The sequence below is a fragment of the Candidatus Enterococcus murrayae genome (genome assembly GCF_017315985.1).
GTDB classification, from domain to species: domain Bacteria; phylum Bacillota; class Bacilli; order Lactobacillales; family Enterococcaceae; genus Enterococcus_A; species Enterococcus_A murrayae.
Genome location: NZ_JAFLVR010000020.1, coordinates 172740 through 288082, shown reverse-complemented (window position 1 = coordinate 288082; position 115343 = coordinate 172740). Strand labels below are relative to the sequence as shown.

Here is a 115343-nt window from a genome sequence, read left to right as displayed (position 1 = left end):
ATGCTGATTTTATTATCGGTATGGCATTTGGTGAACCAGAGAAGCCTGAGCAGCGGGCTTTAAAGGATTTTGATCGGAAATCGTTAGCAGAGATTTCTGAAGGAAAAGATTCCAGAATTGATGCGGCACGTTTGGCACCATCAGGTTTGAACGGACAGCCCTGGTTTTTCATTGCCAAAGATGGTCCGATTTTTGTTTATCGCCAGAAAAAAATCAATGGATTGCCTGGAATGATGTATAAAATGACAGATCTGGACGTTGGGATTGCCCTTTGCCATCTGGCTGTCGCGACCGAAAAAAGCGGGAAGGCTTTTGAATTTGTGATCAGTAAAGGCGCTCCAGCAGCACCGGACGGAACCCTTTTTATAGGAACGGTGAAATAAACCTGCGCTCTGAAACAAAATGATTGTTTCGGAGCGCAGGTTTATTTTAACAGCTCTAGTAAATCTAATTGTAAAATATCCTTCATAACAAATGAGGTTTTCTTGCGATAGGCTGCAGCACCACTTTCAAAGAGTGTATATAACTGATCGCCTTCAACATAAATCTGTTCCAAGTAAGGAGGAGTCGCGATAATTTTTACGGCTTGATCAAGATCGGCGAAATTTGTTGTCTGCCGGATGTCAAAGATAAAAATTTGCCCTGGCTGTTTGCCCCAGGATTGAGAGAACAGCAAGAAATTCTTGTAAAAAGTGACCCCTTGGACCTTTGGTGGAATCGTTAACGAGCCAAAGGGGGATTCAATCAAACTCCTGCTGGTCGGATTTGCTAAGTTACCCTTACCATCAATTGGATAACAGACGACCTGTCCAAAACTATTTAAAGCAAAAAGCGCCACTACTAGAAAGCCGTGATCATAAGTGATCGCAGAGGCTCGCGGCAGCTCCTTTAAGACATTTTTTTGCTGATAATTGATCGGCCTAGAATTTTCAGTGTATTCCTCAATCTGCTCGAGAGCTATGGCTGTCACCGCGGCGTTCTTTCCGGCAGTATTGCTGATCCAAATTTTTTGATGTATCGGATCATAGGCCAAACCGCCAGCGTGAGGAAGATCCGGTAAGATGATCGTTTTAAGCTTGAGACCTGTGAGTCTATCCAAAACATGTATGACAGAGTTGTGGCGATGATCATGACAATAAGCGGAGATCAGCACATAGTTTTCCGTCAGGGTCATACCTTGAGGAGTCATCGATGGGCACACGGATTTTTCCTGTTTGAAGCTGAGGGTATCGGCACTTTCTAAGTCGGGAATGCGATAGGTTCGTTCAGCCGCAGCCTCAAAAAACTCAGGAAAGGCACGCCAAACATTCTTACGATTATAAAAGGTTCCTGATAAAAAATGCCGTAACCAAGTAACGAGTGCAGAAAAAATTTTTTTCATCGCTTTCGCCTCCAATGTTTTCATTTTAGCAAGTTCAGTGAGTTTAGAACAGTCAGAGAATCGACGAGAAATAATTTTTTTAGCAAAAAGCGTTGACAAGCAGAAAAAAAACGCGTAGTATTCAAAAAAAAATGTCTAACAAAAGAGAAGTAACATAAATGAGCCTTTTCAGAGAACTGATGGTGCTGTGAATCAGTAAGGATTATTATGTGAATGGCCTTTTGGACGAAGTTTTGAAATGATTAGTAGGAACTTCCGGGAGCTCCCGATACAGAGCAAGGTCGTTGTTGGACGACTGAATGAGAAATGCCTTGTTTGGCATACACTGAGGTGGCACCGTGGAATAACCGCCCTCAAGTCGAGTTTTTTTCGACTTGGGGGCTTTTTTGTTTGTTCCGTTTTCTGTAATTAATGGTTCTGGGTGCCGAGAAATATTTTTTATTGCATGACAATGGGCGATCAGTCGCCAAATTGCAAAAAAAGAAATCAAAAACAAATCATAAGCAAGAGAAGTAGCTAGGAAAGAAAAAATCACAGAAAGTTTCGGTTGATGAGAAGAAACATTTTTTCCCTAGTGAATGGACTTGTTGGAGCGTTCCTGAACAGCAGTAGGGAACGACGGGAGCTCCCGTTACAGAGTGCGATCGTTGTTGGACGATTAGAGTTGCTGTTTTCGAGCAGTAAAAAAGAGGTGGTACCGTGCTGCTTGCGCCCTCAAACCAGAGTTTCTTTGGTTTGGGGGCTTTTTTGTATTCGCGGCTCTTACGGGGGATAGCATACATGTTTAGCTAGTCAGCAGCAGAAAATTTATTTATTAAGGAGTTTTGACATGGAAATCATTAAAGAATTAACGGATAAAAGACTGAATCCAATCTCTATTTATTATTGCTTGAAGGCTCGTGGGACTTGTTTGTTCGAACGGAAAGCTGAAACACAGGATTATGCGATCATCGCTTTTGATCCAGTCAGAAAGCTAACGTATCAGAATGGAAATTTTCATAATGGGGCTGAAAGCTATCCCTGCGAGGACCCCTTAAAGGAATTAGAAAAATATACGCTCAAGGAGGAATCTGATGCATCAAACCTGCCTTTTCAAGGAGGAGCACTTGGGTATGTCGGGTATGATGTCGCAGCCTGCTATGAAAATATTGGCGATATTCCCAAGGATGAGCTAAAGCTTCCAGATCTGCAATTTTATCTTTATGAATCTTACGTGGTTTATGACAAGCAGCGCCAAATCAGTTTTTTAGTTGTAGGAAACAGCTACAGCGGCGATTCTAAGGAAAAATTAGAACGCCAAATGGATGAGTTGGAGCAAAAGCTGCAGCAGGAATGTGCAATACCAGATCTGGAAATCAAACCACTGCATTTTACCAGCAATTTTTCTCAGGCAGAGTTTGAAGGCATCGTCAAACTAGCGAAAGAAAAAATCATCGAAGGAGATTTGTTCCAGGTGGTTCCTTCTCAACGGCTTTCGGCAGAATTTTCAATGGATTCCTTCAGCTATTATCGGCAGTTAAGAGACAGCAATCCTTCAGCCTATCTTTACTATTTGGATTTTTCGGACGTTCAAGTAATCGGCAGCTCACCAGAAAGTTTGGTGACAGTTGAGGGAGAGCTTGTTACAACGAATCCGATCGCTGGAACGAGAAAACGTGGGGAAACTGAAAAACAAGACGAGGATTTGGCTGAAGAGCTGCAAAAGGATCCGAAAGAAGTTGCTGAACATCGCATGCTGGTGGATCTCGGAAGAAATGACTTAGGTAAGGTCGCGGTTCACGGCTCGGTAACAGTACCGACCTATCTAACGATCGAGCGTTACCGCTTTGTCATGCACCTTGTATCAGTCGTTACTGGCAAATTAAAGCCGGAACATACTGCGATAGATGCCTTGAAGGCCACACTGCCAGCAGGAACCGTCAGCGGAGCACCGAAAATCCGTGCAATGACCCGTATCTATCAATGGGAGAAGGTGAAACGTTCTGTATATGCAGGAGCTGTCGGATTCTTGGGTCAAAACGATCAAGCAGATTTTGCTATTGCTATCCGCACGATGGTAGTTAAAGAGCAAAAGGCCCACGTACAGGCTGGAGCCGGGATCGTTTATGACTCTGATCCAAACAGCGAATATGTTGAGACCCTACAAAAAGCCAAAGCATTAATGGAGGTGGGACAATGATTTTATTAGTCGATAATTATGATTCATTTACCTATAATTTGGTTCAGCTTTTGCCTGAAGCAGTCACCATTTTACGCAATGATGATCCGCAATTGTTTTCCGCAGCGGCAGAAGCCTCAGCCATCGTTCTTTCGCCCGGACCGGGGCGGCCTGCTGAAGCGGGAAACATGGAAATGCTTATTCGCCGCTTCTACCGAAAAAAGCCAATCTTAGGAATCTGTCTAGGACATCAGGCGATCGGTGAAGTCTTCGGCGGCAAAATCATCAAAGCGCCGACGATCATGCACGGGAAGCAATCCCGATTGCAAGGACAGGCAGAACGACAGGTCATGCGCTACCATTCGCTGATGATTGACCCTGATGAGCTTCCGCAGGATCTAGAAGTAACCGATGAATCAGAGGGCTGTATCATGGCCGTTCGCCATAAACGATACCCCGTCTTTGGGCTGCAATTCCATCCAGAGTCTATCGGGACAGAAGATGGCGCGAGCTACATTAATCAATTTTTACAGAAAGCAGGGATTTAAATGCAAGAATTATTTGAAAAAGTGTATCGCGGGAGCGATCTAACGATTAACGAGATGCAACAGCTGGGAAAAGCGATTTTTGAACAACAATTAACAGACAGTCAAATCAGCGGATTATTGGTCGGGTTGAAGGTCAAAGGAGTGGCTGCAACGGAACTGACAGGATTAGCACAAGTGATGCAGGGCAAAGGAACACCGATGCTGGCGGCACCAGCAGGAGTGATGGACAATTGCGGTACAGGGGGTGATCACTCCCATAGCTTCAATATCAGTACTACCGCAGCATTTGTTTTAGCCGGCGGCGGCATACCTATGGCTAAGCACGGCAATCGAAGTATTTCCAGCAAATCCGGCAGTGCCGATGTGTTAGAGGCATTAGGGATTTCACTGACAGTCAGTCCTGCTAAGATCGACTATCTGCTGAAAGAAGCAGGGATCGCCTTTTTGTTCGCACCAACGCTGCATCCTGCGATGGGTGCGGTGATGCACATTCGCAAGGAATTAGCGACACCGACGATTTTCAATCTACTAGGACCAATCATCAATCCTTACCCATTAGAACATCAGCTGATGGGAACTTATGCGGGGGACTCGTTAGTTGAAACAGCTAAAACCTTAGGGCAGTTGGGACGTGAGCGGGCAATTGTGGTTCATGGGCATGGCGGAATGGATGAAGCCAATTTAGCTGGAACAACCCATTGCGCACTTTATCAAGAAGGGACTGTCGAGGAATTTACTTTTGCTCCGGAAGAAGTCGGCTTCAAGCGTGTTCCATTAAACGGAATCATCGGCGGTTCGGTTGAAAAAAATAAAGATATCTTGCTTTCTGTCTTACAGGGTGTGCCTTCTGCGTATTATGAAACGGTACTGCTAAACGCTGGCCTGGGCTTTTTAGCAAGTGGTCGCGTCAAAACGCTGACTGAGGGAATCACAGAAGCGGAGCAATCGATTCTTTCTGGTGCAGCTTATGATCGTTTGCAGCAATTAATTGCAAAACAACAGGAGGTGGTTTAAGTGGACTTTTTGTCAACGATCTTAATCGAAAAGGAACGGGAAGTTAAAAATCTAACTGCGGTTCAAGAAGTATCAGAAAAATTGCGGCCTTCTTTTTATCAAACAGTGAAAGAACATCCTGAGAAAATGCATGTAATCGGTGAAATCAAACGCGCATCCCCCTCAAAAGGCACCATCAATGGTGACGTAGATATTTTACAGCAAGCAAAGGACTATGAAAAAGCCGGGGTCAGCGCTATCTCTGTATTGACCGACCCCGTTTTCTTTAAAGGCAAGATTAACGATCTGGCCGCTATCGCTCAGGTGGTAGACGTACCGATTCTATGCAAAGATTTTATCATTGATGAGCGGCAATTGGATCGAGCAAAAAAAGCTGGCGCGAGCATGGTGCTGCTGATTGTGGCGGCATTGTCAGCTTCGCGGTTAGCTGAACTTTATCAGCAAGCACAAGCCCGGGATCTAGAGGTTCTGATGGAAGTACACAATGCTGATGAGTTGGCACAAGCGCAGGCAATTGGAGCAAACATCATCGGCATCAATAATCGCAACCTAAAAACATTCAAGGTTTCGCTCCAAACGAGTATTGAACTGGCTCAACCTGAAGGAGACGTTATCTACATCAGTGAATCGGGTTTTAAAACAGGGGAGGATGTTGAAAAAGTAAAACACAATTATCATGGCGTTTTAGTTGGAGAGACCTTGATGCGAGCAGCGAATCCAGTCGAGAAGGTCAGGGAATTGCAGGTGAGAAGAAAATGACACAAATCAAGATCTGCGGCTTGAAGAATCGCGCCGCGGTTGACGCGGCAGTGGCGGCCGGTGCCGATTATTTAGGCTTCGTTTTCGCAGAAAGTCCGCGACAAGTTGCGCCGGAAGAAGTTCGAGAGCTCACCCAGGAGGTGCCGGAGGAGATTAAAAAGGTCGGTGTTTTCGTTTCACCAGAGGAAGCAGAAGTTGAGGAAATCGTTGCAATTGCCGGCTTAGACATGATCCAAATTCATGGAAGGTCCAATTTGACAGAGCTGTCACGGCCCATTATCCGAGCCTTCAATATCGAGGATCAAGAGACTTCTTATTTTTTTAATTATCCGCATCTTTTGTTAGACGCTCCGCCGGCTAAACTGATGGGCGGCAATGGACAAACGTTCAATTGGCACTTAGTAGATCAGCGGCGTTTGCCGAAAGAAAAGCTCTGGTTAGCAGGAGGATTGAAACCAGAAAATGTTGGCGAGGCGATCCGTTTTTTCCAGCCGCGAGCAGTAGATGTATCTAGCGGGGTAGAGACCAATGGTGAAAAAGACCACGCAAAGATTAAGGCCTTTTGTCAGGCAGTCAAAGCTGTGGATCGACAAGAATTCATATAGTAAAAATGGCGAGTGCAATACCCATTTTATTGAAAGACCGTTTACTGGAATGATATACGGAGAGAAGAACAAACTCATTTTTTTATAAAAAATGAATACAAAAGATTGAACGAGGATGTCAGTTCCACTTTTCCCAGTATGATTTGGCAATAAAAGACAAAATTAAGTAAAGACAGATAGCGTTCAAAACGTTTAGTGGAATGATAGACGGAGAGAAGAACAAACTCATTTTTTATAAAAAATGAATACAAAAGATTGAACGAGGATGTCAGTTCCACTTTTACCAGTGTGATTTGGCAATAAAAGACAAAAATAAGTAAAGACAGATAGCGCTCAAAGCGTTTAGTGGAATGATATACGGAGAGAAGAACAAACTCATTTTTTTATAAAAAATGAATACAAAAGATTGAACGAGGATGTCAGTTCCACTTTTCCCAGTATGATTTGGCAATAAAAGACAAAATTAAGTAAAGACAGATAGCGTTCAAAACGTTTAGTGGAATGATATACGGGGAGAAGAACAAACTCATTTTTTATAAAAAATGAATACAATACTATGAACGAGGAGTGGTTTCATGTATCAAGTACCTAATAAAGCAGGCTTTTATGGGGAATATGGCGGGAAGTTTGTACCAGAGACTTTAATGTACGCTATTCAGGAATTAGAAGCGACCTATGAGGAATCGAAGCAAGACTTGGAATTTCAGAAGGAGCTAACTTATTATTTAAAACAATATGTTGGGCGTGAAAATCCGCTTTATTTTGCGGAACGTTTGACCAATGATTTAGGTGGGGCCAAGGTTTACTTGAAGCGGGAAGATTTAAACCACACGGGGGCACATAAGATCAACAATGCGTTAGGACAAGTACTGCTGGCGAAAAAAATGGGCAAAAGAAAGGTTGTTGCTGAAACTGGAGCTGGTCAGCATGGAGTAGCAACGGCGACGGCTGCAGCACTTTTCGGTATGGAATGTACGATTTTTATGGGTGAGATTGACGTGAAGCGTCAGGCGTTGAATGTCTTTCGGATGGAGCTTTTAGGCGCGAAGGTTGAAAGCGTCACTTCTGGTAGTAAAACATTGAAGGATGCTGTGAACGAGGCATTACGCTATTGGGTCGCAACTGTAGAAGATACCCATTATGTGATGGGATCAGTGCTAGGTCCGCATCCGTTTCCTGAGATCGTTCGGGATTACCAAAGCGTGATCGGGATTGAGACTCGCAGACAAATCTTAGAAGCAGAAGGTCGCCTGCCTGATTTGGTAATGGCGTGTGTTGGCGGCGGAAGCAATGCGATGGGCATGTTTTATCCGTTTATTGAAGACGAAGAGGTTCGTTTGATGGGGGTCGAAGCTTCCGGACATGGCTTGGATACAGAAGAGCATGCGGCTTCTATTAATAAAGGCAGTGTGGGTATTTTACATGGTGCTAAGATGCATCTGCTGCAAGACGATGATGGCCAGGTGCAAGAGGCCTTCTCGATCTCGGCAGGGCTTGATTATCCGGGAATCGGGCCGGAGCATTCCTTTCTGCACGCTATTGGTCGGGCGGAATATGCGGCCATCACTGATGAAGAGGCAGTCGCTGCCTTCCATTATCTTTCACGAATGGAAGGCATCATCCCGGCACTGGAAAGTTCTCATGCCTTAGCCCAAGTCATAAAACTAGCGCCAACGATGAAAAAGGACCAAATACTCGTGATGAATCTTTCAGGACGCGGGGATAAGGATGTCCAGCAAATCAAAGAACGAATGGAGGCAGCAAAATGAAACCATTGACGCAAACGTTAAAAAACAAAGCAGAAACAGAAAAATTATTTGTGCCCTATATCATGGCGGGCGCCCAAGGTCTGGATAAATTAGAAGAAGAGATCGCGATGCTGGCAGAACAAGGAGCTGCAGCTATTGAGCTGGGCGTTCCCTTTTCTGATCCTGTGGCAGATGGACCAACGATTCAAGCGGCTGGCTTACGCGCTTTTGCTCAGCAGGTTACTCTGAAAAAGCTGATTGCGGTTTTGCAGGAAATTCATTCAGACGTTCCATTGATCTTGATGGGCTACAGCAATTCTTTCTTCCATTATGGCATCAAAGAATTAGTCAAAGACCTGCAGGAAACGGATGTCCAAGGCTTTATTATTCCTGATTTGCCTTATGAGCATCGCGATTTGGTGCTGCCAGATTTAGGAGATAAAGCATTATTAACATTAGTTTCATTGACGAGTCCGGCTGAGCGGATCGAGCAGCTGACGGCAGAGGCGGAAGGGTTTATTTATGCGGTTACTGTCAACGGAATCACTGGGACGGATCAAAACTTTCGTAAGGATTTGCTGGAGCACTTAGCGAAAGTCAAGGCTGTTAGTGATATCCCGGTTTTAGCGGGCTTCGGTATCTCTACTAGTGAGCATGTTAAAAGCTTCCAACAGGTCTGCGATGGTGTAGTGATCGGTTCAAAAATCGTGCGTTCACTAGAGCAGCAAGGAACGGAAAAAACGGGTGAACTGGTGGCGGAAATCTTTCGCTAGGATTTCATTTGGTGTTTCATTTTTTTAGCGTTATACTTGAGTTACCATGAAAAGGGAGAGTGTTTCAAGTATGACAAAAAGAGTAAAAGGTTCATGTACCACTGTACTAGTCGGAAAGAAAGCATCAATTGATGGCTCAACTATTATTTCAAGGAACGATGATGGGCATGAAGCTTTAGACCCACAACGTTTTGTGGTAGTTCAACCAGAAGATCAGCCAAGACAGTATCAAGCTGTAATCAGCGGCGTAAAAGTCGACTTGCCTGATAATCCATTGCGCTACACTTCTATGCCAAACTCCATTTTAACCAACGGTATTTGGCCAGCTGCCGGAATCAACAGTGAAAATGTTGCAATGTCCGCAACAGAAACGATCACGACAAATCCGCGGATTCAAGGGCTTGATCCGTATGTTGAAGGCGGCATCGGTGAAGAAGATATCGTTACTTTGGTATTACCTTATATTCACAGTGCAAAAGAAGGGGTTGAACGCTTAGGTTCTTTATTAACAGAATACGGGACCTATGAGCCAAACGGCATCGCCTTTTCTGATCAAGACGAAGTTTGGTGGTTGGAAACAATCGGCGGGCATCATTGGGCGGCGGTTCGGATTCCAGACGATGCGTATGTTGTTGCGCCAAACCGCATGAACATTGATGACTTTGATTTTGATTCAGCAGATACCCTTTGCTCCGACGATCTAAAAGCGCTGATCGAAGAAAATCATTTGAATCCTGATTTTGAAGGCTACAACCTGCGTCACATTTTCGGAAGCTCTTCTATTAAAGATACGGTTTATAATAATCCTCGGGCTTGGTATGGTCAAAAATATTTCACGCCCGAAGTAGAACAAGACCCAATGGATCAGGATTTGCCATTCATCTGTCGTGCGAACCGCAAAATCTCGATCGAAGATGTCAAATTTGTTTTAAGTTCTCACTTTGAAAATACGAAATACGATCCTTATGGGGATGGTACAGAAGCAGAAAAAACATTGATCCGTCCTATCGGAATCAATCGGAACCACAATGTGCATATTTTGCAAATCCGCAACAATGTGCCAGCAGAAATCGCCGGCGTTCATTGGTTAGCCTATGGTGCGAATACCTTCAATACAGTGGTACCGTTCTACTCAAACGTTAACGATACACCGGCATGCTACAAGGATGCGACAGGTACTTTTGATTTGAATAATATGTACTGGTTGAGCTGTGCAACTGCACTGCTGGGTGATACGGATTACAATTTCTATGTTGATTTCCGTAATACCTTCGAATTAGAAGCAATGTCCGTTTATCGCGGCATTCAAAACGAAACCGATAAAGCCGTGAATGATCAAACAGATGTCCAAAAATACCTGGAAGCTGCGAATGAAAAATTAGCAGACGAATCCTTGAAACGTCAAACCAAGCTATTTGGCGATATGGTCATCTCTGGTTCTGAACACATGAAATTACGCTACAATTTAAACGACTAAAGAATGTTAAATCTGAAAGGAAGCTTTTGCGAAATCGCAAGCTTCCTTTTTTTGCGCCTAGTTTGCCAAATCCTTTGCGTAGTTCTAAAAAATTGTCGAAAAATGTCACAGATTTACGACATATTTCTCCAATAATCGATGACTGATTGACTTTGAATCTTTACCTGGAGTATCGTTTAATCGTGGTCACAAGCAAATACAAAAAGGAGGCGGCAGCATGACAGAATTACATTTGACAGCTAACCAGATATTTACCCTAAAAAGAAAAACACTTGAAAAACGTCTGATGGCGTATTACGAAGAAACTCACGATGAGAATAAGATTGTCAAAATTATGATAGCGCTTCAGGTGAGAGATGAGCTGTGTGATGCAGATTTTTCCTATTTCTTAAAGGAATTAGTCCGTCATCTATTTTTAAAAACAAAATCGACACGTGCTTTGCGTCGCTACTATATCTATTTTGAAGAATATTTTGACGCAAAAGAGTGGCGGCTATTAACGCTGCGTTTGCGTTCGATCAAAACCCTTATCGCTGAAAAGCTTGAGCAATTATATACGCAATTTATCAAAGAACCGTTACAGGGACTAGTGGGTTCTTGACGAAATGTCTAGTCAAAAAGTTACTAAAAGACAGAACAGGTGGAGTCTGCCCTGAAACAATTGGAGGTCAACTATTCGTGGATAAGGATATCTGCGGAAAATTCTGAGGAACTGATCTAGGCTTTAATTTCCCAACTACCTGAGGCTGAACTTAATAAGCTAAATAAAAGTGGTAGCAGAATGTTCATGCCAAAGCTATCAATAAGGAAGAAACTGCGCGATTCATCCTTATTGTGAAAATAGAAGGACCTAGTGCACTACAATCATCGCTAAAAAATAATGGATACATCCAACGTTGGTTAAGACGAAGACCTAAAATACTCCCTTAAATAGCACAAACCCTGATTTGTGAGAATCTTCCATTAAAAAAGATTCTTTCGGCTCCGGGCTATTTTGCGTGACTTGATTTTTGATGCAGGATAAGTCGTCTCCCAAGGTAAGATGTCTGTTGGCTGTTATACTGAAAAGGAAATAAAAAATACTTAGTAAGTAGAATTCCAGGTTAGCGAAAAGGGGAGAAAAGAAACAATGAAAAAAGCAGTACTGATTGTCAATCCCAGCTCTGGGAATGAAGAAGCGAAGGACTACGAAAAACAAGCACAAGAAAAATTGCAAAATTTTTTTGACGAGGTAGAAGTACGAGAAACGGAAAAGGGCGGCGATGCGACGAAATTTGCACGAGAAGCTGCTGAAGAAAAAGTTGACAGTGTCTTTGCGATGGGCGGAGATGGCACGGTGAATGAAGCGATCAATGGGTTGGCTGAGCAAGACTATCGACCGAAATTCGGCTTTTTCCCGCTAGGAACGGTAAATGATTTGGGGCGTTCCTTGAATATCTCAATGGATCCAGCAGAAGCGATCGCTTCGTTTGATATTGAACGTAAGACAAGCTTGGACATCGGCAAAATCAATGACGATTATTTTATGAATATCGTATCAGTCGGCAGTATTCCTGAAGCAATCAGCGATGTGGATGTTGAAGAGAAGACGAAGTTCGGCAAGTTGGCGTATTTCGTGAATGGTATAAAGGAAGTCTTTAACGACGAAAATTATCATTTTACTTTAGAAATCGATGGCGAGAAAACAGAGATTGAAAGCAGTGCAGTCGTCATCGTACTGACACGTACGATTGGCGGATTTACCCATATCGTTCCTGAGGCAGAGAACAATGATGGTCAATTGTATTTGCTCTATTTAAAAGATCAAAGCATCACAGATCGGCTAAAAAGTGTACCTGAGATTATCAAAGGCGTGGATCAATCGACTGAAACGATCGGCTATACCCCTTTTAAGGAAGGGCGTTTGACGGTGAAGGAGGATGCGGAGCTGCATCCGAGTGTCGATGGTGATGAAGGTCCGGAGCTGCCGCTGCGCTTTAAAGTATTGCCGCAGCATCTCGAAGTTTATTCTGGCGCGGAATAGTTTATTCTAATAGCCGCTTGGTCTTAGTGATCAAGGGGCTATTTTTTGGCGTAAATAGTTATTTTCCTCTTTTTTCAAAATTCAGAAATAAAAAGCGCTTAAGCTGAACATTTGGCATTTTATTTCTTAAGGATTATAGTATTATACAAAGGGTTTTATTTTTTAGTTTTGTTATTCACAATAGTAGGGGAGGAATTAAAATGGATATAGTGACGTTGGCCCGTTTTCAATTTGCCATGACAACAGTTTTTCACTTTTTCTTCGTACCATTCTCAATTGGGATGGTTTTGGTTGTTGCCATTATGGAAACTTTATATGTTAAAACGAAAAATGAAAAATATCGTCAATTGACAAAATTTTGGGGAAATATTTTCCTATTGAGCTTTGCGGTGGGCGTCGTGACCGGGATCATTCAAGAATTTCAATTTGGGATGAACTGGTCAGATTATTCACGGTTCGTTGGTGATATTTTTGGCGCGCCGTTAGCAATAGAGGCTTTATTGGCCTTCTTTATGGAGTCAACGTTCTTAGGACTCTGGATGTTTACATGGGATCGAGTAAAACCGCGCACCCACGTCATTTTTATTTGGTTAGTTACCATAGCTTCGATGTTATCAGCTTTCTGGATTTTAGCAGCAAATAGTTTTATGCAGCATCCAGTCGGCTACGCCCTTCGTAACGGTCGAGCAGAAATGACTAATTTTGGTGCGGTGATCGCAAATCCAAAAGTCTGGTATGAGTTTGGTCACGTAATCGCAGCAGCGATCACGATGGGCGGAATGATTGCGGCAGGACTTGCAGCATTCCAATTGTTAAAACGCAGGGAACCTCAGATGCGGGAATTTTTCATGAAATCAATGCGGATCGGCCTTGTGATTACTTTATTTGGCTCGATCATGGTTTTAGGCGCCGGTGATGCGCAAATGAAAGCGTTGATTGAAGGCCAGCCGATGAAATTTGCGGCGATGGAAGGAACCTATGAAGATACAGGGGATCCAGCAGCTTGGACCTTGATCGCATGGGACAATGAACGGGAGCATAAGCAAGTATTTGGTGTGCAAATCCCTTACATGTTAAGTATTCTTTCCTATAACAAGCCTTCAGGCTCCATCAAAGGGATGGATACGGTCAATAAGGAATTAGTCAAAAAATACGGGGATCGAAATTATTATCCGCCAGTGAATGTCTTGTTCTGGAACTTCCGGATTATGGCCGGCTTTGGTATGTTAATGCTATTGGTGGCGATTCTTGGCTTGTTCTTCACGCGTAAGAAGAAGCCGATTCTTTACGAAAAACGCTGGATGCTTTGGGTGATGGGTCTTTGTACCTTTGCGCCGTTTTTGGCAAATACCGCTGGATGGCTGGTGACTGAATTAGGTCGTTATCCTTGGACTGTCTATGGGTTGTTTACGATCGAAGACAGTGTGTCGCCAAATGTATCGGTAACATCATTGTTGATTTCAAATATCGTTTATTTCTTATTGTTCTCAGGTTTAGCGGTAACGATGATTTATTTAGTCAAACGTGAATTAAACAAAGGGCCTGAATTGGATCAAATCAATGAAGATTCTGATTCGATCGATCCTTTTGACAAGGGGGCGTTCTCTCATGAGTAGTTTACAATTATTATGGTTCTTATTGATCGGCGTCCTATTTTCCGGCTTCTTCTTTTTAGAAGGCTTTGATTTCGGTGTAGGGATGTCGGTACAAACCTTAGCCCATGACGAGCATGAAAAAGACCAAATCGTACAAACGATCGGACCCGTTTGGGATGGCAATGAGGTTTGGCTGTTGACGGCAGGCGGTGCGATGTTCGCTTCGTTTCCGTATTGGTATGCCTCGTTGTTTAGCGGCTATTACTTGATCCTGTTTATTATTTTATTTGGTTTGATCATTCGCGGAGTTTCCTTTGAGTTTCGTGCCAGCATGCCGAAGGAACGTAAACAGCTATGGAACTGGACATTGAGCATCGGCAGCTTTCTTGTGCCTTTCTTTTTCGGTGTTTTGTTCATTAGTATGATTCAAGGGATGCCGCTGGATGCCAATCATAATATGATGGCGACCTTTACAGATTACATCAATTTGTATTCAATCGTCGGCGGTATAGCATTGACTTTATTATGCTACCTGCATGGGTTGAACTACATTTCATTGCGCACGGAAGGACCGATTCGTTACCGAGCGAAAAATTACGCACAGTTCTTTTATGGCGTACTGTACGTCGGTTTAGTCGTATTTGCTGTATTGATGTATTTCAAAACGGACTTCTTCCAAAACAACTTTGCAGTTACTTTGATTTTATTAGCGGTGATTGTTTTACTGACGGTGATCGCAAATGTTTCTGTCTTTAGGAACAAGGAGATGCTGGCGTTTATCACTAGCGGCTTAACCTTGATTGCTCTGGTAGCATTATTGTTTAGCGGATTGTTCCCACGGGTATTGATCAGCTCGATCCCAGGCAATGATCTATTGATCGAAAATGCGTCATCAAGCCCGTACACCTTAAAGATCATGTCCTATATTTCATTGACGATCTTACCGTTCGTATTGGCTTATACAGCATGGACCTACTACATTTTCCGTAAACGGATCAAGCATCCGCATGAAATTACCAGTCCAGCTTTTAGTAGTGAAAAAAGCGCAATGAACTAGTTGGATGGTATGCGTGATGACAATCAGTCTCATTTTTCGTGTTTTTAGAAAAATGACTACATTATTAAGGAATTAGGATGCCAGTCCAACTTTTCCCAGTTTACAAGGTGTAACACTATACAAATAGTAGCTGAGTAGAAAAAAAGCGCAACGAACTAGTTGGATGGTATGCGTGATGACAATCAGTCTCATTTTTCGTGTTTTAGAAAAATGACTACATTATTAAGGAATTAGGATGCCAGTCCAACTTTTCCCAGTTTACAAGGTGTAACACTATACAAATAGTAGCTGAGTAGAAAAAAGCGCAATGAACTAGTTGGATGGTATGCGTGATGACAATCGGTCTCATTTTTCGTATTTTAGAAAAATGAATACATTATTAAGGAATTAGGATGCCAGTCCAACTTTTCCCAGTTTACAAGGTGTAACACTATATAAATAGTAGCTGAGTAGAAAAAAGCGCAATGAACTAGTTGGATGGTATGCGTGATGACAATCGGTTTCATTTTTCGTGTTTTTAGAAAAATGACTACATTATTAAGGAATTAGGAGTTCAACCATGATCGACAAGAAGTTATTACAACTTCCCGGTATCAAGAAAATTCTGATGTTGCTTGCAGGATCTGCTGTCCTGCAAGCAATCTTTATAATTGGGCAAGCGTATGGATTATCTATGACGATTACTCACTTATGGAACGGAGAAGGAGTAAGCAATCAATTTAACTGGATACTGCTGTTCTTCGTATCTTTTGCGCTGCGGCATTTGATGACGTATGTGCGGGAGCAGGTGTTGGAAGAGTATGCTTACCAGCAGGCCAAAGATTTACGCAGTCAGCTGCTGCGGAAGATTTTTCGTTTGGGACCGCAAGTCGTGCAAAAGCAGGGGACGGGGAGCGTAGTAACGACGGCCTTGGATGGAATTAATCAAGTAGAAGAATACTTGCATCTGATTTTACCAAAAATGTTGAATATGATGATTATCCCGTGGATTTTATTAGTCGCGATTTTTCTTTTAGACTGGGAATCGGGTGTGGTTCTATTGATCGTCTTTCCGCTGATCATTATTTTTATGATCATCTTGGGCTATGCGGCTCAAAGCAAGGCGGACAAGCAATACAAGGTTTTTCAACTTTTGTCGAACCACTTCATTGATTCTCTCCGTGGAATCGATACGTTAAAGTTTTTTGGTATCAGCAAGCAATACAGCAAAAGTATCTTCACGACCAGTGAACGCTTCCGCAAAGCGACGATGAGTACATTGAAGATCGCGATCCTCTCGACTTTTGCGTTGGATTTCTTTACGACACTGTCGGTGGCAGTGGTGGCAGTTCTGTTGGGATTACGCCTGATTAATGAGGTCATTTTTCTGTTTCCGGCGTTGACTGTCTTGATTTTGGCACCAGAGTATTTCTTACCAATTCGTGATTTTTCAAGTGATTATCATGCGACATTGGATGGGAAAAATGCAATGGACGATGTGAATCAAATCTTGAAGCTGCCGGAGAGTCAGGATGCAGCGCTCCAATTACCAACGTGGTCAGCGGATAGCCGACTTGATGTGAGCATGCGCTATAATTATGCGGATAAGCTTGGAGCAGAAGCGGATTTTACCGTTCAAGGCTATAAAAAAATCGGGATCATCGGCATGAGCGGCTCAGGAAAATCTACATTAATCAATCTTTTAAGTGGTTTCTTGCGTCCTGATGAAGGTCAAATCCGCTTAAATGAACAAGCAATGAGCGCTTTTGATCAGCCTCATTGGCAGGAGCAATTGATCTATATTCCGCAAAATCCTTATATTTTCCAACGTTCGGTTCGTGAAAACATCGCCTTTTATCATCCACAGGCCACTGATGAGGAAATCGTGAAGGCCATTGAGGTCACTGGTTTGACGGAGCTGGTAAAGGAATTACCGGATGGTTTGGACACAAAACTAGGAGAAGGTGCCCGGGCGTTAAGTGGTGGACAAGCTCAGCGCATCGCATTGGCTCGCGCCTTCTTAGATCAGGAACGGAAGGTTTTACTATTTGATGAGCCGACTGCTCACTTGGATATTGAGACAGAGGTTGAATTAAAGGAGCGAATGCTGCCGCTGATGGCGGATCATTTAGTCTTCTTTGCGACTCATCGGCTTCATTGGCTGGAGGAAATGGATTACCTGCTGGTCATGGATCATGGCAGGCTGGTGGAACAGGGAACATTGGAGGAACTGAAACAAAAAAATGGGGCCTTTACAACTTTGAGTCGTGCATTGAGAGGTGATGAAGCATGAATCGAATCGGGTTATTTCAAGTCTTAAAAACAGACGAGTGGGTCAAACCATTTTTCAAGAAATATAGGAAATCGCTGATCCTTGCTTTGACCTTAGGGTTCATTACCTTTTTCTGCGCCGGCGCCCTGATGTTCAATTCCGGCTACTTAATTAGCCGCGCGGCTTCCTTGCCAGAAAATATTTTACTGATTTATATTCCAATCGTTTTAACAAGGGCATTCGGGATTGGTCGACCGGTCTTTCGCTATGTTGAGCGACTAGTCAGTCATAACTGGGTCCTGAAAATGACGTCGAATTTACGGGTGAAGCTCTATGATTCATTGGAGCAGGACGCGATCTTCTTTAAACAGAATCATCGAACGGGAGATATTCTCGGGCTGCTTTCTGAGGATATCAACCACATTCAGAACTTATATCTGCGGACGATTTTTCCAACGATTATTGCATGGCTGCTTTATGTCTTTGTGATTATCGGAATTGGGTACTTTTCACCGTTTTTCGCGTTGGCGATGCTGCTGCTGCTTGGTATCGTAGTGTTTTTGCTGCCGCTCTGGTCGGTGATTATCAATGGCGCACGACAAGAACAGCAAAAGCAGATGAAGAATCAATTGTACAGCGACTTGACGGATAATGTGCTAGGCGTGTCTGATTGGATCTTTAGTCAACGGGGGCAGGATTATGTGAACCACCATGAAGAATCCGAAGAAGCCCTGCGAGAAGTCAATCGCAAGCTCCAAAGCTTCCAGCGAAAACGCAATTTCCTGCTGCAGTTAATGTTTGGCGTGATTACGATCGCCTTGTTGCTATGGACAAGTCAACGGTTTCCCGGAAATCATGGGGGAGCCGCAAATTGGATCGCGGCATTTGTTCTATCGGTCTTTCCATTGATAGATGCGTTTGCTCCGCTGCCAGCCGCAGCCCAAGAAACGAATAGCTATCAAGATTCTATCAAGAACCTAAATGAGTTGCCGGCGCTTCACACAGCTTCAACTGTTGCGCCAGAAATTTCTGGCCCATTGACCTTAAAGATTGATCAGGTGCATTACCATTATCCTGAAAGTTCAAAAGAGGTTTTAGTGGGGATTGACCTGACGTTGCAGCCTGGCGAAAAAATCGCGATATTGGGGCGCAGCGGCTCAGGTAAGAGTACGTTGGCTAATTTGATTCGCGGCGATCTGCGGGCAACTGAAGGGGCAATTACGTTAAATGGAGTGGATACGTACACGTTTGGTGATGAGATCAGTAACGCTCTCGGGGTTATCCATCAAACGCCTTATTTATTCCATACGACAATTGCGAACAATCTGCGGATTGGAAATGAGTCCGCCACAGAAGAGGAACTATGGCAGGTGGTGACTCGCGTCGGATTGAAAGAATTGGTTGAAGGATTGCCGGCAGGCTTAGAAACGATGGTGGATGAAGCTGGCTTGCGTTTTTCTGGAGGGGAACGTCAGAGACTGGCGTTAGCTCGAATCTTGCTGCAGGAAGCACCGATCATTTTACTGGATGAGCCAACTGTTGGGCTTGATCCAGTGACAGAGCAGGCCTTGATTAATACCTTTTTTCATGAGCTTCAGGGCAAGACCGTTATTTGGATCACCCATCATTTGCAAGGAATTGATGCGATGGATAAGGTTATCTTCATTGAGGATGGCCGCTTGACGATGCAGGGCAGCCCGAGTGAATTAGAGCAAACCAACGCCCATTATCGACGATTGAAACAGATCGACAAAGGGATTAGTTAAGTTCAAGACCTCTTCAGTTAAACGCTGAAAGAGGTCTTTTTATTTTAGCTGAACTTCTCTCTAGAACACGAGCAAAAGAAAAGCACAAATTTTTTTCGTTTTTTCTTGACTCCCACGTTACGTGTTGGTCCATACTAGTCTTAAAGAAAGAGCTATGAGGAGGAACTTACAATGGCAAGACCAACAACAAAACATGATTTGATTCAGGCAGCGAACGACGGCTACAAGAAAATGACGGATCTGCTAGATTCGCTTCCAAAAGAGGAGCTGGATACGACATTTACCTTTGATGTCGAAAACGAAAAGCAGGCTCATTGGCAACGAGACAAAAATTTGCGCGATGTTTTGATCCACTTGTATGAATGGCATCAATTATTGCTGAATTGGGTGGAGGCAAATCAGCAGGGCAAGCAGCAGCAATTTCTAAAGGAGGGCTATAATTGGAAGAGCTACGGAGCGATGAATAATGAATTTTGGGAGAAGCATCAAACGACCAGCTATGAAAAAGCGTTGGCGCTTTTAGCAGCAAGCCATCAGCAGGTAATCACGCTGGCCGAGGATTTTTCTAATGATGAACTGTTCTCGAAAGGTCAATTTCCATGGGTTGGCGGCAGTACTTTAGGCAGCTACTTTGTTTCATCCACCTCAAGCCACTATGATTGGGCGGCTAAGAAAATTAGAAAGTTCAAGAAATCCTTATAATTGAATAGGACGGCTTCACCAGCTAAGAGAAAGTCGAACACGCAAAATACGAGGATTACGAAGGTATTTTGCGTGTTCGCTTTCCTTTTGTTAAGTTTTTTTCAAAATGACATTAAAACTTTTCACTCAGCTATTCTATTTCTAACCATTAACATTCGCCAAAAAAGCTTATGGATTATTGGTACGAATGACTGAGCAGGTATTTTTCTGGTACAATTAGGAAAAATTCAGGGTGGAGGCAGAACATGAAAAAGAGCAAGGGGATTTTGGCCGCAGGGATTCTTGGAGCTGCGGCGATCGTAGTCAAAAAGAAGCTGGAAGCTGAGCCTGTCAGGAAGCACTTGATTCCCCGTCATTGGGATGAGCAGGAGATCAAGGAGCGTATGCAGAGCTTTACTGAAGAGCTGGCGACTGGAGACGAAGAGGGGATCGGCTCTTTCTTTTTGGGGAAGGAAGGAAAACACTTCAATCCTTTAAAGGGACAAGAGTTAACGTTTTTAGAAACACATTTTCTGTCTTTATTTAAGGTAAAGGGAAACAGCGACAATAATTTGCGGGGGCTTATCTCGTATCGTGTGGCGACAGCAAAAAAAGAATATACCTACTTGATCAAAGTCGCTCGTTTAAACGTCGGCGAAAAATTAGAGTGGTATATCCAAAAGGTCGTTCAGCAAGATCGAGGGATCAAGTATCCCAATCAATATTTACTGCAGCTAACACCGATTCGCCCCCATGAGGAGCTTTGCCAGATAGAAACGGATGCAGGAACAATTACCATGCGGCTATTCCAGCAGGACGCTCCGAAAGCGGTAAAAAATTGGCGCGGATTAGCAAAGCAAGGCTTCTATGATGGCACGCCCTTTGCGCGGGTAATCAAAGATTTTGTGATTCAAGGTGGGGCTTTAGACGGTTCAGGAAATGAGGCAGAATCAATTTATGGGGGCTATTTTGAAGATGAGGTGGATGAAGGACTGTACCACTTCGATGGCGCAGTGTGTCTCGGCAATCATGGTCCCAACACCAATGGCAATCAATTCTATATCGTGGAGCGAAATCATGTTGATCAAGAGCAGCTGTATCGTATGAATCTACCGCTAAAGGTTCGCTCGCATTATGAGGCAGTCGGAGGAATTCCTGAGCTGGACGGCCGCTATACTGTTTTTGGCCAGGTGATTGAAGGAATGGCCGTCGTACGAGAAATTGCCGATCAAGTGACCAATGAAGAGGACGCACCTTTAAATCCAATTAGAATTCAAAAGATCACGTTCAAAAAAGCAAGTCAGAGTTAATCTGACTTGCTTTTAATTTTTGCTATTTTTTGTGGGCCTGGAACGCTTCGAAGTCCATAAGTAAATCAAAATCAGCAGCAGCAAAAGAATCAGCCGCGGTATCGCAGGCGGCTGCCAAACCCAAATGACAAAAGCGGCGATTAATAAATAGAGAAACGTAAAAAAGACCATAAAAGGCTCCCTTAGTTATTTTAAGAAAGTTCGATTATCCTTCACTTCGGTTTTTCCTAATAAAAAAAGTTAAGGAATGATTAAATAAGCTTCCCTAACTCTATTCATAATAACATATTTTGAGGATAATTTCAAGATTGTCTTTTAAACAGGATTGTGCTATTAAGTCTTTGAATGAGGAGGGAAAGTCAATGGCACGATTTGATTTGACGTTATTTAACCAGTTTTTGACGCAGCAAAAAGCCAATCCGCGGGCAGTGATCAATCAGGAGCTTCAAGCAAAACATAAGAACTTTCAATTGTCCGTAGCAGATTTTTCTGAGATTGCTGAAGAACGAAACCAGCTTTTTACGGAGCATCATCTGCTTGATTTTAGCTGGCAGAATACGCATACTATTGCCCACTTTTTAGTATCTGAGCCGCTTTTCTATAAAAGTGACTACCTAGAGCATCTCAGCGTCTGCCAAGCAATCTTTTATTATTTGCGAGCGCATCATTCAGGTCAGGTGACTGATCAGGAGATTCTGGAAGAAATCCAAGAGCGCTATCAAGAGTATCAGGGAGATCTAGAAATGCTGCAAGGCTCATTTGAAGATTTTCCAGATTGGGAGGAAAAGTGATGAAAAACGAATTATTTGATCCGGCATTCTACCCCTTTTTTATGGAGAAGCTGCAAGCGCGGTTAAGCGGCACAAGTGTCATACCTATCGATCAGGCGGAAAGAATCCAGCAGTCCATCGAATTTGTATTAGCCAATGGTGAGGAGGGGACTCTGCCACAGCGTTTTATGCAGGGGCAAGAGCGGTTACGGCGTCGACTAAGAAACCTCCAAAATCTTTACCAAGAAATTCAGGATAACTATCAAAGCTTTGGAATCGAATCCTTAGAGGAAAGCTTAAACGAGATCGGAAATTTCTTCTCGACCTATGATATTGAGTATGCTGCCGCAGAAGTGGATCAGGCGTTTCTAGATTATCAGCTTGCTGAGGCCGTAACAACTGATTTTGTGGGAATCGATTTTTATGAACGTTATCTGCATAACCTAGCAGCTGAGACTTTCTTCATCAAGAATATTCCTGAAGCTCACATACACGAGCTTCTAAATGTCTATCAGCAGGAATTAGGCTTTGACTATCGCAAGGATGTGAATAATCTTTTTGACATTGTCTTTAAGCAAATGATCGGCAAACTGCTTTTGGGGGGAAAAAGACCATCCATACACTCGTGCTAAATCAGATCGAAGCGCACTATGTTTTAAGAAAAATCAAAAGTCAAAAAAACTTTCCTGAGCTGGAGCCTCTTTTTCAGCAAAATGATTATTACAGACGTGTGTTCCTTCGATCTCAGGTAATAATCTGTCAGCTACTCGAGCCTGAGAGCGCCGTTCACTTCTTCGTAATAGAGCAGACTAGGAAGAAGCAATTAGAATTGCCCTCCACGATGTCAACTAGTGCCTTTAATCAGTTACTGGAAGTCTATTCTGTGGCGGATGAGCAGGAAAAGCTTCGGTTAATTACGAGTGAAATTTCCGCTCCAGCAGATTTTGAAGAATACTTGGAAAGCACTGAAGAAAACTCGGAGTTTTATAAAAGTCTTTTTGAAAACTTTAACAAAGACTTTATAAAGACTCTTTTATTGTATTTAGCGAATAAATATGGCTTTACAAATCATGCGGAAATCATTGGTACGAAGGGGGGTTCTGAGGTTTTGAGTCTTTTTAAAGATTATATAAAGACTTTGGAGAAACAAGAGAGTGATTGCCTTTTTGATACTATTAATGAGTATCAACTAGTTCCTCACGATTTTACCTAGTGTGTTTTTGACAGGTAAATACGTCATAATTAATAAATTCCCTAATAATTTGCTCGACCAGTTTTGTTCCTAAAATGGAAAGTTATGAAATTATTGCGTAAAAACCTGTTAAATGACCAACTTCTGGCAACTGAAAATAATATCGATCGTTATTTCATGAGCAGTATTCAAGGGATTTAGCCGTTTTTCCATTACTTTGTAGGCAAATAGCAACCCGCTTTTCGCTTAGGAGGAAATGGAAATGAGTACCTATTTAAAATTTATTGTAATCGCCGCACTTTTTGTTACGACTGGTGCCGCATCGGTATTGGCAGACTCGCAGGCGAGTTCACCAAGTACAACGGATCAAACATCAGTGAAAGAAACGGCAACGAAGGAAACGAAAAAATCTGAAGCTGCAACGAAAAAATCAACTGAAGCTTCAACGGCAGCTTCAGTGAGTCAATCAAGCTCAACTGCAACAAGTGAATCAAGCCAGGCTCCTGTGGACTCTTCAACTACGGAGACAGCCCCAGCAGCAGAGGCGGCAGTTCCGGCCGAAACAAACAGCCGGCCTGAACCAACGATAAATGAGGCAGAACCGACAAATGAAGTAGCGGCACCGGAAGAAGCACAAAACGCTGCCAAGCCAGCACCAACTGCTATTCAACCAGATCAATTAAAGATAAACGGACAATTTATTCCTTACGCTAACGCTGGTCAAGGGAGCGGGCAAGCAACGATTGATGCCAATCCAAACCAAGTAGCAACATGGGGAGGAGCAACTGTCCAATCAGGAAATGATGGAGCAAATACTCATTTCATCGGTCACAATCCAGGTATCTTTAATGTGTTGTTTTCATTAGGGACCGGAGCAACAGTTGAGGTATCAGACGGTTCAAATAATGTAACTTCTTATACTGTTTCACAAATTGTGACAGTAGATGATTCTGGAGTTGCCGCAGACGGCACGGATTATTGGGAACAGATAACCGGCACAGATGGCGGTGAACGGATTACTTTACAAACCTGTATCAACGACGATTACAATTTAATTGTTTTTGCCAATAAATAAAAAATGAGCGGTACCGGAGAAGAAGGATTCTACGGTACTGCTCATTTTTATAAATTTAATACTCGCTGAGAAAAATAAATTTCTTTGGCAGTCATCATTTTTATATTGCCTAGCTTTTTCAAATGCTTGCGCGCTCCATTCTTTTGGACCGCTATGATAAGGTTCCATAAATTCTCGCGATCGGAGGCAGAAAAGAAGTTGTTTACGATCAGAACATTCTTATGATCATAGCCATCAATCGGATTGTTACTCACAACGATATCATAGGAGGCAAAGCTTTTAAAATCATCTGGTCCAGTTGAGATGACCGGTTCGTTAAAGGTATCAACGGCCACTCGTTCATTGTAATTGGCAATCAAAAAGTCCTGCAGCATCTCTGCATGCTTACGTCCTAAATCACTAACGACCAAAATGGAAACCTTTTGGCGTAGTTTTTCTAAATGTATAGGCAGGTGAGTCCATTCCTTCATTAATAAGAAAAAGACATTATTCAAACGAATATCTGTCCAAAGCTCTGGTGACTTCTTCTCGATATCCTTTAAATGGATCTTCACGATAGCAGAGAAAATCGGATAAACCAACTGAATCTCTCGAGCAAATTTTTGATGTTTATCAAATAGCATGATCTGGCGATAAGGATAAAAATTGTACTCTACATACCAGGACATCATCTCCTGCATGATTTTTCGTTTATCATCACGGTCTAACGGGTATTCGATCGCTTGGGAGATATTCTTTAAAAAGATATCGATTTTATTGTTTATCCGAACGATCTGTTCTGGATTATCCCAGTTGTAAAACTCATGAAAAACTGTTCGGCTGATCTCCTTGTACCACTTCTTCGGCAAGGTAAAGTCTGTGTCAGCCAATAGATGCTCCGCAAAAGGCCGGCTGAAATCCATGACCTTATCGATCGTGTCATCTTCTTCGGCATAGACGCTTTCCGGCAAATAAAACCCTTGGTGCATTCGATTCAATGTCACCATAAACAGATAGGCGGCCTCTTGAATCTCGCGATCGTCTAAAGAGACATCGAAATCGGTCGAGGTACGCATAATGAAGCAAGTCGTATCTTCGTGATTTAATGTAAAAGGCCATTGATTGACAGCATAGGCTTCAGTAAAATATTGCTGGTAAAAGAAGCGAACCCAGCGTTCATCAGGTCCAACGACTCGAAATGGAGACCGTTCCAGCTGCAGGCCGCGCCGCTTCAAAAAGTCTTCCAGCGCATTGACCATCCGATAAAAGGACGCTTCGCTCATAAACAGTTCATTGATCCAGTAATCGGCGTCTTGATTGGACTCATAGAGCATCTTTTCCAAAAATTGAAATTCAAGAGATTCGTGATAGATCTTTCCATAGACATTTCCAAGTTTATTTGAGGTGATGTTGTTGAGACGTACCCCTTGGAATTTGGAATATTCAATGTAGATGTAGTCACCCCAAAACTCATTGATAAAATCAATGTCAGATAGAAGTGTTTTTACTGAGCAGTCGACAGTTTTCGCTGCTTCTTTGATATCACACCAAGCCGGAAGCTGATCCAAAAATTCAACGAACTGGATTCGACGATAAGTAGAGGAGTTAAGTAGCTGTTTCATATTTGACTCCTTTCAAAATAATTAATTCTGATTATAATTTTACCGATTTTCTTCAAAAAAAGCGAGCTATTTAGCTATATAATAAGATAAATTGTCAAAAATAAAGAACTATTTCGCGTATTTTCCAGCTGACTGCTATGGTATGATAGAAAAAAAGAAGGAGCTAAATCAACATGATCAAATTACAAAAAACAGCAGCACCCCAACTAGATGAAACTATCCTGCCGGTTCAATTGACTGATGAGACGATGACAGTTCGTAAAAGCAATTTATTGAAAAAAATGCAGGCTGAAAACTTCGATGCCGTCGTGATATACGCCGACTTGGAGCATGGCGGCAATTTTGAGTATTTCACCGGATTTGTCCCGCGTTTTGAAGAAGCGCTGCTCGTTCTTCATCAAACAGGTGAGGCCTACATGGTTTTAGGCAATGAGAATCTGAACAAGGTGCCATTTGCACGAATGGAAGCAAAAGCGGTTCATATGCCGCATCTTTCATTGCCAAACCAACCAATGGAAACCACGCTGAGTGTTCCAGAAATTTTGAAACAGACAGGTTTGGACAGGGCAGCTTCTATTGGTTTGATTGGCTGGAAAAACTTTACTAGCCAGCAAGAAGAAAATGCCGTACTTTATGATTTGCCTTACTTTTTAGTTGATGGACTAAAACAGGCGGCCCCTCAAGCGAATTATAAAAATGCTGCCTATTTAATGATTGGAGAAAATGGACTGCGTACCACCAATACGGCTAATGAAATTGCCCACTACGAATTTGGGGCTATGGTTGCTGGAAACTGTATCTTAAAGGCCATGGATCAACTGGAAATAGGTAAGAGCGAGATGGAGATCGGTGCGTATTTAAATGATTTTGGCCAAACAACAAGCGTTGTGACAATCATGGCGACGGGTGCTCGTTTTGAGAAGGCCAACCTATATCCGACCGGGAAAAAAATTCAGCTAGGTGATCGAATTTCTATGACCAGCGGCTATAAAGGCGGTCTGCAAAGCCGCGGCGGCTATGCCGTAACTGCCAGCGAAGAATTACCTGAGGCTGAAAGGGATTATTTAGATCGAGTAGCTAAGCCTTATTTTAACGCAGTCAAGACTTGGCTGGAAACGATCACTACTAATATGGCTGGGGCGACTTTGTACGATAAAATCGAAGAAGTTTTGCCAAAAGCGCATTATGGCTGGCATTTGAATCCAGGCCACCTGTGCGCCGATGAAGAATGGCTGGCATCACCGATTTATCCTGATTCAAAGGAAAAAATTACCAGCGGAATGATCTTCCAATTTGATATCATTCCTTCGGTTCCAGGTTATTCTGGTGCGAGCTGTGAGGGCGGTGTTGTTTTGGCCGATGAGGATCTGCGAGCGTCTATCCAAACAGAATATCCAGAGATGTGGGCTCGGATGCAGGCCCGCCGCAGCTATTTAATAGAAGAAATCGGCATCGAATTAAGTGAAGAAGTGTTACCGATGAGCAATGCGACGGCATATTATCGCCCATTTTTCTTAAATAAGGAAGCCGCGTTGACTGCTAAATAATAGCCAGCAAAGATAAAGTCTTTCTGAAAATAACTTAACAAAATGAAAGCCAAACGGTCATTTTCCTATCGATGATGATAGCCAATGACCGTTTGGCTTTAACTTTATTTTTGCTGGTTTAAGCTTTCACCCAATTATTTTGCATGATATGCTAGAAGATGAGGGGGATGACAGATGATCGAAAGCCGACTATTGCAAATTCTTTTTATCTTATTAGAGAAGGGCTCGGTTACAGCTCCAGAGCTGGCTGAGAAATTCGAAGTCTCCGCCCGAACAATTTATCGAGACATTGACGCATTAAGTGCTGCCGGAATTCCAGTCTATGCAGTCAGGGGAAAAGGCGGCGGTATTTTCATTCAGGAAAATTATGTTTTAGACAGGACATTGTTTTCTGATACAGAGCAAAGAGAAATTTTGCTGGCACTTCAAAGTCTGACTCTTACAGCTGGTTCTGAGACGAGCCCGCTAGTTTCAAAGCTCAGTATGCTTTTTAAAAAGGAGCAGCTTGATTGGATGGAGATTGATTTTTCAGATTGGACCGGTCTGCGGACGCATCTTTTTGATGAGCTCCAGCGGGCGATTCTTTCTAAAAAAGTCATTCAAATAAGCTATCTTAGCAGCAAAGGACAATTTACTGAACGAGAGCTGGAGCCTTTAAAATTGGTTTTTCGAGACAAGGCCTGGTATCTCTACGCCTTTTGCCGTTTAAGAGACGAGTGTCGCTTACTTAAAATCACTAGAATGCGGGATTTACGAGTGCTTTCGGAAGTGTTTCATCGAGAGATCCCTAAAAAAGTCTTCGCTGAAAAGCAAGCACCGCCAGAAAAAATAATTGAGTTGACGCTTGCGTTTGATTCGGGCGCTGCCTATCGCGTACAGGAAGAATTTGACAATATCGTACAAAAAGAGGATGGAACCTCGATTGTGGTGATTCGCTTTCCTGATGATGAATCAACGATGAACTATCTATTTTCATTTGGTGATCATTTGGAAATCTTAGCCCCACAAGATTATCGCGAAAAAATGGCTGATCGGATTGAGCAGCTGTTAAACAAATATAGAACTTGACAGGTGATGACGAGTTTTACTTGCTAAACTGGCACTAAAGGAGGCGTTTTAAATGAAACCAATACTGAAGGACCAAACAGAATTTCCCACCATTGAGAACCTAGCCAAGCATCTATCAGTGGAAAATCTAAATCTTTATCAACAGCTTTTAGAAGAATTGCACAAGCATTCCTTCAAAGAAGATTGGAATTACTACAAGGATGGTAATAACTGGTTAAGTAAAATACTATTTAAAAAGAAGAATCTCGGCTGGCTATCGATTTGGAAGACAGGTGTAAAAGTGACGGTTTATTTCGGTGAAAGAGTATGGCCGCAGCTTGTTGCAAACGACTTGTTCCACCAGCTTGAAGCAAATGAAGCGTCTATTCATAAAACTGGTAAATTAACGGCCGTTTTGCTTCCGCTTAAAAACGAAGAAAGCTTGCGAACAGCTATTAAGCTGATTAATTTTAAAAAAAATATCAAATAAGAACATGCTTGAAGTGCTAGAAAGGTCGAAAAGAGACCTTGAGCACTTCTTTTTTAGTGATCTGAGGGTAAATGAATTTTCAAATATCAACCATTTGGTGGATAGGATTCAGTGAAGCCTTTTTTTACAATAGGTGTTGTAAGGAGGAGAGAGTCTATGAAAGCACTCATTGAAGTAAAGCGATTAGAAAAAAGCTACAAAGACAAAAAAGTTATACACGGAATTTCATTTACTATCCATGAAGGGGAAATTTTATGTTTTTTAGGACCAAATGGTGCGTCAAAAAGTACAACGATCAATATTTTGTGCGGTGCACTCGGGTATGATTCTGGAGAAGTAACCTACAAGGGGACTCCCATTGATCAAAATTTGCAAGTGTTTAAGCAACAACTTGGTGTAGTTCCTCAGGATTTAGCATTGTATGAAGAGCTAACAGCAGAAAAGAACGTCCAGTTTTTTGCTTCCTTGTATGGTCTAAAGGGACAAGAGCTGGAATCAGGTGTTGCATTTGCTTTGCATTCTGTTGGACTAGATGATCATCGGAAGGAAAAGGTTGCGACATTTTCTGGCGGTATGAAAAGGCGCTTAAACATTGCTTGTGCGATTGCTCATCAGCCGGCACTGCTTATTATGGATGAGCCAACAGTAGGGATCGACCCTCAATCAAGAAATCATATTTTGAAATCAATCAAAAAAATGCAAGCCAAAGGTATGACCGTTCTTTATACCACTCATTATATGGAAGAGGTAGAGGAGATAGCCTCTCGAATCATTATCATGGACTATGGTCGGATTATTGCTGAAGGAACAAAGGAAGCGCTGAAGGAAAAGAATGACGAACGAAAGATTGCGATTGAGATCAGTGATTCAACTGAAATTTCGACTGACTCATTTTATCAAATTGAAGGGGTGAAGGAAGTTTCACTGAAAGAAGACGAGCTGTTGATTACTTCGATTAAAGGAATCGAGAATCTTGATCGTATCATCGCTATGCTGGTCAGACTGCAGCAGAAAATTCAAAACATCGTTATTCAAGAGGCAAATCTGGAAACGATCTTTTTGGATTTGACGGGGCGTTCTTTAAGAGATTGAATGATGGGAGAGGAAAAGGATGTATCGACTATTTAGAATCATACAACGGGACACGATCAATTTATTAACAAATCCTATGTGGATATTCTTCAGCTTAATGTTCCCATTTCTGCTAGTCGCGATTTTAGGATTTCTAACTGAAGGACTATATGGAAAGTATTTTACCAGTTATGACTATTATGGAGTTACTCTAATGCTGTTTTCAACGATGTATGCAGCAACTTTTTCAGCAAATAGTTTTATGGAAGAAAAAATCAAAAAGGCAAACTTACGAATCGTTTATTCTCCTATTCGTAATTGGTTTATTCCTTTTTCAAAAGTTGTTGCGACATTCATTTTCACAACGCTCTTTTACACCATCGCCGCTGTGATTTGTCATTTGCTTTTTCAGATAAGATTTGGTGATGAGAAGCTTGTACAAATTTGGGCTTTATTTTCAGGTATGAACTTGTTGTTCAGCTGTATCGGAGTCCTCATGTGCTGTATCTTTAAAAGCGAGGGAGTAGCCAATCAAATCATCAGTATTTTGACTGCTGCCTTGGCAATGCTTTCGGGTTTTCTATTTCCAGTAGCTAATTTAGGAGAAACCTTTGTCAAAATCAGCAACTGGCTGCCTACAGCGAAAGTAGCGCAAACAATCTTTGAAATGATTTACGATCAGAATGCATCAAATTTCTCTTCGATGTTTATACTGCTGCTTATTTGTTCGCTTTTGATTTTAGTGATAGCTACCATTCTTTTTAATGGGGAGGAATATGTATGATTGCGATGTTCAGAAATGACTGGGCAAGAACTTGGCAGAATAAAGCACGGCTTTTTGTCATGCTGGGCTTGATTGTCGTCTCCATTTTGCTCGCTGTTTTTGTCAGCAGTAAAGGAAACTTCTCGACAAAAATTGGCGTAATCGGTGCATCTAAGCAAGAGCTTGTTTCTGATGCCGTAAAAATTGATCATCTTTCTCAAGCGCCTGCAAAATCAGCTTTAGCGTTAGGGACTTATGATGCGATCGTTGATATGCGAAGTGGTGCACCAGTAATCTCGACCTTTAAGGGTGAAAAGTACAAAACAGAATTAATAGAGTATTTCAACAATCCTCAAGTTGCTCAAATCGGTGAAAAAAACAGCGAAGGAATTGGCAGTAAGATCATAGGATATATGCTGATGTTTCTGTTGATGTCCAGTGTAACGAACATGTTGTTGTTCAGTGAAGATAAAGAAAAACATATCATGGAACGGATCACCACTACGCCTGTCAGCTTTACCAAACTATTTACGGTCTATGCCTTTTTCTCGTGGCTATTGCTGGTTATTCCCAATATTTTGATCATCGCGGGTGTTTCCTTTTTTGGGGTTACTGATATAGGACTATCTTTGCTTAACTACACAGCACTAATCAGTGTGATTGCTTTATTTGCGACAGCCTACTCAATCTGCAACGCGTCCTTTTTTAAAGTAGCAGATACGGCAAGTATGCTGGGTTCGATGATCATGATGATTACCACTATCTTATCAGGCAGCTTCTTTTCTTTGGATAACGGGAATAAATTTTTTAACGGACTGATCCACTGGCTGCCGCAAAAGCAATTTTTGGAGCTAGTCAAAAATATTGAGGCTGGTCAAAGCTATAGCGGGAATTATCAACGACTGTTTTATTTAATTGGTATAAGTATTCTATTACTGGCTGTTGCCATTTTCAAAACGAGAAAAGAGTATGTTCACAGCTGAATTTCTTGATATACTATGGGTACTTTATTAGTGGAAGGAAAACCTTTATGGGAAAACATTTATCAGCCAATCGTGTGAAGGCACCAGAAGTTCTCGAAAAATTCGTTATTAGAAGAGCATTGGCGGACAAGCTTCAAATGGGACTCAAAAAGAAACTGATGATTTTAGAGGCAGGAGCAGGGCATGGAAAAACTACTGCTATTCGCAACACGCTTAGTCTGTGGCCGGCAGACCAATGGCGATGGCTGACGCTTAATGAAGACTGCAATCATTTGGTTGTTTTTTGGAGCTATATGATTGAAGCATTGAAAAGGCAGCTAGGTTTAATGAAGGAAGAGCTTATGGTTTATTTTCAAGCGAACATGAAACCTGAAAATAGCGAGGAGTTTGTTTCTTTTTTGGTAAGCAGTATTTCCCTTGAAGCGAGTACTCATTTGATACTGGATGATTTTCACACGATAAGAAACAGGGAAGTTCTCCATTCATTTGAACTTTTTCTAGAAGAGCTTCCAGAAAATTTGAATGTAGTGATCACAACTAGATACCAACCAGATTTATATTTAACAAAATTTTTACTGGCAGAACAGCTTCTGTATATTCAAGAAGAGGAGTTTCTTTTATCGGAGGAGGAAGGGAGGACCTTCATCCAGCAAAATTCTCATGAAGAGCTTTCACAAGAAACGGAAAGCTATTTGCTGGAAACGGCCAAGGGTTGGATTGGTGGATTAAAACTATTGATGGCAGTAAAAATAGTTGAGCAGACGCAAGTTCAAAGAATCAGCTTTGAAAATAAAATACTTTCTGATTATTTAGCAAAGGAGATATTGGGGAATTTGACGAAGGAGGAGCAGAAATTTTTGATTTTTTCTGGCTATTTTCCTTTTATCTATCCCAGGCTAAGTCACCAACTCTTTCCAAGGAGTGATTTCTCAGCGATGATCGAGAGTCTGCAGGAAAAGAATCTTATGGTCACCTGTATTGATAATGAGGAGCAAAGATTTACTTTTCATCCGATTCTTAAGGAGTATCTAGTGAAGAAGTTTCAGCTGTTGCCAAACGAACAACAAGTATCGATTAAGGAACAAACAGCAGCAGTTTTTATTAAGGATGGTTATTTAGATGAAGGGATGTCCTTATTGTTCGAGCTGGAGGATTATTCGCAGCTTATGAAGTTGATTGTAGAAAACGAACAATCCTTACGGCGTATTTATTATATCGAGCAAATCCCTAAAGAGATCACTTTGTCTAATATTAATTTCGCTTTTCAAAAATTCGTTTATTACTATTCTAACCTTGAATATGAGAACTGTTTTGAATTAATTGAAGCGTTAGAAGCAAAATATCCGAATCAAAAAGAGATCCGTGCTCTCAGTGGTATAAAGCTATTACTTGGTTCTGATTATGTAACGACAGTACAAATGCCAAACACTATTCAAGAAGTCAATCAACTGAAGTTAGATGATGTATCTAAAGCATTGATATTTCTGAAGAGTGCCGTGATTCTTTTCTTTAAAGAAAGCTATCAACAAGCCAAACAGTTCATTGGGGCGAGTTCCAAATTGAATCAGAGGAATCAGAATAATTTTCTGATGTATTTTAATCAGACGTTATTAGCACAAGTTTTCGAGGAAACAGGTGAGCTGGATAAGGGGTTAGCAATCTTGACATCCGTTCACCAGAAATTAGACAGTATGGGCTTTAATTCGAAGATGAAGGAGACCTATCAAGTCAGCTTTTATATCACGATAACGGGGATTCATTTGAAGCAGCTTAACTTGAAGGCGGCAGCAGAGACCTTACAAAAAGCCGATACAAATAGGCATCCACATATTCGGGCTTCTTATTTGTATAATTTGGCAGAGCTGTATTATCTTTCCGATGAAGAGGAAAAAGCTTGGCAGGCCTTTAAAGAAATGGAGACTGGAGCGACGGGAACCTACAGTAATCCACTTACACAATCTGGAATCATGAAATATGCCTTAAAAATAGGGCAATTACCCGGTTATTATGAAGAACGGTTTATTGAGGCCTTTGAGCAGCATCCAGAGCTTCATAATATGGCGTATCAATTGTTTTACGGTATGATCCTTTTAAAAAGAGGGAATTATCAAGAGTGTTTGGAAATTGCTGATCAAATTTTAGAAAGAAGTCGAAAGCAGCGCATCTATTCTAAAATTATTGAAGCAAATCTGCTTAAGCTTTCAGTTTTGCTGGAAATGAAGGAAGATACCGCCAGACAGCAGCTCAATATTTATTATGAGTGCTTATATTATGGGAATGAAAATCAGATACTCATTGACTTTTTCCTTTATCGAGAAGAGATCGAAGAGTTAATGAAGCTGTCGAAGACCGAAATTGAAGCAAATCTGGAGCCAAGGGAACAAGTCTTTCATAGCAAAATAGTGAATTTATGCTGCAGCAACTCACTTTCTTTATTAACGGAACGAGAGCTGGAGATTCTAGCCGAAATGGCGAAGGGTCTTACGAATAAAGCAATTGCCGATAAACTGTTCATTTCCGTGGCTACAGTCAAAACACACATTTTGAATATTTATCGTAAATTGGAGGTCAATTCCAGAGTGACTGCCATTTCTAAAGCAAAACAATTGCAAATGCTCTGAACGAATCCATAGGAACTGCTGAATAAGCGATGTTCTTATGGATATTTTTGCCCATTTTGGTAAACGAAATTCAATCGTCCTTTTAAGTGCGAGAATGGGTTCCTTTATGGTTTGAGAATAATGTTAGTTTTTCTCAAACCATAAAAGAGCTTAAAAGAAAGAGCTGATCAAACCACGAATGCGTTAAAACTAGATTATTATTGGTCTTTTTATATGATCAGTGTGAGATTTTTTTTAAAGCGTCAGCATTTTTATTTTTAGTTAAAGCTGATAAGACATAAAGTAAATTTAATTGATGAACAACTAAGCAGCAACAATAATGATGAAGGATCAAGATGAACTATCAGAAACTGCGTTCAGCGAATTGGTTATACGATCATGTGTATCTAAACGATTACGAAGCGACGTTTGGCAGCAAATCAAGGCTGAATATAGCCAATAAGTCATCATACACGAATGCAGCGGTGATCGATCATGCCAATTACAGGATTTTTTGCTAGTATAGACGATTCGATGATTGGCAGCGGATAATCACTGATTTTATACTCGAGGGCGATCGCCAACAAGAAATCATGTTTTCGTAACAATATCTATTTTCCCGAAAGCATGATTTTTTTACTGTGAACAGCACTAAAAAAGCGACATTTACAAGCGGTCATTTCAGAATATTTTCAGAGTGAATTTTCATCAACAGCAACGATCCAATCACGATTCAAGCCAAAAAAGTTTCGAACTTAATTGAACCAACGTGTGTAAAGATGTTGGTTTATCAAGGATTTGCTAAGACATTTCAAGTGAATTTCCATAGTTAGATGAAGTTTATGTGCAACAATTGATTATGAAATTCTTAGATTGAAAAATACTTTGAGTCTTTTTTTGTTACTGTCTCCCCCTTTTTTATATTTTGTTATTGGTTATTTTATAACTTTGATAGTATACTTAAAGCTTTATAGAAAGAACCATTTTTCAGTAATAGTTAATATTTTTACTAGCCCTCCTCCCTTCGTATTCATCTATATATACGTTATTTTAAACTTGACTAATTGGTATATGCCAATTATAATAGATTTAGAGGATCATCCCCCTCTCCCATCAATTAATGAAAGGACTGAATCGTATGAGTCGAGAATTACTAAGAGAACGTTATGAAAAAGAATTTGAAAAATTGCCAGACTTCATCCAAAAATATCTGTTGTATTTAGAAGCCATCCCCCGTTCGACTAATACTTTATACGAGTACTCAAAAGAATATCGCCGATTTCTTACCTGGCTCACTTCTGAAAGAATCATTTCTGTGAATGCTATTTCAGAGATCTGCTTGGAAGATTTTGAACGGCTGAATAAAGATAAAATCGTTTTATATAAGTCCTTTTTGAATCAATCACCAAAACGAACCTTTGAAGGCAAACTAGAAAATGAGCTTTCTCAATCCCCCTTGAGCGAAAGAAATACGCATCGACTAAAAGTAACGGTTCAACGAAGCATCACTGCTCTTCGTTCCCTCTTTAAGTATTTAGCAAATGAAGAGGTTGAGGAATTTGACGAACAGACAGGCGAATATATCATTCGTCCCATGCTTCGAAGAAATATCATGGTCAATATTGAAAATGGCGGTGTCGATGCTTCCGATGCGGTAAGAAAAGACAAAATTGAAAAGATGCTGTATTTAGATTCAGATGCGATTGATTTTGTTGAATTTGTTTATGAGGGCTACGGGAATAATGTAACCTCACGCCAGGCCAAAACAGCCTATGAAAAAAATCGAATCAGAGATACGGCTATCTTAGCGTTGTTCCTTGGATCGGGCATTCGTTTATCTGAACTAGTCAATACGAACGTTAGTGACCTTAATTATGAAGGATTGTACATTCAGGTTCAACGTAAAGGCGACACAATGGATCATGCGATGATCTCTCCTATCTTTATTGATTACATCCAGGAGTATATCGATCAGCGGAAGATTCTCTATAATGCAGATGACTCTGTAGCGGCGCTGTTTTTGACTAAACACAAGAATATGGCTAAACGAATGGAAGGCGGTTCGATCGAAAAGATGATCGACAAGTACTCCACTGCTTTCGGCAAACGGACAACACCACACAAGCTGCGGCACAGTGTAGGCACGATGGCTTTTAGAAAGACCAAAAATCTGAAAACTGTCAGTGAGATTCTAGGACAGCGCGGTACCTCGGCAACAGAGATTTATACTCACATTGTCAAAAAGGAAAAACGTTCCGTCATTGATGATTTGTGGACATAAAAATAAGGAGGACATTCTAAACGAGAGTGTCCTCCTTATTTTTATTAGTGGGTAATCAAATCCATTGGATGCGGTCCTGCGACTCCTACAAAAATGAAGCGTTCGTCTCCGGTATTTTTCATACCATGCTGTTCTCCTGGGCGTGAAATAATCAGGTCGCCTTTCGTAATTTCGATTTCTTCCCCAAAGCCTGGATAAAAGGTTCCTGTTCCTTGAACACAGATCCACAGATCGTCAGATGTCGTATGAGAGTGATTAAAAACAGTTTGACCCGGCTCTAAACACCATAGAGCACCAGCTGTTTTTTCGGTTTCGTAAAAGAAGCTTTTCTTTCCCTCTGCTGGATCAAAACAAGCGACTTCAGCTATTTTAAACAGTCTTTCTTCAATTTTTGATTTTGACATACTACTCATCCTTCCTTAAAGCGCCTTCATTGTTTGATAAAAACGAAATAATTGTTCTGCTGTTTGTTGGATACTCTCAGTTGTGACGGCAGGCTGTAAAAGCTCCTCTTCTGTTCCAATACGATGAATGATCGAAAAGAAAGCATCGATCCCATGGTCGTTGCATTGATAGGCATCATCAGATGTACTGCCTGCAATCACGATTAATGGTTTGTTGTACTTTTGAGTGATCTTCGCCAAGGAGGATGGGACCTTTCCCATAACCGATTGCGCATCAAGCCGACCTTCCCCTGTTATCACGAGATCGCAGGCCTCGATCTTCTCTTCAAAGTGTTTTTCCTTGGCCAATAGCTGGAAGCCTGGCGTAATCTTCCCGTTTAAATAAGCCAGAATCGCAAAACCCAGTCCGCCTGCTGCGCCAGCACCGGCGATTTGAGAAAATTCCTGTTTCAAATATTCCTTCGTAATAGCAGAAAAGTGCTGCAGCAAAGCATCAAATTTTGCTATATCCGCTGATCTGACTCCTTTTTGAGGACCATAGACGGCTGTAGCACCATGCTTTCCCCACAAGGGATTCGTCACGTCACTAGCGATAGTAAAATGACAATCCGCCAATTCCTTTGGTACCAGAGAATCATCAACGCTCTCAATGTGTTCTATTTCACAAACGCTTCGAGGAATCGCCTCGCCATTTTTCTTTAAGAAGCGATACCCTAGTGCCTGCAGCATTCCCAGACCGCCATCATTTGTAGCACTGCCGCCTAAACCAATTAAAAAGTGTCTATGACCTGTTTTGATCAGCTTTCTCAGCAGCTCTCCCAAGCCATAGCTGGTGGCCTGCCAAGGATCTAAGTCTGCTTTTTTGACTAAAGTGATTCCTGAGGTTTCCGCAACTTCGAGGATTGCTAGATTGTTTAATAGCCCATATCGCGCATTCACTTTTTTTTCGAATGGTCCAGTGACTTCTGCTGTTTCGATGGAGCCTGAAGTACCGGTGATGAATGCCTCGACCGTTCCTTCTCCACCATCGGCTACGGGTAAAATCTCGATAGCCTGAGAGTGCCTCATTCCCAGCTGGATTCCTTTTTTTACGGCAGTACCAGCTTCCAATGAGCTGGCGCTGCCTTTGAAGGAGTCCATCGCGATTACTATTTTCATAACGATGCTCCTTTCGTTATCGTCTAGTTAACAACATTTACGGGTGTCCCTTGTTGAAATTTTTCAACGTTTTCTACAGCAATAGCCATCAGACGAGCGCGTGCTTCACGAGATGCCCAGGCCATATGAGGCGTGATGATGATGTTTTTAGCCTGCAGCAACGGATTGTCCTTCTTAATTGGTTCAGTAGAAACGACATCGACGGCAGCACCGCCAACTTTTCCGCTGTTCAACGCATCGCGTAAATCCGCTTCATTGATCAATTGACCGCGAGAATCATTGATGATGTAGACACCATCCTTCATCTTGGCGATATTTTCTTGGTTGATCAGACCTTCTGTTTCCGGGAATAATGGACAATGCAGGGAAATCACGTCTGATTCCTTAAATAATTGATCCAGCTCCACCATTTTTGCTTCCGTCAACGTCTTCTGAGTTTTCCCTCGATCATTAGCGAGAACATTCATGCCAAGCGCCTGGGCGATCGTGCCTACTTTTTGTCCAATTCGGCCATAACCGATGATCCCAATGGTTTTCCCCGCTAATTCCATTTGCGGCGAGTTCCAATAACACCAATCGGCATTATTGGTCCAATCTCCAGCGTGAACCGTATTGGAATGATCACCGATGCGGTGACACAGTTCCAAAAGCAAGGCGATCGCATATTGAGCGACACCGTCTGTTCCGTATGTCGGAATATTTGTCACGGTGATTCCTTTCGCTTTAGCAGTATCCACATCCACAACATTGTAGCCAGTTGCTAAGACACCGATATATTTAACGCTTGCTGCTTGTTCAATGATTTCTTTGGTCATTTGAACTTTATTGACTAAAACAATCTCCGCATCCCCGATTCGCTCAAGAACTTGCTCTTGAGGGGTGCGATCATAAACGGTCAACTCTCCTAAGCGGCCCAGTGCCTCCCAGCTCAAATCTCCCGGATTTTCTGTATAGCCGTCTAATACAACAATTTTCATAAGAACCTTCCCTTTCTCTCTACTCTTCTAGTAATGCCCAAGCCCGCTCGATGACCCGCTTCGTGTTAGCAACAATAATATCCCCATCCTCGTCTGGTCTTGGCTGGACTTCAAAGGACAGAACCATCGGCGCCTTCGCATCTAAGAAGCCTTCGTCCTTCAATACTTGGAAGAAGTCTAGTAATTCTGGCACATCATTTGCGCTGTTTGGGTAGCCAAAGCGTGGATGCAGATCACCATAAGCCTCGCAGCCCTCTTTGACGACATTGTTGCCAATGTGCAAATGGGTGATGTAGGGCTTCGTACACTGAATCACAAATTTGCTTGTTTCATAAGTCGTTGGGAAGTGGGATAAATCCACGATCAACCCAAAATTATTATGGGTCAAGCAAATATCTGCCGCAAATTGTGCTGCTAACGGTGCTGGTCCAATCAATGAACACTTATCCATATCATAGTCGAAGATCTCCAGCTCGATCATCATGTCCTTTTTCGTGGCATAGTCGCAAAGATTACGTGTGGTCTTCAGTAATTGTTGATAGGCTTCTTCTTTTGTCGCAGGCTCCCACTTTCCAGAAAGGAAGGCGATTCCTTTTGCGCCTAAGTATTCCGCTTCATCGATCGCTTCTAACAACGTTTCTTCAGCCTTCAGCCGCTCCGCTTCATCGATCGCATTTGGATTCAAGCCCGGACCCAGCAAGCGCGGCTGCGCGCCATAACACACGCGCATATGACTTTGCGCCAAAATATCCCGCGCATTTTCACGTTCCTTGTCTTCTTTTACCTGGGTCATTTCGATCGCATTAAAATACGGGTCACTGGCTACCTTCGTTAGTGTATCTAACAACGGGTACTTTTGCGGCGGATAGCTCATCCATTGAATCAGTCCCATATCAAAATATTTATGAATGCTTTCTCTCATTCTTCTTCACTCGCTTTCTTTGTTGTTTTCTTGTAGATGAGGGCAAATTAAACAAATGATTTTACATTATCCAAAGCATTTCCCATATCACACAATTGCTCAGGCTTACAAATCGCGTCGATGACGTATGTTTTACCAGAAGCCTTCGCCCGCTGAATCGCGCCCTTTAGTTCATCAGGTGTAAATACGCGTTCGCCAACACAACCAAAGCCTTCAGCGACCTTCACATAATCCATCGTGCCGTCTTGGTTATACGGCATGTCTACAGCATATTCAAAGCCGTAAGCACCCTTTTGATTTTGACGAATTAAGCCGAGATATGCGTTGTTGACGATGATTACGATGATCGGCTTCTTAAAAGCGGCTGCTACGGCAATTTCTTCCCCCATGAAAGTAAAGCCGAAATCACCTAAAACAGTCACTGATTGTGCTTGTGGATCGGCAACCTTCGCTCCAAAAGCTGCTGGGACTTCATATCCTAACGTGCCAGCTCCGCCTGATGGCAGGTAGCGGCGGGAACGATTGATTTTTTGTAATTGTCCGCTCCAGATTTGAGTAATGCCGCAGCCGGCAGTAAACATCGTAGCGTCATCAAAGGCAGCATTCATCTCGTGGAACACTCGATGCGGCATCATTGGGCTGCTGTCAAAGTCTGTTTTACGAGCTAATTCATTTCTGACTGCTGGCAGGTCTGCAGCTCTTTGAGGATTGATTGGTTGTATCTCCCGGGCTTTTGCCTCCGCGATCAAAGCAGTTAATGCTTCTTTGGCATCAGAGACAATTCCTAATTCAGGGTCAAACACTTTTCCAATCTGACCTTGTTCAATATCAATATGGATAAATTGGCGACCTTCACGGTACACAGCCAAATTACCAGTGTGGCGGTCAGTAAAGCGATTGCCGATACCTACCACTAAGTCAGAATCTAAGAAATATTTATTGCCGATCGGCTGTCCTACTTGAATACCGGCATGACCTGCATTTAACGGATGTTCCTCAGGCAATCCGCCCTTAGCCATATAAGTAGTGATTACGGGAATTTCCAATAACTCCGCAAATTCGATCAATTCTTTCTCTGCGTGGGATAGGATCACGCCGCCGCCCATAATGATGATCGGAGCTTGGGCTTTTTGGATCATATCTACGGCCTTTTGAATATCAGCGGTTTCTGGTTTAATACACTCTTTTTTTGCCGGTTGGTAGCTGTTGATGTCAAAGTCGATTTCTGCCTGCTGGATATCTAAAGGCAGATCCAGTAAAACGGGTCCTGGCTTGCCATTGCGCATCAGATAGAAGGCTTCCTGCATAATCTCAGGGATTTTTTCCGCGTCCATCACACAGAAAACTTTCTTACAAACCGTTTTAGCGATGCTCTCCATATCCACACATTGGAAGGCATCCTGTTTCATTTGCCAGCTATTGGCTTGTCCTGTGATTGCTAATACTGGAATAGAATCAATATGAGCAGTGTACAAGCCAGTGACAAAGTTGGTTGCTCCAGGACCTGACGTACAAAGTGCGGCACTGATTTTGTGAGAAGCACGATAATAGCCATCTGCCGCATGCATGCAGGCCTCCTCATGGCGCATGCAAAAGTGTTCGATGGGCGCCTCCTCTAGATATTTGTAGACGGGATTGATCCCTGCTCCGGGGATACCAAATGCATCGGTGATTCCTTCCTTTACCATAATCTGAACGATCGCATCTGCTGCTTTCATATTCATTCCTTCTTCCTGTGTGTATTTCACTATGTGATATTGCGTTTCACTTTATTGCATGTTACCATGTGAGCAATAGGCGGACAATGTAAACGGTGTATTTTTGTCACTCGAAAAATCGATTTGTTCAGAATGGACAAAAGATACCTCTTAATAAAATTTAGAAGGAGCTTCTAACATGGAAGAAAAGCAACTCAAAATCAATCACTCTGTTCAAAAGGTGTTTGCGATTATTGAAATTATGACGGCAGCTGAGAGCCCAATGACGTTAAATGATATTTCAAAGCAAACCACTATTCCAAAAGCCACGGCTTCACGACTGCTCTATACTTTGATGACTCTGGGCTACGTGCAGCAGAATCCTAAAACAGCGGATTACTCCTTGAGCTTAAAATTCAAGCTACTAACCAACAGTACAACGATCAATCACGATATCGTTTCGCTGGTTCGGCCGTATATGCAGCAAATTTCAAGTGAATTAAATGAGGCAACCTGTTTGTCGCTTTGTGACAAGCAAGAGCTGGTCTATATTGAATCGATCGACAGTCAGGACAATCTGTTGAACGTTACACAAAAAATCGGAAAACGCGCCCCCCTATACTGCACCGGTGCCGGAAAACTCTATCTGAGCAAAATGTCTGAAGAGGAGTTGGAGCACTATTTAGCTCAGACCCAATTAGTGCCCTTGACCAATCAAACGATAGTCACTGAGAAGGCGTTGAAAAAGGAGTTGCTTAAAGTTAGGGAACAAGGCTTTTCTATTGATGATGAGGAATGTGAGCTGGGGGTGAGATGTGTTGCGATACCGTTAATGGATCAGCAACAGACGCTCCTTGCTACGCTTAGTGTGTCTATGCCTGCCATTCGTGCTAGTCGAGAGAAAACCAATCAAACAGTTGAAGTTTTAAAAAATGTGACCAGAAATTTTTGTCTATAGCTATTTTAGTCAATCGTCGGACGAAACCAATCAAAACAATAGGAGAAAACTATGACGTCAATAAAAGAAATTCTTCAGACTCCGCGCTTTTCTGAGCTATCTTTGCTAAATAAGCATGCTGATCTGGAACGACCATTGGACACGATCGAAATTTTTGAAACACCAGACATTTCCTATTACATACAAAAAAATGCCTTGCTAGTGACGACTGCGATGGCCTTTGGTGAGGATACGGATGGGTTATGTGATTTGGTTCGTTCTCTCGCAAATGTTCCCTCCGCCGGATTAGCGATTAAGCTTGGACGCTACTTAACTGAAATTGATGCCAGAGTGTTAGCAGTCGCTGATGAATTGAATTTTCCAATTTTACAAATACCGGTCAGTCTACAATTGGGAGATATTTCTCATAAGCTGCTTAGCTTTCTCTGGCATGATCAGACTGAACAAATCTTTTTTGCTTTAGAGATCCAGCAAAAGTTTGTCAATTTGATGATTCGCGGGGCTTCGGTCGATACATTAGTAAAAGAGCTTAGTTCTATGATCAAGCAATCGGTCCTGCTGATTGATCCATTTGGCGAGATCATCAGCACTCATATGCCCTATTCCAATCTAGCTGCATTAAAAACGCAAAAAACGACTTTTTTAAATAAGGTCCGTGAATGCCAAAAAGAAAGACGCGGCGAACATCTTTTAGTAGATTCAGAGCAGGGGAAAATGCTGATCAATATTTTTCCACTCAGTTCAGACCGTTATTTGCCTTATATGCTGGTGATTTTTGATCCAGACGAGCTGCCCTACCCCTTCTCTCAATTTGCAATTCAGCAATCCTTGACCGTGTTAACATTGGCTCTTTATAAGGAGCAGACATTGTTAAATGAAAAACGAGCAGAGCGTCGAAGCTTTCTGACCTACCTTCTGAATCGAAAGACAGCTTCTCAAGACACCGATTGGTTAGAATATAAGCGTCATTTTCCTAATCTAAACTCTAATTATTATCGTGTAGTCTACATCGAATCCTTTGTTCCAAAAGAACGGCACTTTTACGCGAAAGAGCTGGATGCACTGACCTATGATTACTTATATTTGCGAGTGGAAGATAAGTACAAAAGTATTATGCTGTTTCCGACCGAACAGTTGAATCAGTGGGTTTTTATTGTTCAACAAAAAACGGAAATCCTGCCGATTTTGGAAGATATCCATAAACAATTATTCGAATTGTTCGGAGTATACGCACGATTTGGTATTGGCGATCCAGTAAATAATATTGATCTTCTTCACTTCTCCTATGCAGAAAGCAAACAAGCTTTAGAAGAATCTGAGGATAAAACCGCGTTTGTTTCTTACAACAAAATACAGGGGATTAAACGAATTACGGAAAATGTTTCTAATGAGGATATGCGGTACTTTTGTGTTTCGATTTTGAAAAACTTGGCCTATCCAGAGACCGAACAGGACGTGGAATTGAGAAGAACCTTGATGACGTATCTCGATATGCAATGTGAGATAACAAAAACAGCTGAACTCCTATTTATCCATCGCAACACAGTAAAATACCGCATCAAAAAATGCGAAGAGCTGTTGAATACCAGCATCAATGAGCCCGAATTTTCGCTTCAATTGCGGGTAGCGCTTTTTCTTTCTGAAACAGAAGTAGATTGAAACAGCAGCTTTGAATATAAGAAATAGACTGCTAANNTTAGCAGTCTATTTCTTATCCCTCATTTTTATAGCCGGTTTCGACTACGTCTGAACGGTTTTCTTTCTGTTGATACATTTTATTGATCAAATAAAAGATTAAGGTACCTGCAAAGATAATGCCAATCGCCAAATAGAATGCATAAACCTTTGTCCCTGTCGCATCAGATATGATACCGGTAACTGACGGCACAATCACTGAAGCAGACATCCCAAAGAAATTAAAAACGCCATAAGTAGTGGCGATGCTCTTTTTCGGTGCGAATTGTCCTAACCATGAAATAATAATTGGTTCTACCGCCAATTTGCCCAAAAAGCCATATGCCATTATTCCAATAATCAGCAAGGTTTGATTCTTAGTAGTGATCGTCATGAATAATACGCTGGCGGCTAATACCTCCAGTAAAATGATGATCGTTGTCTTTCTATGAGGAATCTTATCTGCAATACGACTGAAGAACAATGCTCCTGGAATCGCTGTAAAGAAAACCAAAGATGACGCAATTCCGATGGCCGTTCCTTGAAAGCCCCGCTCCGTTTCTAAAAAATTAGGCAGCCATGTATCTATTAAGTAATAGGTATACAAGGTTGAAAAATACAGGACATAGGCAGCGATCATCGGCATTTTGAACAAATCCCTCAAGGAACTGTCAGTTTTGCTTGCCGCAGCTGGCTCCTTCTTAGCGATTGCTTCCTCTCCGCGAATAAACTTCTTAAATACGACTAGCATCAATACAATTAAAATGGCAGTTATGAATAATAAGGATTGCCAAGGCAGTACGCCTTCTCCAACTAAAAAGCTTGATGAAACCAATCCTAGGCCGCTGCCGACTGCCGTTCCGCTATTGACGATGGCTGTTGCTAAGCTCTTTTTGTCAGCAGGAACATATTCAGTCGTTAAGGAATAAGCGACCCCGTAATACGTTCCGCATCCTAAGCCGGCCAAAATACTTCCGATAAAGACGGTCGATAGGCTTTGAGAGACACCGACGATCAATGCACCAGCACCAAAAAGCAGAAAGCCGGGAATTAAGATTTTCTTTTTGCCAAAACGATCGACTAAAATACCAGAAGGGATCTGCATGCAAACATAGCCTAGAAAGTAAAAGCTTGAAATATTTCCTAAGCTTGCATCTGTGGCTCCTCCGAAAAAATCGCTAATAATAGGATAAATAGGAGTTAAAATAGTTCGATAAATCCAGATAACGATCCAGCCTGCTGTTAATACAAAAATAATCTGCTTCCAATAGGGAGCTCGTTTTGTTTCTACGTGTTCTTCCATGTTCATACGTCCTCCCTTAAATCAAAAATCGCGATGAACCGCGTAGAAAATCACGCAGTTCATCGACCAGGTTTTTATTTCTTAATGAATTTGCCTGGGAAGCCAGCAGTAACTCCGGCATCCTGACTGTAAATGGATTCGCCGCGTAAAATTGTTTGAACGACTTGCGCACCAATCTCACGTCCGATGTATGGACTGATTTTATTGCGATATTCTAAATCTTCAGCTTTTAACGTGTATGGCGCATTTGGTTTGATCAATACGAAGTCCGCATCTTTTCCAATACTAATGCGGCCTTTAGAATCTAAGTCATAGCGATCAGCTGGGTTTGTCGCAATAATGTCAGCAAACATCTTCAAGCTCATGCCGCGTTTTTGAACCCCTTCGTCATACATAACATCCACATTGTTTTGAACCCCTGAAATTCCGCCCCAAGCTTCAAAGGCATTTTCTTTGTCCTTCAAGTCAGGCGTACAAGGAGAATGATCCGATGTCACAAATGCGATTTCGCCTGATAATACTTTGTCCCACATTGCTTTGCGTGTTTCCAGATCACGGATTGGCGGCGAGCATTTCACCACTGGCCCGATGGCATCCAATTCATCAGTGTGGAAGTATAGGTAGTGAGTACATGTCTCGCACGTTACGTCGACTCCTTCTGCACGCGCTTTCGTTACTTCCTCTACACCTTCAGGACAAGCAACATGACAAATGTGGATGCGGCAGCCTGTTTCTTTTGCTAAAAGAATCGCACGACGAATCGGCTCTACTTCTGTAAAGACTGGGCGGCTTTCCACATACGCTTTCAAGGTTGTTTCACCATTTTTATAAGCAATTTCGCCTAATTTGTCTGTGATCGCTGCATTTTCTGCATGGATCGCCAGTACTTTGCCTGTTTTGGCAATTTGTTTCATTCCTTCATATAAAGAATAGTCATCGACATTCATGAAATCGCCATCGATTGTACGGTCTCCGCAGGTCGCCATGAAGCATTTGTATGCGGCAACTCCTCCATCGTTTAACTCTTGAATTCCACCCTTAAGATTTAAAGGTGTCAATCCTCCGAATGACGCGACGTCTGAACGCAGCTTGTTGTTACCTGCTTCGTACTTGATTTTCAAGCTTTCGGCATCAGTAGTTGCTGGGACTTGATTTAAAGGCATTTCCATAAACGAAGTCACTCCGCCTTTGGCACAAGAAGCAGTTCCAGTGACATAGCCTTCCCACTCATCGCGATAGCCGCCTCCAGGATCAGTGATATGGACGTGAGCGTCTACCATTCCCGGACTAACGACTAATCCAGAAGCATCAATAACCTTGTCGCCTTCTAGTCCTTTTCCAATGGCAGCGATAACCCCATCTTTGACTGCGACATCTGTTTCAACTTCTCCGCTTTCCAAAATTACTAGACCATTCTTAATAACTAAATCGTGACTCATTCTTTTACTTCCTCTCTGTATATAGTTTTTTAATCAAAGACTTCCTCGGTATTATCCTCAGAGCCTAATTTCTTCAAAACATAGTAAATAGCAAATGCACAAGAGAAACCAACTAACCAAGAAACATTAGAAATCGCCTGCAATGCTGGGATAAATTGTCCGCTAAGTGAAATCAGCAAAGCGATGATTGTCGCAATATAGGCTTGGCGATTCAAGCCGCGATAACTATTTTTTGAATTGTCGGCCTTTGGATCAATATAAAGCGCATCCAAATTAATGGTTTGCTTTCTGATAAAGAAGTAGTGGGCGATCATTACTCCAGCCACCGGTCCTAACACAGCGCCGATTGAATTTAAGAATATAAAAATACTGTCCGCATTTTCCATTAACTTCCAAGGCATGATCACATAGCTTATCACACTCGCAATAATAACCCCTTTTTTATAATCGACTTTTTTAGGGAACAATGCAGAAAGCTGATACGCTGCCGGAATAATATTACCCGTTGCATTTGTTGAGATAGTCGTTAGCAAAAAGACAGTCATAGCAATAATAATTGCAGGGAAATTATCCCAACGATCAACGATGTTCAACACATTCCATTCCTGAATCCCATAATGGATAGATCCGCCAATCAGAATTGCCACACTGGAGAAAGCAAAGATCAAGTAGGCAACAAGCAAGCTGGCCATTTGCCCAACTGTCTGATCGCGAGTGGACTTCGCATTTTGCGTAAAGTCGGAAACGCTGGCTCCTGGCGCTGCCCAAACGGCCAACACCGAATTGATGATCATAAAATACGCGAAAATCGGATTGATACTTTGTGTTGCTCCGCTAGTATCAAAAGCTAAGATAGCCCCCACACCACCAGCAGCACGAATCGCCCAGATCGCCATTCCGCCAAATACAATGTAGATCAGCGGACTTAAAATTGCCGTAAATTTATTTAGAATATTTCCGCCGCCAAGACCGATCAGCATGTTGAGTGCCCAGAAAAGAGTAAAGGCAATCAAACCCGGGAGGCCAATTCCAAAGAAGCTGGTTGAACCGCCGATGGCTAAAAAGCCAGGCCAGATTTTTCCAATCAATACTAAAAGTGCTAACGAACCTGTATAATTCTGCAAACCAAACCAAGCGATCGCCGCGACACAGCCTCTTAGAAAGCCGGGTAATTTCGCACCGACATCTCCATAAGTCGAACGTAGATGGATAGCAAAAGGAATCCCGTATTTCGATCCTGCTCGTCCATTCATTGTCATAAATAAAGCCACGACAAGAGCGCTAACGACCAAAGCCATCATGACGTTGATTGGAGATAGTCCTAAAAATAGAAACCCTCCAACTGCTGTATAATTGGGAATGTTGTGAACAGATCCCATCCAGAGAGTAAAATAATTTTTCGTTCCCATGTTCCGCTTCTCTGGTGTCTTAGGCAGCATGTCTTCGTTGTAGCCGCGTTCCCTAAATCGCGCTACCTCTTCTTCTGAAATCTGATAATCTTTGTTTTCCACTATTCCTCCTCCTTCTCTGTTTTAAAAAATTTACAAGGATGTTAATTGATGCTCTTATTGTAAGCGGTTTAAAAATTGTTAGCATTAGCTAAAGCCACAAAAACGCTTCCATCATTTTGTACAGCGTGGACAATGCAGAAATACTTTTCCTGTCTGTTTCACGTTGAGTAAAACAGTTTCATGTTTTTTTGACTGAGTTTCTTGCAGACATTAGGAACAGGGATGCTCTGACGACAGAAGCGAATGAATGATTAAGGAACAGCTGCTGCAGATTTCGATTTTCGACTAGCCGATAGATATGAGAAATCTGATAATAAGATAGGATAGACAATGAATGCCTTTTCAATGTCTATCCATATTGTAAGGGGTGTTGCTCAGGGATACATTTAACAGTAGTGACAAACTTAAAAAAAAGTTTGTGCACATTAACTAAATTTTATTTATTTGGCGATACATCATAAATCTGCAACGCTGCTTTTACTGCTTCCCCTTTATTGACAGTCGCGCCATAATAAATTAACGCAGATTCCAATGCACCTAAAACCTGAAGAACATTTTCTCGACGGCTGCTGTAGCCCATGTTTCCAATCCGCCAAACTTTTCCCTTCAAGTCACCGAAGGAAGAAGCAATTTCAACACCAAATACCTCCAGCAGCATATTACGGATCGCCTCACCATCATCTGCTCCTTCAGGAATTAAAATGGGGGTCACCGTCGGCATTTTTGTATCCAAATTGCCATAGAAACCCAAGCCCATAGCTCTGATACCTGCCACGATCGCTTGGTCATTTAATTGATGGCGTGCCCAGACGTTTTCGATCCCTTCATTGATCATTGTCCGCAGCCCTTCATGCAGCGCATAAATCATACTAGTTGCTTCAGTGTGGTGGTTGATCCGCTCAGAATTCCAATAGCGCTGCAGCTGACTCAAATCTAAATAATTGCTGCTGATGTGATTGTCATTGCGATCCACTTTGCTTAATCCCAATTCTTTTTGGTAGCGGCTGGTCAGAACCTTTTCCACCCGATCATTGTAAGTGACTAAAGACATACCAGATGGTACACTGACACATTTTTGAGTACCGCCAATTGCGATGTCGACACACCAATCATCGACAAAAATCGGTACCCCGCCATAGGTTGCAACCATATCGACCACAAAGAAAATATCTCTTTCTCGACAGGCAGCTCCGATCTGATCTAGTGTCTGCATTTGACCATTCGCAGTTTCGCCATGCACCATCGTAACGATTTTCGGCTGAAATTCATCGATTGCTTGAATGATCTCCTTCTGATCAAAGGGCTCTGACCAATCCTTTTCTAAATATTTGACCTCTGCTTTGGCCCGCTCGCAAATCTCACCTAATAAATAAGCGAAACGGCCATAGACAGGAATGAGGACCTTATCTCCCGGTTCAATCAAAGCGATTAAAGCTGCCTCCAAACCAGAGCGCGAGGTGCCGTCAATAGCGAAAGCCTGCTCATTTTTTGTTCCAAATGGTATCTTGATCATCTCCTTAACGTCATCCATGATCGTCAAAAAGGCTGGATCAAACTGACCTAGAATGGTTGAGCTCATCACCCTTAAAACATTCGGGTGCGCTTCAACGGGTCCTGGTGTCATAATCGTTCGGCTTGGTATTACTAATTCTGAAAACATAAAAAATCCCTCTTTTTCTCTTTAATGTAGTAAAGCTTAATTGTTCTTTTTGCACAAAAAGTTGCTTCTTCTGGTCAAAATAACTAATTGACCCTTGTTTATCCTCGCCGCCTTGCCTATACTCTAGCTAGGAGGTTGTGCTATGAGAACGATACTTGATTTATTACAAATCCCGCGTTTTTCTGATCTGATTTTACTGACGAATGCAGAGTATGCGAACCTGCAGGTTGACAGTATTGAAATCAGTGAAACGCCAGATATTTCTTTCTATATTCCTGAAAAGACCTTTCTTTTAACCACTGCAATGATTTACCAGAACGATCAAAGTCAGATATTTAATCTGATTGATTCGCTTCAGGAAAAAAATGCGGCTGGTTTAGGGATCAAGGTTGGGCGATACATTGATGAAATCGAACAGCAGGTCATTGATTACGCCAATCAAAAGCAATTTCCCATTGTTCAAATTCCCATTTCGATCCCATTAGGCAGTCTGCTCCATCAAATGCTGAATTTATTGTGGGATAAACAGACAGAACAATTGAACTACGCCTTGGATATTCAGCGTCGTTTTTCAAATATGCTCGTAAATGATGTAAGTATTGCGCGTTTTATTTCTGACTTTGGCCGATTGATCAATACGCCGGTCATTTTAGTTGATCCTTATAAACGCGTTTATGCAGCATCCAAACACTTTTCAAAAACAACTAAGCCAGCAGAATATTATATTGACCAGGTCAAATTAGCCGATCCCAATTTCGTGAATAAGAAAGAGGATTCCATCTTGATCAAGGATTTGGATCAGAAAACCTTTTTGGTCTCATATTTTTCGGTTGAGCATAATCATTATTTTCCACATTCGCTGGTCATTTTGAATCCGGAGAAGATCCCCTACCCTGTATCAAATTTTGCTTTAGAGCAGGCGGCCCTTGTGTTGTCCTTCATGCTGTATAAAAATCAAAAGATTCAAGAGTCCTACGATATTTTGAAAACGGATTTTTTGACTCGAATGATCGAAATTCAGCAAGCACCAAACCAAGAACCGCGCGATTGGCTTGATTCAGGGACGACCTATGGCCTGGTTAAAGCACGACATTATCGTGTAGTCTATGTTGCCTGCCAGCAAAAAGAGCCCTATCATTCGAAAATCAGGTATCAAGAGGAAGTCAGTCAAATAGGCTTTCACTGGTTAAGCGATAAGCTTGCTCATCATATTAAGGACGTTACCCTCTTTAAGGTTAAAGACACGGCTCACTATGCGATAGTGGTCCAGCACAAGCAGGAAAATCTGGAAAATATTCTAAAAACTGTAGCGGCGGATTTATTTGAGCGTTTGGATATCCAACTGCAATTTGGCATAGGAACGATCTATGACTCGATCGATGATATCGCGAAATCTTATATTGAAGCGAAAACGGCCTTTGAAGAGATGCAATTGCTCTCGACTCTTCCCTTGACCTATCAATACCAGCAAAAAGGGATGCGCAGTCTTTTTGAAAAGATGGGGCCATCAGATATTACCTATTTTTGTGAGATCACCTTAAAGAAGCTTGCCTACCCCAAAGAAGCATCTATGATCGAGCTGCGAAAAACCTTGAAATACTACCTTGATTTTCATTGTGAAATTGCGCGAACGGCCAAAGCGCTGTTCGTTCATCGAAACACAATTAAATATCGCATTGATCAATGCAACGAGATCATTGGCAAAAACATCCATGATTCTGGTGTCAGCCTTGACTTGCGTTTGGCCTTAGAGCTTTCGGAGGAGGACAATTTATAAAACACCTTCAGGTACACGAATAGCGGGGATGTTACCCGACTATCCGTGTACCTGCTTTACCTAATAGAGCCTGGTCTGCTTCCTCTAAGGCGCAAATGATCGAGGTTTTTCCTTGGCGCGCAAAGTGAATCGCCGCTTCAATCTTCGGCCCCATGCTGCCGTCAGCGAAGTGACCGTCTTCAAAATGCTTTTGAGCAATTTCCGGCGTAATCGTTTCTAATTTTTCTTGATTTGGTTTGCCGTAATTAATATAGACGTTGCTGACATCTGTCAGCATCATGAAGACATCGGCATCTACCTGCTCAGACAGCTTTTTCCCTGTACGGTCTTTATCAATGACTGCTTCGATTCCGCTCAAGAGCCCGTTTTCTTTTCTCGATACAGGGATTCCCCCGCCTCCGCCGGCTACGACGATCGTATTTTGATTCAGTAAATTCACGATGGAATTGACTCCGTGGATCGTTAGAGGTCTAGGTGACGGTACAACTCGCCGATACCCGCGCCCCGCATCCTCCATCATCTTCCAATTGCGTTCCTTCGACATTTTTTCTGCTTCTGCTTTTGTATAAAATACGCCGATTGGTTTGGTTGGTTTTTGGAAAGCTTCATCCTCCGCAGATACCTCTACCTGAGTTAAAAGTGTCACGACTTCGCTCGTCAATCCCTCCTCCTCAATCTTATTTTTAATGGTCTGTTCCATTAAATAGCCGATGAATCCTTGCGATTCCGCGTTGCAGACATCTAAAGGAAATGGTGGTACGATATTTTTGGCTTCTTCATTTTGCCGCAAAATATTGCCTACCTGCGGTCCATTACCATGAGTCACAACGATCTGGTAATCCAGCTTTTCAATCTTTGCGATCATATCCGCACTGGTCTTGATATTTTCCAGCTGTGCTTCAACTGTTTCCGATTGACCAGGTTTCAAAATCGCATTGCCGCCAAGAGCAATAACTACACGATTTGCCATGTTCTTTCTCCTCATTTTTCTGAATGATTTCGTTGTTAACGCATGTGGTTCCACATAGGTTAACAACGATTTATTTTACTTTGTTCCGTAAATTTTCTTCTCGTTCACTCCGTGTATTTTATTAAAATAGGCGAGGGTTCTTGTAAAACCTGCCAAGAAATCTGCTCCCGAGGTATGTCCTGTTTTCAAAACAGTGTGAATCGCATGTTGCAGCTGTCTGTTTGGATCGACTAATGCCTCCTGTAAGTTCAAAACAGATTGATTAAAGCGCTGATTCAAACTGCACAGCAGATAATGTTTACTGACATCCGTGGTCAAATCCTCCACCGCAGTCATTTTGGTGCGTAAATACGTTTGCAGCTTTTGATTTTGCTTATCCAGCAATAGACGAGCTGCTAAATGTCCGATGATCATATCATCGCCAGATGGCGTTAATCCGGGGCCGCGACCGATTAAAAAATGCAGTGCCTGACGCTGCTGAGACAGCTGATCAGCGCACAAGGCATCGATTGCCGATACAAAGCGATGCTCACTAGTAAAAACCGTGTTCAAGCCTTCCTGATAGCCGGTCTCTTTTTCAAGTCTTCTGATGCAGCATTCATAGTCAGCCCATATAGCTTCGTCGATTTTTTTGGTTCTTCGACTTTGAAAGGTCTGATAGGTTTTTCCAGAAAGCAGCAATTGACTGTTTGTAAATCTAAGCGTTTGATTTTGAATAATCAAACAGTCATCTACGTTTATTTCCGCTGACAGCTGTTCAAAATCAGTCGCTTTTAAATAGATTCCGTTTGGGACAATGGCACTTTGTTCAGTGGAGACAACGGCTAAATGCTGACACGTCTCATCTTGAATATTAAAGCTGCGGCCAAATTTACTGTGTACCCGCCACCAGCTTTTAGGAAATGAACGGTTGTAGATTTCTTGATCCAAACAGCAGGCCTCTATCAGCATCGCTTTCCTCTCCTTATTCGTTAAACCCTAATTTCTTCGCATAGGCTAAAACAGCCTTTTCAAAGCAATCGATTGGCGGTGTCACTGTACCTGCGCCAATTTGTCCCAGACCAGCTTTTTTATTAGCAATTCCAGTATTAATAACGGGTAAAATGCCTGTTTCCACCACTTTTCGCGCATCGATTCCTAAGCAGATTCCTTTGAAATCCCAAGTTGGAACGGGGAAATTCGGATTGCTGTCAATACAGATTTCGGTCATTTCATTGCTGGTGTTCAAGGCATCGTAAAAGCCCCCTGAGCCGACAAAACGAGTAACCGCCGGAGCGGCGATCATTGCCATGCCGCCAACACCAAAGGTTTCTGTGATGGCGCTATCCCCCATATCCGGTGATGCGTCTGCCTCGCTGAAGCCGGAGAAGTACAGGCCTTTTGGTGTATTCACGGGACCTGTAAACCATTCGTCCCCCATTCCGGCGATACGGATTCCAAATTCGTGGCCATTTCGGCACATTGCTGTAACAATCGTTCCTTCTTGGATTTTGCGTGCACCGTCCATTACGGCCTTTGCAGAGGCCATCATGATATTCAAGAAAAACTGATCCGTGTCCGCCAAAAATTGAATGACTTCCTGTTTTTCACTTTCGAATCCTTCTAATGAAACGATTGCCGGAGCAACTTCCTTCAGAAATGCCAGAGAGGCAGCGATATTTCGTTGATGGAACTCATCCCCCATCGAAATGGCCTTGGCCACTAATACATTGATATTCAACCCGTTCTCCATGGTTTTTAACGCGGCGCTTAACACAGGCCCCAAAGTATTTTTCATCCAATGTAATCGATTGACGACCTCTTCTGAATAGGCTCCAAAACGTAGAACCGCACCAATACCCTCATTCATCGTACAGTATGCGCGATTGCCGTCGGTTTTGTTTTCTACTACTAGTGCGGCCATATTGGCAGAGGTAATCCCTCCCATTGGCCCCACCGCATCTACGTGATGACAAGGGATGAGTGTTACTTCGCCGGACGCTAGCTGCCGCCGAACGTCTTCTTCAGTTTCGCCCCAGCCTTCAAACAATGCCGCCCCAACACACGCTCCTTGAATAGGATCGATCATTTGATCATAGCGAATCGGCGGTCCTGCATGCAGCAAAACCTTTCCTTCATTTAATTCAGTAATGACTGTCTTGGCGGGTACTACGTCTAGTAGGAACGGAGAACCAGCTACAATTTTTGCGGCGACCGCTTGGTTTGCTTCATCAATTGTTTTATACACGTTTCATTCTCCTCCTAATCCAATGTTGCCTTATTCAAAAATTGCAATGCTTTTTGCAAGGTGATATTACCACCTGCCACTGGCTGCCAATCAAATTGGACGGCTTTGCCGTTATGGCTGGTGATTGCGTCAGAAAAACTGCGTAAGCCAATGTTGATAAAGGCATCATTTGTTAGAAGACGCAGCATCTCTTTTGAAGGAGCTGCTGAAGCTTTCCCGCTGTTTTTCTTAGGTAAGATCTTTCTTTCAGGTAATGTCAATGGATGGCCAAGGATCAATAGTGCCATTTTGACTGCTTGGGCGTTACTATCACAAAGAAAGACACCAGCATCTTTCAAAATATTCTTCTGTTCAGCCATATCTTGCGGATCTTCCTCCGTACCGACGATCGTCGCGATGACCACCAATTCTCGGCCGTCAGACGCCGCTTTTTCTTTGATTTCCTTGATAGTGGGCGCCAATTCGTTTGCCATATTCGCGTGTGAGCCGTATCCTAAAACATCATCTAACAGGATTACCGCTGTCGTTGGTTCATCTGCTGCTTGTGCCAGCATTTCTTGGCGTTTGCTTGGGTCAATCATTGGGTGTGGTTTGCCTTGGGTATAGATATCATCGCCTAAATCAATGATTTCATGAACACCGTCTTTTAAGATAAAGCCATCTTCTGCCTTCTGATCATCCTTTAACCCTAGCGCTCGCTTCATTAACATGGCGGCTTCATAAGCTAACGTACCGCCAGAATACAAACCTTTGATCCCTGTTTGCTCTGGGGTAAATTGATAACCTGGATCAGCTAAAGCGGTATTTTTCTGCACTACGTCTTTGCCTTGCATTAATTGAACAGCTATTTCAGCAGCTTCTTCCAAAGTATAGGCTCGGTATAGATTTTCCTCATGATCGGTTGGTTCTTCTCCTAAAAAGATGGTAACAACTGGTTTAGAAGAGTTTCTTAACAGCTCCAAGACTTCATCACGAACACTTGGGGCAGGTGGTTTTGAGATCACCACGATAACTTTTGTATATGGGTCCTGCTCCAATGTTGCGACACTGTTTTTTAAGGTGATTCCGCCAACCTCGGCTTTTAAGTCGCGTCCGCCGGTTCCAATTGCGTTAGTTACACCGCCGCCTAATTTATGAATCAGTGTTGTCACTTCCTGAATCCCCGTTCCGGAAGCGCCCACGACCCCGATACTTCCTTTACGGACAGCATTGGTAAAGGCTACAGGAATACCGTTGATGATCCCTGTACCGCAGTCAGGCCCCATCAGCAGCAGACCCTTTTCGTGAGCCAGCTGTTTCAGACGAACTTCGTCTGCCAGCGCGACATTGTCGCTAAAGCAGAAAACGTGCTTGCCTTCATTCAAAGCGTGCTCAATTTCTACTGCCGCATGCGTTCCTGGAATTGAAAAGACTGCAACGTGGGCCTCTTGACCAAGCTCTAACGCCTTATCCCAGGTTTTTACTGTCTCTGTCCCCTTCTCATTTCCGCCTTTGCTTTGTTCGGCTAGAAATTCGTCAATCGTACTTAATACGTCTTGAATTAACTTTTCGTCTTTATCTAGAATGTCTAAAACGATTGCCATATCATTGGAGGATGCTTCTTCCAGTTCTGGCGTGTAAAGTCCGCCAGTTTTGAAAATGTCCTTATTAGCGGGAGTCCCCATCATAACCGAAGCCTTCTTCACTCCAGCCAATGTATTTAATCGATTTGTTAGCAGCATCAATACGATCGAATCTTGATAACTATTTTTCTGAATAATCGTGTGTAACACTTGATTCCCTCACTTTCTGTTACTTAGTTGCAAAACTTCCAGTTTCTCCGTATTGATCGAAATGGATCGTAGTACTTTCCAAATAGTCTAATACGCGTTTCGCGACAGGAATTCCCTCAGCCATATACTGATCATATTTGACTTGATTTGTCTCGCCTGGATAATAAACCTGCTTAAAGCCAGCTGCTGGAGCGATGTCATGCAGCTCTCCGATCATGGTCTCAATGCTGTGTTTAAAGCTAGGCAGATCCGTGAAGCGTCTTGGATCAATCAGAATGAATAGTTGTCCAAGATTTCTTTTTTCCGTCAGATCGTTATACATAGAAGAAACATTTTTTCCAAATGGAAGGCCTAAGAGAATGCCCGATAAGACATCCACCATCATCATTAAGCCAAATCCCTTAGGTCCGGCCATTGGCAGCAGGCCATTCACCTCATGAGGATTCGTTGTTGGTTGTCCATTCACATCCACTGCCCAAGTATCTGGGATGTCTTGATTTTTTGAACGGGCGTCCAAAATTTTTCCCCAAGCCTGAACAGTTGTCGCCATGTCAAAAACAACCGGAGCCCCGTATTCTCTAGGTGCCGCAAAGGCGATCGGATTGGTTCCAAAGTAGTTTTCTGAACCGCCAAAAGGAACTACCATCGGGTCAGACTGGCACATAGAAATGGCGATTAGGTTCTCTTCTGCGGCACGTTTTACATAATAGGAAAGCGCACCGCAATGACTGATTCGCTTCACACCAACAATCGCTGCCCCAGATTCTTTCGCTTGATCGATCGCGTACTCCAACGCTCGCAGCGCGACGTATTGGCCGACGCCATTATCTCCATGAACGATTCCTGTACTTGCGCCGGTCCGTTCAAAGGTAATCTGAGGATCGGTCGTAACTCCGCCTTTTGCTATACGTTCTGCATAGTAATCGACACGCACCGCTCCGTGAGAATGGATACCGCAAGCATCCGCAAAAACTAAATGTTCCGCCACTGTATCCGCATGTTCCTCTTTCAAACCGGCTTGTATCAATTTATCTTGAATCAACTCATGTAATCTTACTGGTTGAACAATCATTGTTTCTTCCATCGTACAAACTACTTCCTTTTTCTAAATTTCAGGATCACGGTTGCAGTCCTTTGAGTAAACGTATTTTAATGGCTCATCTCTGCCAACTGCGTACGCTGCCTGATGAACGTAAGCGCTCATAAAGATATAATCTCCTTTTTCTACTGGAAGCCAATTATTGTCTAAGTTGTACATTCCTTTTCCAGAAAGCAGATACGCTCCGTGTTCCTGATAATGTGTCTCAATATAGCCGTGACTTGCGCCAGGCTCAAAAGATAAAATATGGAAATTCATGTCAAAGCCCAGATCCTTCGGTAAAAAGTCCCAAAGCAGTACATCTTTCATGCCTTCATAATGGATCGGCTCAATTTCGTTTACATTACCGACTACTTTATAGGCATTGTGTCCTTCTAATGGCTGGTAGCGTTTCTTATATAAGAAAAATTCTGTGTCTTCTTCCTGTGCATTCGCTAAAAACATTTTTTCTCCAGCGGGCAAGTAAACATAGCCGCCAGAGAGGATCGTATGACTTTCCTTGCTGTCGCTTACTTCCAGCTTTCCATCGATCACGTAAACTAAGGTCTCGATGCCGTCGCCGCCGAAGCCGAGCGCATTTTTACCACCTTGATGGAAAGTCATGATGTAATCTACAAAGCTCGCACCAAGTTTCGTGGAGCCTAGAATAGAACAATCGCAATTTTCAAATCCCGGTATCACATTGTTGACCAAGCCTTCATGCGGAAGAACCGCGTAATTATTCTTTTTGATAACAGCTCTTGATTCCAATAAGCCGTCAATATAGCCGATATGATTATTTTTGTACCCCATATTCTTCCCTCTTTCCTACTCTTTATAGGCCAATTCGTAGAGTGTCTGTGCCAATACCTCGACGCCGGCAACTAGGTCTGCTAAGTCAGTCGCCTCTGCTGGATTGTGGCTGATTCCCTTAATGCTCGGTACAAAGATCATTGCAGTCGGATAATGCGGTGCAATGACCTGAGAATCATGACCAGCGCCACTATGCATCACTTTGTATTTCTTTTCTTTGGCCTTTGCAGCACCTTCTACGACTTTTACCACGTCAGCATCCATTGGAACGGGCGCTTCATTCATCCATAAATCGATCTCCAACTCTAATTCAAGCTCGTTGGCGACCTCTTTCATATACTCCTCAGCTTCTTTGGTAAATCGCGTCAGCTCCGCGGCATCTGTGTGGCGGCAATCCATTGTAAATAGGACTTCGCCTGGAACAACATTGACAGTATTAGGTTTAGGTTCAACCTTGCCAAAGGTCACCACTAGCGGATCCCCTTCTGCGAATGCACGATCAATGATTCCTGAACAGATTTTGGAAAAACCGTAGACAGCATCCCGACGATACCCCATTGGCGTTGTACCAGCGTGATTGGCTTCGCCTTTTAAAACAAAGGTATAGCGTTTTTGGCCTGCGATATTATTGACAACACCGATTTGCAGCTTCTCATTTTCTAAGACGTTTCCTTGTTCAATATGGATCTCTACGAATGCTTTGATATCGTCACGTCTGGCATTCGCTTCCTCAGAGAAATCAAAGCCTTGGCGGCGCATTTCATCAACGAACTTCAGCCCTTCAGAATCAGCAATCTCTTCAACCTGTTCTCTGGAGGCTTCCCCTACGAAGTTTTTACTTCCCCAGAACACAGTCGGAAAACGGCTGCCTTCTTCTTCGGCCATTGAAATGACTTCTAATGAACGCAAAGGCTTGCCGTAGGTTTCAAGTAATTGCTGGATGGCTAGGTAGGCGGCCATCACACCAAATTGTCCATCCAAGGTACCGCCGTTGACGACAGTATCGATATGGGAACCAGAAAGGATCGTTTCCTCCGGATATTTTGTTCCAGTTACGCGGCCAAATAAATTTCCGATCGCATCATAGGAAGTCTCTAATCCGATTTCCTGCATTTTGCCTTCAACAAATTTTTGTGCCTCTAGCCAGGAATCTGAATAGAGCAGCCGTGTCATACCACCGGTTGGATCGCTGCCTATTTGGGATAATGCGTTGATTGTAGTATCTAATCGTTTTTCTAAAGTCATTCCATGGACCTCCTTTATCTAGTAACCTCATTGTAAGCGCTAATAGTTCGAACTTCATTGTTCATAAGTGACAAAAATTGATATCCATTTGTGCTAAAGCACTGTGAATTCCTGCTAATCAAATCATTATAATGAAAATAGAAAGAAGGAATCTTATGAGAAAACAGCAATTTATCTATAAAACCTGGAAGGAGCTCCTATTGAAGGTCTCCTTTTTTCCAGCAACAGCGACAGAGGCAAAGGATAAAACCATTCTCTATTTTCATGGCGGCGGGTTTCTTTTCGGGGATCGTGAGGATCTTCCTGAAGCGTATCTGGCGCTCTTTTTAAAAAATGGCTTTCATGTTTTGGCATTTGATTATCCGCTTGCACCAGAGACACCATTAAGAGAAATTGTTCATTGCTTAGAAGCAGGGGTTCACTGGTTTTTAGAGAATTATCAGTCTCGACTGAATCTATTAGAACCAGATTTTTTCTTATTTGGCCGGTCAGCTGGCGGCTGCTTGGCTTCTATTTTGACGGCTAATCATTATCAACACCAGCTGGGGCTGATTCGTTTTTACGGGTATCATCATTTTGATCATGAGGAGTTCGTTTTACCAAGCCCGTTTTATAATCATTATCCTAAGGTTCCCCCTCTAACCGCGCAGCAGCTTATCCAAAATCAACCGACTGTGGTTAGCGGAGTGGCCGAAAGATTTCCCTTGTATCTTTCAGCTAGGCAGTATGGGAATTGGCTCAGCTATTTAGGACCAAAACTCAATGAATTGACGGTCAATGACAAACAATTAGAGCAGTTTCCGCCTGTCTTTATGGCTCAATGCAGGAAAGATCCAGATGTTCCGATCGTTTCGTCCCAACAAATGGCAGCTGCCGTTAAGCAATGTACTTTTCTAGAGTTGGATAGGAATGCACACGACTTCGATCGAGAGAAAAATCCAACGGCAACTGACATTTATCAGAAATTGCTTGACTGGCTTGAGGAGCAGATACGAAACAGAAAGTGATTTTCGACGCAAAAAAAGTTCCGATTCTACTATTATATATAGTAAAATTGGAACTTTTTATTTTAATGCTGAAGCGTTGATTCCTTCACGCTGTATTCTCAACTATATTCGGCAATAAATTGATTGATGGTTTCTGCTACTTCCTCTGCACTGGAGCCAATCGCGGGGTGTCCCGGCTTCTCAAAAAGCTTGAATTGCCCCTGTACCACTTCACCGACGATTGCTTGATACTCTCGTTCGATATTTGGCCGAATCATCTCGTCCCTTTTCGTAGCGGTCAAAAGCAGAGGTGCTTGCAAAATTTGCAGAGAATCAAAGAACAGTTCTCTGCGTGAGACGATCAGCCGCCACATGGAATCTGTATCTCTTTCGACGACCTCTTTCCAATCCTCGCCAATACACCAATGATAAAATTGAGAGGCTTCCGGATCTGCCAGCGTTGTCGAGCGCTCTGCTAATAATGCCCGGTCAAAGCCGTCATGAAAAGTGCGACCATCAAAGCTGTCGGCGGTGACGGTGGCGATAAGATCTGGTCTCAAAAAAGCGGTATTGATCGCTACCCAAGCCCCACCGCTTGTTCCAACCAGGTTTACGTCCCTGAGTGCTAAGTGCTCTAGCAGGGCGATTGTCTGCCTCGCTTCGTCTTTCCAAAGTTCTGTTGGAAATTTATCTAACCGATCAGAGCGTCCATAGCCTAAGAAATCAATCAAGACGACCTGAAAGTCGGTGTAAAGAGGCAGCATAGGAGTAAATAATTTTGAAGACGAGGTATTTCCATGCAAAAAAACGAGTGGCTTTCCTTCTCCGATTGTCTCGTAAAAAATGTTCTTTCCCTGATAGCTGAAAAAGCTCATTCCAATCCCTCCTTAGTGCTTGATCCATTCATTTTTAGTATAGCAAGAAAAGCGAATCAGAATGCTCCCTGACCTCAACAAAAAATTTATGGATCTATAAAGAAAATGGGTTGAGTTTTTTCGTAGAGCCGGTCTCCTTATAGTTCTTTTTCTAAGCGCATTTGTTTGAAAATTCTGATTGAGAAGATCGCGATTAAAATAGTTATGGTCGCTGTCCCAATGATTAATGCGATCAGCATTTCTCCAGAAGCGATTGTCGCAAAAGCACCATACATCACTTGTCCTAAAGGAACCGCCAGTGTAGTGACGATCATGACTAATGACATGATCCGTCCAAGCAAAGCCTGATCAGAAACTAATTGGATATAGACAATTAATTGTACTGAAACCACCGTAACTACCGCCATTGCACCGGCCACAAGGATCGTCATGACCCAGAAAGCGGCTGTTGGATCTTGAATCAAGCCAAAAGGAATCACTAATAGCCCGAAGAGAATCGCCACTAAAATCAAATTTTTGGTAATACTCGTTTCATTCAAACGATTGGCAATGACACCATAAATGACGGTTCCCAACAAACTGCCGATGGCAAAAATCGTATTCATTAAGCCATATTGCGCGTCGCTGACACCTAATTGGATTCGAGAAACATAAGGAATGATCACTTGAATAAATGATGCTAAGAAAAAGTTTAGCAGAAATGCGACTACCGCAACTTTTACAATTACCTTTTGGGCCTTCAAATAGCTGGTTACTTCCTTTAAATCTCCCGCAACGATTTGTAAAAGCGTCCCCTCCATCCCTGTTTGTGGTTGAACAGGGATACTCAGTACGAGTTCACAAAGGATCGCCAGCAGGAATAATACTCCAGTGATCATAAAAATCTGATATACCGCGTCAAAACGATAGATGATCCCGGCAATGATTGGACCCAAAACTGTCCCCAACGTTCCGATTGAGCTGATGATGCCGTTTGCTCGCGGAATCTCTTCAGCTGCACAAATGACTGGAATAGCGGATTGAACGACCGGCGTTTCAAAGGCCGAAACCATTCCGATGATTACCGTTAGTATACCGATTGCAGTAACCGGATCGGCTAATCGCGTAACGAGGAATAAGCCAACAGATAAAACAAGATACAGAAAATCCATCAGCAGCATCAAATTTCTTTTCGGCAAACGATCCGCTAATACACCGCAAAAAGGCAAACAAATTAACCGACCAACAATGGATAATGAAGCGATCACGCTAAATGTAAAGGCGGATTTTGTAATATCCAATACGTACAAGGAAATGACAAACTGGACGATCGTGGTCCCTAAAACGGAAAATAGTTGACTTCCGATCAGTAAGTTAAAATTTTTATTGTTTTTCATACTATACCTGCTTTCTTAAACTGTAAGTGGCGATTTCAAAAACGAATGAGTTAACTGAGCAAAAAGGCTAAACAATTACATACCTACCGTTGGTATCTATTAGTCTAAAAAAAATAGCTGTTAGTTGCTATCTTTTTTAATGTATTCAAACATTTTATTTGCTTCTGTGACAAGCTGTTCATTAAAAATCGGAACACCGATTCCATCAAAGATTTTTTTGGTGAAAAGAAGTTTTCGCTTAAGCTGCTCTTCTGTGTAGACAGTCAAGTGCAACCCGATCCAGGTATTCAAATGCATCATCAAAACGTCAGCAACTTCTTCGGGGTAATCTGTATCGATGGAGCCGTCCTTAATCCCCTCTTCTACGATTTTCTTAATCTCTGGAATGACTTCGTTGAACATCGAGAGAAATTGTTCTCCAATAAATCGCGGGCTTCGTAAGGTAACCGCGGCTGAGTAATTCAGCTTCATGCGGGAATAATCTGTGAAGGCGTCCAAGATCGCGTTTTGCAATTTCTCCAAGCCTGTATCTCCCGGGTGCTTTTTCAAGCTTTCTTCAGCTGTTTCTGCTGGTTCAATGATCGTTTCGAAGATTTCAAACTTCGAACGGAAATGCTGGTAAATAGCTCCCTTTGTCATTCCACCTAAGCCATTCACGATATCTTGGATGGAGGTATTATCATACCCTTTCTCCAAGAATAATTTTTTAGAAACGGTTAGAATCTTTTGCCGGGTCTCTTCTGGATTTTTTCCTCTAGCCATCGGTTCAGCTCCTTACATACCATTGGTATCTATCTAGAATATACGTGAATCGAATCTCGTTGTCAACTTGTTTTAGTAAAAAAATTTAGCAGCGAGCCTTTTTAGAGTTCATTTTGTTTCACTGATTAATAGAAAAGGATTGTCTTTTTAGCAGCCAAAACCCTTTAATCATCGCATGTAAAAGCTTTTTTACCTAACTTTTTCTCGCAGGTAAAAGACTTTTGCTTTATGCTAGAGGAAAGATTGATAGTATTTGAGGTGTAGATATGGATGTTGGGCAACGGTTAAAGGAACGAAGAAACGAATTGAATTTAACACAGGATTATGTCGCTGAAGAGCTGGGGATTACCCGGCAAACGATGTCAAACTGGGAAAATGGGAGAAGCTATCCGGATATTGAACGAATCATTCGCTTATCGGAAATTTATGGCTTGTCTTTAGACGAATTATTGAAAGGAGATCAGGAGATGGTCAAGCATTTACAAGAAAACACGGTCGTTAATCATTTTCTTAAAATTTTTATCGCCATGCTTTTAGTCAATTTCTTATTGATGATGGTTCTTCTGCTCAATCAGAGAATGAGCGAACCTTTTTTATTGATTCTTTTTGCTTTGATCGGCGCCAACAGCCTGTCACTTTTCTACTTGATCATTAAAAAAATTTAGGAGCTGAATAGTATGAATCAACTACTGATAATGATTTTTCTGATGGTTTTACTGCTAATGACGGCTGGCTTTTTGTGCTACTACGTTTTTACCATGGTCATGCTGGATGCTAAAAGCCGTGGAATTAAAAATCCCAGATTTTGGTCTATCATTGCTACTGGAGGTCAAAATGGCGGCGGCCTGCTGCTCTATCTTTTTACCCGGCGAAAAACGATTAGTAAAATGAACTCGGCTGAGACGGCTGACTTTCTTAAGCTTAAGCGTAAGATTTATTGTTTATTAGCCGTGATGTTCTTTCTCTTTCTGCTGTTTGTAGTAGTTATTTTCCGATTTAAGTAAAAAAGCGCCCCACATGTATCGATCTCCAGAAGCTAGATTTACGCTCTAACTTTTTGGAGGCCTGGCATGAAGGGGCGCTTTTTGTGGACTATTCGTGTTTTTGTAGTGCTGCTCTTTTCTCCAGCTCCAGCAGATACTGCTTTCGTTCTATACCGCCAGCGTATCCGGTCAGGTTTCCATCACTTCCGATCACTCGATGACACGGAATGACGATCGCCATTTTATTTGACCCATTTGCCCGGCCGACCGCTCGAACCTTGTTTTTATCTCCCAAACGAAGAGCGATATCCCGATAGCTTAGGGTTTTGCCGCAGGGAATTGTTTCTAAGATTTTCCATACTTCTTTTTGGAATGGCGAACCGTCATAAAACAACGGCAATGAAAATTCAGTCCGTACGCCTTGGAAATACTCGCCTAATTGTTCCTCCACCAGCTGATTAACGGCTGTTTGCCCGTAAATGATCCGAAAATTGTATTTTAATCGGAGCTGTTCGATTTCCCGTTCCAACCCTCGCCGATTTTCAAATTCCAGTAAATACAGATAGTCATCATCGCTTAAGCACAGCATCCGTCCGATCGGAGTTGAAATAAAGGAAGCATTCAGCTGACGTGCAACGACCTTCTTTGCAGGATTCCCCATGATTTTGGTGAACGCATCATTAAATCCGCTAGAGGATTCATAGCCTGCTTCTAACTGCTGCTCAATCACTTTGCTTCCTCGACGAATCTCTTTAAATGCTAAACCCATTCGGCGCGCACGTGCATATTGAACAAATGTCATCTTGTAAACCTCTTTAAATTTTCTGCGAGCTGTGGCCGAATTTAACCCGATCGCCAAAAAATCCGCCTCCTTCCAGCGCTTTTCCGGCTGCTCCTCTACGGCATTGACCAGCAATTGCACCTCCTCAGGAATGGCTTGTGGAAATGATAAAGGCTGACAAATTTTACATGGACGATATCCTGCCAGCAAGGCTTCTTCTGCTGTTGGATAAAATTCACAGTTTTCAAATTTAGGTTTGCGGGCGCGGCACGTTGGATGACAAAAAATTCCGGTGGTCTTGATTCCGGCATAAAAGATTCCATCATAGCTTCGATCCTTTTCCTTTAAAGCATGATAGTATTCTTCGCGCTTTTTCTTTGAAGTAATCATTCTTCCTCTCTCCTCTTGCAATGTCTTTACTAGTAAAGTATATCTCCGTCACTAAAGTATTTCTTCCGAAAAATGAACAACTATTTTTATGACCAATCATCTTTAAATAACTGATTGAAATATATCGGCGTTGTTCAAAAGATAGTTTAAGTTTATAAAATAACTGATGTTTGACAAGCTTACGGCTCTGCTTTATACTTTTGGTTATAAAGGAGCTGGCACAGATGAATCAACAGGAAGCCAATCGACGAATGGAGGAGGAAATCCAATTTTTTCCTTGGTTTGTCCAAAATTATTTTCGGAAAAAAAGTGGAGATCAGTATTCTTCCATCACCTTGTATGAGTATGCCAAGGAATACCGGCGGTTTCTAAATTGGCTGATCCAAGAAGGCTTTTCTTCGGCAGAAAAACTGTCAGAGATTACGTTGGCAGAATTTTCGGCACTTTGGCCGGAGGATCTGGAGTTTTATAAAGCCCACTTGGTGAAGGCACCAAAAATTTTAAAAGAATCCACCAAGAAACGACTGGAAGAAAGTGAGCAAGCTCTACCCTTACGGCAAAATGCAACGGTTCAGCGTGGCGTCACTGCTTTGCGTTCCCTCTTCAATTATTTGAATGAAGCGATTGATCGCACGACCGGCAAACCTTATCTTGAACACAATATGATGGGAAAAGTCGCAAATGTCAAGGATAATAAAACGATGGCCGAACGTGGTGCCGCGATTGAGAAGAAATTGTTTTTAGATGATGAAGCGTTGAATTTTCTGGATTTTGTTGAAACCCGCTATATCGATACTTTGGAGTCTCGTCAAGCGATCACTGCCTTTAAGAAAAACCAAGTGCGTGACCTTGCGATTATCGGTCTCTTTCTCGGGACAGGGATGCGTTTGTCTGAATTGGTGAATATGAATTTACAGGATCTTGATTTAACCGCTGGTGAAGCGCGTGTCTATCGTAAAGGCGGAAAATGGGACATGGTGGTCATTTCTTCGATCGCTATCGAATATTTAACCGCATATCTTTCGCAAAGAGCACAGCTTTATCAGCCAGATGAGAATGAAATGGCTCTTTTCCTCACTCGCTATCGCGGCAAAGCGAAACGCATCGCCAGCGGTGCTGTTGAAGCAATGGTTGGAAAATATTCAGAGGCCTTCAAAATTAAAATCTCACCACACAAACTGCGTCATTCGGTAGCAACCCAGCTATATAGTAAAACCAATTCACTCGTTCAAGTCGCTGAACAGCTTGGACAATCGGGCACTTCGGCTACGACGGTCTATACCCATATCGCTGGGAAGAAAAAACGCGATGCGATGAATGATCTTTGGACGTAAAAATACACTTATGCTAAATAGCCCGCTGCTTTAGCGGGATTTACATCACTTATTGAGTAAAAAATTTCTTTCGAAAAAACGCGAAAAATGAACGTTATTCTTTTGAGAGGTAAATTTTGTTTTTTTCCTACTTTCTTATGAAACGAGCTTTATTTTGGTCTTGATCATTACTACAAAAATCTCAGTAAAAAAGAGCACTGATTCTTCCTATTTTTGGCAAGAATTAGTGTTCTTTTCTGCTTTTATGTTCATCTACGTATAGCAAATAATTTGCTATGCTTTTGCGATCAGTGAATGCAGCTCCATCAGTTTGTGTTTCAATCGTTTCTATACCACGCTATTTCGTTTTGAAGTACCTCTAAATCAATGCAGTTTCTTGGTTTATTCATAAGGAGATCTTGATAGCTTTTCAAATCCCTTACAGTTATTCGCTTTGTTTTTCTATTGATACTTAAAAGCAGTCTAGCTACCGAATGATGACTAGACATTTATTTAATCGAACCAATCAGCAATATCCCTATTGTAATAAGTGCAGCGCCTAAACTGATCATTCGCCATTCCTTTTTTGTTTTTTGAACCTTCAAAAAAACCAGCCCCGCATAAATTGAGATTAATACTGCTAGTTGTGAAAAGGTAAAACTTTTGGCGACGCCAATCAACGGTATAGTAAGAAATAAACTGATATTTGCTATACTCCAAGCGATTCCTGTCCCAAAGTTTTTTTTCACCTGTCTCCAGCTTGTCTCGTCACGTTTGCTTAAAGATAATGCTATCGATAAGAACCACATTCCGATTGCTTGTGGAAATAGAACCTCTGCTCCACTAGCTTGGAATGCTTGCGGCAAAGTTACATAAATTGTTAAAGCTAAAGAAGACAGCAGCAAACAGATAAGCGCTTTGCTTTTAGTTGTTTTTAATAGCGAGGTGTTATCTTGTTTTTCTAAATAGGAAGTGAAAATAATTCCAACAATAATCAGTAAAATTCCTCCTATCCCTATGCCTGCCATTTTCATATTTGACCATTCGCCAAAAAATAAAGCCGCAATGAAAGTTGTTCCGATTAGTTGAGTCCCATTGGAAATCGGCATGGCCTCAGATACTGGTAATAATTGAAATGAATAGAATTGGAGATATTGACCGATCGACCAAAAACACCCAGAAAAAATGGCTGCTAGAAAACTTCCGCTACTATAATTCGGCTGAACGATGACTGTGAAAAGCGAGCCGATCAGAAGGGCCACTGTCGTTGTACCTAAAAGTTGATTGATTGGTTTGGCATTTGTCAGTTGTGCGATGATTGGCATAAAGCCCCATCCTAATGCGGGTAATAAACATAAAATAATCATTGGTTTCTCCTAAAAGGCTAAAATAATCGTTATAAGAAAAGACCAGGCATCTACCCAGTCTCTTCCTGATCTAAAATTTGAACAGTTCGTCTTGTAATGTTACTGTTTGATTTTTTTTCAGCAACTCACCCTTGGTCATTTCTGGAAAAACCACGATGATGGTGTCGTCCTTTTGAGCATTCTTTAATTGCTGTAAGTCCATAAAGGCGAGTAATGTTCCTGTTTTAACGTTCTGTCCTTCTGCTACTTTGATTGAAAAAGGAACTCCTTTTAGTTCCACAGTATCCAACCCCATGTGAATCAGTAATTTCTCTCCAGTTTTACTTTCAATTGTTATAGCATGCAGTGTTGGGAAAATGCTCTCAACAATTCCCTCAATCGGTGCATAGACCTTACCGTCATGTTGACTTATTGCATAGCCCTCACCCATCATCTTTGAGGAGAAAACTTCATCTTTTACTGCCTCTAAAGGTAGAACGTGACCATTTGCAACAGACTTCAGAACTTTCTTTGTTTTAAAGAAGAGCATTTTCTCATCACCTCTAGACTAATTCCGGCCAGAATTCTTTATTGGCCTCGATCATTTCATCTAATACTTTTTTAGCTACTTGAGCATTCGGAACCGTTTGATTCAGTGTGAAAGCCTGCAATGCTTTTTGATAGGAACCTTCAAAGTAAGCATCAACTAATAATTTTTCAGCTGCTACTTGTGCCTCCATCAATCCTTTATGAAAATCGCAGATTGGTTCTCTTAGTGCTATCGGTTCAACTCCGGTTGCTCCAACATAGGCTGGTACTTCTACCACAGCGTCTGATCGCAAGTTTGGTATAGCACCCTGATTAGGTACGATCAGCATAAAGCGCTGACGTTCATCATTCAATAACGATGTTGCCATATCAACAATGTATTGTCCATGTTCCCCAAAGTTGAAGTTCAAAACGTCTTCTGTCGCTCCTCCGCGAATTTTCTCAGCCATTTCCTTGGTGTTCTTTTCTCTACCTTCCATCACCATATTGGCGCGAGTGTAGTTTTTATCTGAATGTTCTACGACCATATTTGGATACAAGTAATACTCTAAATAGTTATTCGGAATATGTTGCGGGAAGCTCTTTGTGATCACAGACATCATACTAAATGCTTCTTGCCAGGTTTTATCTCCCGCGTTAAAATCAGCTACCTGCATTTCCTGAGTGTTCAGTTTTTCAATAAGCTCTGGCATAATGTCTTCTTTCAATTCTTTATCATAAATGGAAGTGTACCAGCCGAAATGATTCAGCCCGTAATAAGTCGGTATCCAATTTTTCCGATCATAACCATAATTGACTGCAATCGTTTCTTCAATTGAGATCGTCATATCACAAGCGTTGATCATCTTCGCTTGTGGATATTGTCTGCGAACAGCTTCTGAAACAATTGATTCTGGGTTTGTGTAATTTAAAATCCAGGCATCAGGTGCATACTGTTGTACGTAACCCACGATTTCCAACAGTCCACTCATTGATCGCATTCCGTAAGCAAAGCCACCCAATCCGCAAGTTTCCTGACCAACTAATCCGTGCCTTAACGGAATTTTTTCGTCTTTCTCACGCATTTTCATTCCGCCAACTCGAATTTGCGAAAAGATAAAATCACACCCTGTAAAGGCCGTCTCCGGATCTTCTGTTGAAGAAATGACAACATCCTTGAATCCCTCTTTTTTCAACATATATTGAATAATCAAATACATATCAGCATTTCTTTCAGCATCAATATCGTACAGGCGAATCTCTGAAAGCGGCAAACGATCCGCATTGTTAAGAACAGCTTGAATAATTCCTGGTGTATAAGTACTGCCTCCACCGGCAATTGTTATGATTTGTTTGTTTGTCATGATTTACGTCCTCCCTATTGCTCCAATAATTTATTAAATTCTGCCATTACATAAGTTACTTCCAACCCAATAATGACTTGATAATTTTTTTCTGTCGGCTTGATCACACCGCTGACGCCTAGTTGCTTGATCCGCTGTTCGTCGACGATTGCTGGATTTTCAACTTCAACTCTTAAGCGAGTATTACAACTAAAGGCATCAGAGATATTCTCTGATCCGCCAAAAGCCTGTAGCATTTTTTTTGCCATATATTCATAATTTTTACTTGCCAAACCTAATTCTTTTTCATCTTCTACTGCTTCTGTTCCGAATTCTGTTGCGACTTCTCTTCCTAAAGTTTGAATGTTCTGCTTCTTGATCAGATAATAGAAAGTAAAATAGTACAGTGCAAAAAAAACAATTCCGATTGGAATGATTAAGATAGCGTTAGTCGCTATTCTAAAATTGATTAGGTAATCAACGATACAGGCACCAAAAGTGAAGCCAATCCGAATATTCAGCAGATAACAAACGATCCCCGCTAAACCGGCAAAAGCCGCGTGGACAACATACAGCATTGGAGAAAGAAACATGAAGCTGAATTCCACTGGTTCTGTAATATTTGAGATGAAGGATGTAGCGGCACCGCTTCCCATAATCCCTTTGACCATAGCTTTGTTTTCTTTAAACGCTGCACGATAGATTGCTAAACAGATCGCCGGTACGCCGAACATCATAACTACGAAGAAACCTGACAAGAATAGCCCTGCTTGCGGATCACCGTTGATGAAACGAGTCATTTCCCCTCGGAATACTTCTCCATTCGGCGCTGTGTAGCTTCCTAGGTCGTAGTAAACGTACGTATTCAGTACATGATGAAGACCAAATGGAATTAATAAACGATTCAAGAACATGAAAATTCCGACTCCTAATGCCCCCATGTTCACTAACAATCTAGCAAAGCTGTCAATTCCAGCTTGGGCAAACGGCCATAATAGCCCAAAAACAACCGAAGTGATTGTTTGTAAAATCATCACCATCGTCAATGGAAATTTCTCACCTGCAAAATACGAGAACACCATAGGCAGCTTTTGTTCTTTGAAACGGTTATAAGTCCAAGCTGCGATCAAACCAGAAATAATCCCACCGAATATCCCCATATTGACGGCTGGATTCATGATTTCTAACCCCTTTTTCAAAGTAGCGATCGCTAAGAATCCAGTAAGTGCCGGGATGCCTTTATCTTTTGTTTTCGCAAAACCGATCGTAACACCAATCGCAAACAGAATATCCAAATTTCCAAATACAGCATTTCCGGCTGCCCCAATCACTGGAATATTCAACATGTCATCAGCTGAGAGTCGCATGATCAATCCAGCTAATGGCATCGCAGCTACAGGCAGCAGCATTGCTCTTCCTAATTTTTGTATATTTGCTTTAAAAGTTGACATTTTTTCTCCTCCTTAGGCTATATATCTTTATATGTTGCTAACTCAATCAAACGATCCCTTTTAACCTGCTGCGCAAAATCTGAATGAATCAAAAACGCCACTTGATTGATTCTTGGATAGACAAAACTCGATCCATTCAACAAATCCTGATCAAGATAAGCCGTGTGACACATAATCTCTACCGTTCTCTTTTCTCGTAAAACGGATATCAAGCGTTCTAGATACTCGTCAATGGAACAATCAATTTGCCTTTTTTCGACAGACATTTCTCCAACATCATCGAAATAAGGTTCAAAATAATCCGTATGTCGAACGTCTGCATTTCTCTCAAAATTTCCTCGAACGGGCAAATCATATTTTTTTGCTAGTGCAACAACTACTTCCTGATTCATTCCAAAGGTATGCGTATGGTGATGACTGTCCAAGTGTGTTGGAATAACTCCGGCGCGATAGACTTTTTGAATTTGCGCGTTCCATTCCTGATAGAGTTGATCTCCGTCTACTTCAAAAGGTTGCTTATAATATGATAAGTGCTTAAACTTGTCATCCTCCATCAAACTATCCACATTTTTCAAGAGTGGTTTGCCGCAAGTCAATGTCAAATGGACCCCTACCCCTAAATCTGGAAGCTCTTTTTTTAGTTTTACAGCGTGTTCAAACCCCGGCATATTGGCCATTAAAGTAGTTGATGTCAAGATCCCTCGTTGATAAGCATCCACGATCCCGTAGTTCACTCCATAGCTGTAGCCGAAATCGTCTGAATTGAAGATTACTTTTCCCATTATTTCCTTCCTTTCTTTTTATACTAAAAATAGGCGCAACCTAATGAGCACAGATTTTTCTCCTGTGTCAAAAGGTTGCGCCTACCTAATAGTTACGCCCTGCTTATTGAATTCTTGCCAAGTGGATTGCCAGATAAATGACTTCGTTCTCCTGAACGTCCAATTGAAAGTTTTTTTCGATCATATTTTTGATCGCTACTGCCGTTTGATATGGTTTGCTTTCTTTAAAGGTACTTGTAAAAAAGCCGATATTCTCAGTCGGAGATTCCTCCTGATAAATCAAACGCTTCACTAAAAATTTGATGTGGATCATCATCCGATGATAAGTCAGTGAATCTTTATCAAACCGATAACCAAAGGTATTTTCCAAATCCTCTAAAATTGTCTTGGTCATCTCTAAAATTTTTAGACTGTTCAAACTGTTTCGTTCGCCCAGCTCTGCATTGATGATATGCATTGTGATGAAGCCGACTTCATTCGCTCCCAGCTCTGTATTGTAACGGTGATTGATCAAAGCAACGACTTCATTTGCTGTTTCATACTCCTCTGGATAAAGCAGCTTCATCTCTGGCAGCATAATGGCTGTTACCTGACTATCTTCTTTTTGCCGTTGAATCGCAAAATAAATGTGATCCGTCAATGCGATATAAATATTTGAGTCTAACGGTGAAGCAATTCTCTTTGAAATAAATTGAATGATTTCTTCTGAAAATTCTATGAATTCTATTGGTATTTGGGCAGCCATCTCACTAAACATTTTTGTTTTTTCTTTGGAATCTAAAGTAAAAAATTTATCTGCAAGAGCTGGATCAAAAGTTTGATTAACGACGGCGGAGAACCCAATTCCTTTGCCCATCGCAATTTTTTCTACTCCCTCATCATCAATTAGTACTACATTATGATTGATTTTTTTAACAACCTTCATCGTTGCACCGAGCCTCTCTATAAAATACTCTAAATTCAATTGATTATAATAGTTAAAACAACAAAAAACGACCTAAGGAAAGTGTTTTCCCAGGTCGTGCCTAATTTAATAGTTACACCCTATTTGTTTACACGCTCAATATAGCAAATTAGAAAAGCGCTGTCAACAATGATTTTCTTATTTTTATCATACAATTCTTTCAGAAACCAAGAAAAGGCTCAGGGGAGATTCCCACTATGAGCTAGAGATTCTGGAGTTCATCAGTCACGCTAACTGCGTTGCCCAATTAATAAAAGCGGAGAAATTTTTTTGGTTTTCTCCGCTTTTAGCTATTGTCTACTCAATTGATAAACCAGAGTGGCTTACAATTCTTGATCTTTTTTATAACCAAACGTCCAGGTTAATCCGAAAGAAACACCAAAAGCGACAAGATTGACTAGAATATAAAATGGCAGCTGTTCATTTAAATAGAGCAGTGTTCCTGGGATTCCTGTTAAAGCCATCCCGGTTGCCTTAAGTTGCAGAATGGATGCCAAGAATCCGCCGACACCTCCGCCAATCATTGACATGATATAGGGTTTAATTAGACGCAGCGTGACACCGAAAATTGCAGGTTCGGTAATCCCTAGTGCTGCTGATAGTGCTGAAGGATAAGCAATTTGTTTCATTTTTGGTGAAACTGATTTGATCGCTACTGCTAGAACAGCCCCGGCTTGGGCAATATTTCCACAAGTTCCAATTGGATTCAAATAGTTCCAGCCATCTTGCCCTAACATGCTGATTTCTAAGAAATTTAGGATATGGTGAATTCCAAAAATGCCCAGCAATTGACCGAAGCTGCCATAAATCAATCCGCCAATCCCAAGAGGCAGATTTAATAGGAATTCTACTGCATGTAAAACACCGATCTCTACTTCATGGAAAATGGGTCCAATAATGAACAGTGCTAGAATAAGTCCAGTTAATAAAGTTAAGAATGGTGTTAAAATTAGATCCAGTGAATCAGGAATTCGTTTTCTCAAAAATACTTCGATTTTTGAGCCTAAAATTCCAGTTACAAAGGCTGGCAATACGGAGCCTTGATAGCCAACCACCTTGATAAATCCGAAAAATACCATTGGTTCAGCTGCTTGCTGCCCTACTTCATAGGCATTTGGCAGGACAGAGCTTACCAGCATTAAGCCTAGAACGATCCCTAAAATAGGGGTTCCGCCAAAAATTCTAAAGGTAGACCAAGCGACTAAAGCAGGTAAAAAGGCAAAAGCCGTATCGGTTAAAATTTGAGTAAACATTAGAAATTGCTGCGGAATGTCCGCTGGAGTAAGACCGATGACACCTAAAACAGCTTCTTGCGTGAATAACCCTCGAAGTCCCATGAAAAGCCCTGTAGCGACTAAAACGGGAATTATTGGAACAAAAACATCTCCGAATATTCTGATAGCTCGTTGGAAAGTCATTTTTTGTTTTTCTGCTGGCTGTTGATCTGACGGCTTATCAGAACCATCGATCAGCGGAACGAATTCATCGTATACCTTATTCACTAGACCAGTGCCCAAAATGACTTGATACTGCCCTGAATTGAAGAAGCTTCCCTTTACTTTATCGATATCTTCGACTGCTTTGATATCGATTTTATCCTTATCATTTGTGATAATTCTAAGTCTGGTCGCGCAATGTGTCACTGATTGGACATTTTCATTTCCGCCGACTAGCTCTAAGATTTTTTTTGCGATCTCTTTGTTATTCATCTGTTATCCTCCTTAATAATTATAAAACATAACTGACCCGTTGTGTCCTAAATTCTGATAGTAGACATCCCTGCCACTGGTGCTGAAGGTTCTCATTGAAAAAACGTATTCGCCATCATTGATAAACACTTCCATTGCTGAATTGTCATTGAAAATATGCAGCTTAGAAAGAGAATCCACCGGAAGCACTTTCGCTTCCCTCTCGCCTGAAACCCAATTGATGCGGCTGATTTCCAAGCGGCCTTCTCTATAGCTAATTGAATTTCTTTCGGAATTTAAAGTCATGGAAAAATCTGTGATTGCAGCCTGAAACTCGATAATCATCTCATAGGTATCGTTTTGATTTTTGATCAATAGTGAATCTTCGCGATAGTTGCATTGATCCTTTCTCAATGCCTGATATTCTTCTAAGGGAAGCTGATAAAGACGATCGTTTTTCCATTTCAGCTCTCTAGGCATGGTCAAGCAATGCAGGTAACCGTCGGCAACTGTAGGACAGTAGACCTCTTCCTTATCGCCCATTCGAGACATCCAGGCGGTGATAATTCGTCTTTTCTTATCATCTTCAAAGGTTTGCGGGGCGTAAAAATCAAATCCATAGTCTATTTTTCGTAATGCTTCTTTTTCAATAAATTTCTTTTGCTGATAATCTACTTTTCCCACTAAGTATCCTGCGTAACTAGAAAGCGACAAATCTGATTCTTCAATAGGGGTTCTTTTTTGCGGGCATACCAGCAAGATATCTGCTTCTTCAGATAGGGAAAATACATCTGGACACTCACACATCTGATCTAATAACTCATTTGAATAAAATTCACCCTGATAATGCCAATTAATTAAATCACTGGATTCAAACAATGTGACAGCTCCGACATTTGCTGCTGACTGCGCCCCTACGATCATCCACCACTTGCCATTTTTTTGCCAAACCTTGGGATCTCGATGATGCTCTGTATAGCCAGCAGGCGTTTTGATAACTTTTTCCATTTTGATAAAGGTTTTTCCGTCTTCTGAGTAGGCGATTTTTTGGCAGCTCGCTCTCTTTCCTTGATTTTTGCTGTTTCCCGTATAGAAAAGATACATTTTTCCATCTTTTTCAATCGCGCTTCCCGAGTAGATGCCATTTTTATCACTTTCTGTATCTGGTAAAATCGCGGAACCTTGACTTTCCCACTGTACTAAATCCTTTGAAGTAAACAGTCCCCACTCTTTATACTCGTGATTAGTTTCAAAACGATTCCATTGATGAAAAAAATAATAGGTTCCTTTAAATTGAATTAATCCATTTGGATCGTTCAATAATCCTTTTGCCGGCTCTATATGGAAAGAATTCTTGTGCTGATTCGCCAAATCCGTTACTACCTCCTTAAAATCATTTGCATTAATGCGTTTTCATAACCTTGGTTGATGAAATCTTAACATCCTTTAATCCATTTGGAATATGGAAAAAATTAATGGATATATGGAAATTTCTAAGACGGCCATTCTTTGTTAAGCGTTGCTATGTATAATAGGACCATGAATAATAATTTGAGAGAGTATACGGATAGGTTTACTGATTTTTCAAAGAAGAGTATCTCAGACTTCATTTTGTATAACAGTGGGATTGAATATTGTGAGCCCGATTATAGTTACGGGCCCAAAAGAAGAGACTATCACTTTATTCATTTTGTGAAGGAGGGCAAAGGACTGCTGGAAATAGAAAATCAGCAGATTGAAGTACATGAGAATCAACTCTTTATTGTACCGGCAAATGTTGTTTCTACCTATACAGCAAATCAGCAAGATCCTTGGAAGTATTCCTGGATTGGCTTTACTGGCATAGAATCAGTCAATTTTGTTCAAACCTTGCTTCAATCAAGCAAAGCTAGCTTCGTGATGGATTGTGCGGATGCTTCTTTTTATGAAAAAAGAATCGAGGAAATAATTGAACTAAATCAGAACACCTTTGGTTCATATTTTAAGATTAATGGAATTATGTATGACATTGTAGGGACGCTCTTAGGGGAGTGTGAGATAGAAACGGTAAACGATCATCAGACCTCCCCTTCTTTTCAGGCAATGCGATATATGGATCTGCATTATCACGATGATATTCAAATTTCTGATATCGCCTATTCTGTAGGTATCCATCCTAACTATTTATCAGCAATGTTTAAAGAGGAGATCGGCGTTTCACCCAAGAAGTATTTAACCAATTTAAAAATCAACAAAGCCAAAAAATTATTGACGGAAAGCGATGATCCAATTAATCTGATTGCCGGTTCAGTTGGCTTTACTGACGCCCTCTCCTTCTCAAAATTTTTTAGAAAAGAAATGGGGATATCCCCTACTGAATACAGAAAGGATCATAACTAATCATGCAGGATCTCATTCATTTCAATGCCGAAGCAAATACCTTTACCTTATCCAATGAGCAGATCACCTATATTATGGAAATTGTTGAAGATACCTATCTGGTTCATCGTTACTGGGGGAAAAAATTAACGAGCTATCATTTTAGTAATCGCCCGCCGTTGAAAAAGAGAACTTTTGCTGCAGCTCCTATTGCTGAAAAGCCTGAGGTCTCTCCTGAATTTCTCCCCTTCGAGTTCCCCTATCCCCATCAAGGAGATTTCAGGAATTCTGCAGTACAGATTCAACAAGCAAATGGCGATGAGCTGGTCAGATTCTGTTTTCAAAGCTATGAAATCAAAAATGGAGTAAACCAACTATCTGATTTGCCTCATGCAAGAGGTGCTGATGAAGAAGCACAAACCCTGATCATTTATTTATCTGATCAGATTGCTGAAATAGAATTAGCTTTGTACTATACAATTTTTGCAGATTCTTCTGTGATCGTCCGGTCATCAAAAATAAAAAATATCGGAACTCGGCCAATAAAAATAGCCAAATTATTCAGTGCTTCCATTGATGTTAGATACGACCAGCAGCTTTCCACGACCTTTTATGGAACCCATCAAAAGGAGTTTCAGTTAAATCGCAGTGAGATTCAGCATGGGCTATATAAGATTGGTAGCTCTAGAGGCGCTAGCGGGCCACTGTATCCGCCTTACATTGCTTTATCAAAAGGGGCCGATGAGTTCCGTGGTGAAGTTCATGCCATGACCTTGATTTATAGCGGGAATCACGAAATCATATTAGAAAGAGATCAATATGATCACTTACGAATGCAAGCTGGGTTAGCTAGCGAGACATTTTCATGGCAGCTAAATGCTGAGGAAACTTTTTACAGTCCTCAAGCCCTTTTATCTTATAGCGATCGAGGCTTTAATGGCAGTTCGCAAAGTTTCCATCGCTTCTTCACTGATCATTTGATTTCTCCAGCTTGGAAAAATAAAGAGCGGCCGCTTCTCATTAATAGTTGGGAAATGACCTATTATGATGTCAATCACAAACGAATCATTGATTTGATTGATGCTGCTGCTGATCTAGGCTTTGAAACAGTAGCATTGGACGATGGCTGGTATGGAAAGAGAAACAGCAGTAAAACATCTTTGGGAGATTGGACTGTTGATACAGATAAATTTCCAGATGGCCTCAAGCCCTTAGTTGATTATGCCAAAGAAAAAAATATTGGATTTGGCATTTGGTTTGAGCCTGAGATGATTTCGCCAAAGACGGAATTACTTCAAAAGCATCCTGACTGGGTTATGAGAAGTAAAAATTATGAGCCGCTGCTGGGTCGAAATCAATATGTATTGGATCTTACAAACCCAGAGGTCCAGCACTTCATTATTGAAACTGTCGCTAAAACAATCATGGAACTTGGTGTGAGCTACGTTAAATGGGACATGAATCGCCATATGACCGACCCTTTTTCCCAGCAGCAAACGTTTGAATCAACTGAATACCCCCATCGTTATATGTTAGGACTGTATCGGGTTCTCAATGAATTAACAAGTGCCTTTCCTGAGGTTCTTTTCGAGAATTGCTCTAGCGGCGGCGGCAGATTGGACCCTGGAATGCTTTTCTATTTTCCGCAAACGTGGATCAGCGATAATACGGATGGTTTAGATAGGCAGCAAATTCAATATGGTGCTAGCTGCTTGTTCCCCATTTCATCAATGACTGGCCATGTTTCTGATGTACCTAATCATCAAACAAATCGGGTGGTTCCCTTTAAAACTCGAGCTGCTCTCGCTTCTTCTACCAATATGGGTTATGAAATGAACATTGCTCAATTGACAGAGGATGAGAAAAAAGCCGTTCGAAGCCATTTAAAAGAGTACAAACAAGAAAGAAAACTCATTATGGAAGGAACTTTTCATAGACTGCAGTCCCCTTTTGAAGGAAATACCTGTGGGTGGATGTTCTTGAATAAAGAGCAAGCCGTGATTTATCTATTTCGCAATAGGTATCAAGTGTTTGATTTGAGTTTATTGATCAAGCTGCCTGGTCTTGACCATCACGCACTTTACCAAGAAGAAACAACTAGACAAGTGTATTCTGGTTCAGAGTTGATCAACTGCGGTCTGGCCTTGGAAAATCCTAAAGGTGATTGTATCGTTCAAAAAATAAAACTAAAGAAAATAGAAGCGGAGAGTGTGTAGGATGTTTTTCAACCGAAAAAAAGAAGTAGTATTTGCCGCAGTAAGCGGTGAATTGATCAAAATAGAAGATGTTAACGATCCCGTTTTTTCTTCGAAAGCGATGGGCGCTGGATTTGGCATTGAGCCAGAAGAAGCAGCTGTTTACAGCCCAATCAATGGTAAAGTGGTCAGCGTTTTCCCGACCAAACATGCAATCTTATTAGAAACAAAAAAAGGACAGCCGGTTCTGGTTCATATCGGTATCGATACAGTTGAACTGAACGGTCAAGGAATTGAAGTGCATGTTGATAGTGGGCAAACGATCAGTGAACAAACATTACTGGCGACTGTTGACCTGCCATTTATTTTGGAGCAAGGAAAGCAAACCACTGTGATTATCGCTTTCGAAAATAGAGAAGCAATTGAGCTAACCAATGCTGTCGGCGTAAATGTTCATGACAACCTAGGAATCCTATAGACGTGAGATAGAAACATCGCTTTTAGCGGGCCACCTTTATTTAATGCCGGCCATATCAGCTAAACAATAAAAAAACTTCAAGAAAACTTGAAGTTTTTTTGTTTACTCGCGAAACAACAGTAAACTTTCGTAGGGCTTCAATTCCAGAGTAGCTGATAGGTTCTCTCTTCCATAGTTGCTTTCTAATATGTTGATTCTATGGGGTTCTCGGTAATCAGCTGGCATTTTGTAGTGGATATTTTTATTGCTAAAATTGCTGATAATCAAGAGTTTTTCCTCGTTATAAAGTCGTTCATAAATGAATAGCTCTTTGTTTTCGGCATCAAGCGCTCGGTAACTTCCCTCAGTAAAGATTGGATATTTTTTTCGATACGCGATTAGTCTTTGGTAGGTGTAAAACACCGAGTTTTCATCGCTCATTTCTTTTTCTGCACTTATTTCATCTGGATTTATTCTTAACCAAGGTTCTCTAGTTGAAAAGCCTTTGTATATGCTGTTATCCCATTGCATTGGGGTACGGGCGTTATCTCTTGATTTTTGTTGCAAAATGATCAGAGCTTCTCTTTCGCTGAAGCCAGAAGCGATCAGCTCCTCATAGGCTGCTAGGCTTTCAGTATCTTTATAGTCATCAATGCTTGAAAAATAGGCATTGGTCATACCAATCTCTTCTCCTTGATAAATGAACGTAGTCCCCTGCTGACCGAAGAGAGTGATAGCTAACAGCTTAGCGCTCTCTTGTCGATACATACGGTCATCCGCAAAACGAGACAGTGCTCTTGGCTGGTCATGATTTGAATAAAATAGTGCATTCCAGCCCTTGCCCTTATGCATCTTCTCTTGAAAAAGCGATTGGCTCGCCTTTAACTTCTCCAGTGAGAAGGGTTCATTGGTCCACTTAGCCTTCCCCTTATAATCTGATTTCATATGATGAAAACTGAAGATCATAGAGAGCTCTTCACGTTCTTCTTGCGAGTATAATAAACATTGCTCAGGTGTAGAAGAAGACATTTCCCCTACTGTTACCAGCTGCATAGATTTAAATACTTCTTGGTTCATAGCATGAAGATATTCGTGGATTTTAGGACCATCAACATTGTGCGTACGACCATCACCCGTCGGACCAAGAACTGGATCATCAGGCAATCCAGGTGTTTTAGAAAGTAGATTGACCACATCCAATCGGAAGCCCTTTATTCCCTTTTTCGCCCAAAAATCTAAGATCTTGTAGCATTCGTTTCGAACATTTTCATTTTCCCAATTTAAATCGGCCTGAGTCTCATCAAATAGGTGTAGATAGGCTTGTTCTGTTTTCTCATCATATTTCCACGCGCTTCCGCCAAACCGAGAGGTCCAATTATTTGGAGCGGAGCCATCAGGCTTGAGATCTTTCCAAAAATAATAGTCGCGATAAGGATTGTCTTTCGACTTTCGAGATTCTTTGAACCATTTATGCTCAATAGAAGTATGGTTTAGAACCATGTCCATCATTAGATAGATATTTCTTTTTTTAGCCTCTTGGATTAATCTATCAAAGTCTTCCATCGTTCCATATAAAGGGTCAATAGCGTAATAATCCGAAATATCATAACCATTGTCATGTTGAGGAGAGACATACATAGGAGTCACCCACAAAAGATCGATCCCCAAATTCTCTAGATAATCAAGCTTCTCAATAATCCCCTGAATATCACCAATACCATCATTATTCGTGTCTTTAAAACTTCTAGGATAGATTTCATAAACTGTTGCTTTTTTCCACCAATCATTCATTGAGCTTTCCTCCATACTTGTGATAAAACAAGCGTAACATGGCAATATCTAATGAATACATGTAAAAAAAAGAGTATTTCATGTCAAAATCAAATACTCTTACGATTTCATGCTAAAATGATTTATAAGAAAAAAGATGAGAAGAGGAACGAAAATGTATGGTAAATGGCAATATACCGATAAAAGCCACAAGTTTGAAAGAAAAATGATTTCTGATTTCAATTTTTATAGCTGCGGCATCCAAAATTGTGAACCTAATTATACATACGGCCCAATTTCTCGAGAGTATTATTTCATTCATTTCATAACCTCAGGAAAGGGCACCTTTACGCTTAATAAGAAAAGCTTTCAACTAAGTGCCGGTCAAGGATTTATAAGCCCAGCTAAAGACCTCATTACATACAAAGCTTCAGCCGACGACCCATGGAATTATTCATGGATCGGTTTTCTAGGAACCCAAGTTGATCAATATGTTCAATTACTTTGTCAACAACAGAATCCGATCTTTGAGCTGGAAGAGCCGGACCGCCATTTTTTTCATAAGCAAATCGCTGAGATTATCGAGATGGACAGCAATGATCTGTCAAAATATCTTAAAGGAAATGGCGTTCTGAACACTCTTGTGGGGCATTTATTGGAAAATAAGGAAATAAAAAAAGTTTCTATTATGGATACTTCAATTGCCTTTCAAGCAAGAAGATATATTGACCTACACTTTCATGATGGGATTCAAATTAATGAGCTTGCTTCAGAATTGGGCGTACATCCTAATCATCTTTCTCACGTATTCAAAAAGAAATACCTGATGAGTCCAAAAGCATTTCTGCGTAAGGTTCAGATTGACAAAGCGAAAGAGCTGTTAAGTACAACTGACCATCCGATTAATATCATTGCTAATTCCGTAGGTTTTCCAGAACCGTTAGCCTTTTCAAAGGTGTTTAAGAAAGCGACCACTCTTTCTCCTTCTGATTACCGAAAGAGCTGTTGACAGTTTATTATTCGTCCGATTCCTATGCCAAATAGCCCGCTGCTTTAGCGGGCAAAAATGTTTATTTGGTTTGTTGCTTCGTTTAATCGTGCGCCTCATACCAACGTTGGATTTTTTGATGAGACACACGATTGGTTATTCTTGTTTACGAATCCGATTCAGACGCCGATTTCGGGCTTTTTTGGGTTTTGCCGGCGGAGATTGGGTTGCTGTCGGTGTTTCAGCCGGCAACCTCTCCTGTTCAATCCCCGATGTAACGATCAGTCTTGGAGGTGCCACTTGATCATTGATTTCGACGTTTATCAGCGAGGCGCCATTGGGTACACAAGAAAGAAGCAAAATACCTGCTTGCTCCTCGTTTAATGACCAAGGGTCAATCCCCTTAGGAAGCTCGATATTTTGAATCAGCACCCCCGGCTCTGGTCTTTCTTCTATGATAGTCAAATCCTCAGGAATGCGAATATTTTCTATAGTATCCACAGGTTCTTGCACCTGTTGCAGTGCGTCTTCTTTTACAGACAAAGGTTCTGTCTCCATCTTCATAGGCGATGGCGTCTGGAGTACTTCTTTTGTTTGATCATCAAAAATTGGTTTCACGGTCTTTTTGATTCGTGTAGCGTGCAGCACTTCTTTGTATAAAGCAACCCCGTCTTTTTCAAACAAAGTGAGCTTCGTCATTTTTGTCAAAGCCGCTTTGATTTCATCTGCGGTTTTGGTTGGGTCTACATCTTTTATTCGAAGATGTTGGGATTTGCCGTTGCTGTTAGCAAATTCCGCATCTAATGTAAATGTTTCAATCATTTGCTTCTCTTCCCTTTCATTTGTTATCTTCCACTTTTTCTGTTAATCAGGTCATGATTCCGCCAATCTTGTTGAAGGCGCTTTGATAACTTGTGTGTATAGGTGCTCAAGCTTTTCAGCGATAAATGTTTGTGCTGGAAATAATTTAATTAATAATAATTGCCAATCTTTTTCTTGGAAATAGGTAGTGAAATAAAAATAATAGCGGCGCATGGCTGCGGTTGATCTTGTTTTTAAGAAGATATGCTGTACGAGTGATCGCAGCATATTTGAAAAATCTGCTTCACACAAGTCATTTCTCACCTGAAGTGTGATCAGCATTTCGATGGCGGCCTTTCCATCTTTCGTTTCAAAATAAAATTTGCGAATGCGTTTTTCCAATGTCTGGCGAGTGAGACTAAATAATTTCTGTTTGCTCAGTCCAAATTTTTTCATGCGGGTGCCTCCTTTCAGTCTAGAATTTACTAATTATTATTTGAGATATCTACAACAACAAAATACTCCTTTTGTCACGTCTTTTACACACCAATAAATTAATAATTATTAAAGTATAATGATTCTTAGAAGCTTTTTCCTATCACATCAGGCTTTCTATCCCTATAAAATAATGAATACCCTTTCAAAAAAACTTATTTCAGCGAGTCTCTTCTACTTAAAGAAAGTAATTATTCCTACTTTTAAAACGCTTCTCCATTATCTCTTGATGCATTCTGTCATTAATAAAACTGTTAGGCGTTTTCATCTTTATTTATGAGTGTATCTTTACGAGAATAAAGCGATAAGTGTTATAATCGAGACGAAATAAAGTTACTAATGGAGGATATTATGAAAAATAAGTTTTTTACGTCGTTCGGGGCTGTTATAGCTATGCTATTTGTTTTCTTTGTTGCCAATTCTACAACAACGTTGGCTGCTGAGAGTCCTTTTCAATACGAATCAACGAACGCGGGTAATTTCATAAGTAATGGAGTCGCAAATGGAGATACGTACAATTACGGCTACACTAACACAAATCAACTACCGGTAGATTCTGAGGGGTTTGTAAATTATCAGGATCAGGCCTATGTTAGAAAGACAGTCAAATCCAATCCGAAAAAGCAAGGATTGTTCGATGTGACCCTAGATATTAAAGGAAATGAGATTCCTCACCCACCGCTAGATATTGTACTAGTTATTGACTACTCTTCTTCTATGCAGGGGGAGAAATTGACCAACACATTAAGAGGACTGCAGGAGTTCGGCGCAGAATTAGGGGATTCCTTATCAAACGGAGTTGCTCAAATCGGGATTGTCGCCTACAACAGAAATGTGTATTCTACAAACGGCTTGACAAATGACATGAATCAGCTGCAAAACTTTTTGACTAACACCGCTGAAAGCCATACGGGTACTTTTATACAAAAGGGCTTGATCGCAGGTCAAGAGCTTTTATTGAATCAAGGCAGACCAGGGGCTGAGAAAATCCTGATTCACGTTGGAGATGGCAGCGCAAATCGCAGCTACCTTCCTGTGGATAATGCAGCTACCTACCCAAATACTGGTCAAATTACGGATTACAATGGTTTCCACACAGCTGCTTATAATAAAGAGTTTCAGACGGACTCGCCACAATTTAATACTAGTGATACGATTTCTGACGTCAATGGGAACAAGGTCGATAAAACCGTTGTTACTGATGCCACTCTCGGAACAATCGTTGCTTTAAAGGAAAAAGGCATCATCACTTATTCCATCGGTACTGCCCCCACTCCTAGAGGGGAATATATTGCACGAAATATCGCGGACAAAGAGAGTCACTATAGTCCTATAGACGAAAATCTTCTAGGATTAGGGGATGCGTTAAAAAATATTATCAACTCGGCAACGAAAACTATCCCAAAGGGCACTGTAACTGACCCAATGGGTGAAAATATTTTGCTGCAAGGCAGTGGAAATTTTTCTGAAGCAAACTACAGGAAAGCTGGTTGGAAAAAGGATTCTAGCGGAAACTGGCTGCCAGCCGATGAGTTAGTGAGAAATTTAGAAGTCACTGAGCAAAATCAAGTCATCACTGTTTCGAACTTTGCCTTAGGTGTAAACGAACGTATTACCGTGACGTATCAAATTCGATTAAATACCGAGGCAAATGATTTTAAAGGTGAATTCTGGTATTTGTGTAACCAGCGAACGACCTTGGACCCGGCAAGTGATGGCTCATCGCTGCTAGATTTTCCGATTCCATCAATCAAAGCACCCAAAGTCGACCTTAGCCTAGAAAAGCAATGGAAAAATGCACCAGCATCAATGATTCCTGACAAAATAGACTACCAAGTGATTAGAACACCGTTAGCCAACCCAAGTTCATGGGCAGCGTCGGATACTCTTTCACTAACAAAAGAGAAAAATTTCAAGGCGACTGTTTCAACTGTACCTGTACAAGGAGTTAACAATGATCTGCCCTTGTATAACAACGCTGGAGATACAATCATTTATAATGTCAATGAAGTAAATATCCCTGCAGATTTTGAATTTTCAATAAATAAAGAAAACAATCACTTTACTATGATTAATACGTATAAGGAAACAGAACCAAGTACCACGGAGCCAAGCACCACAGAACCAAGTACCACTCAAAGCTCGACAACAGAGAGTACCGCTCCGGCAGCTACTACGGAAGAACCAAAAACAAGCGAGTCTTCCAGGAAAGCGGCAATCATTAAAACGACCAGCGCCTCTAACAAGCGCTATCCTAAAACCAATGACGACCGAAGCAGCATTATCTGGGTTCTGCTGGGAACTAGCCTATTCGGAGCTGCTATCTACTTATTAAAGAAAATAAATTAGTACCAGTTAACATTCTTAAAGTCTTTTCGAAAAAAACTTAACAAAATGAAAGCTAAACAATCTATTTACTTTCAATTATGAAAGTTTAAGATCGTTTGGCTTTTTGTTTTGTTCCTTCTATTTTCTAAGCTAATGGTTCACATATTCCTTTAGCCATAAAAGCAGCTGTTGGGCAACTTGTTGATTCTGATCATTGATCTCGGATTTGCCATCCCCTTTTTGTGGACCATAAGATCCGAAGCCGGCGTGATTTCCGCCACTGATTTCTTGATAATCGGTAGACTTAGGTAAGTCCTGCTTGGCCTTTTTATAAGCGTCATGATTTAAGACGCGATCATTTTCCGCAGTCAAGGACAATACAGGGATGTTTTTATCTGCTAAGGTTCCTTTTGTATCTGGATAACTAGCCAAGAAAAAGACGCCCTCCAGATGATTGGTATGCCCTTTTGCAAAGCGGCTGGCCATGACGCCGCCTAAAGAATGGCCGCCTACTATATAGTCGCGCTTGGGGTGTTCAGAAAGAACTTTTTCCCCGCGGTTAGGTGCTAAAACGGCTAAATCCAGAGGCATTTTCAGGATATAAACGGGATATCCTGCTTTGGCTAAGGTTTGGGCCCAAGGGCTATAGCTTTCGGGTTCAACAAGTGCGCCCGGATAAAAAATGATCATAGGCTTTGTTTGATCCTTGCCAGAGAAATACAGCCAATCCCCGCTGTCCTCTGCATTTTTTGCGGTTTGCAATGCATTATTGGTTGGAGAATAGCTTTGCGTTTTTAAATACGCTATGCCACCACCTAATACGAGGGCTAATCCGATAACAAGGATCAGAAGGAGCTTTTTCCATTTTTTCACTTTGATCGTTCCTTTCTTTCGTTGCTATCATATCATTTTCCCATAATGCTCAACAAACTTTAGGCTACACCCACTTGGAAAATGTGTTTAAAAATGCAAGTGAAAGACGGAAATTTCCGGCGGTACGCCCAATCGCGCGTGAATGGCTGTTGTGCCCAGCCCGGTATTCACGTATAGCTTGGTATGATCCTTCATTTCATAGAGTCCGCGAGTATATTTTTTTGCTAAAACATTTTTTACTTCATAAAACGGCAGGCGGACCTGCCCGCCATGACTGTGGCCGGCCAATACTAATTGTGTATTGGTGCCCACAAATCCCTCCGCTACATCTGGTTCATGAGTAAGTAAAATGGAATAATCGTATCTTTGGCGGTAGCTCAAGGTTTCCTCGATCGAAGGAGCACCTAGTAGAGAATCATCCAACCCTCCAATGAAGACTTCTTTGCCATTTGCAAGAGTCAATGTTTCACCAGCATTTTTTAATACTTCAAAATTCGCTGCATTCATGACCTGCTGATAGACTCTAGCTGCTCCGCCGCCATAATCATGATTTCCCCAAACCGCGTATTTCCCAATCGTTGCTTTCATTTGCTTAAGCTTCTCAATGATTTCCGGTTCGTGATTGTATTGTGCGTAATTATCAAAAAGATCGCCTGTAAATACAATGATATCCGGTTTTTCTTTATTGACTTTACGAATGACCTTATCCAACCGTTTCGTTGAATAGCTTTCAGATACTTGAATGTCTGAAAGCTGAAGGACTTTTAATTCCTTGGGCATTGATTTATTGCCTAACTGCAGCCGGTGAACCACTGCTAAGTTGGGTTCGATTTTGAAGGCATAAATAGGAATGCAGACTAAAATTAAAACTAGTCCGATGAAAATTTTTTTAAACATAAGCTGACCTGCCTTTTCGTTTATTCGTTCTATTGCAGTGATAGAATCGCCAGTGCACTACCCGATAGAAGCAGTGCAAATACTAGGATTCCAATAATCACTCTTCGTTTTGCTTGATTCGTCATCCGATCCTCTCCCCTGAGCAAAGCATAGAAAACAATTATGCAAAACTTGTGCAAAAGAAAAACCAGCACAACTTAATGGACTGGTTTTTGCTTGATAGGAAGGATAACGGTCGCGATAAAACGATGATCTTTCTGCTGAAGTGACAATTCTCCACCGATTCGCTGGAGTGTTTGTTCCACGATCGAAAGGCCTAAGCCGGTACCTGACAGGTGATTATTTCGTGATTCCTCCCCTACTACAAACGGTTTGGTCAGCTGTGCGATCTGCTTAGGGGATATTTCTGCAGACAAATTCTCAAAAATCAGCAAATAATGATCGTGTTTCTTTTTACCGCTAATGCTCATTTGTTTATTCAGGCTGTATTTGATGCCGTTTGTTAATAGATTGATCAGTATGACCTTCAGCAATGCCTCATTTGTATCAAGCTGACAGGGTTCTACCTCAAGCGCAATATTGAATTTTTGATCAATGAGCTGCTGCTGAACCACTTCTTTTTCGATTATCTCGCTGATTGCCACCGGCTCTAACTGGATTGCTTCCTTTAACTGTTGACTATAGTGCAGCAGATTGGCGACTAATTCGTTCATATTGATGAGCTGCTGATCAAGATCGTCTAAGAAGCTGGAATTCTCTAACGCCATTTTTTCGCCGTCAACGAGCAGCTGCATAACGGATAAGGGAGTTTTTAGCTCATGGGCCAAATTAGACGAGAAGGCCTTTAATTGATCATTGCGCTCAAGCATCTCCATTTCATGTTCTTGAAGCGACCGCTTCATTTGATTGATCGATTGACTTAGATTCCCCAGCTCATTTTCAACCGTGATATCGGAGTCGGCAAAATTCAATTGGGAGATGTTTCGAGTCGTTTGTTCTAAACGGCGAATCGGTTCGATGATCTGCCGCCGGACTAAGAGAACAATCAAGCCAAACAGCAGCACCAAAAAGACACTCGTCGCCGCGATTAAAATCGGGAATATTGTTTGGATCGCCGCCTGAAAATCTGGAATACTCGTCCCTATTAAGTAGAATTTGTTGTCTTGAGCAAAGAAAATAGTATAGAAATCATTTCGTTGCCGCGTCTGATTGTATAGTCGTTGAACCGCCTGTCCTTTTTTAACAGCGGCGGTAGTTGTCTGATCAATCCAAAAGCGATTCAGCGAGATCCCGGCTTGGCTCAAGCGGAAGGTCATATCGCTGGTCAGCTCCTCATTTGAAATAGCGGGCTTGTTCTCGATTGCGATGACTACCAGCTCGTCGTCTACTTGTTCTTTTTTCCCGGTTTGTATCAATTTTTGCGCTTCCTTGACCGGCTGCTCCATTTTCCAATAATAATAGGTTGGAAAGCCCCAGCGATAAAAAATCGTAACAAGTGACAGAATCAAAATAAAGATGATCGCGATACGCTGGATAAATGCGCGAGTCAGACTATTTTTTCGGTAATTCAAAGCGGTAGCCTGTTCCATAAACAGTTTGGATAAGTTCTTTCCCTACCTTTTCTCGTAAAATACGAATAAAACTGTCGACGGTCCTTTCATCATTTTCATGATCCATTCCCCAAACGGATAAAAGAATCTGTTCACGTGTTAAAGGCAGACCTTGATTCTGATACAGATAATACAGCATGTCATACTCCCTGTTGGTCAGACTCAGCGCCACATCATTTAACAATGCACGCTTCTCATTTGGGATAAAAATCAGCGGCTGCTTGATATCTTGCTGAATCACTCCTAACAATTTCGCTGCCCGCGTTAAAAGGACTTGGGCATGAAACGGCTTCGCTAAATAGTCATCGACACCTGTCATTAATGCTCGTACCTCATCTTCTGGCAGATTTTTGGCCGTCAGCATCAAGATTTTGATATTGCGCTCGCTTTTCATTCTTTTAGCGGCCTCCAGCCCTGTCATTTTTGGCATCATCCAGTCCAAAATCGCCAAGTCAAAGGTCTCTGCGTAAAATTTCTCCATGGCAGCTTCGCCATCACTGGCTTCTACCACTGTATAGCCTTCCTTTTCGAAAAATTTCCTCAATAGCTCACGCATTTTATCTTCGTCTTCACATAGTAAAATCTTCACTTTGGATTATTCCCTTCTAAAACCGTGCGATCCGTTGATTTTTTCGGCAATGATCGCAGACAGATGTAACAATAGCTCGAACGCCTTCCTGTTTCAATCTTTTCGAAAGCCAGACAGCTCAATCTTATAAATTCCCTAAAAATTGATAGCTAAATAAATTGAAGCCAGATTGTTAATGATTTCTTCCTTAGTAATTGATAGACTGAATAGAAAAAGGACTTGGAGGATTTATTTTTGGAAAAGGAAAAAAAGATCTTGCCAATCGATTTTTTGTGGTTGGCTCTTTATGCATTTGCGGGGTTTAGTTTGGAATTGATTCTTGGAATGGTAACAAATGGTTTAAGCTTGGCAGTGAACGCTGCGCTGACTGCCATTTTATGGTCAGGTGTTTCGCTTTTTCTGATCTATTATGCAAAGAAACGCTTCGATTTCGATGTTTTCAGTACGTCTCACTCACCAGATAAGAAAAAGCTAGTGGCGATTCTTGTTCTTGTAGCGGCTGTGATCCTTGTTATTACAATCGGTTTTGGCGGCTTCAAGCCCCTCGTTGAGTTTAATGGCGAATTGAATCGAAGCGTGAGTGCCCTTGTTTTTCGATCGATGTATTACTTAGCTGAATGCAGCTTGATCGTATTAGTAATCGCTTTTGGTCAAAAATTCTGCGAAGCGCAGTTTCAGTTGTCTCCCCACTTTCCTAGCGGCGGCCTGCTGCTGGCCATCACTTGGGGACTGATTCATTTTCTATTACAGGGCTTCAGCGGCGGGGTCTACACCCTCTTTTTCTCGCTAGTTGCCGGAGTCCTCTATCTTTTATGTGAAAAAGATCTACGCTGGACGTATCTTTTTGTCGCTGTCGCGTTTATTCTTTAATCAAAGTTCAAATATATTTGGAGGTGCATTTGTGGTTAGTATTGTTTTGGCTCTGCGTTTTTTACTTGAAGTAGGAACTGTCGGTGGTCTTTTTAGCGGTTTATTCATAAAAAAGCAAGTGTATCTAAAAGTTCTTTTTGTGGTCTTGGCCCTGCTGATTACACTAGTATGGGCAAGGTATGGAGCACCCAAGTCACCCACTGTTCTGACTGGACGAAATAAATTATTTTTAGAGCTGGGCGTATATTCGATCGGCTCGATCGGGTTCTTTTTACTGTTTGGAAATAAAGTAGGAACCATCTATTTTCTGATTGCCAGTCTGGATTTATGGCTGATGTATCAATTAAACCTGCAGGGACATTAGTGTCTCTGTTTTTTTGTCCTTTTCTGTTTAAAATTTTCATGAGATTTTCGTTGGCATTCGTTAATAATTGGGATATAATTCTACTATTAAGGACCTTTTTATAAAGGCTTTGAAAAAAAGAAAAAGGAGTTGTTTCTCTTGAAAATATTTGAAGGATCTGGTGTTGCTTTGGTTACCCCTATGAAAGCTGATGGTGCCGTTGATTACAAGAAACTAGAGGAACTGGTCGAATGGCAAATCAGCGAGGGTACAGATGCAATCATCGCTTGCGGAACGACTGGTGAAGCGTCTACCCTAGCGAATGATGAACACATCGCTGTGATTGAAGCCGTCGTCAACAAGGCAAACGGACGAATCCCAGTTATCGCAGGAACCGGTGTGAATGACACGCAACACGCGATCGAATTATCGACAGGCGCGGAAAAAGTTGGTGCCGATGCCCTATTGATCGTGACTCCATATTATAATAAAGCTTCTGATGAAGGCTTGTTTTTACATTATCAAAAAATCGCTCAAAGTGTGAAATTACCGATTATTTTATATTCTGTAGCCTCTCGTACCAATATGAACATCGCACCGGAAATGGTGAAACGCTTGGCTGAAATCCCGAATGTGGTAGCTATCAAAGAAGCCAGCGGAAACATCTCCCAGATTGCGGAGATTGCACGTATCATGCCGGATGATTTTGCTATCTACTCTGGCAATGATGATCAAGTCTTGCCGATCATGGCTCTTGGAGGAAAAGGATCGATTTCGACGATCGCCAATATTGCCCCTCGTCAAACTCATGAGCTGACTAAAGCCCTATTGGATGGCAATTTCCCATTGGCTAAAGAGCTTCAATTGGCACAGCTGCCATTGATCCATGCGATTTTCTGTGAAGTCAATCCTATCCCTGTAAAAACCGGTGTTGGATTATTAGGAAAAATCGAACCAAACTTCCGTCTGCCTCTTTCAGCAGCTAAAGCAGAAACGGTTGAAGGTCTGAGAAAAGAAATGACAGCATATGGGCTGGAGGTCGTTAAATAAATGATCGATATTATTTTGAGCGGCGCCAATGGCCGAATGGGACAAGTCCTGCAAACAATGATCGCTCAGCAGCCTGAGATGCAGGTCGTGGCTGGTATTGATCGTGAAGACTTCGAAGCAGACTTCCCTACTTATCAGACGATTGCGGACTGCCAGGTGAAGGCTGATGTCATCATTGATTTTTCTCACTATTCTGCTGTACCGGCAGTGCTGGATTATGCGGCAGCCAAAAAAATCCCAGTGGTCGTGGCTACCACGGGTCTGACGGATGAAGTGAAGGAGCAATTGACGAAAACCGCTGAGCAAACCGCTGTTTTCTTCTCTGCCAACATGTCATTAGGAATCAATTTATTGGCAAAAGCCATTCGCGAGATCACTCCCGTCTTAGAAGAAGAGTTCAATATTGAAATCGTTGAAAAGCACCACAATCAGAAAAAGGATTCCCCTAGCGGTACGGCTCTTTTATTAGCCGATGCAGTCAACGACGCGGTTGAGGAAAAGAAAACCTATATTTATGGGCGTCATGGCAATGATCTAGAAAATCCCTTATCCGAACTTGGCATCCATGCCGTTCGCGGCGGAACGATCCCTGGCGAGCATACGGTAATCTATGCCGGACCTGACGAGGTGATTGAGTTGAATCATTTAGCTTTATCGCGTAATATTTTTGCTAGCGGTGCGGTAAAAGCCGCTAAGTATGTCAGCGATAAAACGGCTGGCTTATACGATATGGAAAAGCTGATTGACGAGAGCTGAGTTTTAACGAAGTAAAAAGAATACTGGGGGAATTTGATGACGTTAACCGATCCTTATGAGATAGCAAAATATATTAAAAACGCTGAAAAAATGACACCGGTCAAGGCCTATGTTCAAGGCGATCTGTCAGGAGTCACCAAGGAAAAAGTTCAATTTTTTGGACAAGAGAAAACCTGGATCTTAATTGGTGACAGCCAGGCTGTCCAAGAAGTATTAAAGGAGCAGCAGGCAGCGATCAGCGAAGTGCATGTTGAAAATGATCGCAGAAATTCAGCGATTCCGATGCTGGATATTTCAACGGTCAATGCTCGGATAGAGCCAGGTGCATTGATTCGTGACCGTGTAGAAATTGGCGACAAAGCAGTCATCATGATGGGCGCGATCATTAATATCGGTGCTTCCATCGGCGAAAGTACGATGATCGACATGGGTGCCATCTTAGGTGCACGGGCGACGGTTGGAAAACATGCGCATATCGGTGCAGGTGCAGTGTTAGCGGGTGTTCTTGAGCCGCCTAGCGCGTCACCAGTCGTTGTGGAGGACAATGTTTTAGTCGGAGCCAATGCGGTCGTTTTAGAAGGCGTTCATATTGGAAAAGATGCGGTTGTCGCAGCAGGTGCAGTTGTTACTAAGGACGTACCTGCCGGCGCCGTTGTCGCAGGAACCCCTGCTAGAGTGATAAAAATGAAAGACGAGATCGATCCGGAGAAGACAGCATTTTTGGATGATTTGCGTTAAACCCAGAATCCCTATCAGACTGATAGGGATTTTTTTGGCGCTTTCCAGAAGGAAAACTGCTTTGCATATTGTAAGGAAAAAAGCTGTTAAGCGGACATTATTCATCATTTTAGTAGAAAATTTGCTTTTTTTAAATCAAATAACATCTTTTACCTTATTTCTACTGCACTTTTTGCGAAGTATGCTATAATACTATCGATTAGAACAATTCCTAAAAGAAAGCGACTGAATGATACTCGTGAACTTAAAAAGCATTAAAAAATCAATTAAAATTCGTAACAAACAAATCAGCAAGACCTTTGCTCAAGTGGAGGAAACACTGGCTAATCATATCCATAGTGATGTGAAAATCTATTTTGACAAGGCGAATCCTCACCAGCTCCATCTAGAGGAAAAAACGCCTGAAGGAAAAACACGTCATATTCAAAGCACAGAGCAGGATCACTCATTCAAAGAATTAGTTGATGCGCATATTCAAAAACCACACACAAACACACTGAATCAATTGACCAACAGCATCTACAACCTGTGGTCAGAAAGCTTCAAATCAGAAACCGCTGTGGTCAAGGAAGATACGGATAAAGCAGCTGAACTGGCACAGGATATCTTAGCTGATGTTGTCAAAGAACCAGCCGGCGCTGGTGTGACTGCCGAACAAGCGGAAGCCTTGAATCAATCCTTGAAGACGAAATCAAACTATTCTGCTGAATGGTCGGATACAGAAAAAGCAATCGAGGTATTCTACAATCCGCCTAAAAAAGACCGTCAATTATTAGCTACGGTTTCAGCGGATCAAACAATTACCTATACTGACGCTCTAGCTACAAAACGCGTTATGAAAAAAGAGCTGCCAGACATGATCGCAGCAGTCTTAGCCTAAAACAAATCCCTGCCTTCGAAATTGAGGGCAGGGATTTTTCTGTTTTAAAACGAAAGCCGAACGAATATGTGCCTCTTTCCTACTTTTTCATTTTTTCCCAGTACTCAATCCCATTTGAAACAGCAACCAAATGAAAGCCTTCTTTGATCAAAGCGACACGCCGCTTGTCTTCATTCGAGCCCAAATCAAAATGCCGTTCGCTGCCCTCCTTGCTGTAAACCATTACATAGGGAGCCTCATTGTCCATAACAGCCAGATTATATTCCACAACTGTGTCCTCCTTCCCGTTAATTTCTGCTTATCCTTATTGTATAGGAGCGACAAGAAAAGCAATTTCCAAAAATTTAATTGATTTACAAAAAAAAGAACTTGTCCTTAACACTAGACAAGTTCTTCTCACATTATTTCAGCACCCCGTAGAAAAAAAGCTGCACAGCCTTTTCCAAGTCTTCTTTGGCTGTTTCCTTTGGTGAGTCCAGATACGAAGAAATCAAGACAAATAATTGTCCCACCGCAAAATCAGCATCCACCGACGCTCTGATTTTGGCTTCCGCTTCGAAGGCTTCAAGAAAAGGCTTCTTATAGGAATCCTGCCAAAGCGTAAATAATTTTTTCGCCGTTTCTGGCTTCAGCGTGTGCTGGATGTCATGCATCATCATAAACAGGCTGAATGGATGTCTTTTCTGAAGATACAGGGCCATCTCCATGATTTTCTCCTCAAAGCTCGTCTCTTTTGCGGCCCAGCCTCGCAGATTCTCACCGACCTCGTTTGCTAAGCGCTGCATTACTTGATAATAAATAGTTTCTTTGTTTTTAAAATGATAGTAGATATTTGGTTGAGTAATCCCAAGGATCTTTGCGATTTGCCGAGTAGATGTGTCATTATATCCCTGCTTCATAAAAAGTTCTTCGGCAACATCTAAAATCTCTTCATACATCGAATCGCCTCATTTTTCTTTGGTACAACCATTATACGCTATCTGCTTAACTTTCGTCCTTAGAAACGGATTTTTCTTTTAGTTTTCCATCTTTCATTTCTAAAATTCGGTCACAAAATTTTACTAGCCGGGTGTCATGAGTCACCATGATCGTGGCTTTATTCTTTTCTTTCGTCTCTTTGGCTAGAATTTTGACGACCTCATATGCCTTTTCAGAGTCTAGACTGGCCGTTGGCTCATCTGCCAAAATAATCGTTGGATCATGGTATAAGGCCCGTGCGATAGCCACCCGCTGACGTTCTCCGCCAGAAAGCTCTTCAGGGTATTTATTTTCTAGGCTGGCGATGCCCAGCTGCTGGAATAATTTTTCCGCGACCTCTGAATTGTCATTTTTGCTGACCCTGTCGACTAGTTTCAATTGCTTTTTGACGGTTAAAAATGGAACTAGATTAGATGCCTGCAAAATAAAACCGATTTCTTTGAAGCGTAATTTTGCCCGCTCCTTTTCCTTCTTCTCACTAAAATCCTCATCATTAATCAAAACCTCGCCTGAAGAAGGTGATTGCAGTCCTCCCGCGATTGTCAAAAAGGTGCTTTTACCTGAACCCGATGGTCCGATGATCGCAACAAACTCCCCTTTTTCTACGGAGAAGTTCGTTTCTTTTAAGGCTTCGATCGTTGAATCGCCGTCTTTGAAATTTTTCTCTACTTGCTTAAATTCAATGGCACTCATGTTTTTTCCTCCTATCCGATAGCCTTCAATGGGTCAATCTTCACGATGGTTCGAACGGAGAAGAACGCACCGATCAAGGCAACTAGAATCATTAAGATGCTAATTCCGCCAAAGAACAGCATATTGACCTGAAACGGCACCGCATCCGGCAGCACCAAGGCTGTCCCCAAAGTCGCGCCTAAACCAATGACGACACCAACCGTCGCGAGTAAAAAGGTTTGGGCGATCACGGAATTTGAAATGTAGCGGCTGGAAATTCCTTGAGCCTTCATGACACCAAAGATTTCAGCTTTTTGCATCGTTAATACGTAAATAAATATTCCGATGACGATCGCGGCTATCACGATCAAGAAACCGATCATAAATCCAAAGGTCAGGACCTGCGCGCTGTATCCAGGCAGATCATTGATAAAGTTTTTGATGCTGATTTGATCCAAGTCATCAGGAACCGACTGAACATCCCCGCGAGTGATGATCGCATTGATTCGTGTATTTTCACTCGTCCCCTGTGTTTCAAAACGAATTTCCTGATACGCACCGATCGTCGTGTAAAGAACAGGTGCGACGTTAAACTTGGCGTTATCTGTAAAACCAACGATTTTCAAGGTTTTATCATTTCCCGCCATTTTGACTGTCTCGCCTAGCTTTAGCTGGTACTGATCCTTCAATGAAATGTCTGCCACTGCTTCTTCATCAGAGGAGAACATCTTTCCGCTTGTCAGCTTAGGTGCTAAAAATTGATCCTTGTCAATGCCGAAAAAGCTGACATCAATTTTTTCTCCGCTGTCGCCTTTTATGACGCCAGCCGTTTGTGCGAGATACGCTTTTTTATCTGCCTTCACCTCGTCAAAGGTTTTCAGAGGAATCATCGACATATTTAAATTATTGTTTGCTTCCTCAGTTAAAAGGATGTTATCCGCATTCCATTTGTCTACCGCGGTCCGATTGTCCTGCGCCAGCCCATAGGCCAACCCCGTCAAAAAGAACACTAGGTAAGCAATCAAAAACATGACACCCATTACTAGCGTATAACGCAGCTTGGAATGTTTGATTTCATTAATCGCTAAAAACATAGTTGTAACCTCCGCTTATCACTTGATAAAATTACCGTAACACGATTTAATTTTTTAGGAAAATATTTTGCTTAGCAATGAAGCCGCAAGACAAAAAATGCAACCTGCAGGTAATCGCAGGTCGCATCAGTCAATTTAAAGATTTCTTTTTCGATAAAGAACCACACCGCAGATAATCGCTGCGAGCAAACACAAGCTGGCATTGATTTTTAAAAGCAGCAATAATTCTACCTTCTGTAAGCCTAACAAGTAATTGCTTAAAAAATGAAAGAGTATCGGAATCAATAAATTGCTGTTCCGCTGATAAAGCAGTGTGATGATGATCGATTGAGCAACGCACCAAAGCGTAAAGAATAAAACGTATTGCAGCAGGTCGGTTCCGCTATAGCCAGACATGAACCACAAAGGAAGATGCCAGCCAGCCCAAATCAAACCTAAAAGGATCGACATCGTTAATGGCTGAAAATTTTTTAACAGCTCCTCCATGAGAAATCCCCGCCAGCCCAGCTCTTCTCCCAAAGGGCCTCGAATACTATGATTGAGCATCGACGATAGTAAAAAGCCTGGAGATAAAATCAGCAGGTCTTGAATTGGCTGCTTCAAAATAGTGGACACAATAAGTAAAGAGCCCGCTAAAAACAGCAGATGGATGCTTATAGTTAACGCTACTGTCTTCAAATTTAGCGGTGTCGAAAATTTCGTTGTGATAAATTTTTTTAAATCAGTGTTAGGGCGCAATTTTTTCCAGAAAATCACCACTGCCAGTGTGGGTGCCCACGAAGAAAGAATCTGTAAACTATTGGCTGGCTGTGTACTTCCTGTTGCAACCATGAGACCGCCAATCGCCAGGATCATTCCCCAAAAAATCAAATACGTATATAAAATAAATCTTTTCGCTGCTTTTGTCATTGTTATTCCCCCTATTTCTTATCTGGCTTTAAGTATAGAGGCGGGGGCTGCCCCCGGGTCAAGCGGCTATTTTACAGGAACAAAAATTTCTAGTACAGCTTGTTCATTTCGATCCTGGTAGGTGACCATTTTGGTGAAAACAAAGGCTTCTCCAAGAGGTTCCAAGTTCTTTTCTAAGGAGTAGTTTAAAATTTTTTCAAATAATTGATGCGCCATCTCTTCACTGTTTTCTTCGCCTAAGGTCTCAGTCACGATCAGCCGGATGCAGCGCGAAGCATTTAAATACTCTTTGCCCTCCTGTAAGCAATTATCACTAACTTCTTTGACAATCAGCATTCGGGAGTGATTGAGTCCAGTCTCATCAAACGCAAAGCTTCGAACAATTGAAGAAAGAATATCTTCATTTGAACAATGAGCCAAAATTTGATGGTATTCTTCGAAGGCATCAAATTCACTGAATGAGCCTAACACCTCATATAACGGCATGCGTTCAAGGGTGAGACAATCTAGTGTTTCTGCCAGCTCCTGCTGAAACATCGCCAGCTTGTTGATTCGATCTAAGGTACTGGAGTAGTACTGAAGCTTCTCCTCCATCTCCAGTTTTTTCTGCTGCATCAATTGCGGGAAATCCAGTTCATTAAAATTCTCCTGCAAATTTTTGACCTCGTTGATCGAAAATCCCCGTTTACGATAAAAATCGATCGTCAAGAGACGATAAATATCAGCAAAACGAAATTGGCGATAGTTATTATAGGTATCCTTTTCTGGTTGGATGAGCCCTTTTTGCTCATAGTGGCGCAGCGTATCCCGTGTCATACCAGTAATTGACAATAAATCATTGGTCAGATATTTTTCTTCCATCTTTCCCGCTCCTTTCCTGTTAAACGATTATTATAGCGTATCCTTGGTATTGTTTGCTTAATAATTTCAAAAGAAGTGATAGAAACTGGACATGCATCGTCAAGTTTTCTATTGTACACTAAAGTCATAGGAGGGTGAAAAAATGAATATAAAACAAGAGCTTGAAGCCGTTTTTGGCGCGGATGAACAGATTCATTTGAACGATATCGAAATAGATCCGGCAACGATAAAGGCGATTATGATCAACGAGGTCGTTCCCGCATATCCGGGAAATGATTTTTACGGTCCTGAAGATGCTGCCTACATGGAAACCACGATTCCGCTCTTTCAAAAGGCTGGGATTGAAGTAACAACGATTCAGGATATTTTGTCTAAGGGTATTTACCTAACGAATGCCATTAAGACCCCTAAAACAGAAACGACAGTCGCTAATGCGAGTATCGACAGAAGCCTACCTTACCTAGAAAAGGAACTGTCGCTTTTCCCGAATGTTCAGGTCATCATGCTGATGGGAGACGTAGCAAAAAAATGCTTTAATAAAATTACTAAAAAAGCGACTAAAAAAAATGCCGTTCCCGCAATCTCTACCTACAAGTTGCGGAACACAGCAATTTATTATCAAGATATTCGAATCATGCCCTCATACATCATGACCGGCAAAAATATTTTGATTGAAAAGTCTAAGGTCCAAATGGCGTGTGAAGATCTTGCCGTCATGTTTGAGATCATTTCCTAATAGTTCGAGTTGAAACGAAAAAAGCCAAACAAGCCGCCCCTTTCATTTTTGAAAGTGAGACGTTTGTTTGGCTTTCGTTTTGTAAAGTTTTTTTCAAAAAGACTTTACGATTTGAATGTTTTTACTTGTTTGGTTACTTTGAATAATTCTCCTGCAAAAAGGTCCTCATATCTGTCGGAGCATGGCCAGTGATCGTTTCAAAATCATTGGTTACCCCGCTTAGCATGCCCAGCGCGCCGCCATGATACATCGAGGCCAACTCGTTGCCATCGCCATCCCCTTTGTAAATCTCTGCAAATGTCGTGAGACTTACCGGCTGATAGCCGATTGTTTTATCGGTAACGGCACTCATGACAGCAGCCAGCTCGGGCATTGAATAGCTGTTCTTCTGACTTAACAGATAAGTCTGTCCCCTATCTCTCAGCTCCGGTTGAATCGCTAATTGGGCAAGCGCCTCTGCGCTATCGTCTAAAGAAATAAAGGATAGCTTCTCTGCTCCGACTGGATAGATAATGTTTTTGCGTTCAATCAACTCAGGCAAATAAGGCACCAGTGGATCCGCATATAATGCGTTTTTGACGATCGTATAGGCGAAATCGGAACCTGCCAAGCGTCTTGGCGCATAGCCATAATAAGGCGACATAGTAAAAGGATTCTTTTCTTGATCCGCAAAAAAGCTGACGAAGACAATCTTTTTAACCTTTGCATGTCCCATCGCGGTCAATGTGTTTTCCAATTCCTGCACGCGTTGAACAACATCATACGTTTTACTAGGAATGTAGATCAATAAATCGATTCCTTGGAGCGCTTCAGTCATACTTGCGCTATCCGAATAATCTCCTTGTCTCACTGCAATCGCTTGTTCCTGTAAAGCTTTTGCCTTGCTCATCGAGTGTACGATTGCCACAAGGTCTTTTTTCTCCACTAAAGCAGTTAGCTTTTTCACTACACGACTTCCCAGATTCCCAGTGGCACCAGTCACCGCATATTTCATCTCATTCACCTCTTCTATCTGATTAATCCAACAGCTCCTTGAATCCCGCTTCCAAGCGGATCAATGGCCGGCCTAATGCTTTTTCAAAGTCATCGGAAGCAACGTCCAGCTGATTGTTCTTAATATCATATTGAAAAGACAGGAATATTTCTGCTACGGATTGAGGCATTCCATTTGCGACAAGGTTCTCAATAAAGCCTTGATCATCTGAGCCAATGACTTCAAAATCCTTTTCCGTGGCTTTTTTCAAGCTGTCCGCTAAAGCAGCATAGCTGATTGGCTTGCCGGAAAGCTCTAAAATAGCGGGATAATCGGTTCCTACTAGTGCCTTTGCGGCAACCTCTGCATATTCCCGTTTCATCGCCCAGCCAGTTTTTCCGTCACCTGCCGCGTAAACGAATTTTCCGCCCTTTAACGCGGCATCAACTATCGGCATTTCATTTTCCAAGTACCAGTTATTACGCAAAAATGTATGCGGGATGCCAGTCTTTTCAATCAATCCTTCGGTAAAAATGTGATCCGCAGCCAAAGGACTGGTTGCTTTATCCGCGCCAGCAAAGCTCGTATAGGCGATATAAGAAACGCCGGCTTCCTCTGCGGCTTCGACTACATTCGCATGTTCTTCCTGCCGGTTGCCAGGTGCTCCGGAAACGAATAACATGCGATCGATTCCTTCCAATGCTTTTTTCATCGAAGCCTTATCTGCATAATCGCCAATGCGTATATTCACACCGGCTTCCTTTAAAACGGCTCCCTTTTCTTCACTTCGAACCAAAGCAAAAATATCAGAGACTGGCACCTCTTCTTGTAAATAATTTAACGCATAATGGCCAAATCCACCGGTTGCTCCTGTGACTAAATACTTCATATGATCCACTCCTTATTTTTTAGCTGTACATTTATAATTTACACCTTTAATCATAAGTAGTATGATAAGATATGTCAAGAAAGAAATGTTGAAAGGAGCAGATAGTATGAAGTATTCGGTACAATTCAGTGACGCGATCCACATTCTTGCTTACATCGAAATCTTTCAGGGAACCGATGCCCTATCCAGCGAAATGATCGCCGGCAGTGTGGAGACCAATCCAGCAAATGTTCGCAAAATCATGAGTCAGCTAAAAAAAGCGGAGCTGATCCATACACAAATTGGCAAGCCGACCCCTACCCTCGCAAAAGCTCCGGCAGAAATCACTTTATTAGAGATCTATAAAAGCATTGAGGGAAACACAAATCTGATCCAAGTCGATCCGAAAACCAATCCTAATTGTATTGTCGGCGCAAATATCCAGGATGTGTTGAATGAAAAATACGAGGAACTTCAGAAAAAAGTAGAGGATGAGATGAGGAGCATCACACTTGCTGCTCTCGTTCATAAAATTGCCCAGCTGGAAATGGAAAAAAGACCGGAAAATAAAGAGATTCTTCAAGAATATCTGTAGCCTAAAAAAGGACAAGCGAAAAGTCTTTTTGAAAAATACTTTACAAAACGAAAGCCAAACGATCATTTTACTTTAAATTACGAAAGTATTTGATCATTTGGCTTTTTATTTATGTAGCTGATCAAAAGCGTTTGAACACTTCGATCAGTCCTATGATTCTTCGTTGAAGCGTTGCTTACTTTTTTGATAATCACTGGGTGAAATGCCCATCTCTGCTTTAAAGACCTTAGCAAAATAATTACCATTTGCCATACCAACAAGCTGAGCAATCTGATGAACCGTTCGCTGCCCATCGGCTAGAAAGGGCAAAGCTCGTTTGATGCGATATTTTTTTAGATAGGCCATAGGTGAAATACTGTAGGTCTTCTCGAATAAACGGATGGCTTTGTATCTGGATACCCCAAACTGCTCTTCAACGTCCACCAGCCCCACGTCACTTTGATAGTGCTGCTCCAAATATTTTTTTATTTCCTTCGCTAAGGGGTATTTTTCTACCCGCTTCGTCAGCAATTCCTTTTTTAACGCCAAGATCAAGGAGTATGCCAATTGAGTATTCTCAAAAAAGGGCACCTCTGAGCAAGCTTTTAGCTCAGCACACAATTTTATTAGCAGTTCTTGAAACTCCGGCGAACTGGCATGATGGGTCTGATTGATTGGATAGAATAATTGAAGCACTTCCTTGGAAAATTCTAAATATAAAAACTGCCAATCCTCCTTCCCGTAATAACGGCAATCGCTAGGAATTTCAGCGAGAAAAAAACTGCCTCTTCTCTGAATGCTGCGCTGATCTCCTGATTCAAAGTAGCCGATACCAGCCAAAGTGTATTGCAGTACGACTTGATGATCTTTTCGGTCCTTATTCTCCCAAAAGTAGTGTGCATCGCCGTGCCCTATGCCTATTCCCTTCAAGAAAGGCAGATTGTAGTTATCCATATAATAGTATGACTGAGAAAAATAATTCTGCAATTTTCTACCCGCCCAATCTAAATTATTTATTCTTGTTCCCGCAAGTCGGATTCCTTATGCTTACAGTATATAGTAGAAAGGAGTAGATTTCATGCCGATTTTATTTGATTCAGAAAAGGAAATATTTCATTTATCCAATTCAGCGATCAGCTATGTCATGGGGATTGAAAAAGAAAAATATATTACTCATCGCTATTTTGGTCGGACACTGCCCTTTTATTCCGGCAGCAATGCATTGCTACAAATCGATCGCGGATTCGCCACAAACCCCGATAAAGCTGATCGCAGGTTCTCATTAAATTCTTTGCTGATGGAAACCAGTACACAAGGCACTGGGGATCATCGCATCAGCAATTACCAGATTCGTCGATCAAATGGAACGACGGTCACTAATTTTGTTTATCACACGCATTCGATTTTTACAGGAAAGCCTTCTTTAAAGGGATTACCCAGTTTACGCGCTGCGATTGCTGAAACGCTGGAAATTGTCCTGATTGATGAAATTCAGAAGCTGGAGATGATTCTTAGCTACACCCTTTTTGAAGAGTATCCAGTTATTACCCGCAGTGTTCGCTTCGTTAATCACAGTGAGGACACAGTTTTTCTTGAAAATGCCGGATCGATGATGATCGACTTTCCTCGTAGCGATTTTGACATGGTTACATTGAACGGATCTCATACAAATGAAGCGAACATCAGCCGGCAGTCGTTACATACGGGCGTTCAAAAGATCGAAAGTACCCGCGGAACAAGTAGTCCGCAGCACCAGCCGTTTTTAGCCCTGGTTGATGCTAAGACAGATGAATTTCAAGGGGAAGTCTACGCGTTTCATCTGGTTTATAGCGGGAACTTTACGGCTCAGGTAGAGGTGGAGCAATACGGATCGAGCCGCGTGCAGATAGGAATTCAGCCGGAGACCTTTGAGTGGTGTCTAGGGCCGAGTGAAGACTTTCAAACACCTGAAGTTGTTATTAACTATTCGACTAGTGGTTTGAACGGCATGTCTCAAACCTTCCATCACCTTTATCAGAATCACTTGGCTCCTGCTCCGTGGCAAAAGCAAGAACGATCGATCCTGTTGAACACGTGGGAGGCAAATTACTTTGATTTTCATGAAGCCGATCTGTTAAAACAAGCAGATTTGGCTAAAGAGACTGGAATCGAGCTTTTTGTTTTGGATGATGGCTGGTTTGGTCAGCGAAACGATGATACGACTTCCTTAGGAGATTGGTTTGAGAATCAGGAAAAATTACCGCAGGGCATCGTTGGTTTAGCAGAAAAAATCCATCGAAAAGGATTGACGTTCGGCTTATGGTTCGAGCCGGAGATGATTTCTGAAAATAGCCGTCTGTTTGAAGCGCATCCTGAGTGGGCGCTGCAAGTACCTGATTATCCGCTGACAGAGGGGCGCAGACAGTTTGTGTTGGACTTGAGTCAAGCGGCTGTTCAAGAATATTTAATCGCGGTTCTAAGCAAGTACCTGTCTACAGGTAAAATCGACTATATCAAGTGGGATATGAATCGCCATCTGACAGAAGTAGGCAGTTTGGCCTACCCAGCAGAGCAGCAGAAGGAAATTTCTCATCGATATGTATTGAGGCTTTATCAGGTGCTTGATACGATCACCAAGTGTTTTCCCAACTGTCTATTTGAAAATTGTTCAAGCGGTGGCGGTCGTTTTGATCCGGGGATGATGTATTATATGGCTCAGACCTGGACCAGTGATAACACGGATGCGCTTTGCCGCAGTAAAATCCAATATGGGTACAGCCTTTTGTATCCGCCGATTATGATGGGCGCGCATGTTTCACCGGTACCGAATCATCAAGTCGGTCGTAAAACATCTTTGCATACCCGAGGCCTGATCGCTATGAGCGGTAACTTTGGTTATGAATTAGACTTAACGAGTTTAGCGAATACCGAAAGAATAGAAATTATGGAGCAAATCAATTTTTACAAGGCTCACCGCCGATTGCTCCAGTTTGGAAAATTTTATCGGCTGCGTTCGGCCGATGAATACTTTACCTCTGCGTGGCTGATCAAGAATGACACTGAGGCGATGATCTTCTATTTTAACGGACTAGCTCGTCCAGCGGTTCCTGTGAACTACTTAAAAACTCGCTATCTGGATGATCAAGCAGCTTACAAAAATACGGAAACCGGTGAGATTGTTTCCGGTGCTGAATTAAACGATGCCGGTATCGCGATTCCGCGAATCAAAGAAGATTTTTCGACTTTGCTGTTCCATTGGAAAAAAGTATAAACTAAAAAGCTTTCCCCGCAACTTATGATCGCTGCGGGGAAAGCTTTTAGTTGGATCGTCGAACAGCATATGCCTCGTAGGGCGCTAATTGGTGCCACTGCTCGGGTCTTTCAGGACAATTATGGATCAGGATCTCATGCTCGGCTAAGGTCTGAGCCACTTTATACTTCTGGACCGTTTTAGAGAAATTCACGACAACCGTTAATTCTTCTTCATCGTCAAAGCGCTGATAGGCTAATACCAACGGATTATTTGTTTCTACTATTTGATACTCGCCATTTGTGATCACATCAAATTGTTTTCTCAGAGTTATCAATTGTTTATACGTGTAAAAGAGCGAATTTTCATCAGCAAGGGCTGCCGCCGCATTGACTGTCCTGTAGTTAGAATGTACGGGCAGCCAAGGCTTTTCCGCAGAAAAACCAGCATTGAGCTGCGTGTCCCACTGCATCGGATGTCGAGCATTATCTCGTCCCTTAGCATTGATTGAAGTAATCAAATCGTCGATGGGGTATCCTTGCTTTAATCGCTCGTTGTACATTTGAATGCTTTCAAGATCATCCACCTCTTGAATCTCTTTGACAGGATAATTGATCATTCCAAGCTCTTCTCCTTGATAGATATAAGGAGTCCCCTTCATGAAATGAAGATAGATCGCCAGCATTTTTCCGCTGATTTCCCGATACTCGTCCGAATCATCGCCCCAACGAGAGATGATTCGCGGTAAATCGTGATTGTTCCAAAATAAGGAGTTCCATCCTTTTTGGTCTAATTTGATCTGCCACTTTGAGAAAACCTCATGAAGTTCGTAGGGATTCAATTCTTTCAGGTCCCATTTGCGTTTTCCCGGCTGCTTATCCAGATTGATATGCTCAAACTGGAAAACCATCGACAGCTCATCTCTGTCAGGACTTGAATACAATTCGGCGATCTCAGGGGTCGCTCCCCATGTTTCTCCAACCGTAACAACATCATAGTTTCCAAAGGTTTTATGGTTCATTTCCTGCAGCAGGTCATGCAGCTTCGGCCCATTTTGAGTGATTTCATGATCCGGCTCTTTACCAATCAAATCAATCACGTCTAAACGGAAGCCGCCAATCCCTTTTTCTAGCCAAAAGTTCATCATATCCCAGATGGCTTGTTTCATCTTCGGATTTTCCCAATTCAAATCTGGCTGTTTTTTAGAGTGCAGGTGCAAATAATATTCATCAAGATGAGGAACATAGGTCCAGGAAGAACCGCCAAAATTAGATTTCAAGCCATTGGGCGGACCACCAGCAACAGGTTTTCGCCACACATAAAAATCGTGGTAAGGATTATCTTTACTTTTTAAGGCTTCTTGAAACCAGATATGCTCATCAGATGTATGATTTACGACTAAATCCATAATGATTTTAATTTTTCGACTTTCTGCTTCTTTGATTAAACAATCCATATCCGCCATTGTTCCGTATTCAGGGCCGATCGCTTGATAATCACTGATATCATAGCCGTTATCATCATTGGGAGAAGAATAGACTGGACTCAGCCAGAGGGCGTCTACTCCTAAAAAAGCCAGATAGTCTAATCTTTGGATGATTCCCTGTAAATCTCCGATCCCGTCGTTGTTGCTATCTTGAAAGCTGCGGGGATAGATCTGATAAATGACCGCCTTTTGCCACCATTTACTGCTCATAGGCTTTACTCACCGCGAGAATATCTTCGCCTTCAGCAACGTTCTTCTTGTCTAATGGACTGATGTCGCTATATGCAGGTGAATTTGTGACCAAAATCATGACTGTATCATCATAACCGGCGTTCTTGATTGCTTCTCTGTCAAAGGTTCCCAGCAATTCCCCTTTTTTCACTCGTTCCCCCTTCTTTTTATTGGTCGAGAAGAACTTCCCTGCAAGATTGACTGTGTCGATTCCGATATGAATGAGAATTTCTGCCCCGCTATCTGCTTGAATGCCATAGGCGTGCTTCGAATCGTACATAACAGTCAGAACACCATCAGTTGGAGCAAATAATTGATTACTATCAGGTACGATCGCGATCCCCTTCCCCATCATCTCTGTTGCGAAGACTGGATCGTTCACTTCTTTTAACGGCACAACCTTTCCAGCCACGACCGCTGCTAATACATCATCTTGAACACCCGCAGACTGATCAGGCTTCTCATTGATCATGACAGCTTCTTCCGCAGCAGCGGCATCTGTTACAGGTACATCCATTTTTTTCTTTCCATAAACAAATGTCAGTACGAAACCTAAAACAAAACTGATTACTACGCCAATCATAAAGAATGGAATTGATTTAGGTGCGATGGAGATAAAACCGATCACACTTGCTGGGCCCATCGCTACGGATAATACATGGAAAAGTCCCAATGAAACACTAGCGACTCCTGAAGCGATCATGGCACAGACAAACGGGAATTTTAGTTTTAAATTAATCCCGAAAATCGCAGGTTCTGTGATTCCAAGCAGTGCAGAGATACTTGCTGAGGAAGCCAAGCTTTTTTGCTTTTCATTTTTTGTTAAAACAAAGATGGCCAATGCTGCAGCGCCTTGAGCAATGTTTGCCATTGATGCAACAGGGAAAATGAAGGAACCGCCTGTCCGTGCTACATCTGCTAATAAGGTCGTTTCGATTGCCGGGAAACTTTGGTGAAGTCCGGTAATCACGATTGGCGAATAAAACAGTCCAAAAATTCCTAAGCCGACCGCTCCAGTTGCTTGATACAACCACACTAGTCCATCTGTAAGACCATCAGAAACGATTCGCATTACAGGACCAACGAAAATGAAGGTTAAGAAACCGGTAATAATAATTGCTAACATTGGTGTGAATGTATAATCGAATGCGGCTGAGATTTTCTTGTGGAAGAATTTTTCCAACGTGGCTAAAATCCAAGAAACGGCTAGTACGGGCAATACAGAACCTTGATATCCGGCCTGCGCCACTTGCAAACCAAAGATATTCCAGTAGGGCATGGATCCTTCGGCAATCGCATTTGCGACACCATAACCATTGATCAAATCAGGCATGACCATTGCCATCCCCATCGCAGCTCCTAGATAACCATTTCCCCCAAAACGTTTTGTCGCTGAGAACCCGACTAAAATTGGAAGAAAGGCAAACGGTGCAGAAGCTAACAAATTGATAATACTGGCAACGTCTTTAATATTTGGAAACATTTCTACCACTGATTGCGGACCAAACAAATTCTGAGAGGTCAATACGTTGTTGATCGCCATCAGCAAACCGCCGGCGACTAGGGCTGGAACGATTGGAACAAAGATATCCGACAGCACTTTGATAAATGCCATCGCGGGATTGACCTTCTTCCCTTCAGCGGCGACCGCTTTCAAATCTTCTGTAGAGGCCTCCTTAACATTTGTCAACTTGACTAATTCGGCATAAACCTTGTTTACATCTCCTGGTCCAATAATAATTTGAAATTGACCATTCGCTTCAAAGGTTCCTTTTACATCCTCGTTGTTATCCAAGGCTGCGTGATCCACTTTACTGGGATCTTTTAGTACTAAGCGTAATCGTGTAGCACAGTGAGCGGCTGCTTGAATATTCCCTTCCCCCACTGCTTTGTTGACCTCTGCTGCTACCTTCTGATGATTCATTATTTAGCTCCCTCCTATTGTAATCGCTTTTTTCACCTTTATCATACAGCATATTCCAGAAATGTCAAACGTTTATCAAAAATATTTTTTAATCACTTTTAAAATCTCCTGTATGTAGTTAAATCAATAATTATATAAATGATATACGTTTGACAATTGTGGATTTTTGAAGTATCTTATTAGCAAACGAAGGCGTTTTCTTAATAATTGGCTGGACCTATGAGTCAGCCTAGAAAATAGTTCCTCTACCTATGGAAGGAGAAACAAACATGGACTTAATTAAAAATTGGACTGACGATCTGCGTTACCTCCCTTATGATCAATGGGATACGTCTTACCAAACAGCTCTAAATGAAATTGTTCGCGGTTCAAAGTGGCGGCAAGGGTATCATATTCAACCGGAAAGCGGTCTGCTAAACGATCCGAATGGTTTTTCATATTTCAATGGAAAATGGCAGCTCTTCTATCAGCTCTATCCAATGGGACCTGTCCATGGGGTGAAGTCATGGGCCCATGTTTCATCAAGCAATCTCGTGGATTGGACCTCTGAAGGGATTGCCCTCCTGCCTGATTCTGCTTATGATCAGCATGGTGTTTATTCAGGTTCGGGAATAGTCATTGATGATGAGCTGGTACTAGCCTACACAGGAAATGTACGGGATTCAAATTGGCAGCGAGCGTCCTATCAAATGTTGGCTCACATGACGAGTGATGGAGAGATTATCAAGGATGAGCAACCGATTATTCCTGCTCCGCCTAAAGGGTATACCCATGAATTTCGTGATCCGCAGGTGTTTTTCTACCAGGAGAAATATTGGCTTCTGATTGGTGCGCAAACTGAAGCACTTGAAGGAAAAGTATTGGTTTATTCAGGCGATTCCTTAGAAAGCCTGCATTTTTCAGGGCCTTTAGATTTTACAAACCAGTCGCTGGGCTTCATGGTGGAATGTCCAAATCTAGTGTTTATTGATGAGCAGCCCGTTTTTCTCTTCTGTCCTCAAGGATTGAGCAAGAAAATCATGGCTTACCAAAATATTTATCCCAATACTTATATCGTCGCCGAGACATTCGAAACGGATCGTCCTTCATTAACAAAGCCAAGTCCATTAATGAATTTGGATTACGGGTTTGATGTTTATGCCACACAAGCCTTTAACGCACCTGATGGCCGGGCTCTGGCAGTAAGCTGGGTCGGCCTTCCTGAAGTGGAATATCCTAGTGATTCAGAGGGTTGGGCACACTGTTTAAGCATCATCAAAGAATTGCAGCTCAAGGATGGGCAATTGTATCAAAAGCCTGTCAAGGAGCTAGTCGAGTTGAGACAGGAACAAACGCCTATTGAGGGAAGACTCGTTTCACAGCCCCTTGCGCTTGCTGAAAAAACCAATAACTGCTATGAATTGATGCTCCATTTTTCCAACGATAGTCAAGGAAGGCTGCACCTTTATTCAGATATGCAAAGGGATCACTCATTCACCATCGATTTTGATACAAAAAATGGTATGATAAGTGTAGACCGCACACACACAAGCCATACCTTTGCTCAGGATTACGGAACAACTCGAAGTCTTGCACTTGAGAAGGAGAGTCCTTTGTCATTACAAATTTTTGTTGATCATTCGGTTTGCGAAATCTTTGTAAATGGCGGACAAGCTGTTTTTACTGCCCGGGTATTTCCAAATGAAGCGGAAAAAAATGTTTATCTTGAAGGAACTTCTGGCGATTTTACCGGAGATTTCTGGTGCTTGCGGAACATGAAAAACGATTAAGGAGTACAACGATACCATGGCAATCAAATTGACGGATGTTGCAAAAAAAGCAGGTGTATCCCCCACTACGGTCTCACGTGTGATCAATAACTACGGATCACTAAGCCAAAAGACCATTGATAAGGTGCATCTGGCCATGAAGGAGTTAAACTATCAGCCGAATTCTCTTGCCCGTTCTTTGCAGGGGAAAAATACCCAGCTGATTGGACTCATCTTCCCGACAGTTTCGAATCCTTTTTTTGGTGAACTCGTCGATAAACTAGAAGCCACGCTATTTGAACAAGGCTACAAAACAATTCTTTGCAATAGTGCCAATAATAAAGAAAAAGAACGTGCCTACATCAATATGCTTTCAGCAAATCGAGTGGACGGCATCATAGCCGGTGCCCACAACTTAGGAATTAAGGAATACGAGGATATTGGACTTCCGATCGTTTCCTTCGACCGTTATTTGTCTAAGAATATTCCGATCATCGGGAGTGATAATTTTCATGGCGGCTATTTGGCAACGGAGAATTTATATCTGCGAGGCTGCAGAAAAATCGGTATTCTGACTGGCAGCTTGAAGTCGCATTCGCCGACAAATGGACGTTTGGAAGGATACGAGCAGTTTTTATCAGAAAAAAAGCTAGAACCGCGAGTCTTTAACATTGATTCGAGGGCAAGCTCAATGGCTCTTAAAACCTTAGAAATCAAGCGGATTTTAGAAAATGAAGAGCTGGACAGCTTGTTTTGTACCGACGATATGACTGCAATACTGGTCTATAATATCTGTCAAGAAATGAAGATTTCGATTCCAGAGGATCTGAAGCTGATTGGGTATGATGGAACAAAATTTGTCCAAAATTATTTTCCTCAGTTGTCTACAATCGCTCAGCCCATTTCTGATTTTGCTGATTTGCTGGTCGATCTGTTGATCCAACGTATCACAACTCCAGATAAAAAGCTGGAACAATATTATTCACTGCCGATAAAGCTCATTCAGGGGAAAACGACTTAAAGAAGCAGCAAAAATGATACAAACAAAAAAGCCAAATGGTCATATTACTGTTGATTTCGACAGTAAATGATCATTTGGCTTTCCTTTTGTAAAGTATTCTTCAAAAAGACTTTAAACTGGCAGCGAGTGAAGTCTGTTTAAAAGGGAACCTGCTTCTTTCGAAACTTCACCAGAATAATGATTGAAAGCACCAGTAAACACAGCTTAGTCACCGGAATACTCGCCAGTGCAAAGAAAACGATTTTTTGGCTATACGCGGCATTCATTTTTATCAAAATAGCCATCATAGGAAGCAGCAAAGCGAAAATTTCAATCGTATAAAAGATCAGAGAAAGAAAGATCAGCTTTCTTTTGGCGGGGGAATCCTTATTCATTCGAAGACAAGTAATCTCACAAACAAAACCGACGATATGTAAAAAGCCGATAAAAAATGGCAGTCCAATCAAAGGTGTCAAAAGGAATGTCCCTCGTGAAGCAATCATAAAAAAGCCAAAGCTTACCAGCAAGATAAAGCTGATGATCGCGTATATAATCGTATAAATGGCCGTAGCCTTTGTGAAATTCAGCATGATTGCCTCCTTCATTTTGGGAAATGCCTGTCCCCATAAAATAAGTATACGGTAAAAAGCATGGCAGCACACCCATAAAAATAGAGCATTGATAGCTCAGGCCAGCTTATCAATGCTCCTATCTAGAATCCTTTTACTAAAGAAATTACTTTTCCGGTACTGTCAGTTCGTCGCTGATAATGTTCTTTTTAGCCTCCGAAACAGCTTGATAGGCTTCTTCAGACAGCTGGCCTTTTGTCAGATCGACGCCCTCTTCCTTTAGACCAAAAGTCAGATGCTTTCCACCAGGGAACTTTCCATTATAGGAGGTTTCCGCAAATTCCTTAACGGCTGCTCCCACGTTCTTTTTCGTGGAGGTTAGAGTGAAGTTGCCAGTTTCTCCATTTTCGAGCTTATAGTCACCCTCATCTTCTTGATCGCGATCGACACCAATGACCCAAACCTTTTTACTATAATCATTTTCATTACGGGCCTTCGCCTCTTGGAAAACGCCGGCCCCCGTACTTCCTGCTGCTTGATAAAGAATATCGGCTCCATCTTTATACATCGAAGCAGCGATGGCCTTTCCCTTGTCTGGTGAGTCAAACGATGCGGCGTATTGGACGTTCACAGCTATTTCCTTGCTCTGAGCGTCTGCTCCTGCTTTGACTCCTGCCTCAAAACCGCTTTGAAAACGCTGGATGACGGGCCCTTCCATTCCGCCGATAAAGCCTACTTTATTACTTTTAGTCGTATAGGCAGCCGCTAATCCTGCTAAATAAGCACTTTCCTGATCCTTAAAAGAAGCAGAGGAAATGTTCTTTTTGCCTGATACCTCCCCATCTACAAGTGCAAATTTTAATTTCGGATTTGCTTCTGCGGCGTTTTTTAATTCCTCAGCTTGCAGATAGCTTAAGCTGATAATCGTAGTAAAGCCATTTTTTATAGCCTGATCAATATTCGTGCTATTGTCCTCGGGATTATTCGTTTCGATATACGTAAAATCTTTTTTAGCCGTCAGCTTTTTGTCCTTTCCCCAAGCTTCAAGCCCTTCCCAGCCAGCCTGATTAAAGGAACGATCATCCACCCCGCCAAATCCCAAAACCAGCGCTATCTTGCTCGTTTCTTTTTCAGATTTTGCCTTTTCTTGATTTTGTGCACACCCAACTAACGTTCCCAGTGAAGCTAGAAATAATAATGAAACAAATAGTTTTTTCACCGTTTTTCTCTCCTTTTATGTGTCTTGACACATTGAGCTTTCAAAAGTATAGCATACCTATATCTTGAAAACTATTCGTTTTTTCCAAAATTTTAGTTATTGGCTCTTCCTTCAGCAAAAAAACACCCTTGCAATGAACAATAATCACAAGGATGTGCGGATTTTCTATGATTTAGCGGGACTGCTGAGATTTTCGGCTAGCTCCTCCAGCGCAGCGACATCATGAATCAAATAACCATTCTTCTTCTTTTCTATGATGTTCGCCTCTCTAAAATTCGTGATCGTTCGTAAAAGATGCCGATAGCTGACATTTAAAATGGATGCACAGGTGGTTAAGCGAAATGAAAACTGGTTGTTTTCGTGATGCTCGAGGATGAACTTTGCCAAGCGAGTCTCGACTGGCTCAGTTAATGAATTGGCTAGGTTGATCCCTGAGTTTAGTCGATAGCTCAACAGCTGGCAAATATTCTGTAAAAAGCGAACATCCTCTTGCAGCTGTGAACGGTATTTATTCAGGGGGATGCTGACGCAGATACAATTTGAGACGGCCTTTAC

General features: G+C 41.8%; 106 protein-coding genes and 2 other annotated features (2 of these 108 cut by a window edge). Of the genes, 53 read left to right on the top strand and 53 right to left on the bottom strand.

Annotated features, from left to right (window positions below):
- Positions 1–383: the 3' portion of a nitroreductase family protein gene (locus tag JZO85_RS09570; RefSeq protein WP_207108286.1), read on the top strand. The gene continues 331 nt to the left of window position 1, outside the view; the window shows 383 of its 714 coding nt (coding positions 332–714); its start codon lies beyond the left edge, outside the window; the stop codon is at positions 381–383.
- 41 nt (positions 384–424) lie between these two features.
- On the opposite strand, the gene JZO85_RS09565 is transcribed toward JZO85_RS09570, so the two are convergent.
- Positions 425–1381, bottom strand: a complete 957-nt coding sequence (locus JZO85_RS09565; protein ID WP_207108285.1) for a YncE family protein — start codon at positions 1379–1381, stop codon at positions 425–427.
- 127 nt (positions 1382–1508) lie between these two features.
- Positions 1509–1739 (top strand) — a binding site (T-box leader).
- A gap of 133 nt (positions 1740–1872) precedes the next feature.
- Positions 1873–2100 (top strand) — a binding site (T-box leader).
- Between the two features lie 110 nt (positions 2101–2210).
- On the opposite strand from JZO85_RS09565, the gene trpE reads away from it, so the two are divergent.
- The 16 genes from trpE to JZO85_RS09485 all read left to right on the top strand — a co-directional run bounded on the left by trpE (position 2211) and on the right by JZO85_RS09485 (position 21146).
- Positions 2211–3560: an anthranilate synthase component I gene (gene trpE, locus JZO85_RS09560; RefSeq protein ID WP_207108284.1), complete on the top strand. Its 1350-nt coding sequence runs from the start codon at positions 2211–2213 to the stop codon at positions 3558–3560.
- Positions 3557–4087 (top strand): anthranilate synthase component II, encoded by a 531-nt coding sequence (locus JZO85_RS09555; protein WP_207108283.1) that lies wholly within the window; start codon positions 3557–3559, stop codon positions 4085–4087. Before trpE ends, JZO85_RS09555 begins: the two co-directional genes overlap by 4 nt.
- Positions 4088–5101, top strand: coding sequence for an anthranilate phosphoribosyltransferase (gene trpD, locus JZO85_RS09550; protein WP_207108282.1), 1014 nt, complete (start codon positions 4088–4090; stop codon positions 5099–5101).
- The gene (gene trpC, locus JZO85_RS09545; protein WP_207108281.1) at positions 5102–5860 is read left to right on the top strand and encodes an indole-3-glycerol phosphate synthase TrpC; all 759 of its coding nucleotides are present in this window, start codon (positions 5102–5104) and stop codon (positions 5858–5860) included.
- Entirely contained in the window at positions 5857–6465 is a 609-nt protein-coding gene (locus tag JZO85_RS09540) for a phosphoribosylanthranilate isomerase (protein ID WP_207108280.1), read from the top strand. Before trpC ends, JZO85_RS09540 begins: the two co-directional genes overlap by 4 nt.
- Positions 6466–7040: 575 nt before the next feature.
- Positions 7041–8234 (top strand): tryptophan synthase subunit beta, encoded by a 1194-nt coding sequence (gene trpB / locus JZO85_RS09535; RefSeq protein ID WP_207108279.1) that lies wholly within the window; start codon positions 7041–7043, stop codon positions 8232–8234.
- The gene (gene trpA, locus JZO85_RS09530; RefSeq protein WP_207108278.1) at positions 8231–8986 is read left to right on the top strand and encodes a tryptophan synthase subunit alpha; all 756 of its coding nucleotides are present in this window, start codon (positions 8231–8233) and stop codon (positions 8984–8986) included. Before trpB ends, trpA begins: the two co-directional genes overlap by 4 nt.
- Positions 8987–9056: 70 nt before the next feature.
- Positions 9057–10463, top strand: a complete 1407-nt coding sequence (locus JZO85_RS09525) for a C69 family dipeptidase (RefSeq protein ID WP_207108277.1) — start codon at positions 9057–9059, stop codon at positions 10461–10463.
- 217 nt (positions 10464–10680) lie between these two features.
- Complete coding sequence (locus JZO85_RS09520; protein WP_207108276.1) at positions 10681–11064, top strand: hypothetical protein; 384 nt, start codon at positions 10681–10683, stop codon at positions 11062–11064.
- Between the two features lie 528 nt (positions 11065–11592).
- A complete protein-coding gene (locus JZO85_RS09515) occupies positions 11593–12486 on the top strand; it encodes a diacylglycerol/lipid kinase family protein (protein ID WP_207108275.1) in 894 nt (297 codons plus the stop codon).
- A gap of 200 nt (positions 12487–12686) precedes the next feature.
- Positions 12687–14102 carry a cytochrome ubiquinol oxidase subunit I gene (locus JZO85_RS09510; protein WP_207108274.1) on the top strand — a complete coding sequence of 472 codons (1416 nt, stop codon included), beginning with the start codon at positions 12687–12689 and terminating at the stop codon, positions 14100–14102.
- The gene (gene cydB, locus JZO85_RS09505) at positions 14095–15138 is read left to right on the top strand and encodes a cytochrome d ubiquinol oxidase subunit II (protein ID WP_207108273.1); all 1044 of its coding nucleotides are present in this window, start codon (positions 14095–14097) and stop codon (positions 15136–15138) included. The genes JZO85_RS09510 and cydB overlap by 8 nt, the downstream gene beginning before the upstream one ends.
- A 559-nt stretch (positions 15139–15697) precedes the next feature.
- Complete coding sequence (gene cydD / locus JZO85_RS09500; protein ID WP_207108272.1) at positions 15698–17410, top strand: thiol reductant ABC exporter subunit CydD; 1713 nt, start codon at positions 15698–15700, stop codon at positions 17408–17410.
- The gene (gene cydC, locus JZO85_RS09495; protein WP_207108271.1) at positions 17407–19155 is read left to right on the top strand and encodes a thiol reductant ABC exporter subunit CydC; all 1749 of its coding nucleotides are present in this window, start codon (positions 17407–17409) and stop codon (positions 19153–19155) included. Before cydD ends, cydC begins: the two co-directional genes overlap by 4 nt.
- Before the next feature lie 171 nt (positions 19156–19326).
- The gene (locus JZO85_RS09490) at positions 19327–19857 is read left to right on the top strand and encodes a ClbS/DfsB family four-helix bundle protein (RefSeq protein WP_207108270.1); all 531 of its coding nucleotides are present in this window, start codon (positions 19327–19329) and stop codon (positions 19855–19857) included.
- Between the two features lie 245 nt (positions 19858–20102).
- Entirely contained in the window at positions 20103–21146 is a 1044-nt protein-coding gene (locus tag JZO85_RS09485) for a peptidylprolyl isomerase (protein ID WP_207108269.1), read from the top strand.
- Between the two features lie 12 nt (positions 21147–21158).
- On the opposite strand, the gene JZO85_RS09480 is transcribed toward JZO85_RS09485, so the two are convergent.
- Positions 21159–21317, bottom strand: a complete 159-nt coding sequence (locus JZO85_RS09480) for a hypothetical protein (protein WP_207108268.1) — start codon at positions 21315–21317, stop codon at positions 21159–21161.
- A gap of 191 nt (positions 21318–21508) precedes the next feature.
- On the opposite strand from JZO85_RS09480, the gene JZO85_RS09475 reads away from it, so the two are divergent.
- The 4 genes from JZO85_RS09475 to JZO85_RS09465 all read left to right on the top strand — a co-directional run bounded on the left by JZO85_RS09475 (position 21509) and on the right by JZO85_RS09465 (position 24183).
- Positions 21509–21937: a DUF6323 family protein gene (locus tag JZO85_RS09475; protein ID WP_207108267.1), complete on the top strand. Its 429-nt coding sequence runs from the start codon at positions 21509–21511 to the stop codon at positions 21935–21937.
- Positions 21937–22548 carry a DUF6179 domain-containing protein gene (locus JZO85_RS23135; protein ID WP_242550291.1) on the top strand — a complete coding sequence of 204 codons (612 nt, stop codon included), beginning with the start codon at positions 21937–21939 and terminating at the stop codon, positions 22546–22548. The genes JZO85_RS09475 and JZO85_RS23135 overlap by 1 nt, the downstream gene beginning before the upstream one ends.
- Positions 22549–22745: 197 nt before the next feature.
- Positions 22746–23129 (top strand): hypothetical protein, encoded by a 384-nt coding sequence (locus JZO85_RS23130; RefSeq protein ID WP_242550290.1) that lies wholly within the window; start codon positions 22746–22748, stop codon positions 23127–23129.
- A 241-nt stretch (positions 23130–23370) separates the two neighbouring features.
- Entirely contained in the window at positions 23371–24183 is an 813-nt protein-coding gene (locus tag JZO85_RS09465) for a class F sortase (protein ID WP_207108266.1), read from the top strand.
- 47 nt (positions 24184–24230) lie between these two features.
- Here the strand turns inward: JZO85_RS09465 and JZO85_RS09460 are convergent, their stop codons facing one another.
- Positions 24231–25784, bottom strand: a complete 1554-nt coding sequence (locus JZO85_RS09460; RefSeq protein ID WP_207108265.1) for an AcpB/EbpR/MafR family transcriptional regulator — start codon at positions 25782–25784, stop codon at positions 24231–24233.
- Positions 25785–25957: 173 nt separating this feature from the next.
- Here JZO85_RS09460 and JZO85_RS09455 point away from each other — a divergent pair, with 173 nt between their 5' ends.
- The 8 genes from JZO85_RS09455 (at position 25958) to JZO85_RS23315 (ending at position 34748) form a co-directional block, all read left to right on the top strand.
- Positions 25958–27331: a M24 family metallopeptidase gene (locus tag JZO85_RS09455; protein ID WP_207108264.1), complete on the top strand. Its 1374-nt coding sequence runs from the start codon at positions 25958–25960 to the stop codon at positions 27329–27331.
- Between the two features lie 174 nt (positions 27332–27505).
- Positions 27506–28399, top strand: coding sequence for a helix-turn-helix transcriptional regulator (locus JZO85_RS09450; protein ID WP_207108263.1), 894 nt, complete (start codon positions 27506–27508; stop codon positions 28397–28399).
- A gap of 52 nt (positions 28400–28451) precedes the next feature.
- Positions 28452–28868 (top strand): DUF3788 family protein, encoded by a 417-nt coding sequence (locus tag JZO85_RS09445; RefSeq protein ID WP_207108262.1) that lies wholly within the window; start codon positions 28452–28454, stop codon positions 28866–28868.
- Positions 28869–29024: 156 nt separating this feature from the next.
- A complete protein-coding gene (locus tag JZO85_RS09440) occupies positions 29025–29960 on the top strand; it encodes an ABC transporter ATP-binding protein (RefSeq protein ID WP_207108261.1) in 936 nt (311 codons plus the stop codon).
- Between the two features lie 19 nt (positions 29961–29979).
- The gene (locus tag JZO85_RS09435) at positions 29980–30723 is read left to right on the top strand and encodes an ABC transporter permease (RefSeq protein WP_207108260.1); all 744 of its coding nucleotides are present in this window, start codon (positions 29980–29982) and stop codon (positions 30721–30723) included.
- On the top strand, positions 30720–31685 hold the full coding sequence (locus tag JZO85_RS09430) for an ABC transporter permease (protein ID WP_207108259.1): 966 nt from the start codon (positions 30720–30722) through the stop codon (positions 31683–31685). The genes JZO85_RS09435 and JZO85_RS09430 overlap by 4 nt, the downstream gene beginning before the upstream one ends.
- Before the next feature lie 47 nt (positions 31686–31732).
- The gene (locus JZO85_RS23320) at positions 31733–34306 is read left to right on the top strand and encodes a LuxR C-terminal-related transcriptional regulator (RefSeq protein ID WP_277988935.1); all 2574 of its coding nucleotides are present in this window, start codon (positions 31733–31735) and stop codon (positions 34304–34306) included.
- A gap of 319 nt (positions 34307–34625) precedes the next feature.
- Complete coding sequence (locus tag JZO85_RS23315) at positions 34626–34748, top strand: hypothetical protein (RefSeq protein ID WP_277988934.1); 123 nt, start codon at positions 34626–34628, stop codon at positions 34746–34748.
- A gap of 4 nt (positions 34749–34752) precedes the next feature.
- Here JZO85_RS23315 and JZO85_RS09420 read toward each other — a convergent pair whose 3' ends face one another.
- Positions 34753–34893 (bottom strand): hypothetical protein, encoded by a 141-nt coding sequence (locus tag JZO85_RS09420; RefSeq protein ID WP_207108258.1) that lies wholly within the window; start codon positions 34891–34893, stop codon positions 34753–34755.
- A 530-nt stretch (positions 34894–35423) separates the two neighbouring features.
- On the opposite strand from JZO85_RS09420, the gene xerS (JZO85_RS09415) reads away from it, so the two are divergent.
- Positions 35424–36566, top strand: a complete 1143-nt coding sequence (gene xerS / locus JZO85_RS09415; RefSeq protein ID WP_207108257.1) for a tyrosine recombinase XerS — start codon at positions 35424–35426, stop codon at positions 36564–36566.
- A 44-nt stretch (positions 36567–36610) separates the two neighbouring features.
- Here the strand turns inward: xerS (JZO85_RS09415) and JZO85_RS09410 are convergent, their stop codons facing one another.
- The 5 genes from JZO85_RS09410 to JZO85_RS09390 are packed head-to-tail and all read right to left on the bottom strand — an operon-like array spanning position 36611 to position 41751.
- Positions 36611–36970, bottom strand: coding sequence for a cupin domain-containing protein (locus tag JZO85_RS09410; RefSeq protein WP_207108256.1), 360 nt, complete (start codon positions 36968–36970; stop codon positions 36611–36613).
- Between the two features lie 15 nt (positions 36971–36985).
- Complete coding sequence (locus JZO85_RS09405) at positions 36986–38128, bottom strand: glycerate kinase family protein (RefSeq protein ID WP_207108255.1); 1143 nt, start codon at positions 38126–38128, stop codon at positions 36986–36988.
- 23 nt (positions 38129–38151) lie between these two features.
- Entirely contained in the window at positions 38152–39105 is a 954-nt protein-coding gene (locus tag JZO85_RS09400; protein ID WP_207108254.1) for a D-2-hydroxyacid dehydrogenase, read from the bottom strand.
- Positions 39106–39124: 19 nt separating this feature from the next.
- Entirely contained in the window at positions 39125–40027 is a 903-nt protein-coding gene (locus JZO85_RS09395; protein WP_207108253.1) for a sugar phosphate isomerase/epimerase family protein, read from the bottom strand.
- A 47-nt stretch (positions 40028–40074) separates the two neighbouring features.
- The gene (locus tag JZO85_RS09390; RefSeq protein WP_242550289.1) at positions 40075–41751 is read right to left on the bottom strand and encodes a thiamine pyrophosphate-dependent enzyme; all 1677 of its coding nucleotides are present in this window, start codon (positions 41749–41751) and stop codon (positions 40075–40077) included.
- A gap of 172 nt (positions 41752–41923) precedes the next feature.
- Here JZO85_RS09390 and JZO85_RS09385 point away from each other — a divergent pair, with 172 nt between their 5' ends.
- Both JZO85_RS09385 and JZO85_RS09380 read left to right on the top strand, forming a co-directional pair.
- Positions 41924–42682: an IclR family transcriptional regulator gene (locus tag JZO85_RS09385; RefSeq protein WP_207108252.1), complete on the top strand. Its 759-nt coding sequence runs from the start codon at positions 41924–41926 to the stop codon at positions 42680–42682.
- A gap of 51 nt (positions 42683–42733) precedes the next feature.
- A complete protein-coding gene (locus JZO85_RS09380) occupies positions 42734–44341 on the top strand; it encodes a PucR family transcriptional regulator (protein WP_207108251.1) in 1608 nt (535 codons plus the stop codon).
- Positions 44342–44393: 52 nt separating this feature from the next.
- Here the strand turns inward: JZO85_RS09380 and JZO85_RS09375 are convergent, their stop codons facing one another.
- The 4 genes from JZO85_RS09375 to JZO85_RS09360 form a co-directional block, all read right to left on the bottom strand.
- On the bottom strand, positions 44394–45659 hold the full coding sequence (locus JZO85_RS09375) for an MFS transporter (protein ID WP_207108250.1): 1266 nt from the start codon (positions 45657–45659) through the stop codon (positions 44394–44396).
- Between the two features lie 74 nt (positions 45660–45733).
- Positions 45734–47098 carry an allantoinase AllB gene (gene allB, locus JZO85_RS09370; protein WP_207108249.1) on the bottom strand — a complete coding sequence of 455 codons (1365 nt, stop codon included), beginning with the start codon at positions 47096–47098 and terminating at the stop codon, positions 45734–45736.
- Positions 47099–47127: 29 nt separating this feature from the next.
- Positions 47128–48609, bottom strand: coding sequence for an allantoin permease (gene allW, locus JZO85_RS09365; RefSeq protein WP_207108248.1), 1482 nt, complete (start codon positions 48607–48609; stop codon positions 47128–47130).
- Positions 48610–49045: 436 nt separating this feature from the next.
- Complete coding sequence (locus tag JZO85_RS09360) at positions 49046–50269, bottom strand: pyridoxal-phosphate-dependent aminotransferase family protein (RefSeq protein ID WP_207108247.1); 1224 nt, start codon at positions 50267–50269, stop codon at positions 49046–49048.
- Positions 50270–50411: 142 nt separating this feature from the next.
- Here JZO85_RS09360 and JZO85_RS09355 point away from each other — a divergent pair, with 142 nt between their 5' ends.
- Positions 50412–52046 carry a PucR family transcriptional regulator gene (locus JZO85_RS09355; protein ID WP_207108246.1) on the top strand — a complete coding sequence of 545 codons (1635 nt, stop codon included), beginning with the start codon at positions 50412–50414 and terminating at the stop codon, positions 52044–52046.
- A 31-nt stretch (positions 52047–52077) separates the two neighbouring features.
- Here JZO85_RS09355 and arcC read toward each other — a convergent pair whose 3' ends face one another.
- The 7 genes from arcC to allC all read right to left on the bottom strand — a co-directional run bounded on the left by arcC (position 52078) and on the right by allC (position 60151).
- A complete protein-coding gene (arcC, locus tag JZO85_RS09350; RefSeq protein WP_207108245.1) occupies positions 52078–53016 on the bottom strand; it encodes a carbamate kinase in 939 nt (312 codons plus the stop codon).
- 75 nt (positions 53017–53091) lie between these two features.
- Positions 53092–53967 carry an oxamate carbamoyltransferase subunit AllH family protein gene (locus JZO85_RS09345; RefSeq protein ID WP_207108244.1) on the bottom strand — a complete coding sequence of 292 codons (876 nt, stop codon included), beginning with the start codon at positions 53965–53967 and terminating at the stop codon, positions 53092–53094.
- 13 nt (positions 53968–53980) lie between these two features.
- Complete coding sequence (locus tag JZO85_RS09340; protein WP_207108243.1) at positions 53981–55243, bottom strand: oxamate carbamoyltransferase subunit AllG family protein; 1263 nt, start codon at positions 55241–55243, stop codon at positions 53981–53983.
- 14 nt (positions 55244–55257) lie between these two features.
- Entirely contained in the window at positions 55258–57015 is a 1758-nt protein-coding gene (gene fdrA / locus JZO85_RS09335) for an acyl-CoA synthetase FdrA (RefSeq protein ID WP_207108242.1), read from the bottom strand.
- 19 nt (positions 57016–57034) lie between these two features.
- The gene (allD, locus tag JZO85_RS09330; RefSeq protein WP_207108241.1) at positions 57035–58099 is read right to left on the bottom strand and encodes an ureidoglycolate dehydrogenase; all 1065 of its coding nucleotides are present in this window, start codon (positions 58097–58099) and stop codon (positions 57035–57037) included.
- Positions 58100–58120: 21 nt separating this feature from the next.
- Entirely contained in the window at positions 58121–58906 is a 786-nt protein-coding gene (gene allE, locus JZO85_RS09325; protein WP_207108240.1) for a (S)-ureidoglycine aminohydrolase, read from the bottom strand.
- A 15-nt stretch (positions 58907–58921) separates the two neighbouring features.
- A complete protein-coding gene (gene allC, locus JZO85_RS09320) occupies positions 58922–60151 on the bottom strand; it encodes an allantoate deiminase (RefSeq protein ID WP_207108239.1) in 1230 nt (409 codons plus the stop codon).
- Between the two features lie 155 nt (positions 60152–60306).
- On the opposite strand from allC, the gene JZO85_RS09315 reads away from it, so the two are divergent.
- The gene (locus tag JZO85_RS09315; protein ID WP_207108238.1) at positions 60307–61158 is read left to right on the top strand and encodes an alpha/beta hydrolase; all 852 of its coding nucleotides are present in this window, start codon (positions 60307–60309) and stop codon (positions 61156–61158) included.
- A gap of 98 nt (positions 61159–61256) precedes the next feature.
- Here the strand turns inward: JZO85_RS09315 and JZO85_RS09310 are convergent, their stop codons facing one another.
- The 3 genes from JZO85_RS09310 to JZO85_RS09300 all read right to left on the bottom strand — a co-directional run bounded on the left by JZO85_RS09310 (position 61257) and on the right by JZO85_RS09300 (position 64150).
- A complete protein-coding gene (locus JZO85_RS09310; protein ID WP_207108237.1) occupies positions 61257–62012 on the bottom strand; it encodes an alpha/beta fold hydrolase in 756 nt (251 codons plus the stop codon).
- A gap of 137 nt (positions 62013–62149) precedes the next feature.
- Positions 62150–63388: an MFS transporter gene (locus tag JZO85_RS09305; RefSeq protein WP_207108236.1), complete on the bottom strand. Its 1239-nt coding sequence runs from the start codon at positions 63386–63388 to the stop codon at positions 62150–62152.
- Positions 63389–63508: 120 nt separating this feature from the next.
- Positions 63509–64150: a TetR/AcrR family transcriptional regulator gene (locus tag JZO85_RS09300; RefSeq protein ID WP_207108235.1), complete on the bottom strand. Its 642-nt coding sequence runs from the start codon at positions 64148–64150 to the stop codon at positions 63509–63511.
- Positions 64151–64416: 266 nt separating this feature from the next.
- On the opposite strand from JZO85_RS09300, the gene JZO85_RS09295 reads away from it, so the two are divergent.
- On the top strand, positions 64417–64815 hold the full coding sequence (locus JZO85_RS09295; protein ID WP_207108234.1) for a helix-turn-helix domain-containing protein: 399 nt from the start codon (positions 64417–64419) through the stop codon (positions 64813–64815).
- Positions 64816–64827: 12 nt separating this feature from the next.
- The gene (locus JZO85_RS09290; protein ID WP_207108233.1) at positions 64828–65154 is read left to right on the top strand and encodes a hypothetical protein; all 327 of its coding nucleotides are present in this window, start codon (positions 64828–64830) and stop codon (positions 65152–65154) included.
- Between the two features lie 88 nt (positions 65155–65242).
- Here the strand turns inward: JZO85_RS09290 and JZO85_RS09285 are convergent, their stop codons facing one another.
- The gene (locus tag JZO85_RS09285) at positions 65243–66304 is read right to left on the bottom strand and encodes a bifunctional transcriptional activator/DNA repair enzyme AdaA (RefSeq protein ID WP_207108232.1); all 1062 of its coding nucleotides are present in this window, start codon (positions 66302–66304) and stop codon (positions 65243–65245) included.
- A 224-nt stretch (positions 66305–66528) separates the two neighbouring features.
- Between JZO85_RS09285 and xerS (JZO85_RS09280) the strand changes: the two genes are divergently transcribed.
- Entirely contained in the window at positions 66529–67638 is a 1110-nt protein-coding gene (xerS, locus tag JZO85_RS09280) for a tyrosine recombinase XerS (RefSeq protein WP_207108231.1), read from the top strand.
- A 488-nt stretch (positions 67639–68126) separates the two neighbouring features.
- Here the strand turns inward: xerS (JZO85_RS09280) and JZO85_RS09275 are convergent, their stop codons facing one another.
- From JZO85_RS09275 to JZO85_RS09240, 8 genes are all read right to left on the bottom strand, one after another.
- Entirely contained in the window at positions 68127–68984 is an 858-nt protein-coding gene (locus JZO85_RS09275) for a GRP family sugar transporter (RefSeq protein ID WP_207108230.1), read from the bottom strand.
- A gap of 70 nt (positions 68985–69054) precedes the next feature.
- A complete protein-coding gene (locus JZO85_RS09270) occupies positions 69055–69513 on the bottom strand; it encodes a PTS sugar transporter subunit IIA (protein ID WP_207108229.1) in 459 nt (152 codons plus the stop codon).
- 13 nt (positions 69514–69526) lie between these two features.
- Complete coding sequence (locus JZO85_RS09265) at positions 69527–70855, bottom strand: family 4 glycosyl hydrolase (protein ID WP_207108228.1); 1329 nt, start codon at positions 70853–70855, stop codon at positions 69527–69529.
- Positions 70856–70869: 14 nt separating this feature from the next.
- On the bottom strand, positions 70870–72285 hold the full coding sequence (locus tag JZO85_RS09260; RefSeq protein WP_207108227.1) for a PTS transporter subunit EIIC: 1416 nt from the start codon (positions 72283–72285) through the stop codon (positions 70870–70872).
- A gap of 17 nt (positions 72286–72302) precedes the next feature.
- Positions 72303–73067 carry a carbohydrate deacetylase gene (locus tag JZO85_RS09255; protein ID WP_207108226.1) on the bottom strand — a complete coding sequence of 255 codons (765 nt, stop codon included), beginning with the start codon at positions 73065–73067 and terminating at the stop codon, positions 72303–72305.
- A gap of 103 nt (positions 73068–73170) precedes the next feature.
- Positions 73171–73992, bottom strand: a complete 822-nt coding sequence (locus JZO85_RS09250) for a PRD domain-containing protein (RefSeq protein ID WP_207108225.1) — start codon at positions 73990–73992, stop codon at positions 73171–73173.
- Positions 73993–74354: 362 nt separating this feature from the next.
- Complete coding sequence (locus tag JZO85_RS09245; protein ID WP_207108224.1) at positions 74355–75740, bottom strand: PTS transporter subunit EIIC; 1386 nt, start codon at positions 75738–75740, stop codon at positions 74355–74357.
- Between the two features lie 12 nt (positions 75741–75752).
- A complete protein-coding gene (locus JZO85_RS09240) occupies positions 75753–77090 on the bottom strand; it encodes a glycoside hydrolase family 32 protein (protein ID WP_207108223.1) in 1338 nt (445 codons plus the stop codon).
- A 168-nt stretch (positions 77091–77258) separates the two neighbouring features.
- On the opposite strand from JZO85_RS09240, the gene JZO85_RS09235 reads away from it, so the two are divergent.
- The 3 genes from JZO85_RS09235 to JZO85_RS09225 are packed head-to-tail and all read left to right on the top strand — an operon-like array spanning position 77259 to position 80750.
- The gene (locus JZO85_RS09235; RefSeq protein ID WP_242550288.1) at positions 77259–78098 is read left to right on the top strand and encodes an AraC family transcriptional regulator; all 840 of its coding nucleotides are present in this window, start codon (positions 77259–77261) and stop codon (positions 78096–78098) included.
- Positions 78099–78100: 2 nt separating this feature from the next.
- Positions 78101–80293, top strand: coding sequence for an alpha-galactosidase (locus JZO85_RS09230; RefSeq protein WP_242550287.1), 2193 nt, complete (start codon positions 78101–78103; stop codon positions 80291–80293).
- A gap of 1 nt (position 80294) precedes the next feature.
- Positions 80295–80750: a PTS sugar transporter subunit IIA gene (locus JZO85_RS09225; protein ID WP_207108221.1), complete on the top strand. Its 456-nt coding sequence runs from the start codon at positions 80295–80297 to the stop codon at positions 80748–80750.
- A gap of 102 nt (positions 80751–80852) precedes the next feature.
- Here the strand turns inward: JZO85_RS09225 and JZO85_RS09220 are convergent, their stop codons facing one another.
- Positions 80853–82520 carry an alpha,alpha-phosphotrehalase gene (locus JZO85_RS09220; RefSeq protein ID WP_207108220.1) on the bottom strand — a complete coding sequence of 556 codons (1668 nt, stop codon included), beginning with the start codon at positions 82518–82520 and terminating at the stop codon, positions 80853–80855.
- Between the two features lie 154 nt (positions 82521–82674).
- Here JZO85_RS09220 and JZO85_RS09215 point away from each other — a divergent pair, with 154 nt between their 5' ends.
- Complete coding sequence (locus JZO85_RS09215; RefSeq protein ID WP_207108219.1) at positions 82675–83508, top strand: AraC family transcriptional regulator; 834 nt, start codon at positions 82675–82677, stop codon at positions 83506–83508.
- Between the two features lie 135 nt (positions 83509–83643).
- Here JZO85_RS09215 and JZO85_RS09210 read toward each other — a convergent pair whose 3' ends face one another.
- Together JZO85_RS09210 and JZO85_RS09205 are read right to left on the bottom strand one after the other, a co-directional pair.
- Positions 83644–84309 carry a DUF2922 family protein gene (locus JZO85_RS09210; RefSeq protein WP_207108218.1) on the bottom strand — a complete coding sequence of 222 codons (666 nt, stop codon included), beginning with the start codon at positions 84307–84309 and terminating at the stop codon, positions 83644–83646.
- Between the two features lie 51 nt (positions 84310–84360).
- A complete protein-coding gene (locus tag JZO85_RS09205; protein WP_207108217.1) occupies positions 84361–84744 on the bottom strand; it encodes a hypothetical protein in 384 nt (127 codons plus the stop codon).
- A 390-nt stretch (positions 84745–85134) separates the two neighbouring features.
- Here JZO85_RS09205 and JZO85_RS09200 point away from each other — a divergent pair, with 390 nt between their 5' ends.
- A complete protein-coding gene (locus JZO85_RS09200; protein WP_207108216.1) occupies positions 85135–87132 on the top strand; it encodes a VWA domain-containing protein in 1998 nt (665 codons plus the stop codon).
- Positions 87133–87261: 129 nt separating this feature from the next.
- Here JZO85_RS09200 and JZO85_RS09195 read toward each other — a convergent pair whose 3' ends face one another.
- The 4 genes from JZO85_RS09195 to JZO85_RS23430 all read right to left on the bottom strand — a co-directional run bounded on the left by JZO85_RS09195 (position 87262) and on the right by JZO85_RS23430 (position 91080).
- The gene (locus JZO85_RS09195) at positions 87262–87984 is read right to left on the bottom strand and encodes an alpha/beta hydrolase (protein ID WP_207108215.1); all 723 of its coding nucleotides are present in this window, start codon (positions 87982–87984) and stop codon (positions 87262–87264) included.
- A gap of 87 nt (positions 87985–88071) precedes the next feature.
- Positions 88072–88881 (bottom strand): metallophosphoesterase, encoded by an 810-nt coding sequence (locus JZO85_RS09190; protein WP_207108214.1) that lies wholly within the window; start codon positions 88879–88881, stop codon positions 88072–88074.
- A gap of 197 nt (positions 88882–89078) precedes the next feature.
- Positions 89079–90452 carry a sensor histidine kinase gene (locus tag JZO85_RS09185; RefSeq protein WP_242550286.1) on the bottom strand — a complete coding sequence of 458 codons (1374 nt, stop codon included), beginning with the start codon at positions 90450–90452 and terminating at the stop codon, positions 89079–89081.
- Positions 90433–91080 (bottom strand): response regulator, encoded by a 648-nt coding sequence (locus JZO85_RS23430; protein WP_207108212.1) that lies wholly within the window; start codon positions 91078–91080, stop codon positions 90433–90435. Before JZO85_RS23430 ends, JZO85_RS09185 begins: the two co-directional genes overlap by 20 nt.
- A 234-nt stretch (positions 91081–91314) precedes the next feature.
- Between JZO85_RS23430 and JZO85_RS09175 the strand changes: the two genes are divergently transcribed.
- The 6 genes from JZO85_RS09175 to JZO85_RS09150 all read left to right on the top strand — a co-directional run bounded on the left by JZO85_RS09175 (position 91315) and on the right by JZO85_RS09150 (position 95717).
- Positions 91315–91950 (top strand): hypothetical protein, encoded by a 636-nt coding sequence (locus JZO85_RS09175; RefSeq protein WP_207108211.1) that lies wholly within the window; start codon positions 91315–91317, stop codon positions 91948–91950.
- Positions 91951–91981: 31 nt separating this feature from the next.
- The gene (locus JZO85_RS09170) at positions 91982–92314 is read left to right on the top strand and encodes a DUF2568 domain-containing protein (RefSeq protein ID WP_207108210.1); all 333 of its coding nucleotides are present in this window, start codon (positions 91982–91984) and stop codon (positions 92312–92314) included.
- A gap of 138 nt (positions 92315–92452) precedes the next feature.
- Positions 92453–93343 carry a 4-hydroxy-tetrahydrodipicolinate synthase gene (gene dapA / locus JZO85_RS09165; protein WP_207108209.1) on the top strand — a complete coding sequence of 297 codons (891 nt, stop codon included), beginning with the start codon at positions 92453–92455 and terminating at the stop codon, positions 93341–93343.
- Positions 93344–94099: a 4-hydroxy-tetrahydrodipicolinate reductase gene (gene dapB / locus JZO85_RS09160; RefSeq protein WP_207108208.1), complete on the top strand. Its 756-nt coding sequence runs from the start codon at positions 93344–93346 to the stop codon at positions 94097–94099.
- Between the two features lie 36 nt (positions 94100–94135).
- Positions 94136–94837: a 2,3,4,5-tetrahydropyridine-2,6-dicarboxylate N-acetyltransferase gene (gene dapD / locus JZO85_RS09155; protein ID WP_207108207.1), complete on the top strand. Its 702-nt coding sequence runs from the start codon at positions 94136–94138 to the stop codon at positions 94835–94837.
- 229 nt (positions 94838–95066) lie between these two features.
- Entirely contained in the window at positions 95067–95717 is a 651-nt protein-coding gene (locus JZO85_RS09150; RefSeq protein WP_242550284.1) for a hypothetical protein, read from the top strand.
- Between the two features lie 79 nt (positions 95718–95796).
- Here the strand turns inward: JZO85_RS09150 and JZO85_RS09145 are convergent, their stop codons facing one another.
- From JZO85_RS09145 to JZO85_RS09120, 6 genes are all read right to left on the bottom strand, one after another.
- Positions 95797–95985: a hypothetical protein gene (locus tag JZO85_RS09145; protein WP_207108205.1), complete on the bottom strand. Its 189-nt coding sequence runs from the start codon at positions 95983–95985 to the stop codon at positions 95797–95799.
- A 133-nt stretch (positions 95986–96118) separates the two neighbouring features.
- The gene (locus tag JZO85_RS09140) at positions 96119–96655 is read right to left on the bottom strand and encodes a TetR/AcrR family transcriptional regulator (protein WP_207108204.1); all 537 of its coding nucleotides are present in this window, start codon (positions 96653–96655) and stop codon (positions 96119–96121) included.
- Between the two features lie 46 nt (positions 96656–96701).
- Positions 96702–97388, bottom strand: coding sequence for an ABC transporter ATP-binding protein (locus JZO85_RS09135; RefSeq protein ID WP_207108203.1), 687 nt, complete (start codon positions 97386–97388; stop codon positions 96702–96704).
- A gap of 11 nt (positions 97389–97399) precedes the next feature.
- Positions 97400–98461, bottom strand: coding sequence for an ABC transporter permease (locus JZO85_RS09130; protein WP_207108202.1), 1062 nt, complete (start codon positions 98459–98461; stop codon positions 97400–97402).
- Between the two features lie 135 nt (positions 98462–98596).
- Positions 98597–99370 carry a CPBP family intramembrane glutamic endopeptidase gene (locus JZO85_RS09125; protein WP_207108201.1) on the bottom strand — a complete coding sequence of 258 codons (774 nt, stop codon included), beginning with the start codon at positions 99368–99370 and terminating at the stop codon, positions 98597–98599.
- A gap of 66 nt (positions 99371–99436) precedes the next feature.
- Complete coding sequence (locus JZO85_RS09120; RefSeq protein WP_207108200.1) at positions 99437–100231, bottom strand: MerR family transcriptional regulator; 795 nt, start codon at positions 100229–100231, stop codon at positions 99437–99439.
- Between the two features lie 142 nt (positions 100232–100373).
- On the opposite strand from JZO85_RS09120, the gene JZO85_RS09115 reads away from it, so the two are divergent.
- A complete protein-coding gene (locus JZO85_RS09115; RefSeq protein WP_207108199.1) occupies positions 100374–100967 on the top strand; it encodes a uracil-DNA glycosylase family protein in 594 nt (197 codons plus the stop codon).
- 133 nt (positions 100968–101100) lie between these two features.
- On the opposite strand, the gene JZO85_RS09110 is transcribed toward JZO85_RS09115, so the two are convergent.
- Both JZO85_RS09110 and JZO85_RS09105 read right to left on the bottom strand, forming a co-directional pair.
- A complete protein-coding gene (locus tag JZO85_RS09110) occupies positions 101101–101961 on the bottom strand; it encodes an SDR family oxidoreductase (RefSeq protein ID WP_207108198.1) in 861 nt (286 codons plus the stop codon).
- A gap of 22 nt (positions 101962–101983) precedes the next feature.
- Entirely contained in the window at positions 101984–102829 is an 846-nt protein-coding gene (locus tag JZO85_RS09105; RefSeq protein WP_207108197.1) for an SDR family oxidoreductase, read from the bottom strand.
- Between the two features lie 106 nt (positions 102830–102935).
- On the opposite strand from JZO85_RS09105, the gene JZO85_RS09100 reads away from it, so the two are divergent.
- Complete coding sequence (locus JZO85_RS09100; protein ID WP_207108196.1) at positions 102936–103403, top strand: Rrf2 family transcriptional regulator; 468 nt, start codon at positions 102936–102938, stop codon at positions 103401–103403.
- 150 nt (positions 103404–103553) lie between these two features.
- Here the strand turns inward: JZO85_RS09100 and JZO85_RS09095 are convergent, their stop codons facing one another.
- Positions 103554–104369: a helix-turn-helix transcriptional regulator gene (locus JZO85_RS09095; protein WP_207108195.1), complete on the bottom strand. Its 816-nt coding sequence runs from the start codon at positions 104367–104369 to the stop codon at positions 103554–103556.
- A 91-nt stretch (positions 104370–104460) separates the two neighbouring features.
- On the opposite strand from JZO85_RS09095, the gene JZO85_RS09090 reads away from it, so the two are divergent.
- A complete protein-coding gene (locus tag JZO85_RS09090; RefSeq protein WP_207108194.1) occupies positions 104461–106632 on the top strand; it encodes an alpha-galactosidase in 2172 nt (723 codons plus the stop codon).
- A gap of 46 nt (positions 106633–106678) precedes the next feature.
- On the opposite strand, the gene JZO85_RS09085 is transcribed toward JZO85_RS09090, so the two are convergent.
- Together JZO85_RS09085 and JZO85_RS09080 are read right to left on the bottom strand one after the other, a co-directional pair.
- Positions 106679–108307, bottom strand: a complete 1629-nt coding sequence (locus tag JZO85_RS09085; protein WP_207108193.1) for a glycoside hydrolase family 13 protein — start codon at positions 108305–108307, stop codon at positions 106679–106681.
- Positions 108297–110252 (bottom strand): sucrose-specific PTS transporter subunit IIBC, encoded by a 1956-nt coding sequence (locus tag JZO85_RS09080; protein WP_207108192.1) that lies wholly within the window; start codon positions 110250–110252, stop codon positions 108297–108299. The genes JZO85_RS09085 and JZO85_RS09080 overlap by 11 nt, the downstream gene beginning before the upstream one ends.
- Before the next feature lie 269 nt (positions 110253–110521).
- Here JZO85_RS09080 and JZO85_RS09075 point away from each other — a divergent pair, with 269 nt between their 5' ends.
- Together JZO85_RS09075 and JZO85_RS09070 are read left to right on the top strand one after the other, a co-directional pair.
- Complete coding sequence (locus JZO85_RS09075; RefSeq protein ID WP_207108191.1) at positions 110522–112021, top strand: sucrose-6-phosphate hydrolase; 1500 nt, start codon at positions 110522–110524, stop codon at positions 112019–112021.
- 16 nt (positions 112022–112037) lie between these two features.
- Positions 112038–113021 (top strand): substrate-binding domain-containing protein, encoded by a 984-nt coding sequence (locus JZO85_RS09070; RefSeq protein WP_207108190.1) that lies wholly within the window; start codon positions 112038–112040, stop codon positions 113019–113021.
- Positions 113022–113158: 137 nt separating this feature from the next.
- Here JZO85_RS09070 and JZO85_RS09065 read toward each other — a convergent pair whose 3' ends face one another.
- The 3 genes from JZO85_RS09065 to JZO85_RS09055 all read right to left on the bottom strand — a co-directional run.
- Positions 113159–113590, bottom strand: coding sequence for a hypothetical protein (locus JZO85_RS09065; RefSeq protein ID WP_207108189.1), 432 nt, complete (start codon positions 113588–113590; stop codon positions 113159–113161).
- 145 nt (positions 113591–113735) lie between these two features.
- Complete coding sequence (locus JZO85_RS09060; RefSeq protein WP_207108188.1) at positions 113736–114788, bottom strand: BMP family ABC transporter substrate-binding protein; 1053 nt, start codon at positions 114786–114788, stop codon at positions 113736–113738.
- A gap of 165 nt (positions 114789–114953) precedes the next feature.
- On the bottom strand, positions 114954–115343 hold the 3' portion of the coding sequence (locus tag JZO85_RS09055; protein WP_207108187.1) for a cyclic nucleotide-binding domain-containing protein. Its footprint extends 291 nt past the window's final position; only the last 390 of its 681 coding nucleotides appear in the window; its start codon lies off the right edge, out of view; it ends in the stop codon at positions 114954–114956.

Bases quoted from the DNA above. Each gene is read 5' to 3' on its own strand.
- JZO85_RS09565 (WP_207108285.1), bottom strand. From the start codon at position 1,381: ATGAAAAAAATTTTTTCTGCACTCGTTACTTGGTTACGGCATTTTTTA.
- trpE (WP_207108284.1), top strand. From the start codon at position 2,211: ATGGAAATCATTAAAGAATTAACGGATAAAAGACTGAATCCAATCTCT.
- JZO85_RS09555 (WP_207108283.1), top strand. From the start codon at position 3,557: ATGATTTTATTAGTCGATAATTATGATTCATTTACCTATAATTTGGTT.
- trpD (WP_207108282.1), top strand. From the start codon at position 4,088: ATGCAAGAATTATTTGAAAAAGTGTATCGCGGGAGCGATCTAACGATT.
- JZO85_RS09540 (WP_207108280.1), top strand. From the start codon at position 5,857: ATGACACAAATCAAGATCTGCGGCTTGAAGAATCGCGCCGCGGTTGAC.
- trpB (WP_207108279.1), top strand. From the start codon at position 7,041: ATGTATCAAGTACCTAATAAAGCAGGCTTTTATGGGGAATATGGCGGG.
- trpA (WP_207108278.1), top strand. From the start codon at position 8,231: ATGAAACCATTGACGCAAACGTTAAAAAACAAAGCAGAAACAGAAAAA.
- JZO85_RS09525 (WP_207108277.1), top strand. From the start codon at position 9,057: ATGACAAAAAGAGTAAAAGGTTCATGTACCACTGTACTAGTCGGAAAG.
- JZO85_RS09520 (WP_207108276.1), top strand. From the start codon at position 10,681: ATGACAGAATTACATTTGACAGCTAACCAGATATTTACCCTAAAAAGA.
- JZO85_RS09515 (WP_207108275.1), top strand. From the start codon at position 11,593: ATGAAAAAAGCAGTACTGATTGTCAATCCCAGCTCTGGGAATGAAGAA.
- JZO85_RS09510 (WP_207108274.1), top strand. From the start codon at position 12,687: ATGGATATAGTGACGTTGGCCCGTTTTCAATTTGCCATGACAACAGTT.
- cydB (WP_207108273.1), top strand. From the start codon at position 14,095: ATGAGTAGTTTACAATTATTATGGTTCTTATTGATCGGCGTCCTATTT.
- cydD (WP_207108272.1), top strand. From the start codon at position 15,698: ATGATCGACAAGAAGTTATTACAACTTCCCGGTATCAAGAAAATTCTG.
- cydC (WP_207108271.1), top strand. From the start codon at position 17,407: ATGAATCGAATCGGGTTATTTCAAGTCTTAAAAACAGACGAGTGGGTC.
- JZO85_RS09490 (WP_207108270.1), top strand. From the start codon at position 19,327: ATGGCAAGACCAACAACAAAACATGATTTGATTCAGGCAGCGAACGAC.
- JZO85_RS09485 (WP_207108269.1), top strand. From the start codon at position 20,103: ATGAAAAAGAGCAAGGGGATTTTGGCCGCAGGGATTCTTGGAGCTGCG.
- JZO85_RS09480 (WP_207108268.1), bottom strand. From the start codon at position 21,317: ATGGTCTTTTTTACGTTTCTCTATTTATTAATCGCCGCTTTTGTCATT.
- JZO85_RS09475 (WP_207108267.1), top strand. From the start codon at position 21,509: ATGGCACGATTTGATTTGACGTTATTTAACCAGTTTTTGACGCAGCAA.
- JZO85_RS23135 (WP_242550291.1), top strand. From the start codon at position 21,937: ATGAAAAACGAATTATTTGATCCGGCATTCTACCCCTTTTTTATGGAG.
- JZO85_RS09465 (WP_207108266.1), top strand. From the start codon at position 23,371: ATGAGTACCTATTTAAAATTTATTGTAATCGCCGCACTTTTTGTTACG.
- JZO85_RS09460 (WP_207108265.1), bottom strand. From the start codon at position 25,784: ATGAAACAGCTACTTAACTCCTCTACTTATCGTCGAATCCAGTTCGTT.
- JZO85_RS09455 (WP_207108264.1), top strand. From the start codon at position 25,958: ATGATCAAATTACAAAAAACAGCAGCACCCCAACTAGATGAAACTATC.
- JZO85_RS09450 (WP_207108263.1), top strand. From the start codon at position 27,506: ATGATCGAAAGCCGACTATTGCAAATTCTTTTTATCTTATTAGAGAAG.
- JZO85_RS09445 (WP_207108262.1), top strand. From the start codon at position 28,452: ATGAAACCAATACTGAAGGACCAAACAGAATTTCCCACCATTGAGAAC.
- JZO85_RS09440 (WP_207108261.1), top strand. From the start codon at position 29,025: ATGAAAGCACTCATTGAAGTAAAGCGATTAGAAAAAAGCTACAAAGAC.
- JZO85_RS09435 (WP_207108260.1), top strand. From the start codon at position 29,980: ATGTATCGACTATTTAGAATCATACAACGGGACACGATCAATTTATTA.
- JZO85_RS09430 (WP_207108259.1), top strand. From the start codon at position 30,720: ATGATTGCGATGTTCAGAAATGACTGGGCAAGAACTTGGCAGAATAAA.
- JZO85_RS23320 (WP_277988935.1), top strand. From the start codon at position 31,733: ATGGGAAAACATTTATCAGCCAATCGTGTGAAGGCACCAGAAGTTCTC.
- JZO85_RS23315 (WP_277988934.1), top strand. From the start codon at position 34,626: ATGATGAAGGATCAAGATGAACTATCAGAAACTGCGTTCAGCGAATTG.
- xerS (WP_207108257.1), top strand. From the start codon at position 35,424: ATGAGTCGAGAATTACTAAGAGAACGTTATGAAAAAGAATTTGAAAAA.
- JZO85_RS09410 (WP_207108256.1), bottom strand. From the start codon at position 36,970: ATGTCAAAATCAAAAATTGAAGAAAGACTGTTTAAAATAGCTGAAGTC.
- JZO85_RS09405 (WP_207108255.1), bottom strand. From the start codon at position 38,128: ATGAAAATAGTAATCGCGATGGACTCCTTCAAAGGCAGCGCCAGCTCA.
- JZO85_RS09400 (WP_207108254.1), bottom strand. From the start codon at position 39,105: ATGAAAATTGTTGTATTAGACGGCTATACAGAAAATCCGGGAGATTTG.
- JZO85_RS09395 (WP_207108253.1), bottom strand. From the start codon at position 40,027: ATGAGAGAAAGCATTCATAAATATTTTGATATGGGACTGATTCAATGG.
- JZO85_RS09390 (WP_242550289.1), bottom strand. From the start codon at position 41,751: ATGAATATGAAAGCAGCAGATGCGATCGTTCAGATTATGGTAAAGGAA.
- JZO85_RS09385 (WP_207108252.1), top strand. From the start codon at position 41,924: ATGGAAGAAAAGCAACTCAAAATCAATCACTCTGTTCAAAAGGTGTTT.
- JZO85_RS09380 (WP_207108251.1), top strand. From the start codon at position 42,734: ATGACGTCAATAAAAGAAATTCTTCAGACTCCGCGCTTTTCTGAGCTA.
- JZO85_RS09375 (WP_207108250.1), bottom strand. From the start codon at position 45,659: ATGGAAGAACACGTAGAAACAAAACGAGCTCCCTATTGGAAGCAGATT.
- allB (WP_207108249.1), bottom strand. From the start codon at position 47,098: ATGAGTCACGATTTAGTTATTAAGAATGGTCTAGTAATTTTGGAAAGC.
- JZO85_RS09360 (WP_207108247.1), bottom strand. From the start codon at position 50,269: ATGTTTTCAGAATTAGTAATACCAAGCCGAACGATTATGACACCAGGA.
- JZO85_RS09355 (WP_207108246.1), top strand. From the start codon at position 50,412: ATGAGAACGATACTTGATTTATTACAAATCCCGCGTTTTTCTGATCTG.
- arcC (WP_207108245.1), bottom strand. From the start codon at position 53,016: ATGGCAAATCGTGTAGTTATTGCTCTTGGCGGCAATGCGATTTTGAAA.
- JZO85_RS09345 (WP_207108244.1), bottom strand. From the start codon at position 53,967: ATGCTGATAGAGGCCTGCTGTTTGGATCAAGAAATCTACAACCGTTCA.
- allD (WP_207108241.1), bottom strand. From the start codon at position 58,099: ATGGAAGAAACAATGATTGTTCAACCAGTAAGATTACATGAGTTGATT.
- allE (WP_207108240.1), bottom strand. From the start codon at position 58,906: ATGGGGTACAAAAATAATCATATCGGCTATATTGACGGCTTATTGGAA.
- allC (WP_207108239.1), bottom strand. From the start codon at position 60,151: ATGACTTTAGAAAAACGATTAGATACTACAATCAACGCATTATCCCAA.
- JZO85_RS09315 (WP_207108238.1), top strand. From the start codon at position 60,307: ATGAGAAAACAGCAATTTATCTATAAAACCTGGAAGGAGCTCCTATTG.
- JZO85_RS09310 (WP_207108237.1), bottom strand. From the start codon at position 62,012: ATGAGCTTTTTCAGCTATCAGGGAAAGAACATTTTTTACGAGACAATC.
- JZO85_RS09305 (WP_207108236.1), bottom strand. From the start codon at position 63,388: ATGAAAAACAATAAAAATTTTAACTTACTGATCGGAAGTCAACTATTT.
- JZO85_RS09300 (WP_207108235.1), bottom strand. From the start codon at position 64,150: ATGGCTAGAGGAAAAAATCCAGAAGAGACCCGGCAAAAGATTCTAACC.
- JZO85_RS09295 (WP_207108234.1), top strand. From the start codon at position 64,417: ATGGATGTTGGGCAACGGTTAAAGGAACGAAGAAACGAATTGAATTTA.
- JZO85_RS09290 (WP_207108233.1), top strand. From the start codon at position 64,828: ATGAATCAACTACTGATAATGATTTTTCTGATGGTTTTACTGCTAATG.
- JZO85_RS09285 (WP_207108232.1), bottom strand. From the start codon at position 66,304: ATGATTACTTCAAAGAAAAAGCGCGAAGAATACTATCATGCTTTAAAG.
- xerS (WP_207108231.1), top strand. From the start codon at position 66,529: ATGAATCAACAGGAAGCCAATCGACGAATGGAGGAGGAAATCCAATTT.
- JZO85_RS09275 (WP_207108230.1), bottom strand. From the start codon at position 68,984: ATGATTATTTTATGTTTATTACCCGCATTAGGATGGGGCTTTATGCCA.
- JZO85_RS09270 (WP_207108229.1), bottom strand. From the start codon at position 69,513: ATGCTCTTCTTTAAAACAAAGAAAGTTCTGAAGTCTGTTGCAAATGGT.
- JZO85_RS09265 (WP_207108228.1), bottom strand. From the start codon at position 70,855: ATGACAAACAAACAAATCATAACAATTGCCGGTGGAGGCAGTACTTAT.
- JZO85_RS09260 (WP_207108227.1), bottom strand. From the start codon at position 72,285: ATGTCAACTTTTAAAGCAAATATACAAAAATTAGGAAGAGCAATGCTG.
- JZO85_RS09255 (WP_207108226.1), bottom strand. From the start codon at position 73,067: ATGGGAAAAGTAATCTTCAATTCAGACGATTTCGGCTACAGCTATGGA.
- JZO85_RS09250 (WP_207108225.1), bottom strand. From the start codon at position 73,992: ATGAAGGTTGTTAAAAAAATCAATCATAATGTAGTACTAATTGATGAT.
- JZO85_RS09245 (WP_207108224.1), bottom strand. From the start codon at position 75,740: ATGAATAACAAAGAGATCGCAAAAAAAATCTTAGAGCTAGTCGGCGGA.
- JZO85_RS09235 (WP_242550288.1), top strand. From the start codon at position 77,259: ATGAATAATAATTTGAGAGAGTATACGGATAGGTTTACTGATTTTTCA.
- JZO85_RS09230 (WP_242550287.1), top strand. From the start codon at position 78,101: ATGCAGGATCTCATTCATTTCAATGCCGAAGCAAATACCTTTACCTTA.
- JZO85_RS09225 (WP_207108221.1), top strand. From the start codon at position 80,295: ATGTTTTTCAACCGAAAAAAAGAAGTAGTATTTGCCGCAGTAAGCGGT.
- JZO85_RS09220 (WP_207108220.1), bottom strand. From the start codon at position 82,520: ATGAATGATTGGTGGAAAAAAGCAACAGTTTATGAAATCTATCCTAGA.
- JZO85_RS09215 (WP_207108219.1), top strand. From the start codon at position 82,675: ATGTATGGTAAATGGCAATATACCGATAAAAGCCACAAGTTTGAAAGA.
- JZO85_RS09210 (WP_207108218.1), bottom strand. From the start codon at position 84,309: ATGATTGAAACATTTACATTAGATGCGGAATTTGCTAACAGCAACGGC.
- JZO85_RS09205 (WP_207108217.1), bottom strand. From the start codon at position 84,744: ATGAAAAAATTTGGACTGAGCAAACAGAAATTATTTAGTCTCACTCGC.
- JZO85_RS09200 (WP_207108216.1), top strand. From the start codon at position 85,135: ATGAAAAATAAGTTTTTTACGTCGTTCGGGGCTGTTATAGCTATGCTA.
- JZO85_RS09190 (WP_207108214.1), bottom strand. From the start codon at position 88,881: ATGTTTAAAAAAATTTTCATCGGACTAGTTTTAATTTTAGTCTGCATT.
- dapB (WP_207108208.1), top strand. From the start codon at position 93,344: ATGATCGATATTATTTTGAGCGGCGCCAATGGCCGAATGGGACAAGTC.
- dapD (WP_207108207.1), top strand. From the start codon at position 94,136: ATGACGTTAACCGATCCTTATGAGATAGCAAAATATATTAAAAACGCT.
- JZO85_RS09150 (WP_242550284.1), top strand. From the start codon at position 95,067: ATGATACTCGTGAACTTAAAAAGCATTAAAAAATCAATTAAAATTCGT.
- JZO85_RS09140 (WP_207108204.1), bottom strand. From the start codon at position 96,655: ATGTATGAAGAGATTTTAGATGTTGCCGAAGAACTTTTTATGAAGCAG.
- JZO85_RS09135 (WP_207108203.1), bottom strand. From the start codon at position 97,388: ATGAGTGCCATTGAATTTAAGCAAGTAGAGAAAAATTTCAAAGACGGC.
- JZO85_RS09130 (WP_207108202.1), bottom strand. From the start codon at position 98,461: ATGTTTTTAGCGATTAATGAAATCAAACATTCCAAGCTGCGTTATACG.
- JZO85_RS09125 (WP_207108201.1), bottom strand. From the start codon at position 99,370: ATGACAAAAGCAGCGAAAAGATTTATTTTATATACGTATTTGATTTTT.
- JZO85_RS09120 (WP_207108200.1), bottom strand. From the start codon at position 100,231: ATGGAAGAAAAATATCTGACCAATGATTTATTGTCAATTACTGGTATG.
- JZO85_RS09115 (WP_207108199.1), top strand. From the start codon at position 100,374: ATGAATATAAAACAAGAGCTTGAAGCCGTTTTTGGCGCGGATGAACAG.
- JZO85_RS09110 (WP_207108198.1), bottom strand. From the start codon at position 101,961: ATGAAATATGCGGTGACTGGTGCCACTGGGAATCTGGGAAGTCGTGTA.
- JZO85_RS09105 (WP_207108197.1), bottom strand. From the start codon at position 102,829: ATGAAGTATTTAGTCACAGGAGCAACCGGTGGATTTGGCCATTATGCG.
- JZO85_RS09100 (WP_207108196.1), top strand. From the start codon at position 102,936: ATGAAGTATTCGGTACAATTCAGTGACGCGATCCACATTCTTGCTTAC.
- JZO85_RS09090 (WP_207108194.1), top strand. From the start codon at position 104,461: ATGCCGATTTTATTTGATTCAGAAAAGGAAATATTTCATTTATCCAAT.
- JZO85_RS09085 (WP_207108193.1), bottom strand. From the start codon at position 108,307: ATGAGCAGTAAATGGTGGCAAAAGGCGGTCATTTATCAGATCTATCCC.
- JZO85_RS09080 (WP_207108192.1), bottom strand. From the start codon at position 110,252: ATGAATCATCAGAAGGTAGCAGCAGAGGTCAACAAAGCAGTGGGGGAA.
- JZO85_RS09075 (WP_207108191.1), top strand. From the start codon at position 110,522: ATGGACTTAATTAAAAATTGGACTGACGATCTGCGTTACCTCCCTTAT.
- JZO85_RS09070 (WP_207108190.1), top strand. From the start codon at position 112,038: ATGGCAATCAAATTGACGGATGTTGCAAAAAAAGCAGGTGTATCCCCC.
- JZO85_RS09065 (WP_207108189.1), bottom strand. From the start codon at position 113,590: ATGCTGAATTTCACAAAGGCTACGGCCATTTATACGATTATATACGCG.